Here is a 115,343-nt window from a genome sequence, read left to right as displayed (position 1 = left end):
GCAAGGCTGTCGCTTTTCGCGGTATATTGGCGATCTTTAATGATATCCAGATAGAACGAACCCATTTCCACGGAGCAGAACTGCATTAAACGCTGAACCACGGAGTGGAAATCATATTCGTCATAGTATTTGAGGATATCAGCCTGAGCTGCCTGAGCACGGCCTACCGCCCAGCGATCCAGAGTCACCATATCTTCTGGTTTCACTCTATGTTGTTCTGGATTGAAACCGTTCAGGTTTGCCAGCAGGAAGCGAGCCGTGTTACGGATACGGCGGTAAGCATCAGCAGAGCGTTTCAGGATCTCGTCAGAAACCGCAATTTCACCGGTATAATCGGTGGCTGCCACCCACAAACGCAGAATATCTGCGCCCAGTTTGTTCATTACGTCTTGTGGGCTGACGGTATTGCCGATGGATTTGGACATCTTACGTCCTTGCTCATCAACGGTGAAGCCGTGAGTCAGCACTTGACGGTAAGGTGCTTTGCCTTTGATTGCGGTAGACAGCATCAGTGAAGACATGAACCAGCCCCGGTGTTGGTCAGAGCCTTCCAGATAGATATCGGCTGAATTGCCGTTGAATTCTGGACGCGCATCAACAACGGAGGAGTGGGTACTTCCTGAGTCAAACCAAACATCCAGTGTATCCGGAGCCTTGGTGTAATCAGCCGCTTCACTGCCCAGCAATTCTGTTGCGTCCAGATCCCACCACGCCTGAATACCATCAACTTCAACACGCTTGGCAACTTCTTCGATCAACTCAACGGTACGAGGATGTGGCTCTTGTGTCTCTTTATGAACAAACAGAGACATTGGTACACCCCATGTACGCTGACGGGAGATACACCAGTCAGGGCGGTTTTCGACCATCGACTCAATACGCGCTTGTCCCCAGCCCGGGATCCACTGTACGTCTTTGATCTCTTTCATTGACTGGGTACGCAGGCCGTTCTTATCCATGCTGATAAACCACTGCGGTGTCGCACGGAAGATGATCGGCTTTTTATGGCGCCAGCAGCAAGGGTAGCTGTGCTGAATTTTGGCCAGATTGAGCAGTGCGCCTTTCTCTTTCAGCAGCTCAACGATGATATCGTTCGCTTTGAAAACAAACTGACCATCCAGTGAAGGGTAGGTGCCGGAGATATAGCAACCGTTCGGGCCAACAGGGTTCGCAATCTCAAGACCGTATTTCAGGCTGATGGAGTAGTCATCAGGTCCGTGACCACCCGCAGTATGCACCGCACCGGTACCTGCTTCGAGCGTTACGTGATCACCCAGAATGGCTGGAACATCGAAGCCCATAAATGGATGGTTAAAACGCATCAATTCCAGATCTGCGCCAGTACAATCACCCATGACTTCCCATGACGTAATATTTGCACGCTGCATGATCTGCTCAACTAATTCAGCCGCCAGAATCAGGCACTCGTTATCAACTTTGACTAACTGGTAGGTAATTTCCGCCCCCAATGCAATTGCACGGTTAGCAGGCAATGTCCACGGGGTGGTCGTCCAGATAACCAGAGAGACAGGCAGCCCCTGCGGTTGTACATCAAATTTAGCGTACACGGCATCTGCATCAATGGCAGTAAAGCGTACGTCAATGGAAGGGGACGTTCTGTCGTAGTATTCCACTTCGGCTTCAGCAAGGGAGGAACCACAATCAGTACACCAGTGAACCGGTTTCACCCCTTTCAGCAAATGCCCATTTTTGATAATGCGGCCTAATGCACGGATGATGTCTGCTTCAGTTTTGAAGTCCATCGTCAAATAAGGTTTATCCCAGTCGCCCAGTACACCCAGACGTTTGAAGCCCGCTTTCTGTGTTTCGACCTGAGTCATCGCATATTTTCGGCACTCAGCACGGAACTCAGCAGCGGAAAATTTTTCCCCGGGCTTACCGATAATTTGCTCAACCTTGAGCTCAATTGGCAAACCATGGCAGTCCCAACCAGGAATATAAGGCGAATCGTAGCCTGATAATCCTTTGGACTTAATAACAATATCTTTGAGAATTTTATTAACTGAGTGACCAATATGAATATCGCCATTTGCATAAGGAGGGCCATCATGCAAAATAAACGATTTCTTGCCAGATTTTGCTTTTCTAATTGCTTGGTATAAACCTTCTTTGTACCAACGTTTTAACATATCTGGTTCGCGCTTGGCTAAATCCCCGCGCATCGGGAACCCTGTTTCCGGTAGGTTCAGGGTGTCTTTATAGTCACTCATTATAGATTCTCAGTTCCAATTTTCCGCTAGATACATGACTCGGATCGCTGCAAGAGATAATTCCTCGCAGCAACCACATCATTTGCGATTTGCTGTTTTAGCGCATCAAGCGAAGCAAATCGCTGCTCATCACGCAATTTTTTGCGTAATACCACATCGATATGATGCCCATACAGATCCATTTGGGTATCAATCAAATGCACTTCCAGTTGCTGGCCCTGACCTGCAACTGTGGGGCGGTTGCCTATATTGGCAACGCCCGGTAAGGGTTTATGGCCCAATCCATGGACTTCAACAGCATAAACGCCCTTTACAGGGGTAACCAAACGTTTCAATGGTATGTTGGCCGTGGGAAACCCGATGGTGCGTCCCAATTGGTTACCATGAACGACTCTGCCACTTATGCTGTATGGATGACCCAGTAAGACTTCCGCCAAGGCCAGATCATCGCTTTGCAATGCCTGACGAATGGCTGTACTGCTGATCCGAAGACCGCTGTCACAAAAACTGTCGGTGCTGGCGACATCAAAATTGTATTCTTTACCTGCTTGCTGCAAATAGTGGAAATCTCCGAGGCGATTTTTGCCAAAGCGGAAATCATCTCCTATTGCCAGAAACTTAACACCCAGTTTTTCAACGAGCAACTGTGAAACAAAGGCTTCAGGTGAGTTGGCTGCAAAGTGCCTGTCAAATTTCACACACAACAGATAATCAACGCCATTCTGGGCTAGATATTTTACTTTATCTCTCAGCCGTGTCAGGCGGGCTGGTGCTTTATCTGCAACAAAAACTTCCAGAGGCTGCGGTTCGAAAATCATGACCATCGTTGGTAATCCGAGGCGCAGCCCTTCTTGCTTCAAGTGTTTTAATAAAGCCTGATGCCCGCGATGGACACCATCAAAATTACCAATCGTCAGCACGCAACCATGGTGACGCGCCCGGATATTGTGTATACCGCGAATTAGCTCCATAGCTGGCTCAATACCGTGGAAATTGCCGGATTATACCTTGTACAAAGCACAAGGTTAACCCACTATCACAAAGGGTTTTAATTAATAACCTGATTCATACAATAAAAATAGGCTAGATGCCCGAAAAATATTTAATTTATCGCATTTCTCTGTGATTCATTCAGTTTTTTATTGCGAAAGACTGTATTCCCTTTCAGTAAGCTGATAAAATCCCGCCCCATCACAACGTAACCAGCGTCGTTGTACAGCGACGCTTATTTGCACAAATCCATTGACAAAAGAAGGCTGAACAGGCATATTCCTCGGCCTTTGAATTGTCCTCGATAGAATATATTTGGGAGTTGGACCTTGGCTAATATCAAATCAGCTAAGAAACGCGCCGTACAGTCTGAGAAACGCCGTCAGCACAATGCAAGCCGTCGTTCTATGGTGCGTACTTTTATCAAGAAAGTATACGCGGCTATCGCTTCTGGCGATAAAGAAGCTGCACAGAAAGCATTTAATGATATGCAACCAATTGTTGATCGTCACGCTTGTAAAGGTCTGATCCACAAGAATAAAGCAGCACGTCATAAATCTGCTCTGGCAGCGCAAATCAAAGCAATGTAATTATTGTTTTGGTTATGCTGAAAAAAACCGGCTTAAAGCCGGTTTTTTTGTATCTGTCGGTTTAACTTCACAGTTTAAGACAATAACCTAACGGAATTTTTCAGGGCGGCTTTTAGGTGGAGCGCTGAATAAAGCAGAGAAATCCTTGTTGCACACGCGTTGAACTGCCGGGTGCTGGATCATGCGCTCTGCAAAAATAACGTAATACTCTTCCTGTACGGCATCCAGTCGACCTATTTCAACAATATCGCTATCTGCAAAAATATCATTGGCGTAGAACGAAGGTGCAATAAAAATGGCGTTGTGATACATGCCAAATGCCTTCATCAGTGCGGCATCATCAAATTCTCCCAGCACTTCAACTTGAAGGTTCTTATTGCGTATCCATGTCAGGAGCTTTCTGCCCAACATGGAGCGGCGACCCGGAATCAGTAAACGGCGCTCTTCCAGACACTCAGGAAATGGTTTTTCAGGGATAGGCTGGCGACAGTAAAAACTAATATTGCACTCGCCCAGTTTCACTGAAAACAACCCTTCCTGTTGGGAGGAATCTACCGGGCAATCTGATAAGATCATATCCAACTTATGCTGGCTGAGTTGCTCAAGCAGCATTTCATGCGTTGATTCAAAACAACGCAAGTGGATTTTCTCATGCTCTACCACCGTGGTTTCCAACACTTTGCTGACTAAGCGCTTGGACAGAGCATCAGCGACACCAACATCAAACAGTAGGTTTGATTCCCTGCTGTAAGTGACGATATCCAGCATTTCCTGGCTGAGTGTAAACATCTTGTCCGCGTAGCGGAAAATCAACTGTCCCAGTTCAGAGGGCACCAGACCTCTTCCCTGACGCTTAAATAATTTCCCCCCCAGACGTTCTTCCAACGCCTTGATCTGCCCGGTAATGGTCTGTGGTGTCAGGTACAGCGCTTCTGCTGCACCTACAACAGAGCCTTCCTTACAAACATGCCAAAAGTAATAAAGGTGGTTAAAGTTTAAATGTGAAACCCGCATATATTTATCCTTGTATTGCCTCACATCTGTACAACAGCCGTGACCAACATTTTAGGCCGCCAGATTATGGCGTTCTCCTATTTTTCTATTGATATGAAATATTCGCGGCACAACATGTTCAACTGCTAGGTCGTGAAAACTGCTATACCGTGAAAACTGCTATGCCGCGAATATTAAGAGGATGAATTACTTCGGAAATTACTTCTGGTTTGGTGTTTAAATTAGTCTATTCATTTGCTTTTGGCTACGTTTTTTTCTTCGGTAATAGTCTGTTTAATAATCCATAACCGACGATGGCGGCGGTTGTAGAGCCAATCAAAATACCCAGGCGCGAGTAGGTACTGAAAGCGTCATTTAGACCTTCGAATGCCAGACCAGAAATAAAGATAGACATGGTAAATCCGATTCCACATAAGACAGAAACCGCGAAAATTTGTTTCATGCCAATTTTTTCCGGTAATTTAGCCATTCCCAGCTTTACTGAAATCCAGCTAAACAGGAAAATTCCCAATGGCTTGCCAATGAACAGGCCGAGTGCAACGCCCACGGGCAGCATGCTTATCAAGCCATCGAATGTGACACCCTGCAATGAAACACCCGCATTGGCAAAAGCAAACAGTGGCAGAATTAAATAAGCAACCCACGGATGCAGTTCATGCTCGAGTGTTTCGGAAGGTGAATCACCTTTTTTATCGCGCAGAGGGATCAAGAACCCAACGATAACCCCAGCCAGCGTGGCATGAATACCGGATTTTAAGATACAAATCCATAAAACAACACCGACAGCCAGATAAGCAGATGTTTTGGCTACCCCTTTCCAGTTCATCCAAGCCAGAAGCGCAATCATAGCAGCAGCCAGACCTAATGCTCCTAAAGAAACTGTTTTGGTATAGAACAGGGCGATGATAATGATGACACCTAAATCATCAATAATTGCTAACGCAAGCAAAAATACTTTTAACGCGGTAGGAACACGTCTTCCCAATAACGCCATAACGCCAAGTGCAAAGGCGATATCTGTCGCAGCGGGAATTGCCCAACCTTGCCGTGCGATGTCATCACTACCATTGAACAGTAAATAGACCAGAGCGGGAGCCAGCATACCTCCAAGGGCCGCAATGGCCGGAAAAATTGCCTTATCACGACCCGCAAGTGAACCTTCCATGAGTTCACGTTTTACCTCCAGCCCGACAATGAGGAAAAACACCGCCATTAATCCATCATTTATCCATAGTAATAATGGCTTATTGATTTCCAATGCCGCGAACTGCACTGCGACAGGAAGGTTGAGAAATTGATGATAAATACCCTGCAATGGCGTATTCGCCATAGCCAGCGCAATGATGGCTGCTATGATGAGGATAATTCCTCCTGCTGCCTCTAACTTCAAGAATTGGCGAATGATTGCAGTCATGAATAGATAACCTATAGAGATTGATCAAAGCGCTAATGTTATGTCAGTCATGACATCGGAAAAAGTAGATTATTTGTGCTAATTAAATCGATAAATACGAATTATAACTTTATGAAAGTAACATACTTTTCAATATTGATAAATTGCATTAGATAGTAGATGATGTTTTTATCACCTATTGTGTTAATAATTGAACAAAATACTTCATGACGACTTTACTTTTCTTGTTTGTCCTCTGTGCAGCCCTATTGCATGCCAGTTGGAATGCTTTAGTAAAGATTAGCGCTGATCGATTTTTGGGTATTTCAATTATCGTCTTTTTTGCCGGGTTGATTTCAACATCAGGATTATTCTGGGTAGGGTTGCCGGCATTCTCATCTCTACCGTGGTTGATATTATCCGCCATTCTGCATACTGGTTATTGTCTGTTTTTAAGCCGCTCTTATGCCACGGGAGATTTAAGTCAGGTATATCCGATTGCCAGAGGGTGTGCACCACTCATTACTGCCTTATTGAGTTGGTTAATTTTGCGGGAAACGTTACCCCCCTTAGCTATATTGGGAGTAGGGTTAATTATTGCAGGGATCATTTTGATTGCATTTCCACAAGGGAAAAAATCTTTTCGCTTAGATCGCAAGACATTGGTTGCAGCAATTATTACATCAGCATTTACTGCCTGTTATACCTTGTCTGATGGTGTCGGCTCCCGTACCAGCGATAATGCCTTAACCTATATTTTGTGGCTATTTGCTATTAATGGTTGGGTAATGGGTGTGATTATGTATTTCAAGTATTGGAATACGGCTGGAAAAAATATTCGTCAATACTGGAAGCAGGGTTTGATGGGAGGGCTGATGCAATTATTGAGTTATGGCATTGTTATTTGGGCAATGAGCCATGCTCCTATTGTACTGGTGGCTGCATTGCGAGAAACCAGTGTATTGTTTGCCATGTTATTGTCAGTTTTTATCTTGCGGGAACCGTTTAGCAAAATGCGATTATTAGCTTGTGTTGTGATTATTATTGGGATTGTTAGTACTAAGTTAGAGTAATGGGTCTCCAAGTATAAGTAGGAACTTGGAGACTCCAGTTCGTTTTGAGTAATTTCATAGGGTGGCATATTCAAATTTTGAGTGATTGATTACAACTGTACTATCTGGTTTTATAATAACCTGATGGTTCACCTGCATTGCAGTATTACGCATCATATTAAATGTATTTTCATATAAAGGATAACCCGGATTTTCCTGTAACGGACATTGTGATTTATATACTGAGGGGGTATGGGCATTTCCTAAAGCCAAATACTTGCCATCGGTTGCCCAGCTAATCATTTTATTTTGCCAATTGGCATTATAATGTTGAGATAAACAAACTATATTTGCCCATGGATCGCATATCCATGCTCCACTCGGAAGCTTATTATACGTTTTGTAGTATGAGTTTACTTGTTTATTTTGAGATTGATAATCAGAAGCATCTGGAGGGTAATAAAATATGATAAAACAATGGTCATAGCGTGATGTAGGGATGGGAGAAATAATCTCAATGTAAATAGATTGTATTTTTCCTGATGTATCTGTAGTAAAATATTTTTTATATAAATCATATATTTCATGCGCTCTTTTTGTAGCTAAATACATAAGTGCAGTAATAGATAATTCATTACAATTTCCGACCAATGACTGCTTAAGTTCTTTTTCTTTCATTATACAATCATATTTTTCTTTTATATTCCCAAAACGGTATAATTTACTTCTTAATGTTAAGAATTCCTGCTCTCTGGTCTGACTATTTTTTTTAGAATATCTTCTTTGCCGATCTTCTGATTGAAGCTCAGGATTAATATAAGAGATATTTGTGGTTTTACCTAGAAAAATAGAGTGAGAATACTTAATTGCTTGACGTAATATATCGCTAATCATTTTAACACCCTCATTATTATATTTAATTTATATTATTTAGTATAGGTATTCAAAATGATATTTTGAACTCTTTTTAAATAAAATGCAATGTTAGTAAAATAGTAATGTATTTAAAAATAGTTAATAAATTAAATAATTTAATTTATTAAAAATAAGGGAATTAATAAATAAAAAAATCCCCCTGAATATCAATAAATTACAAAAAAATCAGGAGGAATTATTATTAGATATCTTGCAAAGTATTAAATTACTTTGTCAAATCATCAAAAAACTTCTTCACGCCATCAAGGAAACTCTTGGAGCGAGGGCTATTGGTTTCACCGCTTTTCCCGCCAAAAGATTCTCCCAATTTGCGCATCAGTTCTTTTTGCTCTTCATTCAATTTAACTGGTGTTTCTACTACAACACGGCAGAGCAAATCACCTTGAACGCCACCACGAACAGATTTAACCCCTTTACCCTTCATGCGGAACAATTTACCCGTTTGGGTTTCCGCAGGGATTTTCAGGCTGACACGGCCATCAAGGGTAGGGACTTCTATTTCGCCACCTAATGCTGCGGTTGCAAAGTTGATCGGAACTTCACAATAGAGGTTGCTGCCATCACGCTCAAAAATATGGTGAGTTTTGACCTGAACCTGAACGTACAAATCGCCGGATGGCGCGCCGTGTTCACCCGCTTCACCTTCACCACTCAAGCGAATGCGATCACCGGTATCGACGCCTGAAGGGATCTTAACAGACAGGGTTTTGTATTTTTCAACGCGACCATGTCCATGACATTTACCGCAAGGATTTTTGATGATTTTCCCGCGACCATGACACTGAGGGCAAGGCTGTTGAACCGCGAAGAACCCTTGACGCATTTGTACTTGGCCTGCACCGTGACAGGTTGAACACGTTTCTGGGCTGGTGCCTGCTTTTGCTCCGCTGCCATGGCAGCTATCACAGGTTTCCAATGTCGGAATGCGGATCTCTTTGGTCACACCACGGACAGCTTCTTCCAGGGTTAATTCCATATTGTAACGCAGGTCTGAGCCACGGCTAGGACGCTGCTGACGGCGACCGCCCCCGAAAATATCTCCGAAAACGTCACCAAAGATATCGCTAAAGTCAGCTCCGCCACCGAAACCACCTGCGCCACCACCCATGCCACCATGCTCAAAGGCAGCATGACCATATTGGTCATAAGCAGCGCGTTTCTGAGAATCCGTCAGGATTTCATACGCTTCTTTAATTTCTTTGAATTTACTTTCTGCATCTTTATCGCCCTGATTACGGTCAGGGTGATATTTCATTGCCAGACGCTTATAGGCTTTTTTGATCTCTTTTTCGTCTGCGGTTTTGGAGACTCCCAAAACTTCGTAATAATCTTGTTTTGCCATCGTATTGTTTACCCTTAACACACACGCACGGGCGTAGAGTTACCTCAACGCCCGTGTCAGTTAACAAGTAACAGGCGCCCTGTTACTTTGCCCGCTAAGGGCTATTATTTTTTGTCTTTAACTTCTTCGAATTCAGCGTCTACAACGTCATCTTCTTTTTTCGCGTTGCTTGCGCCAGCGTCAGCAGCACCAGCCTGAGCTTGTTGCTGTGCGATTTCCAGCAGTTTTTTAGACGCTTCAACCAGAGCTTGGATCTTCGCTTCGATGTCAGCTTTGTCTTCGCCTTTCGCCGCAGTTTCCAGCTCAGAAGTTGCTTTCTCGATTGCTGCTTTATCGTCTGCAGTCAGTTTGTCACCCGCTTCTTCAACTTGTTTACGAGTGCCGTGAACCAGTTGGTCAGCCTGGTTACGAACCTGAACCAGCTCTTCAAACTTACGGTCAGCTTCTGCGTTTGCTTCTGCATCGCGTACCATCTGTTGGATTTCTTCTTCGTTCAGACCGGAAGAAGCCTTGATGGTGATGTTTTGCTCACGACCTGAATTTTTATCCTTCGCAGAAACGTGCAGGATACCGTCAGCATCGATATCGAAAGTTACTTCGATCTGCGGAGTGCCGCGCATTGCTGGCTGAATGCCATCCAGATTGAACTGGCCCAGAGATTTATTATCACCGGCACGTTTACGCTCACCTTGCAGTACGTGAATAGTTACCGCAGATTGGTTGTCTTCTGCTGTAGAGAACACTTGGCTATGTTTAGTTGGGATAGTGGTGTTCTTATTAATCAGGGAAGTCATCACGCCGCCCATGGTTTCAATACCCAGAGACAGTGGAGTTACGTCCAACAGCAGAACGTCTTTCACGTCACCTGCCAGTACGCCGCCCTGAACTGCCGCACCCATTGCAACAGCTTCGTCCGGGTTCACGTCTTTACGTGGCTCTTTGCCGAAGAAGTCTGCAACGGCTTTCTGAACCATTGGCATACGAGTCTGACCACCAACCAGAATAACGTCTTGAACGTCAGAGACAGACAGGCCAGCATCATTCAGAGCAACTTTCAGTGGCTCGATAGAACGTCTCACCAGATCTTCAACCAGTGATTCCAGTTTCGCACGAGTCACTTTAACGTTCATGTGCTTAGGACCCGTTGCATCTGCGGTGATGTATGGCAGGTTCACGTCAGTCTGCTGTGCAGAAGAAAGCTCGATTTTCGCTTTTTCTGCGGCTTCTTTCAGGCGCTGCATTGCCAGCGGATCGTTACGCAGGTCGATGCCTTGTTCTTTTTTGAACTCGTCAACCAGATAGTTGATCATACGGCTGTCGAAGTCTTCACCACCCAAGTGAGTATCACCGTTGGTTGCCAGAACTTCATAGGTTTTTTCGCCATCAACTTCGTCGATTTCGATGATAGAGATATCGAAAGTACCGCCACCCAAGTCATAAACAGCGATAGTGCGGTTGCCCACTTCTTTGTCCATACCATAAGCCAGAGCAGCAGCAGTAGGCTCATTGATGATACGCTTAACTTCCAGACCTGCGATACGGCCGGCATCTTTAGTTGCCTGACGCTGTGCATCGTTGAAGTAGGCAGGAACAGTAATAACTGCTTCGGTTACTGGCTCGCCCAGATAATCTTCTGCTGTTTTCTTCATCTTTTTCAGAACTTCAGCAGAAATCTGAGGTGGTGCCATTTTCTGGTCTTTCACTTCCAGCCATGCATCGCCATTATCCGCTGCCATGATTTTGTATGGCATGATGGATACGTCACGCTGAACTTCTTCGTCCTGAAAACGACGGCCGATCAAACGTTTGATGGCGAACAAAGTATTTTGCGGGTTAGTAACAGCCTGACGTTTAGCTGGTTGACCAACCAGAGTTTCACCATCCTGAGTATATGCGATGATTGAAGGTGTGGTACGGTCACCTTCGCTGTTTTCAAGCACACGAGCTGTCGTGCCGTCCATAATTGCTACACAAGAGTTGGTAGTTCCCAAGTCGATACCAATGATTTTACCCATCTAAACGCCTCCACAAAGAATTCATATATTCGGTCAAGTTACTAAGCTATATGAGGACGAATGTTTGCTTTTCAATGGCATTGATTGCCAGAAATTCCTCATTTGATGTTTTCAGTTGATACTGAAATATCCGTAGTAACTGTAGTTGATACTTAGATGGGGCCATTCATCGTATCATCAAGGGGCAGATTGAAAAAAAATTGAAGTTTAATGAAAAAATTTTTTCTAAGGCCATTGTGTAGTTGATGCCATCACATTATGATTCGCCGCCTTTTATAGTTTCTTGGTGAAATAAAGCGCCTTGATAACTTTTTTAATATTTTGTTTTATCTGTATTTTTCAGGGGAATTATGAACTCTAGTAAGTTGGCGAACCCAGGCCCGTTGGGTTTAATGGGTTTTGGTATGACGACCATTTTGTTGAATTTGCATAATGCAGGTTTTTTCCCATTGACGTCGGTCATTTTGAGCATGGGCATTTTTTACGGTGGGTTGGCTCAGGTGCTGGCAGGCATTTTTGAGTACAAAAAAGGAAACACTTTTGCTGCGACCGCCTTTACTTCTTACGGTATGTTTTGGTTGAGTCTGATTGGTTTGCTTTTCCTGCCGACAATGGGACTGGCAGAAGCAACCAGCCATGAATTCCTCGGCGTTTACCTCGCCTTGTGGGGAATTTTCACTTTGTTTATGTTCTTTGGTACGTTGAAGGCCAACCGCGTCCTGCAATTTGTGTTTGGCAGCCTGACTCTGCTGTTCGCATTATTGGCGATTGGTAATATCACGGGCAATGCCAGTATCTTGACTTTCGCGGGTTTTGAGGGCGTTATCTGTGGTGCGAGTGCTTTCTATCTGGCAATGGCTGAAGTTCTGAATGAACAATATGGCCGTACTATTTTGCCAATGGGTGAAGTGAAACACGCTTAACCGTTTTTAGACAGGATGAGCCCGAATACTCATCCTGTTTTATGTCATTTAGCCCACTTTGCCTGCTTTTTCTTATATTGCTTTTTTTCGCAAATAGAACCCCAATAAAATACCGACAGCCGATAACGTCATCATATAGTAGGCTGGTGCCAGTGAAGTATATTTCAATAGCAGGGTAACGAGGATCGGGGTCAGCCCACCAAAAATGGCATAGGCCAGGTTATATGAAAATGAAATGCCACTGAAACGTACTTCCGGCGGATAACTATTAACCATAACGTATGGTGCCGAGCTAATCACACCAACAGCTAAACCGGTAATGGCATAAACACTAAATAATTTGAGCGGTTCATCGCTGATATTATGATAGAAAAACCATGTCGCGGCAGCTAATAGAATACAGCCGACGATCAACACGATACCAGCGCCACATTTATCACATAAATACCCTACAAATATACAACTCACCGCTAACGAGATGATCGCAAGACTGTTTGCTTTCAGGGTAATTGATTGCTCCAGATGAAATACCGTCTGCATATAGGTGGGTGCCATCAAGATAATGACCACGATGCCAGCGGAAAGTAGCCATGTTAATAGCATTGAGATCGTGATGGCGCGTTTGTGATTAAAGATAACGGATTTTAGTGGCAGCTCTTCCGCCAGCGCTTTACGTTTCTGCATTTCCTTGAAGATAGGGGTTTCATGCAGCCAACGGCGCAGGTACATGGCACACAGACCGAAAACACCACCCAAAAAGAAGGGGAGACGCCATGCCCAATCCAGGACTTCCTGCTTGGTATAAATGGAAGTAATCATGGTTGCCACTAGAGAGCCAAACAAAATACCCATGGTCAACCCTGCTGTCAAAACGCCACAGGCAAAGCCTATGCGCTTATGAGGTACATGCTCTGCCACAAAGACCCATGCTCCGGGTACTTCTCCTCCAATCGCCGCTCCCTGCATGATTCGCATCAGCAAGAGCAGTACGGGAGCGGCAATGCCAATCGCATCATAGGTGGGCAGCATTCCAATGATCAGTGTTGGTACGGCCATCAGGAATATACTGAGTGAAAACATCTTCTTGCGCCCAATGAGATCACCAAAATGAGCCATGATGATCCCACCTAACGGTCGGGCTAAATAACCGGCAGCAAAAATACCAAATGTTTGTAGTTGTCTGAGCCATTCAGGTATATCCGCAGGGAAAAATAGTTCTCCAAGCGCAACGGCAAAGAAGACAAAGATAATAAAGTCGTAAAACTCCAGCGCACCACCCAAGGCGGCCAAAGACAGAGTTTTATAGTCCTGCCTGTTTAATGAACGATTTTGATGTTGTGACATAAGTTACCGATTTATAGTTATAAAATGAGGTTTTTTTATTATTATTTTCAATGAGTCTATTTTTATTGTGACGAATGAAAATAAAACTTATCCTATATTAAAAGGTGTTTATTCTGCAATTTTTTAAATGAAACGATTCTGTGATATGTAGCATAGGTTTGGGCAGAAGGAGAGCTTACGTCTGTATATCAGTTTGTATATCAGGAGAATTTTAAATGGAAGAATACTCAGCCCACACGTTGAATAATCTTTTATCAATTAAAGTGAGGAGTGCTCTTCCACAGCGATATTAATATCAGGGATTATTTTGCCAGATGTTGTTTCAGCAGTGATATAACCGTTTCAATATCCGGTAATGAGGGATGTCCCACCATACGTTGTAATGACGCGTCAAAATTTTCGTGCCAAACGGGATCAATCACAAAATAACCATCTTCTTGCAGCTGGGCAATATTGCGGAGGGTCGCCTTTTTTTCCCACATGACGCTTCCCATCACAGGGAAAAACAGCACCGGAAACGTGGAAGCCAGAACCACTGTCGTTAAACGGTTAGGTGCAGCACCTTGCGCAACGGCTGCCATCGTATTTGCGGTTGCAGGCAAAATTGCCATTACGTCGTGATCAGCCACAATGCGTGAAGGTTTGTCTGTTGGCCAATCGTGTGGTGATTCTCCGCTGATGACCCGGTCTGCATAGAGCGCAACAGTTGATGCGGGTAAAAAGGTGGTGGCACTGTTTGTCATCAATACCGTCAATGTACAGTCGATCGTTGCCTTAATTGCTGAAAGGTATTTTGGAAGGAGGGCAATATCCACTGACCCAGTTGCGCCAATTAAGATCCGGGATTTTATCTGTGGAATTATTTCATCATTTTTCATCGGTAAATTAGCCTCTTATTATTATAAAAATGGATGATTAGAGATTGTATTAGCGTGTTCCAGCAATCCATCTAGCTGCACTAAGTAAGAATCTCTACCATGTTCTTGCCATTCCCGCGGATATCCCAAAGAAACTTCCAAATGAGCAACATCTTGAATATATTCGAGATTAGGAATGTGTAAGTGTCCGTATACCACCATGCGAACTCCTTTTCTTGATGCCCACTGATGAGTTTTTTCACTGCCACACCAAATGGAAAATTCGGTATTGCGTAAAGATTCAAGTGGTTTTCGGAGAAGGGGAAAATGGCTTATAAGCACGATATTTTCACCGTCTGGAATAGCGTTTAAACGTTTTTCGGTATATTGGATACGTTCCCGGCACCAGTCGATAATATTTTTATGGGGGTAGGTTTTCAGAAAGAATTCGTCAGAGCTGATGACACCGCAACGACGGGCGCGTTCTATGGCCTGCTCCGCCGTATAGTCATCAATATTTCTGAATGAATAATCATATAGCGTAAAAATAGGGGCAATGGTAACGGTTGTACCATCCCCCATGCGGTAATGGCGAAACTCATCTTCAGGGGTGAGCACGTTATGCTGTCGGCAAATATTGACCAGATGTTCATAACGCAGTACGCCGGGTAACTTTAATTGATCTCTTGGCGTGCACCAGAGTTCATGATTCCCCGGCGTCCAGATGACTTGGGCAAACCGTTGGGAAAGCATACTGATGGCCCATGTAAAGTCTGATTCCTGCTCTGCAATATCACCTGCCAGCAGAAGCCAATCATCAGGTGTTGATGGCCTGAATGATTCGACTATAGCTCTATTTGTTGCATGAGATACATGTAAGTCACTGATAGCCAACAGCATGAGCTCACCTCTCTGTTTCTTATTTTCCTAACAACCTAAGCTTCCTGAAAAATCAGGGTGTTCCCGGAGGGGCTTCTCCCCATCCCCAGTTGGGCACGGTTTCACGACGTGAAGGAGCGGCATTGGGTTGGGAATTGGCTTCAGCCCTGCGTGAACCCCATTCGATATAACCTGCAAAGGCTGCACGAAATTCAGGATCAGATGGCAGGCCGATTTCATCAGCAGACTGCATCAGCAAGTCTACCCATCTTTTCCTTTGTTCTGGCTGAATGCTTCTGCCTCTGTGACGGCTTAACATAACTTTGAAGCCGCCGCGCTCATTGGTATAGCGCTTTTCGCCACCGAGCACTTCTTCCAACCACATGGCGACATGACCAGGATGATCGGATTTCATGTGTTGGAACAGCGGAGCGAGTAGCTCATCTTTTTCAACTTTGGCATAAAAGACGGTCATGAGTTTCATGAGGGCCTCACGACCTCCCATCCATTCAAATAAGGTCGGTGCTTCATTTGCCATAATATAACCTCTCATATGAATATATTTATTAATGATGTTGCGATTCAGGCAATGGCTATGTGTTGATATCCATTACCCCAACTCCAAAGACGCAATGGCCTTGACCTTATCTAACTGCCCCTTTGGGATGAGATTGCCTTTGTACATTCTGTATGTGTTAAAGAGCCCCTTTAGCCCATACTCGTTAGCCAGTTGGAGAAAGTCGTTGTTATCGGTTTCGGGAACATCCGCCGATACAGGTAAGCCATCAGAGATTTGCGCGAATGCGGTAAGAGCCAGCGTTTCAACAACGTCGGCATTGTCGGCATGGAAAGGGCCTATTCGGTAGCCATTTTGGGATCGCCTTATGCCTATGATCCCGGAAACTCCAGTTCTGGAATAAGTACAAAACCCATAACGTTCTTTTCCCCAAAACCAATTGGCAAGCAATGCGCCCCGATAAACGCCGGTGCATTCCGCATCATATTTGATGACTTCATCGATATTGGCTGGTGTGATCAGAATGGCACCTGCTGGTGGTGTGACTTTTTTCTGGATGGTTCCAGAAAGCCGGACATTACGATAATGTTTAACAAATCCTCTTTTTTCGTAGAGTGAGGTTTTATCCCAGTTACCATCACAGCCAATAGTGCGATGTTCTGCGTAATCCATAGACCATTTCCATATTTTCCCTGCACAAATACTATTGCGGAATTCCGGTGGGATGAGGAAGCTACCACCGAATGAGTAATGGTCTGAGTAACTTACCATCGACATTGATGCGATAGGTTGCATATTATGATAGGCGATAAAGAAAGCTTCTGGGTCTACATTAAAGAAACAAGCTGTATCGCCCGAACTAATATCCCAGTTTTCATTATTTGCCCAATTGAGAACGATAGAATTCCATTGACTGAGATTCACCGAACGGATGAGACACGTTTGAGTGCTCCTTTCATTCATAATCAATATATCCTCTCGAATAGGGTTGAGTACCAGTATGGTGTGGTCTTAAAGTCCAAGTGATTTACTGATGATTTCTTGCAGCACTTCACTGGTTCCACCGTAAATGGTCTGGGCACGGCTATTCAGCCAATTCTTGCCAGCAATGGAATCACGCAGGTAACCCAGCCCTCCGTGCAATTGCAGGCAACGATCTGCCACTTTCATTTGAAGTTCAGTTGTCCACCATTTGATGCGGGCGGCATCCACCAGGCTGAAAAGACCTTGGTTAAAGAGATCAACGGCGTTATCAAGGTAGACTCGGGCAATTTTTACTTCAGTATCTAATTGCGCGAGCATAAAACGGTTGTATTGAAAGGAGCCGATTGGTTGATTGAAGGCCGTTCTTTCTTTCACATATTCCAGTGTGCTCTGCAATATATGTTCTGCACTGGCAACCGCCACGGTTGAAATACTAAGGCGCTCGCGGGGCATCGCTGACATGAAGTAATAGTTACCGAGGTTTTCACGGCCAAGCAGGTTGGTAATGGGGACTTTGCAGTCATGGAAAAAGAGTTCAGCCGTGTCGCTGCCATTCCAGCCAATTTTCTTCAATGGCTCCCCTCTGGAGAATCCGGGCATATCCCGTTCTATTGCCAACAGGCTGATGCCCTGACCTTGTTGCCCTTGTTCTGTTTTTACAGCGACAACGATCAGATCCGCGTTGATACCATTGGTGATGTAAGTTTTGCCGCCATTGACCAGATAGTAATCACCCTGACGTGTAGCCACGGTTTTGATGTCTGCGGTGTTGGAACCCCCACCGGGTTCCGTCATGGCAATAGCCGCAACCCGTTTTCCGCTACACAATTCAGGCAGCCACCTTTTTTTCTGTTCCTCATTACCAAGGGCAAAAATATAGCTGGCAACAACATCATTATGAGCAACGATCCCCGGTACAGTCACACCTGATTTGATGAGTTCTTCTGTCAGAATTACCGCGAACCGATAATCGCTTTTTCCCAGTCCCCCAAATTCGGGAGTGACACTCATGCCTAATAAGCCAGACTGACCTAACTTCTCCCAAAAAGAGCGTTCAACCAGCCCATTTTCTTCCCACTTTTGATGTTCAGGTACGATTTCTCTTTCAAGAAATTCACGGCAGGATTTCCGGTAATTATCAAAATTATCAATCTCAATACGCATATTCACTCCTGATTCTTTGTCAGCCCATGGTTTTACTCAAATCGCCTTACTCAGCAGTATTTGTTTGATGACATCCCAGTGTTGGTAAACAGCAAAGTGACCCCCTTCAATGTGGGTGGGTGAAACATTGCCAGAGGTGTAATTTTTCCAGGCTTCCATGTCCGCCAAAGTGACATGAATATCGTGGGTAGCAGAAATCAGCACCAGTGGGTAATTCACCTGTATATTGCCAAGCTGGGGAAATTGGCTGCGTATCCGGTAATCACTGCGCAGTTGGCGGATGATGGGTTTTATTAACGCCGGTTCGTTCAAAATGGCTTCTGGCGTCCCTTGATCTTCTTTAGTTTTCTGAATCAATTGCTCATCTGTCCATTCATGCCGTTCATCTTCTGGCTGACGATGAGGAGGGACAGAGCTGGATACCACGCCAAATAGGGGAGAAATGCCATGGTTTTTCATTAATGCCTGACCCACCGCGATACTCAGCACACCGCCAAAGCTGTGGCCAAAGGTGATCCACTCTGTAATGCCCTGTGCCTGCTTCTGCTGAAAGTCGGCCCAAATATCTGATGCCAGTCGTTCAACCAGTGAATCGAGATCGTGAATTTCAGGCTCTTTAGCCAGATAACCACGACCAGGGATCGCAACGGGTTGTAAAATTGCGGATTTGGTTGTCATAAGATCATTTAGCCAAGGGCGATAAATGGCTGTTGTTGCCCCTGCATGTGGAAAGGCATAAATCACCCGCCTGCAATTAGTGTCCATTTGTTCTCCGATCGCTGGTGGTTTCTCTCTCTGCTTCTCTTTCTATTAAGAAGCTGACAATGCGTTCCGCAACCATAATGGTTGTCAGATTAGTTGGCATGGAGGGAATAGTGGGAAACAGGGAGGCATCAGCGACTGTCACGCCAGTAATACCATGCACCCGACCGTCTTCCTGTGTGGCGCTATCCGGATCACTACTGCTACCCATTCTGAGCGTTCCAGATGCATGCCAGCCAGGATTGACAAGGTTCTTGATTGCACTGTTCATGATTTCGTCATTATAAATCATGGAGTGTGACCAAAATTGTATGCCATCAAGGAAGGCATCCACTTCTGCATGGCGTAAAACCTCCCAAATTTTACGCACTCCCCCTACAAGGCGAGCGATATCGGATGGGGTACGGGTCAGCGGCAGATCAATTTGAGGCAATACCGTAGGCGTGGCGGAACTGATGAAGACCTGCCCTTGAATCTCCGGACGCATCAACATGACGGAAGCGCCAACCAACATTGGATAAGCAACACGATCTCTGAATCCCGGCACAGTGTCACTGGCAACATTGTTCAGCAAGCCGATTTGCACATCGACTTTTTCGTCATAACCGCTGCTAATGCGGGCAGCAATTTGTCGCCACGGCAGGCCCGTTGTACAGACACCTGCTTTAGGTAGCGCCCAGAGTACCACTGAGGCATGGTCAGTCAGGTTTCTGCCAACGGCAGGCACTTGTGCAACAATAGGGATACCTAATCTGCTCAGGTGTTCTGGATCTCCCACACCTGAGCGCTGCAATAACGTTGCCGAGCCAATTGCACCAGCGCAGAGAATAATCTGTCTGGCCTGATAAACCCGCTCTTCTCCTGCCTGAATGATTTTTATCCCTGAAGCGACGGTGTCGTTAAAAATGATCTGCGTGGCCAGTGCATCAGTCATCACGTGCAGATTTTCTCTGTTCAGGATCGGTTCAAGGTATGAACGATAAACATCCACTCTTTCTGCGCCATTAATGACATTGGCGGGCACGGGGCCGACGGCGGGATCTTCACCGATATTGAGATCATCGACATAAGGCACACCAAACTGCTCGCAGGCACGGGCAAAAGCCATATCAAGGGGATGGATCTCGCCATCCGGAGGTCTGCGCAGGCACATCGGTCCCTGTGAACCGTGGTTATCATCACCGATACGATCGGTATCATTTTCCAGATGCTTAAACCACGGTAGAACCTGTTCCCAAGACCAATTGGGGCAACCCATTTGGGCCCATTTATCGAAATCGCTCGGAAATCCTCTCAGGGCAATGGCACCGTTGACTGCGGAGGAACCACCAAGTACTTTCCCCACCCGATAATTGAACGGCTTGCGTTCCTTGTATTTGCGAGCCTGTTGCGTGTCATCTTGTATATGAGCGGGAGGGGCAATGAGAGCGGTGAACCGATCATCATTGCGCACATTGGCTTCGTAATCCCAGTTATATCCTTCCAATACCAGTCTTGACGCGTCTCTGAGTGGACTGGCGGGGTTGTGTACATCAGATTCGTGGCCTGCTTCAATCAGCAGTACGGATTTCATGCTGTTTTCAGACAGGCGTGATGCTGCCACGCATCCTGCTGAACCGCCACCTACCACGATATAATCGTATGTTTTGATCATAGTTCATTCATCCGCTTGAGATTGAACGATTGTTTCGATGATGCGAGAGAAAGACTGAATGTTGGAATTCATGAACAATCCTTCGATGATGTCCTGTTCGCCAACAGGCGTAATGTTAAATTCCTGTCGCAGTGCACTAAGTAAACCAACGGCATGCAGTGAATCACCGCCAATATCAAAAAAGCCATCGGTGACATCAAAATCATCATGCTGAAGTTGTGCTTGCCAGAGTTTCAAGATCTTTGCTTCTATCTCATTAGCGGGTTTAACCGGCGCATCAGAGTGTTCTTCGGTATCAGACCAGGGGATAGGCAGCGCTTTACGGTCAATTTTTCCATTACTGGTTAATGGCATATGGGGCAATAAGACGTAATAACTGGGCACCATATAAGAGGGCAGCGTTTTGCGGGCAATCTCCCTCAACTGGTCTTGAAAATGGCTGGGGGTATCCAAAATTTCTACCGTTTCAGGCACAACATAGGAAACGATATGCCGTTGTCCGGTTTTGGGATGAACGGGAGCATCAATAACAACATGGCTGGCATTTTCATGGCTCAGGAGACAGGCTTCAATTTCACCTAATTCAATGCGGTATCCATTGATTTTTACCTGATTATCTTCGCGTCCTAAAATTTCTATCAAGCCATCGGCAATATATCGTCCCAAATCTCCTGTTCTGTACAGCCGTTCACCCGTGACGGGATGAGTAATAAAGCGCAGTGCCGTTTTTTCTGCGTCTCCCAAATAACCTTGGGTCACCCCGTCTCCGCCAATATAGAGTTCCCCTGTTACCCATTTGGGGCAGGGTAGAAGCCAATTATTCAAAACATGAAAAGTTTGATTTGCCAGCGGTTTGCCATAAGGAATGCTTTTCCAGTTTTTATCAATTTCCTTGATTGGATAGTGTATCGACCAGATAGAGCCTTCAGTCGCTCCCCCGAGGCTGATGATCGCAGTATCTGGCAGGCTTTCCCGAATACGTTCTGGTAGATCGACAGGTATCCAGTCTCCGCTCATCAGGATTAACCTTAATTTGGTCTCGGACAGTGCGGAACCATTTCTGTCTACCAGTACTTTAACGGGAGCCGGAACACTATCCCAGATAGTAATTTGATGTTTGATTAGCATGTCTAACCAGATTTTTGGGTCATTGGCCGTTTCAGGCATGGAAAAAATAACTTTTCCTCCAACGCCCAATAGCCCGAAATAGTCATAGACGGACAAATCAAATCCAGCCGGTGCGACGGATAATACAGCGTCTTTTTCTGTGACGTGGAATTTATGGTTAATATCAAACACCGTATTTGCCGCATTACGGTGAGAAGCCATGACACCTTTCGGCTCTCCGGTTGAACCGGAGGTAAAGATGACATATGCCAGATCATCTAATCCCTGTACTGAAGGCATGGAAGACCAGTGTGTTGTATCCACGGCGTTGTGCATAGGGCACTCATCCAGGTTTATTCGAAGCAAACCCGTCAATTCACCATGTTCAAAAACTGTGCTGCCAGTGATAATCCCTTTGGCTGAACAGCGATTGAGCAAATTCATCCGGCGTTCGGCAGGGAGCTGGGGATCGATGGCCACGTAAGCTGCACCTGACATCAGGACACCCAGTAATCCGATTACCAATTCTGGGCTTTGTGGCAAGGATACAGCGACAATATCATTGGGATGAATTTGGGCCGAGGTTCGAAGTTGTTGTGCGATTACGATGGCTTTATTGACCATTTCCGCATAGGTAACTTGTTTTTCTCCCTGAATGAGCGCGATTTCATTGGGGAATTTGGCGGCGGCCTGCAAAACCATTTCATGTAGCAATTTAAGATCGAACGCGATATCGGTTGCATTGGATTTTGCCCGCTCTGCCAGATCTGATGCGGGCAACTTCACCAATGATGCACTTGTATCCCATACGGAATCATCTTCAGCGCAAGTTGCAATCAGCGTCAGATATGTATCCAACATGGCTTCTACCATGCCATCAGGGAACAATTCACTGACAGTGTTCCAGTTAATTTGAACAAGACCATCAACCCGAACAATTTGGTTCTCTAACCAGACTTGTGGGGTTTGATTGCTGTTATAAATTTGGGTAGCGTCCGTCCAACCGATATCTGTTACCACATCGTCCAAATTAGCCGTCAAGGTATTGCTAAATACTACGGGAGCTGTTGCTGCCCGGTTGTTATGACCTCGGCGGGTCAGCTCTCTCAAAACCTGAACACCATTGTAGGAACAATGCCAGCGATTCATCATCAAATCAGTCTGGATTTGCACTAAACGATCATTGAAGCTTTCTTCTTTTGTTCCCCGTATTCCCAGCAACATGGGTTGAAGAAAATTACCGACAACATTTTCGATGCCGTCAAAATAGGGACGCCGCCCGAATTGAGTGATAGTCAGCGTAAAAATTTGGTGTTTCGACCACTGACGAAGGACTTCTGTATAAATGCCGAGAAGTACCGTTTCCAGCGTTAGCTTGTGTGCTTCCGCTTTCTGCCTGAGAGCCAGCAACGTTTCAGCAGCGATTTTTCTACTGTAACGCTTGAACACAGGAGAGGAAATCATCTCGGGAATTGTTTTCAATGGTAACTCTGGCGGTTGCGGTAAAGTATCTAACTGTTGTTCCCAGTAGGCTTTGTCACGTAGCCCTTGTAATTGCCCTTGTAGATAACGCTCTGAGTTTATATAAGTGTGAAAATTCATATTAGCAGCTAATATGGGTAACTCGTGACCCTGATAAATTTTCCACCAATCACGTAATATCAGGCGGATACTATGAAGATCCACAAACATCATATCGAAATAAACATGCAAGCGAGTAATATCATCATTAATTATTGTTGCACGTATATCGAATGTAGGGGCTTTATCGAGGGGAAGTAATTGTGTTTCCATTTCCTGACGAATGTTTTCCAGCATTTTATCTTTTTCTGATGCTGACCACTTTCTACAATCTTGAATAGGAATGGTGTAATTTAATGGAGCAGGTAAAATCCGCTGTTGTCCATCTAAAGATAAAGTCGCCCTTAACATAGGGTGATATTCAATAATTTTGTTCAATGCGTTATTTAATGAATTGATATCTAATGATTTAATATCTAATTCAGTATATAGACAACTGGTTAACCCTCCTAGTTCCAGTCCGGGGTTACGCCCAATTAAATAGGCATATTGAATATCTGTTAATGGAAAATGTTCTGTCTCACTAGTTTCTTCTTGTAGCGTTATAGGGATGGTAATATTTATTAATGGTAATCTGTTTTGAAGCATCCCATTAACCTTTTTTTTCAATTGAGATAACTCTATTTCTAAATTTTTGTTTTCTGGTTTATATAATTCATGAGAGGTGGGAATTTCTAATCCGGATTCTTGTAATGCCTGGAGAAAATTTTGCATGCATTATCCCTTAGTATTTGGTTGATAAGTTGATTTATATTTTTTTGAAGTTATTTTTTATCTTTGAAATAAAATGGCACTGGGAATATGGTTGAACCTCTTAACAAAGAATCCATTTACAGTTCACCAATTTATTTTGGTGAAAATAAACATCATTTACTATCAATATAATATATTGATTCACGAGCTTAAAATAAACGAAAAGCAGTGCATATTCAGACACCTCATTAATCTTAGTAAGGTATTTAGTTTTATTTGTTGGTTTGCCCTTACGCAAAAATAACACTTTTATAACTAAATGTAATATCAAATAATAACATTTTATTAATGATTATTGTTATGTAAAACATATGGATACTGACTAAGTTCAAGTTTGTAATAGCATAATAATTCCTGACGTCTAACAAACTTGCTAATCTTCTGTGGTTAAATTAATAACTTCCGGGCAATGCGGCATACAAGAACTGAAAAAATAGGTCAGATGTCTGGAAATTGAAAAAGGTAACCTAAAGCAGGCCGCTGTGCTGATGAGCGAACTCTGCAATGGAATTATATACTCTTCGTCTTTCAAGTTGCCTCTTTGTTGGCTGCGCTCACTCACCCCGGTCACATAGTTATCTATGCTCCCGGGGATTCATTCCCTTGCCGCCGCGCTGCATCTTGAAATCCATTGGGTATAAATCAACCCCGCTTCTTTGGCAAATCGATACAAATTGTTATATCCCATCGTGGCATAAGTCAGCGGATGGGCAACAGCGGGATCTTGTTCTGCCTCAACGACCAACCAACCGTTATAGTGATTCGCTTTCAATACATCAAAAATAGCCGGATAATCGACGCAACCATCACCGGGTACGGTAAAAACACCATTCAATACGGCATCAAGGAAACTGGTCTTACGATTTTTGACATCCTTCAACACGTCAGGACGAATATCTTTGCAATGTACATGGTTAATGCGTTTGCACCAGCGTCTTGCCACTGCCAATGGATCATCACCGGTAAAGGTCAGATGCCCGGTGTCCAATAACAAACCAACCTCTTTTCCTGTATTTTCCATCAGGTTATTGATGTCTTCTGCACTTTCAATCACCGTTCCCATATGGTGATGATAAGCAATCTGTACGCCTTGTGATTGAGTATAACGAGCAAACTCTGTCAGTTTTTCGCCATATTCCTGCCAGCGTCCTGCCGGAAACAGAGGTCGCAGATGCACGGGTTTACTCTGATTACCATGAATACAGTGTGTCACTTCAGCAAACACCATTACAGTAGCGCCTAACTCACGCAATAGCGTCAAATGCGGCTGAACCGCTGCGATTTCTTCCTCAACACTGCGCGTGAGTAATTCTCCAGAATACCAACCGGACACCAGTTTCAAATCATGGGCAGCCAGAATAGGCCCCAAAACCTGCGCCTGACGAGGAAATTTATTGCCAAGCTCAAAACCTGAAAATCCCGCCTGCCGCCCTTCTGTCAGGCAAGTTTCCAGAGGTGTTTCTGCACCCAAAGAAGGCAAATCATCATTAGTCCATGTCAGGGGATTGATGCCAATTTGAACAGCCATAAGGGTTCTCCTGTTTTACGTAGTCATTTTGACTGGGCTATCCGCGCTGGTGCCAATAGCTAATCAGATTGTGATAGTTGGTTTTTACTTGCAGGATAAGAGTCTCATCATCAATTTCTCCCGCCAGCCATTGCAATGAAGATTGACCAAACAGCGTTCGTCCAACAGCGAAGCCTTTAACTATCGATTTTCCGGCTGCCGCTCTGAAGCTCGCTTTCAGGATGGTTTCAGGTGCATCAAGGCCAAGGATCACAACCCCCCGGCAATAAGGATCACTCTGTTCAATCAATACCGAAATTTGATCCCAAGTTGTGGATTGCATCGGCGGTAATTTCCACCAATCAGGTTTAATGCCGAGATTGTAGAAACGCTGGAGCGCTCGTAGGTATAGTTCATCAGAATGGGGCATATCTACTGGCAAGATCACTTCCAGCAACAATTCATGGCCAGACTGACAACAGGCGGCATAGACTTCCTGCACGGTTTTTTCCTGTTCCAGACGTAATGGAGGGTTATCTTCCGGATGGAAAAACACCAAACATTTCACGATATGTTCGTGTGGCCAGCTAATAAGCTGAGAACCAATATCACCATGTTCAAGGCAAAGTGGCCGGGAACCGGGCAGTTCTATCGGGCGACCAATCCATAACCCCTTTCCTGTTGCGGCATTCAGTACATCTTGACCGAAACTACTGTCACACAATATTCCCGCTTTTCCTTCCAAATGGGCTTCTGTGCAAACCTCTTGGCTGGCTCGGAACAGTAATTTTTTCAATTGTGGAATTCGATCGAAACTGGCATTCACTTTGCGTGCCATTTCAACAAACTGAATACGATGATCAAATGCCATCACACACAGTTCATCCCACTGTTTACGCCGGCTACCAATACGATGCAAGTGGTTGAGATGTGCATCCAAATCAGGACACGGCACTTCCGCTGCCCGTATCAGATAATTATCCAACTCAGTTTTATCTGGCATAGCCGGCGCACAGCCATGGCGGGAAACGACCAAAGCCCCGCAAGCATTGGCATAGATGCAAGCCTGTTCCCAGCTTTCGTTGTTGAGGTAACCACGCAATAAGCCTGACATAAAAGCATCTCCTGCCCCCAAGACATTTAATACTTCCACTTTTACGCCTTGTACGGTGATCCCTTCATCTAAGGAGTCTGGAATACTGGCAGTAAATACAGAACATCCCAACGCCCCCCGCTTGCAAACCAATGTTGCAGTAGTCAGCGCTCGTACATTTCGCAAGGCTTCTACCGTGTCCGTAGCACCACCAGCAATATGAAATTCTTCTTCGGTTCCCACAATCAGATCAAATTGGGAGAGCACTTCCTGTAATTGTGATGTCACCTGCTCTGAGGCGATATAACGAGTTTCACCATCACCCAGTGAGGTCAATCCCCACAATACCGGACGATAATCAATATCAATGGCCGTCTTGACACCATTGTGGCGGGCATATCGCAGTGCGGTCAGCACAGCATCACGAGTTTGTGGATGGGAAAGATGCGTTCCGGTGATCGCCAGACAGTGGGCAGATGCAATATAGTCTTCACTGAAATCATCGCGGGTAATGGCCATATCAGCACAATTATCACGGTAAAAAATCAGTGGGAATGTTTCGTTATCTTTAATACCGAGCAAAACCAATGCCGTCAGCCGTTCTTTGTCAGTAATCAAATGACTGGTATCACAGCCAACCCGCATCAACTCCTCACGCAGAAAGCGCCCCATGTGTTCATCTCCGACTCTTGCCAGCATTGAGGATTTTAATCCCTGACGAGCCGTACCGTAGGCCACATTTCCTGAAGATCCACCCAGATATTTTGAAAAACTCCCCATGTCTTCCAGACGGGAGCCTATCTGCTGGCCATACAGATCAACCGCGATCCGTCCCATGCAGATAACATCAAACTTTCTATGCTGCTCCATTGATTCACCTCTTACCGAATCGCTTGATTTTGTTAAACCTCAAATGGTTTTGAACATCAAAATTTAATTAATTTCAGCGACGTTAACCCGACGTTTCTCTTGATGAGAGCGCCTTGCCTATTTGATAGAAAACATAACTCAGAATGCTGGCCACAAATACGTAATAGATTGCCATGACATAAGCCGGCACATTATGGGCAAGGAAAACATACATGGAGATAGCAGCCAGTGTAATTAACCATCCCATTGGTTTCACCATTGACCACGGCGTAATATCCACCTGCTCGGTATACACTTCCTGATAAGATTCAGCCGGGAAGAAATAACCAATCGTCAGCATGAAAACGATATTCAGGACAAACAGAATGCCTACCAGATGGAAAAAATGAATATTGATGTTCAGGACAAAATTACAAACGATGTAAGCTGACATACCAAACAGCAACCCCAGTTTTGCTGCAATCGGGGGAACGCGCTTTGTCATTAACCCGACCAATACCACACTGAGGATGGGTGCATTAAAAATCCCCTGTAATTGTTGAATCAGATAGAACAAGCCATCAGGTGCATTAGCAACAAGTGGAGCAATGATCATCGTTGCCAGTGCAAGTACGATCCCCAAATATTTGCCTACCGCTACGGCCTGTGCTTCCGTAGCATTCGGGTTAATCCTCGGTTTATAGATATTGACGGTGAATAACGTCACGGAAGAATTCAGGCCACCACTGAATGTTGAGAATACGGCGCCCACAACAACGGCGGCAAAAAAGCCAACCAGAATTTTAGGTAATACCAACTGCACTAATGCAGGATAGGCATTATCTGGATTATCCATCTGACCACTGAAAATATGGAAGGCAATTATTCCCGGCAAAATAATGATCGAAGGAATAATGAGCTTAAATAAAGCACATAGCATGACACCTTTTTGCCCTTCCGCGAGATTCTTGGCACCTAATGATTTCTGCACAATAGATTGGTTGGTACACCAGAAAAACAGGTTAGAGACAATCAAGCCAGTAAATAGCGTCGAGAATGGAACAAGTGAATCTTCACTACCTATGGAATTGAACTTATCTGGATGGGTCTGATAAACATCAGTCAAACCTTTCCATGCGTCACCATTCCCGACATACAACAAGGCAAAAATGGTTACCATCAATCCGCCGACAATCAGGCCGACACCATTTACAGTATCAGCAACTGCAATGGCTTTGATCCCGCCGAAAATAGCGTAAATCGCACCGAGTCCCCCGACACCCCAGACCATGATCCAAAGCGCTGTCGTTTTTTCGACGTGAAAAACCTGCGAAACCTGAAAAAGGCTTTCCAGCGCAATAGCCCCGGTATATAGCACAATCGGTAATAATGAAATGACATACATCACCAGAAATAGAATTGATGTAATAAGTAAGGTATTTCTATCAAACCGGCGCTCAAGATATTCGGGGATCGTTGAAATACCCAGTTTCAGATACTTAGGCAGGAAGTAAACAGCAAATAAGACAATGGTTAATGCCGCAATCACTTCCCAAGCCATAACAATAAAACCAGTCCTGAATGCCAAACCATTCAGACCAACCAAATGTTCTGTAGACAGATTCATTAACAACATGGAACTGCCGATATATATGCCGGTCAGGGAGCGACCACCAAGAAAATAGCCCTCAGTTGAATTAATTAAGTGTTTGTTTCGTGTTTTATAATAAGCAATCCCTGCTACCAATAGCGTAAAACCGATAAAAGAAAGAAAAGTTGACATATGACCCTCCCCCCTGATTAACCGTTCTCAGGCATTAAAAACCATACGTTTTATAAGATCCGGTTATAACTTGATTTCTTTACCGGATTGCAGGGATTCGAGCGCCTTATCTGCAAGGTACAGTGCCTGTTCACCATCAATACCGCTGGTTTCAGGAGTGACTCTACCCGCCATAACATCAACAAAATGGCTCCATTCTGCGATATAGGCTTCACGGTAGCGTTGTAAGAAGAAATGCTCTGGTTTGGCTGCAATACAACCTTTTTCACCCCAGAACTCGACACTGTTTTCCCTGATATTTCCTGCGGTGAGCAAGCCTTTCTCACCATGCAGCTCAAGGCGCTGATCATAGCCATAGCCGGAACGGCGGCTGTTAGTTATGGTCGCCATTGCTCCCGATGGGAATTTCATAACAATAAATGCGGTGTCAATGTCTCCTGCTGCACCAATGGCCGGATCAACAAGATTGCTGCCCTGAGCATAGATAGCACACGGTTCTTCACCGATGATAAAACGTGCCATGTCAAAGTCATGGATGGTCATGTCCCGGAACATGCCACCAGATCCCCGGATATATTCAACGGGCGGTGGGGAGGGATCACGAGAGATAATCAGCAAGGATTCTGCTTTGCCGACCGTACCGGCATTAAACAAGTTTTTTAGCCGACGGAACTGAGGATCGTAACGACGATTAAACCCGATAACCAAAGGAACCTGACACGCTTTTACCGTAGCAAGACACTGACGAACTCGTTCAAGATCAAGATGAACCGGTTTTTCGCAGAAGATCATTTTACTGTGCCGAGCCGCCAGCTCTATCAAATCGGCGTGGGTATCTGTTGCTGATGCGATAAGCACACCATGAACATCAGGATCGGCCATCGCTTCTTCTGTGGTCTGAATTTTGGATTGATATTTATGTACCAATATTTCAGCACTTGCCGGATGTGGATCTATCACGGAATAAAGGCAAGTTTCTTTATGATTGGCAATGTTAGCAGCGTGAACCTGCCCAATTCGCCCAGCGCCAAATAATGCAATATTGAACATGAATGCTCCTTGGTATCTGCTTTTGGTGTGGATGAAAATATATCAAACAAAATATTTATTTCAATTTCGTTTTATTTGGAAAATTTATTTTTTAGAGCCGGCTCATATAACTTCCCGATAAGGCATACACTTCCCGTCAATTTCCTGCATAACGTCAAGTTTTCGTTCTGGGTCCTATAAGCAAGTTTAATAAAAGCCCCTTTATTACGGATACCTGTTCATGTTAACACCCTCCATCTAATGCTCGATAGAGTCGTCTGGTTAGGTGTTTTACTGTCGAAGTCAGTCTTATCTAATACTGGCGCACTTTATTTTTCACATATTCTCTGATTTTTTCCGCCGATTCGGTGATCGCTGGTTCCTCAGCAATCTGCGCGGTTCCTGTTCTCCACCATGATTCATAATCATGCGTCATGGTTTTTGGCAATACTTTAATATCTATCAAAGTCGCACGCGGCTGTTTTTGCGCATCCAGCAAAGCTGTAATCAATTGTTGCTCGTTATGCACCCGATAACTTTTGCAACCGTAACTTTCCGCATTTTTGGCGAAATCCACCTGCATCAAGGCTCCATCCAATTGACCATTTTTCGGATTGCGATAACGATTTTCCGTGGCAAAACTCCCCATGCCTTGACTCATCTGCAAGTTATTGATGCAGCCGAACCCGGCATTATCAAACAACAGAACAGTGATCTTGATGTTTTCCTGAATGGCAGTTTGTAATTCACTGTTCAGCATCAGATACGAACCATCACCGACCATCGCATAAACTGGCTGCTCCGGACAGGCAAGTTTTGCTCCCAACGATGCCGCAATTTCATACCCCATGCAGGAGTAGCCATATTCCAGATGATAAGTATCTGGTACTTTAGGTTGCCAAACCCGCTGTAAATCGCCCGGCAGGGAACCCGCAGCCCCGACAATGATGGCGTTTGGCTCCAGATACTGATCCATCAGGCCAAGAACGCGGGTCTGGGTCAGGTTGGTTTGCAGTGTTTCACTGTACTCACTTAACTTATGATCCAAATGCCCCGCAATTTCTGGCTCGAACCCGTCCTGATACTGAATAGAAAACAGCCGCTCTAATTCTTTCTGCCAAGCTGATTTGGCCTGTGCTATTTCCTGCTGCCACGCTGAACGCCATGCTGTTTCTGCTAATTCCTGCGCAATAGCATTCAACCCCTCGCGGGCATCCGCCAATACACCTACCGCATCCAGTTTGCACGCATCAAACTCCGCTACATTGATAGTGAGAAATTCCACGTCCGGATGCTGGAATAATGACTTTGAGGCCGTTGTAAAATCGGTAAAACGTGTCCCAACACCAATAATCAAATCAGCTTCTTTGGCAAGCAAGTTCGCAGCTAAACAGCCCGTCGTTCCCATTCCGCCACAATTCAGGGGATGCCCTGCCACAACCGCACTTTTTCCTGCCTGTGTTTCAGCAAATGGAATATTGAATGTTTCAGCGAAATGGCGAAAAACATCATGGGCTTCGGAATAACGCACACCTCCACCACAAATCAACAGCGGCTTTTTCTTACGCAGAATCAGTGCCAAGGCGTCCTGAATCCGCGCCTGAGAAGCGGGACGACGCTCAATCTGATGAATCCGCTTCTGGAAGAAGTAGTCCGGGTAATCCCATACCTCTCCCTGTACATCCTGGGGAAGACAAATCGTGACGGCGCCTGTATCTGCCGGATCGGTTAATACCCGCATGGCGTGGATCATTGCTGTCATCAATTGTTCTGGTCTGGAAATGCGATCCCAATAGCGGGATACCGGACGAAAGCAATCATTGGTACTAATGGTGCCATCACCATATTGTTCTACCTGTTGCAAAACAGGATCTGGCTGACGGCAAGCAAAAGTATCTCCCGGCAATAACAAGAGCGGGATACGGTTTGCTGTTGCGGTTGCCGCAGCCGTGACCATATTGGCAGCACCCGGCCCAACAGAAGAAGTTACGGCAAAAATCTGCCGACGCTTTTTCTGCTTGGCAAAACCCGTGGCAATATGTGCCATTCCCTGTTCATTACAACCTTGGTAAACGCGAAGATGTCCCGGTTCCTGCTCCAGTGCCTGACCTAACCCCACCACATTACCGTGCCCAAATATTGTGAAGACACCCCGGATAAAAGGATATTCTTCTCCATCAACACAGATATATTGTTGATTGAGAAATTTGACCAGAGCCTGAGCCATCGTCATCTTTTTCGTATTCATTGAAGTATGATGCATAGAAATAGCTACTCCATTGTTGGCATCACAAAGCTGCTATCGTGATGTTCTAAACGTACACTGGCAGGCCAACGGCTGGTAACCGTTTTCATGCGGGTATAGAAACGCACGCCGTCATTACCATGTACATTCAGCGGCCCGAAAATGGAACGTTTCCAGCCGCCGAAACTATGGAATGCCATTGGCACAGGAATAGGAATATTCACGCCAACCATGCCTGCCTGAACATCTTCACTAAATTGACGGGCAGTTTCACCATCACGGGTAAAGATAGCGGCTCCATTGCCATATTCATGGTAATTCACCAAGTTCAATGCCGTGTCATAATCCGGTACGCGAACAATGGCAAGCACTGGGCCAAAAATCTCTTCTTTATAAATTTTCATATCTGGCGTGACATAATCAAACAGAGTCGGCCCCACGAAATAACCATTTTCATAGCCAGCAACCTGATACCCACGCCCATCCACCAGCAATTTAGCGCCCTGCTCTACGCCGCTGCGAATGTAGTCACAAATTTTCGCTTTGTGCTGTTCAGTAATCACTGGTCCCATGTCATTTTCTTTTCCTTCGGTAATACCAGTACCGACAGACATATGGCCGATTTGATGCCGGAGTTTTTCTACCAATTTATCTGCTATCTCATCTCCAACTGCCAATACAACAGACAATGCCATGCAGCGTTCCCCTGCTGCACCGAACGCTGCGCCCATGATGGCATTTGCCGCCATATCTATATCAGCATCCGGCATCAGGACACTGTGGTTCTTCGCGCCGCCTAATGCCTGACAACGCTTACCATGCGCCGATGCAGTGGTATAAACATATTCTGCAATCGGTGTTGAACCAACAAAACTGACAGCCTGAATGCGGGGGTCAGTTAACAGCACGTCGACGGCTTCTTTATCTCCCTGAATAACATTAAATACCCCATCCGGTACACCGGCCTGCTGCAATAATTTCGCCAGTTCTATTGAAAGAGAAGGATCTTTTTCAGATGGTTTCAAGACAAAAGTATTTCCTGTCGCCAAGGCAACCGGGAACATCCACATTGGAACCATCGCAGGAAAGTTAAATGGCGTGATGCCAGCACAAACACCTAATGGCTGCATCAGGGAGTGGCTGTCAACGCCTGTTCCCACGTTAGCAGAGTGCTCTCCTTTTTGTAGATGGGGAATACCGCAGGCAAATTCGACCACTTCAAGGCCACGTGTCAATTCACCTACAGCATCAGAATAGATTTTGCCATGCTCTTCAGAAATTAGCCGTGCTAATCTGTCGCAGTTTTCTTCCAGCAGTGACTTGAACTTAAACATAATCCTCGCCCGTTTCAACGGGGAGGTTTTTGACCATTCTGTAAAGGCCAAGTGGGCAGATTCAATAGCATGCTGAGTCTCATGAGTTGTGCTTAAGGCAACCTGCCGAACCACCTGCCCTGTGGCCGGATTAAAGATAGATGAAATACGACTACTTTGGCTATCAGTGAGTTGCCCGCCAATAAAATTTTTAACCTGTTCCATTCTGAGCCTCTCTAAAAATACAATGACGATTGAATCAATAGAAGTTGAATCAAGATGCTACAGATATATGAAATATATATTTCACTTTCAATAAAAATTGAAATGCACTTTAATTAATGTGATCAACACGTTATTTTTATGCAATTATATTCATCATACAGTGGCAACTTGCGAATATCTTCGCCTGCATCAAGCATAATTGCCTGATGAACGAATTACCTGTTTCATTAAAATTTCTTTATGGAGGCATTATGTCTGCTGCATCTAACCTGAATGAACTTCAAGAGCAAGTACGCTCACGCTATGGTGAATTAAGTAAAAGATTACAACAGGTTGCAAGATATATACTGGATAATACGAACAGCGTTGCATTTGATACTGTTGCCGTTATCGCAAAAGAAGCTGACGTTCCGCCTTCCACTTTGATCCGCTTTGCCAATGCCTTTAATTTCAGTGGATTCAATGAAATGAAACAATTATTTCGCATGAATCTGGTGGAAGAAACCGCCAGCTATACCGATCGGGCACGCTTGTTCAAAGAATTAGACAGCGCTTATCAAATACCGGAAGAACCCCAACATATTTTGCAGGAATTTGCCCATTCCAATGCTCAGGCCATGCAACAACTCGCTGCCCGCACATCGGCAGAGGATTTAAATAAGGCGGTGAATTTGCTGGCAAGTGCGCACAATATTTACATTATTGGGCTGCGTCGCTCTTTCAGTGTTGCATCATACCTTGCTTATGCCCTCAGTCATCTCGAATGCCGCCCTATGTTGATCGATGGTTTAGGTGGTATGTTCCGCGAACAAATGAATATGGTCGGCCCCAAAGATGTTGTGGTATCCATCAGCTTTACGCCGTATGCAGAAGAAACCGTAATGGTAAGTGAAAGAGCGGCAAAGGCAGGGGCAAAACAAATTGTGATCACGGATAGCCAAATTAGCCCGCTGGCCAGTTTCAGCGATGTTTGCTTTGTCGTGAAGGAAGCACAGGTTGATGCGTTCCGTTCTCAATCGGCAACCTTGTGTTTAGTGCAATCATTGACAGTAGCACTGGCGTACCGGCAGGGTAATGCAAGTTGACGGTGCTGGCGATAAATATTATTGAAGGAATATCCGAATCTATACCCTTCGTCTTTCAAGTTGCCTCTTTGTTGGCTGCACTCACTCACCCCAGTCACATAGTTATCTATGCTCCTGGGGATTCGTTCCCTTGCCGCCGCGACGCAACTTGAAATCCATTGGGTATAAGTTAGTTAGAAATATTTGAATAGATAAAAATGGCGCAATTTTTAGAATTATCAAATTCCTGGATTGCGCCAAATTATGTCTTAAGAAATTTCTATAACCCCCAATTATCACATCTACACCTCCCTATTATTTATCTATTAACAACTTTAACATTCGATCTTTATTTAATCTTTATTTCACTATTAATATTTTACATTTTATCTATTAAATCATTTTTAACACGCATTAATTAAATGTCATTAAGCAATTCTTAAACAACTTCTTATTTTAAGAAAAATAAAATTGCATAAAAAGCAATTTGCATTATTGGCAATGTACTCATTATAAATTTTTCGGCACGATAAATATCGATATAAGCCTGATACAGCCACATACAATTTTTTCAGAGTGAAGTTTTTTTCAGAATGAAGTTTACTTTCATTTTGTGGCGGTAGCTTTATCTGAGCATATATTTTCTGCATCCTATTTAATCAATTACAACCATTTTTATTTAAAAAAGAGGCTACTATGTCTACAAGCACATCTCAGATTGCTGTTGAATACCCTATTCCTTCTTATCGTTTCGTTGTTTCCGTCGGAGATGAACATATTCCATTTAATAGTGTTTCAGGGCTGGATATTAATTATGAAACCATTGAATACCGTGATGGCGTGGGTAGTTGGTTTAAAATGCCGGGTCAGCGTCAGCCGATTAATATTACCCTGCGTAAAGGTGTTTTTCCGGGCAAAACTGAATTATTTGACTGGATTAATTCTATCCAACTTAATCAGGTTGAGAAAAAAGATATTTCCATTAGTTTAACCAATGACGCAGGCACTGAATTATTAATGACCTGGAATGTTGCTAATGCTTTCCCTACCTCATTGACGTCTCCTTCCTTTGATGCCACCAGCAATGATATTGCCGTTCAGGAAATTACCCTGACAGCCGATCGCGTCACCATGCAGGCTGTTTGAGGCATTAATAGTTAATCATTTCGTATAAAGGATTTTTTTATGACAACCGTTACCAGTTATCCTGGCGTTTATATTGAAGAATTAAATAGCCTGGCATTATCCGTATCAAATAGTGCCACCGCCGTTCCTGTTTTTGCAGTGAACAAAGAAAACAAACAGATTAATGAAGAGACTGCACACCGAATTAATTCCTGGATGGATTATCTTAATCTGGTAGGCAACTTTGACAATGAGGATAAATTGTCAGTTTCTCTGCGGGCTTATTTTACCAATGGCGGGGGTTATTGTTATCTCATCAAAACCCCAAATTTAGAAAAACTTATTCCAACCTTAGATGATGTCACTTTGCTGGTTGCGGCAGGTGAAGATATTAAAACAGCCGCGGCAACTTTATGTCAGCCGGGAAAAGGGTTATTTGCCATTTTTGATGGCCCTGAAGAAGCGTTGACCATCGCGAATGCAGAAACAGTCAAGAACAAATATGACGCCACCGCGTTCGCCGCAGTTTACTACCCGTGGCTGAAAACGGATTGGGCAAAAATCACCATTCCACCGAGTGCGGTTATGGCAGGCGTTTACGCCTCCGTCGATCTCTCCCGTGGCGTGTGGAAAGCTCCCGCCAATATCGCATTGAAAGGCGGACTGGAACCTGCATTTTTGATCACGGATGAAGTTCAGAGTGCATATAACTCCGGTCGTGCCATCAATATGATTCGGAATTTCAGCAATACCGGTGCCACCGTTTGGGGAGCAAGGACGCTGGAAGATAATGACAACTGGCGCTATGTCCCTGTGCGTCGCTTATTCAATACCGTCGAGCGGGATGTTAAGCGCGCTATGAGCTTTGCCATGTTTGAACCTAACAGCCAACCAACGTGGGAACGTGTCAGGGCGGCAATCAGCAATTACCTTCATAGCCTGTGGCAACAAGGGGGATTGGCTGGCAGCAAAGAAGAAGATGCCTATTTCGTGCAGATTGGCAAAGGAATTACGATGACGCCAGACCAAATTAATCAGGGACAAATGATAGTAAAAATCGGCCTGGCGGCCGTTCGACCGGCAGAATTTATCATCCTCCAGTTTACGCAAGATGTAGAACAGCGTTAATCACATTAATTGATGAGGAATTATCATGCCAGCTAATCTAAAAACGCCCGGCGTTTATATTGAAGAAGATGCTTCCCTTGCATTATCGGTCAGCAACAGTCCCACTGCCGTGCCTGTTTTTATTGGTAAGTTCACCCCAAAAACTGCGGAGCCAACCCAAACCTGTATTCGTATCAGCAATTGGCTTGAATTTACTTCCTCTTTTTCTTTGGCACCAGTGACAGAAATTGTCATCCGCTCTAGTCTTGAAGCCTCTTCTGATGGCGCAACAAAAAAAGAACAGGCCAAAAAAGAAAAAGTCGAAAATAAAGAGACCGCAACCCAAGAAACTCCCAAAGTTCAAACTCTCTCGGCAGCCGAAGAAGAACCCAAAAAATGGATTCACAATATTGAGAGAGTCAATCTATCTCAAGCCGTAGAAGCCTTGAAGCTCTATTTTCAAAATGGAGGCGGGGCTTGTTATATCTACCCATTAAACAATATTAATGGCGAGTCGGCTCTGGACCCCATTCCTAAGGTGATAGAACAAAAAGGGGATATCACTCTGTTGGTTTGTCCAGAAGAAGATCAGGGTTATAAAAACAGAGTCTACAGTGCAGTCAGCCCCCTATTGAATAGTGATAACAAAAAAGTGGGCTATTTCCTGATTGCAGATAGCCTTGATGGTAAATCGGTGTCTGGCATGGCAAATAGCACCAAGATCGCCGCCTATTATCCTCAGTTGGAAACAAACCTGAAATTCTCCACCTTGCCCGACGATCAGAACATTGTTATCAGTGGTTATGAGAACGCATCAGGCAAGGACAAGCTGAAAACTCTGGATAAACTTAGGGAAACAGATAAAGCGCTGGCACAAGAAATTGATATCAGATTGCAAGAAATACAACAAGATAATCTCACCCTTTCACCCAGTGCTGCCATCGCAGGAATTTATTGCCAAACTGATAGCCAGCGTGGCGTCTGGAAAGCTCCCGCCAACGTTGCACTCAGCGGAATCAAAGGTCTGACTGATAAAGTCGATGACGAACGGCAAGGCACCATGAATGAGAATGGCATCAATGTCATCCGTTCATTTACCGGCCGTGGCTTGATGGTTTGGGGGGCGCGTACTTATGCTCAGAACGGTGAGATCAACTGGCGTTACATTCCTGTCCGTCGCCTGTTCAATTCCGTTGAACGTGATATCCGTCAGGCACTGCGTGCCGTGTTATTTGAAACCAATAATCAACCGACATGGATGCGCGCCAAGGCTGCCGTTGACCAATATCTTTATGCCCTCTGGCAAAAAAATGCCCTGATGGGGAACAGCCCGGAAGAGGCTTATTTTGTCCATATCGGTCAGGATATCACCATGTCTGATGCAGATATCAAACAAGGCAAAATGATCATGAAAGTAGGTCTGGCCGCAGTGCGACCGGCTGAATTTATCGTCCTGCAATTTACGCAGGATGTCGCTCAGTAATCTCCGTGATTAAACACCGGGCACTGTATTAACAGTGCCTATCTCACCCAATTAAAGGAGATGATGATGGAAAGAATTCAACCGGGCGTGACCTTGACAGAAAGTATAATTACCACAGGCCAGCAAGAGATACCCAGCGCAGTGCCGGTATTTATTGGCTATACCGTCCGCAATCAACAACAAGCAAAAACCGCAGTTCGTATCGACAATCTGGCGGAATATACCCAGCGATTTGGCGACGATCATCTGATGGCATTGGCGGTAAGGCACTATTTCGATAATGGCGGACAACGGGCTTTTGTTTTGCCACTGTCAGGAAATATGCCCTCAGCAAACATGACCCAAGCGGAAGCCGAAGCACTGATGGCGGCATTAAGCTCTGACATGGTGCAAGAAGCCATTGGTGGGGAAACGCAGATCACCCTGATTTTGGCACCGGATATCGCCCGACTGAATGACAATGTGACTGATGAGCAACAAACTTTAGTCAATTTGTGGTCTCAGGGTTGGAGTACACTGCTGCAACTAAGCCAGATCCGCACGAATCTCTTTGTGCTGCTGGATGCGCCGGATGAGGTTGAACAGGCACGGCAATGTCTGGAAGGTCTCTCGTCAGAGTATCGCCAATGGGGAGCCGCTTATTGGCCTCGTCTGGAAACCACTTATCAGGCTACATCCAGTTCCAAAAATATTATGCTCTCCCCCACTGCCGCTATCGCAGCACTTATCCAACACACGGATAGCGAAGTTGGTGTATGGAAAGCGCCAGCCAATATTGCCCTGTCTCAGGTTATCCGGCCGGTTAAGTCGTATCTTCAAGGGAGTGTACTGTTTGACACCAATGGCACTTCGCTCAATGTGATCCGCACTTTCCCCGGCAAAGGCATACGCGTATGGGGATGCCGCACACTGGAAAACACAGATAACACGCAGTGGCGTTACCTACAAACACGACGTCTGGTTTCTTATGTCACCGTACATTTGGCGCAATTAGCCCGTATGTACATCTTTGAACCTAATAACGAACTGACGTGGATGAAATGCAAGGGACAAAGTTACAACTGGCTACGGCAACTGTGGTTACAGGGTGGCTTGTACGGCTCACGGGAAGATGAGGCATTTACTGTGCTGTTAGGCGTCAATGAAACGATGACCGAAGAGGATATTCGTGCCGGGAAAATGATAATGAAAGTCGCCTTAGCCGTATTGTCTCCCGCGGAATTTATCGAGATCAGTTTGGTATTTGATACCCAAACGGGCGCGCTTTTGTCTTAAAAAGGAAAGAGCACAATGAACGATTATTACACCCCCGTGGTATCCCACCGTTTTATGGCGAGCTTTATTTTTAATGGCATTCCTGATCCACTGGATATCCGTTTTCAACGTATTTCCGGCCTGAACCGGGAACTTCAGGTCACCCAGCACAGCCAAGGCGGTGAAAACGCCCGCAATAACTATCTGGCTGAAAAAATCCAACACGGCACATTAACGCTGGAGCGCGGTGTGATGACGGTTTCTCCTTTGACCTGGATGTTTGACCGTGTATTGCGTGGAGAAAATATCGCCTATGCGGATGTGGTGATTATGCTGTTAAACGAAAATTCGCTGCCCTTGTCCAGTTGGACGCTGAGCAATGCCTTACCGGTACGCTGGCAGACCAGCGATTTTGACGCGAACAGTAATGCCATTCTGGTGAATACCCTTGAATTGCGTTATCAGGATATGTGCTGGCTGGGAGTCAAAGTATGACCGTCGAAATCAGAGAATTAATTATTCAGGCAAAAGTGGTTTCATCATCACCAATACTCCCAACACAAGCAACTGAATCACATCAACAAAGCCATTCTTTGATTCAGGAAAGTCTGGATGAGGCAGCTTTAGTTGAAAAAATTAAACGCGAAGTGCTGGCTGCATTACGCGATGAGGAAGGATGGCGCCCATGAGTTTAATTGAACGTGGTTTAGCGAAGCTGACGATTAACGCTTATAAAGACAGGGAAGGAAAAATACGGGCTGGCACCATTCAGGCCATGTATAACCCTGATTCCCTGCAACTGGATTACCAAACGGATTACCAACAATCCCAGGCAATTAATAGCGAAAAGCAGAGCAGCATTTATGTACAGGCCAAGCCTGCCGGGTTATCCCTTGAGCTGATTTTTGACGCCACAATGCCGGGCAACAAAACCCCTGTTGAAGCTCAGTTAATGCAGCTCAAGCAGTTGTGCAGCGTGGATGCCACCAGTAACGAAACGCGGTTCCTGCAAATCAAATGGGGAAAAATGCGTTGGGAAAACCGCGGCTATTTTGCTGGCAGGGCGAAAGGTTTGTCTGTGAATTACACCTTGTTTGATCGTGATGCCACGCCATTGCGGGCGCGGGTCATCCTGACATTGGTGGCGGATGAAAGTCTGGTCTTACAGGAGACAGAGCAAAACCTGAAATCGCCGGCGAAAATTGCCTTACGGGTACAGGATGGTGTTTCGCTGGCCCTGATGGCGGCAAGCACCGCATCAACGCTGTCTGGTGGTGTTGATTACCTGACGCTGGCCTGGCAAAACGGTCTGGATAATCTTAACGGATTTGTACCGGGTGAGATATTGCAGGCCACCAGAGGAGATGCCTGATGAGCCATCAACTGAAAATCATTGCCGATGGCAAGGCACTGTCTTTGCTGGCCGCCGTTGATGTCGATACTTACTGCCGCGTTAACAGCATCCCTTCCGCAACGCTGAAACTCAGCCTGCCGGACAGCCCTCTTTCCTCTTTCAGCCAAACGGATGTACAGGCAGAACTGGCCCATTGTCAGGCAGGGAAAACCCTGCGTCTGGAATTGACTGACAGCGGCAGAAAATCAGTGCTGTTTAACGGCCTGATTACCCGTAACTCTTTGAAGATAAAAAACAAGCAATTATTGCTTACTTTGGTTGTCCGACATCGGTTGCAACTGATGGCAGATACTCAGCACTCACAACTGTTTAAGGCCAGTAATGAAAAAACCATTCTGAACACCTTATTGAATCAGGCGGGTATCAAGGCTCGTTTTGAGCGGATAGACGCACTGGATCAAAAACATGAACAGATGGTGCAATTTCGCTGTTCAGACTGGCGTTTTCTGTTGTGCCGACTATCGGCAACCGGCGTATGGCTGTTACCCACGACAGAAGGTGCTCAGCTTGTCCAGCCTAACACCCTGAAATCCAACCCAACCCATACCCTGAAAAGCCGGGGAGATGAGAAAAAAGATATCATCGTCAAGGATGCCAACTGGCAGTTTGATAACCATCTTAACCCTGCTTCGCTGGAAGTCAGCGGCTGGGATATCAGTAAACAGCAAGAATTATCAGGTGGTCGCCACGGCAGTGTTGCCATGGGCAAAGCCGCACTTTCTCCTGACAGGCTGGCGTCTTTAAATAAAACAAGCTGGGACATTCGCTACAGCAGCCCGTTAACCACCCAAGAGAGTGGCTATCTGGCACAGGGACTGTTGTTGAATCAGCGCATTTCTGGTGTTACAGGCGAATTCCTGCTTAAAGGTGATGGACGTTATCAGTTAGGGGACAACATTCAATTAACGGGATTTGGTTCACAGCTGGATGGAACAGCAAGCATTACTGCGGTTCGCCATCGTTTTAACCGGCGAATTGATTGGGAAACCACTTTAAGCATTGGCTTACCACAGGAATATCTGCCGATGCTACCCGATGCCACCGGACTCCATATTGCGACAGTCGCGAAGTATCAGCAGGACAAGGCAGCCCTGAACCGCATTCCGATTATTCTGCCGGTACTGAATCGTCCGAATGAATTCTTGTGGGCCAGATTAGGGAAACCTTACGCCAGCCACGAAAGTGGTTTCTGTTTTTACCCAGAACCCGGTGACGAAGTGATTGTCGGCTTTTTTGAAAATGATCCTCGTTATCCGGTGATTCTGGGGGCAATGCACAACCCGAAAAATAAAGCGCCTTTAGAACCCACCCAGGATAATCAGGAAAAAGTCTTGGTGGTGAAAAAAGGAGAAATCCAACAACAAATCATGATTAATCGCAAAGAGAAAACTATTCAAATGAGTGCAGGAGAAAACCAGATAATGCTCCAGCAGGATAAAGATATTTCGCTGTCAACGAAAAAAGAATTAACACTGAAAGCGCAGACCATGAATGCCGAAATGGAGAAATCACTCAATATTTCTGGCAAAAACAGTGTTGAGATCAAAGGCAGCAAAATTAATCTTACCCAATGAAAGGTGAACAATGGAAAACCAAATACTGACACAGCTTTATGGTCGTGGCTGGGCTTTTCCTCCCGTCTTTTCCCTTGAAAAGGGGGTGGAAATGGCTGAGGGGACAGAAGATGTGCGCCAAAGTTTGCATATTCTGTTCAGTACTGAGCCGGGGGAACGCCTGATGCGCGAAAATTACGGCTGTGGATTAAATGATTTTATGTTTGAAAATATCCGCAACGAACTGTTTGCTGAAATTGAATCCCATATCCATGACAGCGTATTACGTTATGAATCACGGGCAGATATTACCGATATCCAAGTTCGTCAGTCGCCAAATAGCAAAAATACCTTGCAAGTGCAGGTGATGTATCGCCTGCGGGGCAGCGATATCAATCAGCAAATTCAAGGAACACTGGCGCTGGGTGAAGGCCAGGGAATGGAGGTGGTATGAGTGAACCCATTGTAACTGACGGCGACACATTACAGTTTGAGCCCCAATTTGAGAGTCGAAAGGTGAACATTCCCGGATTGATTAAAATCAATGGAACAGGTCATGCACAGGTCAACGGCAAAAAAGTTTGCATTTTGGGAGACGAGAAACGGGTTACTGTTTCTGCAACTTATACCACAACAACTCATATGACACCGGGAACTGGCACCATTACTATCACGGCGTTAGATAGCAGCCAGCAAGCCCTTCAATGTACCAGTGATGCTGCTTTAATTATCAAAGGGAAAAAATTTACGGCCATATTTACGCCTCAATCACCAGCCATAAATGGTAATGTGAATCCACCTCAACCTGATCCTAATTACCCAAGCCCTTCATCAGGCAAAGGCAGTTTTATCACCCAACAAAACTTTGCCACTGTGAATTAAGGCATTGGCTGAATTAAATAGAAATTAAAGGGTGTGAATAAGTATTTATTCACAGAGGAATCGCTGTGCCACACAGGTGATATTATGGAATTAACTGAGTTAAATAAAAAATTGTCAGATTTGGTGCCGATGAGCGATTTTAAATTAGATAGCCGAACCAGTTTGCAATTACTCCAATATATTGAGGAGTACACTAAAATAATTCCCTTTAATCAAACCGATAAGCATTGGAATGATTTTTTCTTTAAGAAAGATAGTACGCCAGAGAAACTGGCCGAATTATATCAAGGGAAAATCGAAGCCAATGGGAATTTATTACCTCATCAAGCTTTTCTACTAGCGGTATTACGATTACTGGAAACACCAATATCCTTATTGAATACCTTACCGGCGGCGCATCGCAATCTCTATTATCGGGCGCTTTTGGGGCTATCTCCCCGTCCGGCTCGACCTGATCAAGTTGCCTTATCTGTAGAACTGAATACCACAGTCACAGAACAACTACTCACTAAAGGCACTTTATTTGAAGCAGGGCAAGATGAACACGGCAATGCCTTGCAATATGCGCTGGATACCAGTTTGCTGGCAAACCGTGGCTATATTAGTGAATTGCGCTGGCTCCGTAAAAAAGAACAACAGCAATGGATCACCGCGACTCCCTGGAATTCACAGGCACAATTATCATTGCCATCTGGTGGAATACGGTTATTCAGTGAAACTGATTTGGATAAATCGGTACTGGGCGGGATGTTGATCACTTCCAAACATCTGGCGATGGAAGAAGGAGCAAGAGAGATAACGATTACCTTTGATAAGGACATGGATAGCCAGAATTTGGTGGCACAAATCAGAAGTGGTAATCAATGGCTAACTTTACAAGTTGAGAAAAATACAGCTGAGAGAAATAAAAAAGAAGTCATAATGATGCTGGCAGATAAAGAGCCAGCAACCCGTGCACCAGAGGATCTGGATAACCTGATTTTCAGTGAGCCAGTACTCAGGCTACAGGGAAAAAACAGCCAACCACTGCCTACAGTCACCGCACTAAAGGTGCAAAAAACAACTATAGATAAAGCTTCATTCAAGACATTTCACTTAACCCCCTTTGGTTATAGCCCTGAAATTGAACCATTGGAAGAAAACCCCGCATTATACCTTGGTATCACTGACGTCAAGCCGGGACAAACCCTATCGCTGTATTGGAAATTAAAATCGCCACAGCAACCCGAAAACGTTTTCTGGTATTACCTGAATAATAAGAATCAATGGGTTGCATTAGATGCGTGGGTCAAAGATGAAACCAAATATCTGTATCAAGATGGCATCTGGCAAGTTGTATTGCCTGCGGATGCTTCTGCTTCTGCTGAAGAAATTACCCGGATGCCAACAGGGCGCTATTGGTTAAAGGCAGTCATGGTTATCCCCACACACAAAGGTTCATGGGGAAAAACTCCTTGGTTAGACGGCTTGATCTATAACGCCATGACAGCGACATTAACGAATGCCGATAGCATCAGCAACAGCCATTTCTTGACGCCATTACCGGCAGACACTATTCAACGTCCCGTTGAGCCTATCATGGAGGTGGCTTCGATCAGTCAGCCTTGGCCGTCGTGGAATGGGCGTGTACCGGAATCCTACAGCGCTTTTTTTGCACGGGGAGCTCAACATCTGTCCCACCGTAACCGCGCCTTAACCTGGGGCAATATGGCGACACTGTTAAAAGAGCGTTATGTCAGCATTTTTGATGTTAAGTACCCCGGCCATGATGAACTCACGCGAGTCCCCGCACTGGAGAAACAGCAACTGACCATCATTCCGGCTAACCAATACAACGACAGCGATGATCCTTTGCGTCCGGTGTTAAACCCTGCCCGCCTGCAAGGAATGGCCGAATGGTTACAGCAAAAAGGCTCTCCATGGGCTGAGATTGAGATCAGCAATCCTCAATACATTGATGTAAAAATCAATTACAACGTGATTTTTAAGCCGGATGTTAACGAAGATTTTGGTTATCGCCAGCTACGACAGCAACTCAGCGAGACATATATGCCCTGGAGCGTCGATGAGAAACGCCCCGTCACGCTGAATAACAGCATTAGTTATTACCAATTACTGGCAACTATCCAACAGCAGCCGCTGGTTGAGCGGGTCACTTGTCTGACGCTGCGTCGGTCGGAAGCGGCTAAAGACAGTGATATCACCGCATCAGTGGAAGCCAAAGATAATGAAGTGCTGATTTTGGTCTGGGAAGCAGATGACAAGCTGCAATGCCGAGGAAATAACTATGAGTAATCAAGATGCACTATTTCACAGTGTGAAAGACGATATTCACTTTGATACCTTGCTGGAACAGGCTCATCAGGTGGTTGAGCAACAGGCAGGAAAATTGTGGAGCGACACAGCGGAACACGATCCCGGTATCACCTTTCTGGAAGGACTCAGTTACGGTGTGTCAGATTTAGCTTACCGTCATACTCTTCCTCCGACAGACTTACTGACCCCTGCCCCTAATGAGCAGAAACAGCAAGATGGAATTTTTCCCGCTGAATTTGGCCCCCACAATACACTGACTTGTGGGCCAATCACCACTGATGATTATCGGAAGGCATTACTTGATCTGCATAGCAGTGACTGGACAGGAGCAAAGCCAGAGTCAGAACAGGACAAAGGGGATTTTCTGTTCCGTAACGTGCAACTGGTACGTGAACCGGAAACACAACGCTATACCTATTGGTATGATGCCACCAAAAGGGAATATAGCTTTGTCGAGCGTAAAGATGCGAAAAAGTTTACCCTGCGGGGAAATTATTGGCTTTATCTGGAACCGACCCGTCGTACTCAGGAGAATTTGGATAATGCTACCCAACAATTAATCGATTTTTTGACTCAAAACCGCAATATTGGTGAATTGGTCAGTCAGAGAATCTGGACAAAACCGGTTGATTTTCCGCTATTACTGGATATTGAACTGGATGACGATGTGCAAAATGTCGCTGGTATTTTTGCTGCCGTCTATAGCACAGCAGAACAGTATCTGATGCCTGAGGCGCAGCGTTTCAGTACCGAAACACTACAAGATGCGGAAATGCGTAATGATGAAATCTTTGAAGGACCACGATTAGAACATGGCTGGATCCCTGAATTGCCGACAGCCCGTGATTATACCAAACGGCTCAAGCTCAATCTTAGCCGGCTGGTCAATAAGCTGCTTGAGATTAAGGGAATACAGAATGTAAATCGTCTTCGACTGAATGAAAATTTTGATAAGACCCTGATTGAGCCGATTAAAGGGGATAGCTGGTCATGGTCAATAAAAGAAGGCTACTACCCTCGTTTGTGGGGTAAAGATCCGATTCATCAATTGGCACAACATGATGGCCCACTGAGGGTGATCGCCAAAGGTGGGATCAGCGTTACGGTTGATGAAAACAGCATTCGAAAAAGTTTATCCTTATCCCATCCTCCTCTTATTCAGAATAAACCTGTGCTATTGGCTTATGGTCGGCATCGCGATGTGGGTCGCTATTACCCCGTCAGCGATACGTTGCCCGCTTGCTACAAATTACAGCAGCCTTTATCTGAAAGTGAACATGCGCAACGCCTGTTATCACTTCATCAATTTATGCTGCCATTTGAACAATTGTTGGCTTGCGGCTGCCAGCAAATTGCCATGCTGCCAAAATTGTTGGCTTTTAAGCGTGAGGGATATGAAGTTTGGGGTGATCAATGGCCATTTAAGCCGGGTTCTGTCAATGATGATGCCCACCAAAATTACGCTTACGAATTAAAGAAAGTACTAAAAGAGATTGCACACGATAACGATCACGAATTGGATATTGTCAATTATCTGCTCGGATACTTTGGCACTCAGCGAGCACCACGTACCTTTACCACCAACATCAGTGATTTTCGTGCCGTGCAACAAGGCTATCTGGCTCAACAACCGACATTAACTTATCACCGAGCCAATATTCGGATCGATCAAGTTTCGTCGCTACAAAAGCGCATTGCTGCCCGTATGGGGTTAGGGGGTGAATTATTTAAACCAAAGCCTGACTTGAGCAAACTGCCTTTTTATCTGGTAGAACATCGGGCATTGCTGCCAGTCAAACCCAACAGCCAGTTTGATGAAGAGCAGAAGCCAGATTCGGTGACAGAAGAAAGGAACTATCAAAATGATCAATATTACTTGGTGATTAAGCAAGCCGGTATTGATGGAAAACTGATACAGGGACAGGTAATTGATTTAGTTCTCTATGAAGGAGAACAGAACGAAAACCGATTTACCGTGCGTGGTCAAATGATCACTAAAACCACAGGAGATCAGTTTTGGCTGGACGTGAGCAACAGTACTCAACTGGAATACAATCTGGAACGGGTAATGACCGCCGCCAAAGGGAAAAAACTCGTCTGGCAAAATAGCCCGGTATGGATGGAAGATATGAACTACCGGCTGGCCTATGATAGTGATCAATCCTCATTGCCTGAAAACCAGCGGCGCCTGACCCGCACAGCACAAACCCCCTTCCCGGCCCTGATTGCCGCAGGTAATGAAATTACCCTGACAAAACAGTTGGGGGGAGTGGGTTTGGAGCAAGAATCTTCTAATGAATCAGAAAAATTATATGCAAAAGTTGTCAGCTTTGATCGCATCAAGGGAACTTTGATTATTGAGCGTCAGAAACATTCTACACTGGCATTCCCTGCCGCAGAAGAAGCCTGGCGGCACAGTTGGCATTTTTCGGGTAAGGAATATGAAAATACGGACCGTTTCTCATTTGTGATTAGCGTGGTGGTAAATAGTGATTTAATTAAATCACGTGAGCTCAAAGTTGATCCATATCAATTGGAAGAGTGGGTTAAGGAAACTATTCTCACCGAATTCCCTGCCCATATTTCCATGATTATTCACTGGATGGATCGGGAGCCATTTTTAAACTTCGGCAATACGTATCAACGTTGGCAAAATAATGGCGCACCATTAGGGGATGCCGCTTATTCGATTCTGGAAAGTTTGACGCTGGGTAAATTACCTTCCGCTTTCAAAGGAATTGGGTCAATGCGTATTGCCACACCACATCAGAGAGAGGAAGTTGTTGGTAAGAATGGTGAACAATGGAATACCAATAGAATAAAACAAAACGAATTATTCTATATTCCGAAAGAGAAAGAATAAAAAACAATTAGCGACTAACCAACATTTTAAATTAAAAATATTTTATGGAGTTAACAATGAAAGAAATTCGTTATTCTGCAAAAATACAAGAACAACAAACATTATCTGACGCAAAAGGTGTTGGACCTGATATTGATAAATTAAAAGATAAGTTTAAAGAAGGCAGTATTCCCTTACAAACCGATTTCAATCAATTAATTGATATTGCCGATATTGGGCGTAAAGCGACTGGACAGGCTCCCAATCAAAATGGCCCGGCAAAAGGAATGCGTTTGGGCGAAGATGGGCTTTTACAGTTAAAGTTAGATGAGAAATACGCTCATGCAAATTACAGTCCATTAAGATTGCATGATGATGCATTGGTTGTAGGAGTAGGCAATGGTTTGATAAATTTTAAAAAATCAAATGAAATAGGTGTTAATGATGGAAATGGTATTAGGATAGATGATAATAAGGTTGCAGTAGAACTGGCTGATAATAAAGGTTTGGTTGTTGATAGCAATGGTATCGCCATAAAACCAGGCAATGGGGTGAAGTTTAGTTCAGATGGTGCATTAACAGTAAATTCGGCTGATTCAACTATTAAAGTTGATGGCTCAGGAATAAAAGTTGCTACAGGTTGGGGAGTTAAAGTTGGTGGTGAAGGTTTGGATGTAAATGTCCGCACGGATGGTGGTATTGGTAATGATTCGTCAGGTATTTATGTTAAAACAGGTAATGGTATTAAGTTAGATAATGATCAAGTTGCAGTAGAACTAGCTGATAATAAAGGTTTAGTTGTTGATAGTAATGGTATCGCCATAAAACCCGGCGATGGAATGCAATTTAGTTCAGATGGTGCATTACAGTTAAAATTAAATAAGAATTATGCCGATAGATTTTATAGCCCTTTAATATTGCGTAATGATGTATTGGCTGTAGGTATAAGCCATGGTTTGACAACTTATCAAGGATCATATGCAATAGGTGTTAATCCAGGAAATGGTCTTAGGATAAATGACGATAGTGTTGCAGTGAAACTAGCTGATAATAAAGGCTTGGTTGTTGATAGCAATGGTATCTCCATAAAACCAGGCAATGGAATTAAGGTAGATGCTGATGGTGTGGCTATCGATCCTAATACTGTATTGCCACGTGGTATGATTATGATGTTTTCTGGTAATAGCGTACCAGAAGGTTGGGCTATTTGTGATGGCTATAATAATACACCAGATTTTCTAAATAGATCTATTGAGGGAAATACTAGGAATATTAAAAGTAAAAATGGTATAGATATGACTATACAATATACTGCAATATATATCATGAAATTATAATTAACATTAAACATGGCAATGAGCGTTTTAAAATACGCTCATTGACCAATTTTTGGCAAGGTGGAATTTGCGGGTTTTATGATGACCAACACTGATAAATATGGTGTTAATCTTATTAATAGAATAACTATCTCCATTGATATGTTATATTTTAACGATGATAACATAATGGAGAACTGCTCATCTATATTTAATAGAAAACTAAAAAATATCATCAATAAAAATATCAAAAACCTGACATTGAATGTAAATGGGAAGTTATCTCTTGAAAGGGTAACTCTGGATCTGGGAAATATTGAAATTGATTTATTTGAAAGGGAAATAACAAGAAGATTGGAAATAGAATTAAAAAAGAACTTAAGAAATCATTATGGTTACTCTCAATGTATTTTAAATAAAGAGAAAATATATCCACACCAATCAGAAAAAGAAAATAGATTTTTATTAATAAAAGAAATAGATCATTACTTACATAAGGGAAACTGGTTATCTGATCACAGAAAGCATCATATTACAAATACTGTGCATATTAATAATGAATTATGGCAACAGATTAACCACCAGCCACAACAATGGCTACCTATGTTAGCCAAACACTGCTTACAGCCTGCGGGGCTAAGTCGCTTAATTCAACTCTGCCAGCCAGACGTTCTTGCTATGCTTTGCCAGTTATTTACTGAAACAACAACATCCGAATTTGTTAATTCGCAAGCGCAGGTAATTACAGATAAAAAAGTGAAACCAGAAAAATTGAGTTTGGCTGCGGAATATTATCTGCAACATCAGGTGAAATATCCCCATGCCACACAACAAGCACTTGCACAACAAACTCAAAATAAGCAAACACCGACAATAAATATTATTCAGAATAATAACAGTCTATTAAAACAGACTTACAATGAAACTGATATGCAGATGGATACAGTACTGCCATTTGCAACATACCATCAGCCAACAGCTACGCAACAGCATTATGGTCTTATAAAAGAGGCGGTAAAACAAAGTCTTCCAACTTTACAAAACAGAGAGCAACATAAGGAATTACCGAGATCAACTTCACCAGCGAAAATATCATCCATACAACCCAGTAATGGAATTCAGACTCCATCATCACAATCCGTTTTAACCATCAGCAATGCCGGTTGCATGATTTTATGGCCGTTATTGCCCATATTTTTCCGTACCTTTGATTTACTGGAAAAGAATCAATTTATCAGCCTTGAAGCACAAAGAGAGGCGGTCTGTTTACTTGATTGGCTGATTTGGGAAGAAGAGGAAATACCTGCATGGCGATTGACTCTCAATAAAATACTTTGTGGATTACCCATACATGACAACGCGCGATGGCGTACCCCAAAGCCAGAACAACAAATTGCCATCAACCAATGGCTGGAAAAAATCATCGAACAACTTCCAGCCTGGAAAAAAATGGGAATAAACGATGTGCGACACTTATTTCTGCAACGTTCCGGGGAATTAAGTGAGTTAAATGGAATAAAAAACATCCATATTAAACCCGAAGTTTATGATGCACTGATAAGCGAATGGGCGTGGCCAATGAATATCGCGAGCTTTAGCTGGTTGCAACACCCTATCACCATAACGTGGTCATAACCATCAAACACAGTAAATTAGTCTGAGTAAAAATTTATGAATACAGCGCCTGTTTTCCCTGATTTATTTCAGCAACATAATGATCCTCATTTAATGTTCTTATATAGCCAACTGGAACGCATCGATCTCGTTCTGCAATACCATTTCCATTGCATATCAGGCCAGAAAGGTGACCTCCTTGATGAGTTCTTGTTAAGCGAAGAAGATGTGATAAACAGACTGGATAACCCTCTGGGAAAACCTCATTGGCTCACCGATGATTGCCTGACAATACCGCACACCGTCACGCCCGTGGCATCCCGATTAACTGACCTGATTACACATTTTGAACTGACTGATTTTGAAAGGGATGTTTTGTTGTTAGGTTTACTGCCCCATTTCGATAACCGCTACTATCACCTGTTTGCTCTGGTTCAGGGAGAACAACAATCTCGGCTGCCCGCTTTTGCGTTGGCTTTGGAACTGTTTTGCCACTCAATGCTGGAAAAACAGGCACAGCAGGCCAGTTTTTTACACCAGGCTCCCTTGGTTGGCTGCCAACTGTTATCTATTGATAGTCGTCAGAAAACGTTATCCTGGCTCCAGACACCCTTTATCACAGACAGCAGCGTATATCATTTTTTACTTGGGCATCACTATATTGCACCTGCTCTGGAACATTGTGTTGAGTGGATAACGCCCACAGAAATCGGCAATTATCCAGCAGGATTAAAACAAGCGTTGGGTAATGTACTGTTATCTGATCATGATGATATCCGGCCCGTTATCTTACTGCGGGGCATGGCCGATAGTGCCAGATCCCATGTCGTTGCTAATATGATGGCATCAGAACAACGGCAAACGCTGCTTGTGGATATCGCCAGCTTAGCTGATAACGATGACAACTCCCTGTTTTGCCATATAAAAGCCATTTTGCGAGAAATTCGTATGCGTGGTGCCTGTTTATTGTTACGAAACTTTTGCTTATTTGCAGAACAGAATAAACACTTGCTGGATCCCCTGTCAGCCTTATTAAACCAATCTGAATTAAGGGTTATCTGTCTGGTTGAACCACACTCACCGTTAGTATGGCTGAAAAAGATATCGACATTACTGATCGAAATGCCCGCTTTCACTTCGGTGGAAAAAGCAAGATTATTGACGGCCCATTTACCCAATCACTGTGCAAATGATATAGATGCAATAACCTTAAGCCAACGTTACGCATTTAATCCTGAAACCCTGCCATTAATTTTACAAGAGGCGAAACTTTACCAGCAACAGCGAGATCCTTCAGGTATTTTGCAGCAATGTGATATCCATAAGGCACTCAATTTACGCGCCCAGCAAAATTTTGGTCAATTGGCACAACGCATTACCCCTAAACGTTCATTAAAAGATTTATTGGTATCTGATGATATTGCTCAACAGATACAAGAAATACTCGCAGCCATTAAGTATCGGGAACACGTCCTGGCGGGAGGTTTTAAAGATAAGATTGGTTATGGTACGGGTATCAGCGCCCTGTTTTATGGTGATTCTGGCACCGGAAAAACTATGGCAGCAGAAGTGATTGCCAATTACATTGGCGTTGACTTAATCAAAGTGGATTTATCTACCGTCGTGAATAAATACATCGGCGAAACAGAGAAAAACTTATCCCGTATCTTCGATTTGGCAGAACAGGATGCCGGTGTTTTATTCTTTGATGAAGCGGATGCGTTATTTGGTAAACGCAGTGAAACCAAAGATGCGCAAGACCGACATGCCAATATTGAAGTCTCTTATCTACTGCAACGGCTGGAGAACTATCCGGGGTTGGTTATTTTATCCACCAATAATCGTAGCCATTTGGACAACGCCTTTAATCGCCGTTTTACCTTTATTACCCGCTTTACTTACCCGGATGAAACCATCCGCAAGAAAATGTGGCAGGCAATCTGGCCTGAAAATATAAAAGTCGCCCAGGATGTGGATTTCGATAAATTAGCTCAACGAACAAGCGTAACAGGGGCGAATATTCGTAATATTGCTTTATTGTCTTCACTGTTTGCCGCAGAGAATAACCATAATGAAGTCAGTAATAAAAATATTGAAACAGCATTATCACGAGAATTAGCCAAAGTAGGCCGTTTAATTTTTTAAAATTTATAGCAATGCAAATATCTAACAATTAAATGTACTGATAGGTTAATTGTTATTACCATTATAAATTAAGAGGATTTTTTATGTTAAAAACGCAAACCATTATTGATGTCAATAACGCAATGAAAACTATGCTGGAGAAATATCTGGATAATAAAATTGCAATTCGTTTTGACTTACCTGAATTAGATACCGTGCAATCTGATGCGATGGTGAGTGTCTTTCTGTATGATATCCACGAAGATCTACAGCTTCGTTCGACAGAATCCAGAGTGTTTAATGCCACTTCAGGGAGATTATTGCCGGGTTGGGTCAATATTAAATGTAATTACCTGATTACCTATTGGGAATCGGCTCAACCAGCAACCGATTCCAACAGCTCAGAATGTCTACCGGATAATCAGGCAATAAAAGTCATGTCACAAGTCTTGAATGCTCTGATTAATAATCGCCAATTGGCAGGTATTCCCGGTGCTTATACTCAGGTTGTCCCCCCGAAAGAAAGTTTAAACAGTTTAGGGAATTTTTGGCAATCACTGGGGAATCGCCCCCGACTTTCTTTAAATTACTCAGTGACAATACCGATTAGCCTCACCGATAAGCAGGATAAGGCGACGCCGGTAAGCACCATTTCTTCTACAGTGGAACAAATTGCATCACTCAGTCAGGAAAAGATTAGCCATACTTTGCGAGAATTATTGATTACGGAACTACAGATACAACCTGTTACAGAATCAGAAAGTGAAGAGAATATCAGGCTGGCACTGAGCAAAGTTGAACTATTAACAATGAAAAAGGCTATAACTCCAGACAATTCAGCAGAAATTTCCATATCCTTGTCTGTATCAGGTATTACCCATCAGAAATATCTACAGGATATCAATAAAATTTTTGATCGCTGGTTAAATGACAACAAAATTGTTACTACAGTCGATAATTATGGAATCAGGATTAAGGATATAGAAAAAAACCATCTTTTCGGCATTTAATTTATTGCTTTTCCATAGCTCATTAAATAACAGTTTATTTAAATCGGAGTATTATTGTGTATAGTTTAAAACAGAAAGAAGAGAAGAAAAATCATTCCCCTCGTCCTACCCAAAATACTGTCAATGGTGATCATGCAATAACACCAAGAATAGCGGAATTGAGAAAAAACTTTCAGCAGCTTAATTCGCAAACCGTGCGCCCACGTGTTGCTCCTCGTCCATTACATTCACTTTCGAAGACAGGACCATTTCAACAGGCTACAAAAGCACCTATTGCCTCAGAGATAATCACTCCTGTCAGCGCAGCTACCAAAACATTTACCAGTAATACACAAAACCCAAAAGTGACACCAACATCAACCTCTGCGCCAACAAATGGTGTAAAAAAATCATTTACATTATATCGAGCAGATAACCGAAGTTTTGAAGAGTTACAAAAAAGTAGCCCAGAGGGATTTAAGGCTTGGGTACATCTTGATAGTGAAAAAGCGAGAAAATTTGCCAGCGTATTCTTGGGTAATGACAATGTAGAAAGTTTACCCAAACATATTATTGATGAAATTAATAAATGGAAAAAAGGAGGAACACCTAAGTTGAGTGATCTTTCCACATTTATAAAATATACCAAAGATCGCTCAACTGTTTGGGTTTCTACCGCAGTCAATACTGAAGCAGGTGGACAAAGCTCAGGAGCTCCACTTTATGAAATATCAATGGAGCTCTATGAATTTGGGGTAGATAAAGGGAAATTGGTTCCATTACCCAATGGAAGAACGGGAAATATGAAACCTTCCATTCATTTGGATACACAAAATCTCGCAGACGCAACAATAATCGCCCTGAATCATGGGCCAGTTAATGATGCTGAAATGTCATTTTTAACGACTATTCCGATGAGCAACTTAAAACCCTATAGAAGGTGATTAGTCACTCAAGAGTAATTTGCCTGCTTTTAACATAATGATATCGCTTATCAGCCAAACCTAGCTCTAATAACATTTAAATTAATCTTATGAATAACAAGGTTTATTTATCATATTCCATGAACATTTTATTGTTATTTAATAAGGTTTATTTATTTAAAAATCATATTAATTAATGTAATAATTCTTATATTCAATTGTTGACAAATATTAATGTCTATATATGATTATTGCACAATTAATAATTTCCACTGTGATGAATTACCACATCAAATCATGTAATTAAAATAAAAATGTAACAAATTTATTAATAATTTCATAACACCAGGAATAAGTCCTATTGAATTTAAAAAGGAGTATAGGTGTTTATTTCAAAAGACTTAGCAAATTTTATTGTCGTAGCCAAAAATAAATCAATAAATAAGGCAACAAAGGAGCTTTTTATTACACAGTCTCCAATTAGCCGAAGCTTAAAAAAATTGGAGTTCTCATTAGGTGTAAAACTCTTTGTCAGAAAAAACCAAGGATTAGTTCTAACGGAAGAAGGGGAGTGTCTATACAATAAAGTGTTATCAATTTATGAACAACTTAAAAATATCGAAAATGATTACAAGAATCATAAATCACCCTATTGTGAAATTTATAAAAAACAACATAATGACTTAACATAATAAAATAACAAGATAGATAAAAATATATTTCAGATAACTATTGAATCATATTCAATAGATTTCATTATATACATAAATTAAAAAGTAAATTTAACATGCCTAAATATCTTAGAGAAGCAGCAGAAGAAAAGACTTCTGTACAAAAACATTCTACCGATAGCAATCTTCTCAACTCAGGGAACTAATATCGCGGATACCTAACAATACAATAATGCACTTGAAGAAAGTGCATTCAAGTTGAATTAAAATAAAACGTTGAAGGAAAAGTATCACGAACCACCAGCTGGACAGGCAGAAATCCTTTTCCCCAGCAGAGCCACCTTCAAGGTTCATGCGATCAAGCGAGATGGCAAAAATACCTATGTCTTGCTAAGTGATATTTCCTCTGATGCCAACATAGATACAGATATAAAAGATATATTTTCAGGAAAAAAGATATGATATACGGTTATGATAACAAGATGGTTTATAGAAAAAGGCAAGAATCGAATACGGCATTGGAAGCTTTGCATCTTGATATACCCGATACAGCGGAAGTCTCTGCTGCCTATCAGCGCGATTTGTCTTCTGTCATGACGAGATTCCAGAATAAAACAGACTCAATTCTTGAGGAATCCAAACAACCCTCTCCGCTCAAGCAAAAACCATCAGAGAAAAAAAAATATGCTAAAAAGGCATTAAAAAACTTTGCTGCCCATGCCGGCTACTCACATATCAACAGCTATCAAGATGAGTTTGTTAACTTTAAAGATAACAATTATAACTTAGCCCCCGGAAAATTGTTTTGGGGTGTGGAATTAATTCCCCAAAAAACTATCGAAATAAACAGACCGATAGGACCATGGAGAAATAAACTTTCCTATGATATCGAAGATATATTTAGAAATAATATGGCAAATGAATATCGGGTAACCAATACTTTCGAATTTATCAAAGGATTACAGGATATGTATAAAAAAAATGGGCAAACGCTACACCCAATGACCCAACAATTGGTTGAAGAGCATATTAAACATAACGGGAACATCTTACCAACAATGGCAGGGATTGCCGGTTTGCATGCCGAAGTACAGGCATTAAACCAGTTATTTATTAAAGCAGATGAGGATGCAGGCCAGTCCCCTGAGCCCTTTAGTATGCGTTATATTAAGGCAATGCTTCAATCATCAATTTTCACCAAACGATTGACCACAGCGAACGCCGGGCAAGACTTCCCGGCTTGCCATAACTGCTCGGGTATCATTCAATCACCAGCTAATGTGATTACGGGAACGGTCAGCAGTGCAGGCAGCAATTTTTCTAAGCAGGTCGCAAAACGCGATCGTTCCCAGTCACTAAGTCAATAAATGACTCCCTCTGTGAACCTGAACAAGGTCTCATAGCAAAATAGTAATACACAAACTATTTTTCGGCCTAATAATAGAATTAATTTCAATCATTATTGCTAATTTGTTTTTACTGCCATTTATTAAAATAACAATCACTTAAACCACGTATTGCCCATATAAATCGCCATATTCTCATTAAACATGTAAAAAAATTGAAGCCCCATTAAAAATATTAAGGAATAGTTATGCCCGTATATGAAAATAAAGAAAAAAGAAAGTATTCAAAAAATCCTTTACATAATACTTCGACTATTAATCAATTTACTGTTCAAGATCTGGATTCTGCCTCACAGCAGGAAACAGCAACACCGCTCCTCACCAATGAATTTAAACAAGGCCACTATGTCAATCACAGTAAGTTACCTGCTGGTACCAAATTATCTGAGATAGCCATGCTGGGTAGCCATGATGCGGGAACTTATGCTTATAGTAGGAGAAAATCCGGATTTGCCAGTAGCTTAGGGTCACTGCTTCCTGCGGCATTTAAAACCCAAAATCGAACGTTGAGGCAACAAGCAGAAGCAGGAGCCAGATATTTCGATATTCGGGTTGCGCAAAATAAAGATGGCTCATTTAGCTTCTTCCATGGCCCCAGCGTTGCAGGCAGTGATGCCGTTTCGGATGTGAAATCGCTCTTGGAATATGCGGCAGGAGATACCAATCACTTTTACTTACTCAAACTCGTATTTAAAGGGGAAAAAGGGCAATCTTCCGCAGCCGCGTCTTCAAATACATTTTTACAAAGTATTCTCGAAGGCCACCAGCAGCGTCTTATTACACTTGATGATACGTCGAGTTTAGGTGAGGCGATGGTCGATTTACTGGATAAAGGAAAAAACATAGGGATCATGGTTGATAGAAAGAAATATGATGGAACAGAACCACATTGGGGTTATAAAGAAAGTGTTAACACAAAGTGGGCTAACAGAGCGAACGCAGAAGAAACAGCGAATTTCCTTCTTAAATTCCATGAGAATCCAGTACCTGACAAACTCAATATTATGCAGACCAATATCCCTGTTGCTTCCGTAGGGCGTGGGCAATTTACTTCAGGAGTAAAAAGATATTTGTTTGGAAACAGAGACCCATTGATCAAAGCTGTTGCCCAGCTTCCTGCCGGAATAATCAGCGCAGATTACGTAGGCGATTCCGGTAGTGCAACTTCAAAATTTATGGAGACAATTAATCAATATAACAGGAGCTTAATGGAACGTGATGAAGAGACCAGACTGTAAAAAGCCTGTGGAATAAAGAGATTTCTGACAATCAACAGTATAAATTCACCCTGCGTTGCAGGGTGAGCTTCATTAAAACAGCTTTTACACTATTCAAAATCCTTAAAAGTCGGTCCCTGAAAGTAAACGGCTTTAATATGGCAACTGCGGGGTTGGGTGATCACAAACCGTAGCGTTTCCCACACAGAACGGCCATTCAGCATTTTCTCTCCCATGGTTTTATGGTCATCCAATACTTCATCAAAACCATTAAGTTCAAAATCAGGGGGATAAAGCCCGGTTACGCGAATGTTTTCTTTGCTCAGGTGATGAGCTAAATTCTGGCTAAAGCCGCCCATGGCATGTTTAGCGGCAAAAAATGCCGGATGAGCAACGGATTCAGTAAATTGAGGAATGCCACAAACCGATACCATAGCAACGATATCTGCGCCTTGTGACTGACGCAGGCTCGGCAGTAATGCTTTGGTCAGCAGGATAGAACCGGTTATACCGGAATTCACAGTGCTAACGATATCAGCGTCACTGTCCCCCTCCCCCAAATGCCCTTCCAGCCATTGGGCGGCACTTAATATCAGGATGTCAATGGGTTGTTCGTCTTGCAGTAATTGACTGGCAAAGTCGCGAACAGAATCAGCATCACTCATATCACACTGATAACCCCGGGCCGTACCACCTTCACGACGAATAATCTCACAGGTTGCTTCCGCACCAGTTAATTGGCGGGCACAGAGATCAACATACGCCCCTTCACGCGCTAACCAAACAGAAACTGCTTGCCCAAAATCGCGGCCTCCGCCTGTTACGACAACTCGCTTACCTTTTAACTTGCTTGTTCCGCTGGCTTCATTAAACATTATGTGGCTATCCTTATATCGGTTATAAAGCGGGGGTGAGAAACCGTCACTCTATCGGTCAGATTTATCGATAATTCACTGTTTAGAAAGCCAATCTTACTTGATAATTTTCACCATAGTTCTACTGTTTTGTGCTATTTTTTGTACTATCTGAAAAAACTTTAATCATGTTTCAAATACGAGCGTTTTCCTGAACATATTCGTCATGTTCTATTTCACAACTGACTCAGAGAGCACACTGAAGATCGAAAACATTTACATCTGCTAAACTTTAGCAGCAGATAACGTAAATTGTGTACTGGATTACTGTGATTCTTAACACCATAAAACCACAACCATCACCTGTGAAGGGGGTTATATGAAAGCACTTGTTTATCACGGAGCCGGAAAAAAACGCTGGGAAGAAAAAGCACCACCCCAACTCGTTGAACCAACAGATGCTATCGTCCGCATCGTCAAAACTACCATCTGTGGCACAGATCTGCATATCCTCAAGGGAGACGTTCCCACTGTCGGGCAAGGCCGGACATTGGGCCATGAAGGTATTGGGATCGTTGAATCAATTGGGGAGTCGGTCCGCAATATCAAAGTCGGTGACAAGGTGATTATTTCCTGTATCACCGTCTGTGGTAGTTGTTCCTATTGTAAACGCCAGCTTTATGCACACTGTAAAGATGGTGGCTGGATCCTGGGGCATAAAATTGATGGGACACAGGCAGAGAAAGTACGGATTCCCCATGCTGATAATAGCCTGCATCGTCTGCCGGGAGGTGTCGATGAAGAAGCGGCATTAATGCTCAGTGACATCCTGCCAACGGGCCTTGAAATTGGTGTTATCAATGGCAGGGTCCAACCGGGACAGACTATCGCCTTAATTGGCGCGGGGCCAGTCGGGTTATCAGCATTACTGGCATCACAATTTTACTCCCCGGCACATATCATCATGATCGATACTGATGATAACCGCCTTAGTGTCGCCCGGCAGTTTGGTGCTAACACGGTTATCAACCCGACAAAACAAAACGTAGTAGAAATCATCAACAAACTGACTGACGGTATTGGTGTAGACGTCGCCATTGAGTGTGTGGGGATCCCCGCAACGTTCAAAATATGTCAGGACATCATCGCCGCAGGTGGATTCATTGCCAATGTTGGTGTCCACGGCAAATCCGTTGACCTGCATCTGGAAAGTCTCTGGATCAAAAACATTACCATTACCACTGGACTGGTAAATACAAGCAGTACTCCCATGCTGCTGAAAAGCGTCCAATCCGGCAAAATTGCACCTGAAAAGCTGGTCACTCATCATTATCCATTGAGTGAGATAGAAGCTGCTTATGAAGTATTTGGTAATGCAGCCCAAGAGAAGGCATTGAAAATTGTCTTGTCAGCATAACGGGGGAAGAAACACCGGCGTTCTTAAAGTATTTCCCCTAATATAAAACAGAAAAGCCGCCGCAATATACTGCACCCATGTCCCTATGCAATTCATTACGGCGGCCTTTATACTATATTTAATATTACATTTGATTTGATATTACACTTAATGTATTAATCAATTAACTTATTAATACATTAATAAACTATCAATCTATAGTTCGCGTTCTTCATCCAAATCTTCTTGAGAGAGATTCCCGATAGCAATAAATTCATCCAATAAGCCTAAAAGCTGGGCCAATTTTTCTGGAGAAAAAGCGTTTTCAATCGCCTTATAACCATCAGCAACCTGCCCTTTTGCCTGCTCATAGAGTTCCTGCCCAGCCGGAGTCAAAGAAACATACAGCTTACGCTGATCATTCATAGGCTTCAGGCGGAAGATAAGCCCGTCACGCTCCATACGTGTCAAAATGCCTGTCAGGCTTGGACGCAGGATACAAGTGAGACAAGCTAAATCATGAAAATCAATAGAACGGCTACTTGCAAGTACACGAATAATACGCCACTGCTGTTCAGTTAAATTATAGCTCTTCAAAATAGGCCGAAAAAAACCCATCGCGGTTTCTCTCGCTTGAAGCAATGCAATTGTTAAGGATTCATGCATAAGTAAAAGTGACTCTTTAGTTAATCGCTAGTCATTCTATAAGTTTAACGCTCATGCTATTTATTATAGACAACATGAACACCAAAAAGACTAGCACGCTCATAATCATCCACAAAGGGGAAAGACTTCAACATTAACAAATAAATAAAATCATCCCGCCCCTAAAAAGTTAACAACAAGTTAAATACAATCCCAAATGACCTTGATTAAAAATATAACAGGCTGATCTTCATGTAGTAAAAGTGATCACCAATAAGTGTTGTTACATAGATCACAATTAAAATTAACAATCAAATTAACATATTGAAGATTGACCGAACATGATTTATTAATATATTAATAACATTCTCTCTATACGCCGCTTAGGTTACAAGGAGTTGTCAATGAAAGGCACCGTCTTTGCCGTCGCCCTAAACCATCGTAGCCAGATCGATTTCTGGAATGGGGCATTTCACGAAGCACCTTATAAAACACCACCAAAAACTCCAATTTGGTTTATCAAACCCCGCAATACTGTCATTGGCTCAGGGGATGTGATCCCTCATCCTGTCGGAGAAACGGTACAAAGCGGCGCAACTCTGGCAATGTTGATTGGAAAAACCGCCCGTAAAGTCTCTATTCAGGATGCAGACCAGTACATTGCCGGATACGCATTAGCAAATGAAATCAGCCTACCAGAAACATCATTTTACCGTCCCGCGATTAAAGCGAAATGTCGGGATGGTTTTTGCCCGATAGGTCAAATGGGCAAGATAAGATCCGTGGAATTTCTTGATATAGTGACTGAGATCAATGGGCAGGAAGTTGATCGCTGGCCAACCAAAGATCTTGTCCGATCCGCGCAGGAATTGCTGGTGGCATTAAGTGAATTCGCCACACTGAAAGAAGGCGATGTCATCCTGCTGGGAACACCCCATCAACGCGCTACTCTCCATTCCGGCGATCAAATCACGATCAAGGCTGAAGGCTTCCCCAATCTGGAAAACAGGGTCGTACTCGCAGGAGGTCAGGCATGAAACACGCCAAAATTTATTATCAGGGTCAGGAACTGAATGTCACCGTAGATGAGCAGGAAAATATTCTCCTGCCTGATGGCGGTACGGTAAACCGTGAGGATGTTATATGGCTTCCTCCCGCCAACGGAACCCTGTTTGCGTTGGGCTTGAATTATGCCGATCACGCAACAGAACTGGAGTTTAAGCCACCGGAAGAACCTCTTGTATTTATCAAAGCCGCCAATAGCTTAACCGGCCACCGTCAGGTTTCTGTCCGCCCCGACAATGTGGAGTACATGCATTATGAAGCAGAACTCGTTGTCGTGATTGGCAGACCCGCACATAAAGTTTCCAGAGAAAATGCGATGGATTACGTTGCGGGATATACCGTTTGTAATGATTACGCCATCCGTGACTATCTGGAAAATTACTATCGTCCCAATTTGCGTGTAAAAAGCCGGGATACGCTCACGCCAATCGGCCCTTGGATCGTGGATAAAAATGAGATCGCCGATCCCCATAATCTGACCCTGAGAACCTGGGTCAATGGTGAATTACGTCAACAGGGCACAACCGCCGATTTGATCTTCGACATTCCTTTCCTGATCACCTACCTCAGCGATTTCATGACATTGCAACCGGGCGACATGATTGCCACCGGAACCCCAAAAGGGCTGTCCAATGTTGTTCCCGGGGATGAAGTTATCGTAGAAGTTGAAGGTGTTGGTCGTCTGGTGAATCACATTGTCAGCCAGCAAGAATATGAGGAGAGTTTGTCATGACCATTATTAATCATTGGATCAACGGCAAGAACGTTGATAGCAAAACCTATTTTGAAACAACGAATCCCGCAACCGGTGAGGTGCTGGCTGAAGTGGCCTCTGGCGGGCACGCAGAGATTGATCAGGCCGTTGCTGCCGCCAAAGAAGCTTTCCCGAAATGGGCCAATACTCCAATGAAGGAGCGGGCTCGCCTGATGCGCCGTTTGGGGGAACTCATTGATCAAAATGTTCCTGAAATTTCTGCAATGGAAACAAAGGATACCGGTCTGCCTATCCACCAGACACAAAATGTGTTGATTCCACGGGCTTCCCAGAATTTTGATTTCTTCGCTGAAATCTGCCAGCAAATGAACGGGCGCACTTATCCTGTTGACGACAAGATGCTCAATTATACCTTGATTCAGCCCGTCGGGGTTTGTGCCTTGATCTCCCCATGGAATGTACCTTTCATGACGGCAACATGGAAAGTCGCCCCTTGTCTGGCTCTGGGAAATACCGCTGTTTTAAAAATGTCCGAACTTTCACCACTCACGGCGAATCGTCTGGGAGAGCTGGCGCTGGAAGCCGGTATTCCGGCAGGCGTATTGAATGTGGTACAGGGTTACGGTAACACCGCAGGTGATGCGCTGGTAAAACATCACGACGTGCGCGCTATTTCTTTCACGGGTGGAACAGCGACTGGTCGCGTGATCATGCAAAATGCCGGGCTGAAAAAATATTCCATGGAGTTAGGTGGAAAATCTCCCGTTCTGATCTTTGAAGATGCCGATATTGAACGCGCGCTGGATGCCGCGCTATTCACCATTTTCTCCCTCAATGGCGAGCGGTGTACGGCAGGTTCCCGTATTTTCATTCAAGAAAGTATTTACCCCGAATTCGTTAAGCGCTTTGCCGAACGCGCCAATCGGCTTCGCGTCGGCGATCCCAACGATCTCAATACTCAGGTTGGCAGTTTGATCAGTCAACAACACTGGGAAAAAGTCTCCAACTATATCCGTTTGGGGATCGAAGAAGGTGCAACATTGTTAGCGGGCGGCCCCGATAAACCCACCGATTTGCCTGCCCATCTGAAAGATGGCAATTTCCTGCGTCCCACTGTATTGGCTGATGTGGATAACAGTATGCGCGTAGCACAGGAAGAGATCTTCGGCCCTGTTGCTTGCCTGTTACCGTTCAAGAGCGAAGAGGACGGGCTGCGCATGGCTAATGACGTGGAATATGGCCTTGCATCCTATATCTGGACACAGGATGTCAGCAAAGTTTTGCGTCTGGCACGTGGCATTGAAGCGGGTATGGTGTTCGTCAATTCGCAAAATGTCCGTGATCTGCGCCAGCCATTTGGTGGAATCAAAGCTTCCGGTGTAGGGCGTGAAGGCGGGGAATACAGCTTCGAAGTCTTTGCCGAAGTGAAGAACGTTTGTATCTCTATGGGCGATCATCCGATTCCCCGTTGGGGCGTTTGATCAATCAGGAATGGAATAAATTCCAGCGTTAACCACAGTTCGCCATCCGAATATCAAGTGAGGATCTATGGGAAAGTTAGCGTTAGCCGCGAAAATTACACACGTGCCTTCTATGTATCTGTCTGAATTACCGGGTAAGCATCACGGCTGCCGACAAAGCGCCATTGACGGACATAAAGAGATCAGCCGCCGTTGCCGTGAAATGGGTGTCGATACCATTATTGTTTTTGACACCCATTGGCTGGTTAACAGCGCCTATCATATTAACTGTACTGACCATTTTTCTGGCATCTATACCAGCAATGAACTGCCACATTTTATCCGTGACATGACCTATGAGTACGACGGTAATCCTGAATTGGGGCGGATGATTGCGGAAGAGGCGCGTCAGATGGGAGTTCGTGCTCAATCACACGAGATCCTGAGCCTGAAGCTGGAATATGGCACGCTGGTGCCGATGCGTTATATGAACAGTGACCGCCGTTTCAAGGTGATTTCAATTTCTGCCTTTTGTACTGTCCACGCTTTTGAAGATAGCCGCAAATTAGGAGAGGCCATTTTACGGGCCATTGAGAAATACGATGGCACGGTTGCGGTGCTGGCCAGCGGCTCGTTGTCGCACAGCTTTATTGATGATCAACGCGCCGAAGAAGGCATGAACAGTTATACCCGCGAGTTTGATGAGCAAATGGATCGCCGCGTTGTACAGCTTTGGAAAGAGGGCAAGTTCAAGGAATTCTGCAAGATGCTGCCGGAATATGCGCAATATTGCCGTGGAGAAGGCAATATGCACGATACTGTAATGCTGCTTGGCCTGCTCGGTTGGGATAAGTATGACGGCAAAGTGGAATTTCTGACGGAATTGTTCGCAAGTTCAGGTACAGGGCAGGTTAACGCCGTTTTCCCATTACCGGACGCTATTATTAATCAATGATTCGTTAATAAAAACGGCCGTCGATAAAATTGATGCCCGACAGGAGTAAACCCGTGCCACATTTTTATGCAGAGTGTACTGAAAATATCCGCAAAGAAGCCAACTTGCCGGAATTGTTTACCAAAGTGAACCAAGCGCTGGCAGAGACGGGCATCTTCCCTCTGGGCGGTATTCGCAGCCGTGCCATTTGGTTGGATACCTGGCAAATGGCGGATGGAAAACAAGATTACGCGTTTGTTCATATGACATTGAAAATTGGTGCCGGACGCAGCCTTGAAGATCGGCAGAAAGTCGGAGAGATGTTATTTGCCTTAATCAAAGCGCATTTCGCTGATTTAATGGCGCAGCGTTATCTTGGCCTCTCTTTCACTATGGAAGAGCTTGATCCTGTGCTGAATTATAGATCCAATAACGTTCATAGCCTGTTTAAAACAAAAGGGTAACGACGATAGGTGGCATAATTAAGATCACTCACGTCTGTTTTTTTAAATAAAGAGGAAACTATGACAAGTTATCTGGATACATCATTGCTGCGCCAACAGGCTTATCTCAACGGTCAATGGGTTGATGCAGAAAATAAAGCGACCTTTGAAGTGACGAACCCAGCCAATGGTGAAGTTATTGCCAATGTCAGTAATCTGGGAGTAACAGAGACACAATCTGCCATTGAAGCCGCTAACCATGCGCTGCCTGCATGGCGGGCGTTAACCGCCAAACAACGCAGCCAAAAGCTCACGCAATGGTTCCATTTGATTATGGAAAATCAAATCGCTCTGGCTGAAATAATGAGTGCGGAACAGGGTAAAACCCACGCGGAGGCAATGGGAGAAATTGCTTACGGTGCCAGTTTCATCGAATGGTTTGCAGAAGAAGGCAAACGCGTTTATGGTGAAACCATCCCTTCCCCCATGCCGGGCCGACGTCTTGCCACCATTAAACAGCCTATTGGCGTTGTTGCTGCCATTACACCGTGGAATTTCCCCAATGCGATGATCACCCGTAAAGTCGGGCCTGCACTGGCTGCGGGGTGTACGGTGGTTCTGAAACCTGCGGCTGAAACGCCACTTTCTGCGCTGGCACTGGCTGTATTGGCAGAGAAAGCAGATATTCCTGCTGGTGTCCTGAATATCGTCACCGGAACAGATGCCAAAGCGATCGGAGAAGTACTGACTTCAAGTTCTATTGTGCGCAAACTTTCGTTCACCGGCTCTACACGTGTTGGCAAGTTATTGATGGCACAAAGTGCTGATACCGTGAAAAAACTCTCCCTCGAATTGGGTGGCAACGCGCCTTTCATCGTGTTTGATGATGCTGATCTTGATGCTGCCGTAGAAGGTGCAATGGCAGCGAAATTCCGTAACAGCGGGCAAACTTGTGTTTGTGCCAACCGAATTCTGGTACAGGAAGGCATTTACGATGCGTTTGCGGAACGCTTGGCACAAGCAGTGAAACAGCTTCGTGTCGGGCCGTCCACTGACACCGGGTCACAACAAGGGCCGCTGATTAATCAGGCCGCAGTGGAGAAAGTACAGGCCCATATCAGCGATGCGGTTTCCAACGGCGCACGTATTCTGGTGGGTGGCAAATCCCATGCTCTGGGTGGTTTGTTCTTTGAGCCAACGGTTCTGGCCGATGTTACGGAATCCATGCAGGTTGCCCACGAAGAAACCTTCGGCCCATTAGCTCCCCTGTTCAAATTCCGTGATGAAGACGAAGCCATCCGCATTGCCAACGACACGGAATTTGGCTTGGCTGCCTATTTCTATTCCCGCGACATCGGCCGGATTTATCGCGTGGCAGAAGCGCTGGAAAGCGGCATGGTAGGTATCAATGAAGGACTGATTTCTAACGAAATCGCACCATTTGGCGGTATCAAACAGTCGGGACTGGGACGTGAAGGTTCACGTTACGGTATCGAAGATTATCTGGAAGTAAAATACCTCTGTTTTGGAGGGTTAGAAGCTAAAGGAGCTTAATCCCCTATGCTACAGCAAGAAGTCGTATCACAGGTTGCACGCCGTTTACATCAGGCAGAAAAAAATCGTAAGCAGATCCGCCAAATCTCACTGGATTACCCGGAAATAACGATTGAGGATGCTTACGCCATTCAACGCGAATGGGTAGATTTGAAAATTACGGAGGGCCGAGTTCTCAAAGGTCATAAGATCGGCCTGACGTCCAAAGCTATGCAAGCCAGTTCACAAATTGATGAACCCGATTATGGTGCCCTGCTGGATGATATGTTTTTTCAGGACGGCGGTGATATCCCTTGCGAACGCTTTATTGTGCCGCGCATTGAAGTCGAACTGGCCTTCGTGCTGGCAAAACCCCTGCGTGGCCCAAACTGTACGCTGTTTGATGTTTATAACGCGACAGATTACGTTATTCCGGCGCTGGAGCTTATCGATGCCCGCTGCCACAACATCGATCCTGATACTCAGCGCCCGCGTAAAGTGTTCGATACGATTTCTGACAATGCTGCCAATGGCGGTGTCATCATGGGAGGTCGTCCGATCAAGCCAGATGAATTCGATCTGCGATGGATCAGCGCCCTGCTTTACCGCAATGGCGTGATTGAAGAATCCGGCGTGGCCGCCGCCGTTCTCAATCATCCAGCCAATGGCGTGGCATGGCTTGCCAATAAACTGGCACCACATGATGTTCAACTTGAAGCGGGCCAGATCATTTTGTCTGGCTCCTTTACCCGGCCTGTCCCTGCACGCAAAGGTGATATCTTTCATGTGGATTATGGTGTTTTAGGCTCCATTAGCTGCCACTTTGTTTAAAATCTCTAAGGTACGATCATGGATCAATTAACAAACAGGTTTAAACAAGCTCTAAAATCAGGACATCCACAAATCGGACTATGGCTCGGGCTATGCAGTGGCTACAGCGCAGAAATTCTGGCAGGAACAGGGTTCGATTGGTTGTTGATTGACGGCGAACATGCCCCCAACGATATTTCCACTATCCTTGCTCAATTGCAGGGCATCGCCCCTTATCCAAGCCAGCCTGTCGTTCGTCCCCCGTGGAACGATCCGGTGATCATCAAACAGTTGTTGGATATTGGCGCTCAAACATTGTTACTTCCAATGATCCAAAACGCAGAACAGGCCCGTCAAGCAGTTCGATCCACTCGCTACCCACCTGCTGGTATTCGTGGGGTAGGCAGTGCGCTGGCACGGGCTTCCCGCTGGAATCGCATTCCTGACTATCTTTCCCGTGCCAATGACGAAATGTGTGTGTTGGTACAGGTAGAAACCCGTGAAGCCCTGCAAAATCTGCCAGAAATCGCAGCAGTCGAGGGGGTTGATGGCGTGTTTATCGGCCCTGCGGATCTCAGTGCGGATATGGGACACATCGGCAATCCTCAGCATTCAGAGGTTAAAACAGCGATTGAACAAGCGATAGGTCAAATCAAGGCTTCCGGTAAAGCAGCGGGTATTTTGATGACCAATGTTGATGAGGCTAGGCATTACCTCAATATGGGTGCCCTGTTTGTTGCCGTAGGTGTTGATACAAGCTTACTGACAGGGGCTGCCAACGCGCTGGCTGCACGTTTTGGCAACATTCGGGAAGAACTAAACACACCATTATCCAGCAGTTATTAAGTGCTCATTACCGACAACAACACAACCTATTACCCTACACAGCAGGTGTTGATCGCGACATCTGCCATTGCAGTCTGAATTCCCTGATAACTCAATTTCCTAATAATTCAATTTCCTAATAATTCAATTTTCTAAGAACAATAAAAAGGAAACGACAATGAGCACTTCACCTGACGCTATACCCAAATCACCTAAATCAAATAATCCGGCTTATCCACACCAAAAATTCACCTCTCAACAGCAAAATGTCATCAATAAGTTATTCCGACGCCTGATCTTCTTTCTCTTTATCCTGTTTGTTTTCTCTTTTTTGGATCGCATCAATATTGGTTTTGCTGGTTTGACGATGGGAAAAGATCTTGGCTTGACATCCACCATGTTCGGGCTGGCCGCCACGCTGTTTTACGCCACTTACGTGATTTTTGGCATTCCCAGCAATGTCATGCTGAGTATTGTGGGAGCCCGCCGCTGGATTGCCACCATTATGGTGTTATGGGGAATTGCTTCTACGGCGACGATGTTTGCGACCGGCCCTACCAGCCTGTATATCCTGCGGATGTTGGTGGGCATTGCGGAAGCAGGTTTCTTGCCCGGTATTCTGGTCTACCTGACTTATTGGTTTCCGGCCTATTATCGTGCCCGTGCCAATGCGCTGTTTATGATCGCCATGCCCGTAACAATGGCATTTGGTTCACTGATCTCCGGTTATATTCTGGAAATGGACGGCATCTGGGATCTGCGTGGCTGGCAATGGCTATTTTTGCTGGAAGGCTTCCCTTCTGTTTTGCTTGGTCTTGTTGTCTGGTTTTATCTGGATGACTCACCGGAAAAGGCCAAGTGGCTGACTCATGAAGATAAGCAATGCCTTCAGGAAATGATAGAAAACGATAAGCTTTCGCAGGAACACACCAACGCGCCTGTTCTGCAAAAAACCAGCTTATGGCGGGAAATTTTCACCCCGATTGTATTGATGTATACCTTCGCTTATTTCTGCCTGACCAATACCCTGAGCGCCATTAATATCTGGACGCCACAGATTATGCAGAGTTTCAATCAGAACAGTAGCCACGTCATTATCGGCATTCTGACTGCCATTCCGCAATTCTGCACAATTTTGGGCATGATTTACTGGAGCCGCCGCTCCGACCGCCTGCAAGAACGCAAAATGCACACTGCCCTGCCTTATCTGTTTGCCGCCGCAGGCTGGGTTTTAACCTCACTTACCGACCACAGCATGATACAGCTACTGGGGATCATCATGGCTTCCACTGGATCGTTCACTGCCATGGCGGTATTCTGGACGACACCGGATCAATCGATCAGTCTGCGTGCCAGAGCGGTGGGGATCGCCGTGATCAACGCCACGGGCAATGTGGGATCTGCCGTCAGCCCACTTTTGATCGGCTGGTTGAAAGATCAAACCGGCAGTTTCAACGCAGGGCTCTATTTTGTAGCAGGGTTATTGGTTATTGGAGCATTGATGGTTTTATTTATCCCAATGCAACATGCCAGGCCACGGACAACACCGTAAATAACGGGCAAAATATCTTGGCCAGCAACAAGGCACGGGAGGAAAAAATCGATGTCTGTATCCAACATCACAAAACCTATCATCACCAATATCGATATCAGCAAGGATTATGATGAAACTCAGGGATCGGATGATGTGCATTACCAAACTTTTGGCCGCATGGCGGCGTTTTTTGGTCGTGATATGCAGGCACATCGCCATGATGGTTTTTTCCAACTGCATTATCTGGTGACAGGGCGAATTGAACTGCAACTGGATGAACAGCACTATTCCGTACAAGCCCCGCTATTTATCCTGACTCCCCCCTCTGTTCCCCATGCTTTTTTTACGCAGGAAGACACGGACGGTTATGTCCTGACCGTCCGTCAGGCACTGATTACACCGTTGCTTAATTCGCTTTATCCTACCCATCGGGAACTGGTTGATATTCCTGCTATCTGCCTTTCTGTGGCGGATAAACCCGACGAACTGGAAACATTCAATCATTATTGGGCATTGATCGGGCGTGAATCTGCCAATCAATTTTCCGGGCGCGAACAATCGCTGGCATTTTTAGCTCAGTCACTGTTTACCTTTCTGCTGCGCAGTATTCCCCTTGATGATCATCATTCCGGTGGTGTTCGGGGAGAGTTAAAACTATTCCAGCGCTTTAACCAGTTGATTGATCAACATTATCACCAACATCTTGCCGTACCGGAATACGCGGAAAAATTGGGAATTACGGAGTCTCGCCTGAAAGATATGTGTCGACGGTTTGCCAATCGACCACCAAAGCGTTTGATTTTTGACAAACAATTGCGGGAAGCAAAGTGGTTATTACTGTTTAGTGACAGTCCGGTATTTGAAATAGCCTATCAGCTTGGGTTTAAAGATCCGGCTTACTTTGCCCGGTTTTTTAATCGGCTGGTGGGATGTTCCCCAAGTCTTTGGCGGGAGAGGAATTTAGTTGGGAGATGAAAAGATACCTTCAACTAAAAGTTTGTTCTCATTAGACTCTAAATTTAAGTGAAAAAATTATTTATTTGTATTATTTAATTTCGTATATGAATAATTCAATATCACCAATAAAGATCGGATGAACTTATGATAGTATTATGCCCGCATTTAGATTAAACTTACGCAGAAAAATAAAACATGAACGAATAAGAAGGATATTCTTATGTATACTAAGAAAAGAAACAAAAAGAACTTCAAATCTGTTGTAATACAACTTACTCGCTCAGTTAGCTTTGATATTGATTACCTTTCATCTCAAAAGAGAATATCTAAAACAAGAGAGCGCTATATCCAAGATATTTCTTCAAAAGCGCTATCGCATGTTAATAATTGATAAGATTATCTAATCTGATAAGGAGGGGCATTTGAGCAAAAAATGGGTATTCGAGGTATTAGTCAAGGACAATAAAGATGCTATAGGTCTTATTGCTTACGCTTTATATAAATATAGAAAATATATTTTAGCGACTAACCTAAGGAATCAAGGAAAAAATGAAAATTCTATTCAAAAAGAACTAACTATTTTTCATGATCAAACTATTCAAAATAATAGCATTGATGACTACAGAGAAAAAGCTGTTGATTATCTCAATCAATTAATTGAACAAATAGAATCGAAGCAAAAAGAAAGTTTTAATAAAGAAAAAACAAAATTAGAAAAAAAATGCCAAGACGTCATAAAAAAAGAAAAAAATAATCTATTGAAAAACATTAGTGAATATCAGCATGTAAACAAATCCTGGTTTAAAAAGCTTGGTTATTGGTTGCTGTCTGGAATACCGAGTATAGTATCATCTTTTTTAATCACTTGTTTTTTATTAGGTGCATCCATGCTGATTCTTCCTGAAAACAAACGTCAAGAGGTATTAGCTTACTCAATAGAAAAATATTTTGCTTTACCTAAAAAAGCATCGACAGTAACAGGATCAGAAACAAGCCATTAATATCAAAACTAATAATTATTCCAACCTCATGAAACCAACATTGGTTGAGAGTTTAGATCGTTCCTTTGGTACCATAAAATCCATTGGCAATATTAAAATGTGGATTTCCTATCTTCAAAACACCAAACCGATCACACTTTTATAACAATTCATTCTCATTCACCGAAAAGTACCCGCAAACCTTCCGAAAGTCTCTTCAAGAGAAGCCTTTTAATCGCTTCAATCAGATAGTGAAAAAAACATTAAATTAACATTTAGTCCCCATATGAATAACAAGTCCAATTAGGGGGATTATTTGACTGATGAGGTAGCTATGAAACTAGAAGATTTGCGTGCCGACCACAAGCGTCCATTCACGAGCAAAGAGTATCTGAGTTCACTTCAAGATGGCCGTGAAATTTATATTTATGGTGAACGAGTCAAAGATGTTACAACGCACCCTGCTTTCCGTAATGCGGCTGCCTCAATTGGTCAACTATACGATGCCCTCCATGCACCGGAAACCCATGATGCGCTCTGTTGGAATACCGATACCGGTAATGATGGCTACACTCACAAATTCTTCCGTTTTGCTACCAGCTCTGATGACATCCGCCAACAGCGCGATGCTATTGCGGAATGGTCACGGCAAAATTACGGTTGGATGGGGCGCTCTCCCGATTATAAGGCCGCATTCTGCTGCTCATTGGGGGCTTATCCTGAATATTATGGGCAATTCGCTGATAATGCCCGTATTTGGTATAAACGCATTCAGGAAAGTTGCATCTATTTCAACCATGCTATTGTTAATCCCCCCATTGATCGCCATAAGCCAGCGGATCAGGTCAAAGATATTTTTATTCAGATAGAAAAAGAGACAGATGCCGGAATTATTGTCAGTGGTGCCAAAGTCGTCGCCACCAACTCTGCACTGACTCACTATAATTTCATCGGCTTTGGTTCGGCACAGGTTATTGGGGATAATCCCGATTTTGCCCTGATGTTTGTCGCGCCCATGGATGCCGATGGCGTGAAATTAATTTCTCGCGCTTCTTATGAATTGGTGGCGGGAGCGACCGGATCACCTTTTGACTACCCCCTTTCCAGTCGGTTTGATGAAAATGACGCCATTCTGGTCATGGATAAGGTATTAATTCCATGGGAAAACGTGTTAATTTATCGCGATTTTGATCGTGCCCGTAATTGGGCGGTACAAAGCGGGTTTGCCCGGTTGTTTCCCATGCAAGCCTGTGTGCGTCTTGCCGTTAAGTTGGATTTCATTACCGCGCTGTTGCAAAAGAGTCTTGAATGCACCGGTGTTGTGGATTTCCGCGGTGTTCAGGCCGATTTGGGAGAGGTCGTCGCATGGCGCAATCTGTTCTGGTCACTGACAGATGCCATGTGGGCAGAAGCCAAGCCGTGGGAAAATGGCGCTTATCTGCCGGATACTCAAGCGATTCAGACTTATCGCGTGATGGCTCCGATGGCTTACACGAAAATCAAGAATATTATTGAAAGTAATGTCACCAGCGGCTTGATTTATTTGCCATCCAGCGTGCGTGACATGAATAATCCTGAGATTAATAAGTATCTTGAGAAATATGTTCGTGGGTCTAATGGTATTGACCATGTAGAACGAATTAAGATTTTGAAATTAATGTGGGACGCCATTGGCAGTGAATTCGGCGGTCGCCATGAATTATATGAAATTAATTATGCCGGCAGCCAGGACGAAATTCGCCTGCAATGTCTGCGTCATGCTTATGGTTCCGGCAATATGAAGAAAATGACGGAATTGGTGGATCGCTGTCTCTCTGACTATGATTTGAATGGCTGGACCAGACCCCATTTACACAATAACCATGATATTAACTTGTTAGATAAGCTGCTGAAATAAATCAGTAGCAGGAGGTCTATTATGTCTGTAGAAAATGAACATCGCCTGCGTTTCAGAGATGCGATGGCAAGCCTTTCCGCTGCGGTGAATATCATCACCACGGATGGCCCTGCGGGGCGCTGCGGTATGACTGCAACGGCAGTGTGCTCTGTGACAGATACGCCTCCGACTTTAATGGTGTGCATTAATCGCAATAGCGCCATGAACCCGGTATTTCAGGAAAATGGTAATCTGTGTATCAATATTCTGAATCATGAACAAGAGCTAATGGCACGCCATTTCGCTGGCATGACCGGTGTCAGTATGGAAGATCGCTTCAAGTGGAATATTTGGAACACCGGAGTTTTGGGACAACCGCAGCTACAAGAGACACTTGCCAATCTGGAAGGACGTATTGAGCAAGTGCAGGAAGTCGGCACCCATTATGTTTATCTGGTGGAAATAAAACAGATCATTGTTCAGGAAAAAGGCCACGGGCTGATTTACTTTAAGCGCGGTTTTCACCCTGTAATGGATGAAAACATGGCAATAACGGCTTAAAATAAAACCATTTTTGAAACAAAATCATACTCAGCATAGCCTCCCTTAAGATGAAGGTTCTTTATCAAAGAGCCTTCATCAATTTGAAAGAAGAGACAAAGACAGACTCAGTTCAAACTACCACCTTGCGTCTCAATGACCTGTTTATACCAGTAGAAGCTCTTCTTACGGCGTCGCTCCAGTGTTCCTGTTCCTTGCTCATTCTGGTCAACATGGATATATCCGTAACGTTTGGCAATCTCGCCTTTTGAGGCACTGACCAGATCAATTGGCCCCCAGCTGGTATATCCCATGACATCTACACCATCTTCAATCGCCTCTCTGACTTGGGCAAGATGATCATTAATATAATGAATGCGATAATCATCCTGAATACTGCCATCAGCTTCCACGGTATCTTTGGCTCCCAAGCCATTCTCAACAATAAACAGGGGCTTTTGATAACGATCCCACAATAAATTGAGTAACGTGCGCAAACCAACCGGATCTATCTGCCATCCCCATTCTGAACTGGAGAGATGCGGGTTCGGGATCATATTCAGGATATTTCCCTGTTGTTTCTGATACTCAGATTCATCCCCCGATGTACAACCACTCATGTAATAACTGAATGAGATGAAATCAATCGTATTTTTCATCTCATGTTTATCTTGTTCAGTAATCGTGATTTCAATACCATTTTCGCGAAAATAGCGCAGCATATAGCCCGGATAAGCACCTCGACACTGTACATCACCGAAAAACAGCCATTTTTGATTTTGCTGGAGAGTTGCCAGCACATCTTCGGGTTTACATGTCAATGGATACATCAGCCCCCCCAACAACATATTGCCAATTTTGGCGTCAGGGATAATTTCATGGCACAATTTCGCCACACGGGCGCTGGCAACTAATTGATGATGAATAGCTTGATAGATTTCTGATTGTGTGCTGGTTTTAGGCAACCCGACCCCCGTTAATGGTTCGTGTAGTGACATATTGATTTCATTGAACGTCAGCCACAATTTCACTTTTTTCTGGTAACGGGTGAAAACTGTGCGGGCGTAGTGCTCAAAAAAGTCGATCAGCTTGCGATTACCCCATCCCCCGTATTTTTTGACCAGTGTCCATGGCATCTCATAATGGGACAGCGTGATCAATGGCTTAATTCCATATTTCGCCATTTCATTGAATAAATTGTCATAGAATGCCAGCCCTGCTTCGTTGGGCTGTGTTTCGTCACCTTGTGGAAAAATCCGACTCCAGGCAATAGAGGTACGCAGGCAGGTAAAGCCCATTTCCGCAAACAGAGCGATATCTTCGGGGTAACGATGATAAAAATCGATAGCAATATCTTTAAGATGCTGCGTGTTATCAGTCTCTCGCTCAATTACAGGCCCCATGATGCCCTGTGGTTGAACATCAGATGTCGAAAGCCCTTTTCCATCGGTTAAATAAGCACCTTCAACCTGATTGGCAGCAACTGCACCTCCCCATAGAAAATGTGCTGGGAACTGTTTCATGCGAATCTCCTCTTTGGGTACGTGGTGAACAATGGGATCAATGACATTTTTCATCTTTGTTTTCTTTTGCGGAAAGGTTGGTGGAAAGTTTGGTGGAAGCCGGAAGCCCAAATAACCATGTCAATAAAGTTGAGATGACAAAAGCCAGCACAGTACCAATAATCGCTCCCCACACCGTATTATTGATGCCCGTTGATGGAATAATCTGGGTGAAAGTAAAAATATTGATCAACCCCATCGAATAGACAGCACTTTGGTAATAACCAATCACCGCGCTACCTATTGCCCCGGCAATACAGCCAAAAATAAATGGACGTCGATAAGGCAAAGTCACGCCATAAACCGCAGGTTCAGTAATACCAAACATACCGGAGGTCACAGCCGAGCCCGACAGCATTTTCAATTTAGCATCACGGGTACGCAGGAATACGCCAAATGCCGCCCCCGTTTGTCCTATCACAGCGGGGAGCAACAAAGGGGTTAACGTATCGTGACCGGTTACAGTTATATTATTGATTATAATAGGGATAAACCCCCAGTGCAGGCCAAAGATGACACAAATCTGCCAAACTGCTCCCATAATCGCCCCTGCCAGTGCCGGAGCAAACTCATAGACAGCCTGATAGCCATGAGCCAACAACTGGCTTAACCACGTAGCCGTTGGCCCGATAACAAGAAACACTATTGGGACAATCAACATAAGGCAAACAAGAGGAGTCACAAAGGTTTTGATTACAGCGGGGAGATAAGCATCCAGTTTTTTTTCAACTTTGCAGCTAATCCAGGAAGCAAAAATAATGGGGATCACAGAAGAGCTGTAATTCAGGAATGAGAGTGGAATACCCATAAAATATTCCGTTGTGCCCCCACCAACCATTGATGCTTCAAAGGAGGAGATAATCATGGGATGGACTAATGCACCACCAATTCCCATTGTAATAAAGGGATTGCCACCAAATTTTTTACCCGCTGTATAACCGAGCAACAGAGGAAAAAAATAAAACAAAGAATCGCTGGCTGCATACCAGACATGATAAGTTCCACTCTCAGGAGATACCCATTTCAGTGTAATAGCAACCGCAAGCAATCCCTTTAAAATACCAGCCGCCGCCATGACACCCAGAAATGGGGTGAAAATACCGGAAACAATATCAATGAAGTGGTTAAAAAGACTGTCTTTCTTGTTAGTGAAGTCTGCTGTTACTTCCATCTTATCAGGAGGAGCCAACACTTGTTGAATCGTCTGGTAAACATCGCCCACTTCATTACCAATGACTACCTGAAACTGGCCCCCACTTTCAACAACCGTCATAACACCTGACAGAGCTTTTATCTTGCCGGCTTCAGCAAGTGTACTATCCCGCAGTTTAAATCGCAGCCGTGTAGCACAGTGGATAAGACTGACAATATTCTCTTGCCCACCAATACCTGCAATAATTTCCTGAGCCAGTCGCTGGTACTTCATGCTGTTTCCCCATTTTCTCCATAGCTTCTACTGCAAAGCAATGAGTTTTATTCAGGCGAAAAAAACTGACAACGCCACCCCTGCATACCACGCAGGAAATCATTGCCAAATGTTATCTGCTGCGATTGAGTACAGAACAGTAATGATCTGTTTTCTGATTCTAGTTACTTTTATTTATCACTCAATTTACGAAAAATAGAAGTGTGATTGTGATCGCGGGGTTACATTAAATAACCTAAATTCTGGATAAAAAATTGAACTAAGCGCCTGTTTCAAGAACAGAACTTCCTGCCAAAAAGACACTGTTATTAATAAGGGACAGGCATGGATAATGGATATCTTAGTGACGGCTTAACCAAAACTCAGATTAATATAAATACCGGAAATAAACCGCCAATACATAACAAAAAATTAATATATAGATATTTATGATTCAATTTCATATCTACTATTCTTCCATCTACCATTTCTGGCAAAAAACAAACAGATTAGGTTAAATGACGATCAAATCGATTCATTTACGAACATACAAATCTCTTATTAATAATTTTTGATATTAATTTAGTGAATATTCTGCCAAATCTGGTATTACTTTTTTGCGTTAGTGTGATCAACCGTTGAGAAGATATTATATCAGTATATTAACCTCCCTCGCTTCACGATCACCCTGAATAAATAAACAAAATCACAACTTACGCGATACATTACGTTACAAACATGTTAACAACAGTATAATCATCTGGATGTATTGCCCATCGGAATGATAGCTAACAGAGGCATTCACTATGAGTAAAACCGCCCCGGTCGGTTTATGGGATCAACCGAAACCCTTTTTCATGATTTTTTTCGTTGAATTGTGGGAACGATTCGGTTATTACGGCGTTCAAGGCATTATTGCCGTTTACTTCGTTCAGCAACTTGGTTTTTCAGAATCAGAATCATTTATTACTTTCGGTGCATTTACTGCACTGGTTTACGGTCTGATTTCCATCGGTGGTTATGTCGGAGATCACTTACTCGGGACAAAGCGAACAATTGTTCTGGGTACTATTATACTGGCAATCGGCTACTTTATGATTGGTCTTTCCATCATAGAACCTGAGCTGATTTTCTATGCCCTGGGAACCGTCGCTGTCGGTAATGGCCTTTTCAAAGCCAACCCTGCCAGCCTGCTGGCAAAGTGTTATCCGCCACAAGACCCGCGTTTAGATGGTGCATTTACGCTATTTTATATGTCCATCAACCTCGGTTCTCTGGTTTCCCTCTCCCTCGCTCCCGTCATTGCTGAAAAATATGGTTATGCCCTCACCTATAATATCTGTGGTATTGGCCTGATTATCGCCCTGCTGGTTTATATTGCCTGCCGCCGCATGGTACATAACATCGGTTCAGACCCCGACCATGCACCGATGAATTATATGACTCTGTTTTTAGTGCTGGTTGGTGCAGTGGCGATGATTGGCATCTGTGCATGGTTACTGCACAACATCAAAATTGCCAATATTGCCCTCATGGCGATTTCTACCATTGTTGTCGTGATTTTCTTCTGGCAGGCATTCAAACAAGACAAAGTCGCCCGTAATAAAATGTTCGTGGCATTTATTCTGATGCTTCAGGCTATTGTGTTCTTTATCCTGTATAGCCAGATGCCGACTTCCCTCAACTTCTTTGCGATCAATAACGTCCACCACCAAATTTTAGGCTTTAATGTCAATCCCATCAGTTTCCAGGCACTAAACCCATTCTGGATCATCGTTGTCAGCCCTATTTTGGCCATGCTGTACACTCGACTGGGAGCCAAAGGTAAAGATTTTTCGATGCCAACGAAATTCACTGTCGGCATGTTCCTGTGCTCTCTGGGCTTCCTGACCGCCGCAGCGTCTGGCTTATTTGCCGATGAGAATGGCATTACATCTCCGTGGTTTATCGTGCTGGTGTATCTGTTCCAGAGCGTAGGAGAATTAATGATTAGCGCCTTGGGGCTGGCTATGGTGGCAACCTTTGTTCCCAGCTATTTAACTGGCTTCATTTTGGGCATGTGGTTCCTGTCACAAGCGGCAGCGTCAGTATTGGGAAGTTATGTAGCAGCCTTCACTGCCGCACCAGAAGGCGTCAATGACCCACTGCAAACCCTACCACTTTATACTGGCGTATTTGGTAAAATCGGTGTTGCTACGTTGGTTGTAGCCATCATTATGGCCTTTATGGTGCCGTGGTTGAACCGTATTATGAAAGACGAAGTGAAGGCGTAATCGACTAATTCTGCCGGCTTAAGCACATTTCCGCTCGCTGATTCATTAATATTACGAGCGGAAATTGTTTTTCCACATAATCAGTGAAAAATAAAATATCATTTTTCCTTCTTTATTTAATATTTATGACACGCCCTTCCTATTCCTTTCTTTCTTTTTTATACGTTAACCTATTAATCTAATAACTTACTCTCAAACTGATCCCAAAAACAATTTGATAAACTTTATGCCATTAAGATAGGTACCAAATTTTATTATTGCTTTATAGCCGCCATTAAAAAACAATCAATTATAGAAAACGATGTTTTAACCGCGACATAAAAAACACTGTTTAGTTAAATAAAAAAATTACCAATCATTAAATTTATCTCTTTTTTAACTGCAAAAATACTTTTTTAGTATCCCGTCATCATCACGATGAATATTCTCTTTCAATTTAAAAGGAATCGATATGGATACATATACAACTGAACTTCCTGATGTATTGAAAAGTCAGTGCGGTTTCAACTGCTTAACTGATATTTGTCATTATTCCTTTGATGAATTCCGCCAGCAAGTCAGCGGGCACCTTTCCTGGTCAGAGACGCAACATCTTTACCGTAGTGCACAGCAGGCACAAAAAGAAAACCGGTTATATGAAGCCAGACTGCTTAAACGGGCCAACTCCAGCTACAAAATGCCTTATACCTTGCCATCACTGTGTCCCACGCAGAGTTACGTGGCTATAATGATGAATTCGGCAATCGGGCTGCCCGATATGTGGCTCCGGGCGCGGTTTCCTCCATGTTTTCTCCGGCGGCTTATCTGACTGAACTGTATCGCGAGTCACATCAGTTACATGGGAAAGACTCAGCTTATCATCTGGATAAACGCCGCCCGGATTTGCAGTCGCTGATATTGAGCCAGAGTAAATTAGGGGATAATTTCATTATTTATGACAATCTCAAAGTTAATCTGAGTCACTCATCTAAAGATCTCCTGTTTTATCCCGTTTATCAATATAGCCGGAATATCAGTCAATGAAATAAAGGCAGATTACTGTTTTACCGTGATACGGATTACTCATCAAATGTAGAGGAAAAGATTCCCGACGCGAAGCGTGAATTGTCTAAGCCTAACGCCGCTATCGGATATGATTTTATTGAGGATGAGAAGAATAGCCCTGATGATTTTAAACATTATATCTTAATGACGGATTCTAAAGGTATTGCCACTGATATTAATGTGGATACCACAGTTAATCCTCCCGCTGGTTTCAAAGAAATCAAGACCAGCATTTCACCTGATAAGGTTGAAGTTAAAGTTAAAGTTAAAGTTAAAGTTAAAGTTAAAGTTAAAGTTAAAGTTAAAGTTAAGTTTATTAAGCAAATGACAGCGGTCAATTCCAGTTAGATTTCAATGATGGTAAATTCTTGCCGTTTGAAGGCATTGCGATAGATGATAAGGGCGCACTTATTTTAAGCTTCCCGAATGCGACCACCAGACAGCAAGCTATGTTACAAACTTTAAACGATATTATCCTGCGTATTCGCTACACGATTCTTTAGTCGCTCATTCTCTTTTGACAATATTTTCAATCAATACAGCCCCCTCACAGGGGGCTTAGCATATTATTCAATCAGACAGAAAATAGAGAACAGTCATCATTTTTACTTATTTAATATTTGCAGTTATTTACCATAAGGATATTGAATTTAACTTTATTTTTCGCATCTTAATTCATTAAATCAGCGTTATATTCTAAATCCTGATATCAACTCCAGACTGATAAATATCATTCGATCAAAATAGCTTTCAAATTTTGTTATTGATTTATGTCCCTCATTCACAAACAATTACTCCTGGTGAATGTGTAATTAAGTATTCCAAGAACAACATAAAAGCCACGATTAATTTAAATAATTAACAATTAACACATTTTAATCCTTGCTTATTTTTTAACCGAAAACACATCTTTTTTATTACTACCACCATAAATTTTTATTATTACCACCATAGTTGCAAGAATCTCTCTTCCAATTTAAAAGGAATCGATATGGATACAAATGCGTCTGAACTTCCTGAGGTATTGAAAAGTCAGTGTGGTTTTAGCTGCCTGACTGATATTTGTCATTACTCATTTAATGAATTCCGTCAGCAAGTCAGTGAACACCTTAATTGGTCAGAAACGCGCCGCCTTTATGACAAGGCACAGCAAGAGCAAAAAGAGAACAAGCTGTACGAAACGAAGATCCTCAAGCGTGCCAATCCTCAGCTACAAAATGCCGTACACCTTGCTATTACTGTTCCTCATGCTGAATTACGTGGCTATAATGACGAGTTTGGTAATCGGGCCAGCCAATATGTGGCTCCGGGCGCGGTTTCGTCTATGTTCTCACCAGCCGCCTATCTGACCGAGCTTTACCGTGAAACACGTCAGTTACATGCAGAAAGTTCAGTTTATCATCTGGATAAACGCCGCCCGGATTTACAGTCAATGGCATTGAGTCAGAGCAATATGGATAGTGAAATTTCCACGCTTTCACTTTCTAATGAATTGTTGCTGGAAGGGATTAAAGCCAAAACCGGGTTGGATAGCCAATCCAAGGTCATGGAAATGTTGTCAACTTTCCGCCTCTCTGGCGCCACCCCTTACCATGATGCTTATGAAAATGTCCATAAGGTGATTCAGTTACAAGATCCAACTCTTGAGCAGCTTCGTGCGGCGCCAAATGTTGTCGGGTTGATGAATCCGGCTTCCCTGCTGGGTATTAATGCATCCGTATCACCGGAATTGTTTAATATTTTGACGGAAGAGATCACAGAAGAAAATGCCGAAGAACTCTATAAAAAGAACTTCGGTGAAGTTGATCCGGCATTAATGTCCACGCCGGCTTATTTAAAAAAATATTACAATCTCAGTGATGATGAAGTCCGTTTATTTATTGGAACAGCCAGTAATTTCGGGCAAACAAAATACCTTAATAATCAGCTTATCACCCCAGTACCACAAAGCGATGGATCGATTAAAGTTTATCGGATTACTCGCGAATATACTGTTAATACCAGTCAGCTCAATGAGGCAGGATTATTTATCTCCAAAGGAGATAAATACAATCTAACTTATAACTTCAAGGATTTCTGGAATTCTGAATATCTCGCCATTCGGCTTAATCATTCAAAAGAGCTTACGCGTATTCCCGGAGCACCCCAGAAAAATATTAAATATTCTGCTGAAATTACTCTAAGTAATGATGATATCCGTCAACCTTTCCAAATTTACTTAAGAAGAGTGCTGCCTAATGATAATTTTGTCCATACTGCGGCAAGATTTTCTATTGAAGAATATAATCAATACTCGTTCCTGCTAAAACTCAATAAAGCCATTCGCCTTTTCCGTGCTACAGGATTACCCCCTACGATTCTGGAAAATATCGTCCTGAGCGTTAATGGAGAATTGGATATTGATGCGCAAGCTCTGGGGAAGATCTTTTCAGTCATCTATTATATGCAGCATTATAAAATTGATGCTGAAACTGCATTGATACTCTGTAATGCCACCATTTCACAACGCACTACCGATGATCAGATAAGCCAATTTGATCGTCTGTTCAATACCCCACCACTGAATGGACAAAGTTTCTCCACAGATGGAGAAAAACTTAACCTCAATCCGGGCAGTGCCGATGACTGGCACAAAGCTGTGCTCAAACGTGCATTCAGTGCTGATGATATTTCACTTTACCGCCTGTTGCAGATAAGCCATCGCGATAATAAAGATGGGTATATGATAAACAGTCTGGAAAACCTGTCCTCTCTCTATCTTGCCCGACTGTTGGCTGAAACCCACCAGCTAAGTATTGATGAACTGGATTTGCTGCTGGTTGCCATTGGAGAAACCCAAAGTTTATCCGGCATTCAGGATGACGATCTCTCAAAACTGATAAATAAGCTTGATGCTGTAACCAAATGGCTAAAAGCCAGACAATGGCAGGTTTATCAATTATTCATGATGACCACAACCCGTTATGATCAGACACTGACACCGGAGATCCGGAATCTGTTGGATACGGTTTATAATGGCCTGCAAGGTTTTGACTCAACACAAGGTGACCTGCTGAAAGCGATGTCACCTTATATTGCAGCGACTCTGCAATTACCTTCTGAAAATATTGCCTATTCCGTTCTTCTCTGGGCAGATAAGCTACAACCCGGCACAGGAAAAATGACGGCGCAAAAATTCTGGGCGTGGCTACAGTATCAACATAACCCTAATCTGCCTAAACCTGAAACCACACAGGAAGAGGCCGTGCAATATTGCCAGAGCCTGTCACAACTGGCCCTGATTTATCGTTCCAGCGGATTGACTGAAAGCGCGTTCGAGTTGTTTGTCACCAAACCCGACGTTTTTGGCTTCCCTGCTGGCAGCGCACCTGCACATGATGCCCTTTCCCTGATGATGCTGACCCATTTTGCTGATTGGGTTAATGCACAGGGAGACAAGGCTTCCCCCACCCTCACCGCATTTGCTGAAAAAACACTGACGGCCGAGAAACTGGCGGATGCAATGGTGCTTGATGCCAATCTGTTGTCACAAGCTTACATTCAAGCGAAACAGCATAATCAGGTCACAGAAGAAAACGCCTTCTCAAACTGGATATCCATCAATATCATCCTGCAATGGATCAGTGTTTCACAACAGTTGAACATTGCACCACAAGGCGTTTCAGCGCTGGTTGCACTGGACTACATTCCACGCATACCCGGCAATGCGCTCCCAACGTACAGCCAATGGGAAACCTCAGCAAACATATTGACCGCAGGACTGGATAGCCAACAGGCCGATTCGCTACACACATTCCTTGATGAAGCCCGCAGTGCCGCACTAAGTACTTATTATATCCGTCAGGTTGCCAGCACGGCTGCCGCTATCCAGAGCCGTGATGACCTCTATCAGTATCTCTTGATTGATAATCAGGTTTCTGCCGCCATAAAAACCACCCGCATTGCCGAAGCGATTGCCAGCATTCAGTTATATGTCAACCGGACGCTGGAAAGCGCTGAAGAAAATGCGGATTCAGGTGTCATCACCCGCCAGTTCTTTACGGACTGGGACAAATACAATAAACGCTACAGTACATGGGCAGGTGTTTCTCAACTGGCTTACTATCCTGAAAACTATATCGACCCCACCATGCGCATCGGGCAAACCAACATGATGGATGCCCTATTGCAGCAGATCAGCCAAAGCCAGCTCAATACCGATATTGTCGAAGATGCCTTTATGTCTTACCTGACGTCGTTTGAGCAGGTGGCAAATCTGGAAGTCATTAGTGCCTATCATGACAATATTAACGATAGTACAGGGTTGACCTATTTTATCGGTCTCAGTGAAACCGAAGCCGGAGAGTATTACTGGCGCAGTGTCGATCACAGCAAGTTCGGTGATGGCAAATTTGCCGCCAATGCGTGGAGCGAATGGAGTAAAATTGACTGCCCGATTAATCCTTATCAGGGGACTATCCGGCCGGTGATGTATAAATCCCGTCTGTATATTAGCTGGCTGGAACAGAAAGAGATCACCAAGCCAACGGGCAGTAACAACCAAACCACCACGGAATATCGCTATGACCTGAAACTGTCGCATATCCGTTACGATGGCACATGGAATACACCACTTACCTTTGATGTGAATGACAAGATCAATAACTTGTCGTTGGATAAAGATAAAAAAGGAGCACCGGGATTATATTGTGCCGGCTATCAAGGTGAAGATACTTTACTGGTGATGTTTTATAAAAAAGAGGACGACATAAATACATATAAGTCTGCTTCCATGCAGGGGTTATATATCTTTTCTGATATGTCTGCCAGAGATATGGAAACAACCCAGAGTAATGTTTATCGGGATAATAGTTATGTCCAGTTTGATACTAGTAATATCAGGAGAGTTAACAATCGTTATGCCGAGGATTATGAAATTCCATCATCGGTGAATAGTAGGAAAGATTATGGCTGGGGATATGATAATCTAAGCATGGTATTTAACGGTCGCATTCCGGTTATAAAATACCAAGCTTCCTCAAATACGCTGAAAGTATTTTTGTCACCGAAATTAAGAGTTATCCATAATGGAGTTGAAGGCCGGCAACGCAATCAGTGTAATTTGATGAAAAAATATGGCAAGCTGGGTGATAAATTCATTATTTATAAAAATTTGGACGTTAACCCTGTTAATTCATCAAATAACCTCCTGTTTTACCCTGTCTATTTATACAGTGGAAATACCAGTAACTTAAGCCAGGGAAGATTATTATTCCATCGGGATACGAATTTTTCATCAGATGTACAAGCATTGATTCCAGATGCAAGCCGTTCATTATATAAAAATAATGCAGCTATTCAGGATGATTTTGCTGTAGATGAATTAAACCGGCCTGATGATCTGAAAAAATATATTTTTATGACAGATAACAAAGTCATTGCCACCCATGTCAGAGGTGCCCAAGAAATTAATACCACAATATCACCGTCTAAAGTTAAGGTCACTGTCAAAGTCGGTAAGACCGAAAAATTATTTACCGCAGATGAAAATGTCTCTTCTCAACCAAAACCCAGCCTTGAAGAGATGTATTATCAGTTCAATGAGCTGGAAATAGATACCTCTTCACTGAATTTTATCAATAATTCCGCCAGCATTGATGTTACCTTTACTGCTCAGGCCGAAGATGGCCGTCAACTGGGCTGGGAAAGTTTCAGTATTCCTGTCACACGCAAAGTCCATTCTGGCACCGCCCTGACCCTATGCCATGATGATAATGGCGCCCAGTATATGCAGTGGGGTGTTTATCGTATCCGCCTTAATACGCTGTTTGCCCGCCAACTGGTCAGCCGGGCAACAACCGGTATTGATACCATTCTCAGTATGGAAACTCAAAATATTCAGGAACCCCAACTGGGCAAAGGGTTCTATGTGACGTTCAAAATTCCACCCTATAATCAAACAGTTCATGGTGATACACGCGGGTTCAAACTCTATCTCAAACACGTTGTAGATAATAATTCCCATATTATTTATTCAGGACAATTTGGCGATACCATCCTCAGTATCACTCTGTTTATCCCTCTTGATGATGTGCCATTAAATGAGGGTTTTATCGCTAAGGTTTATATGACCTATGAAAAATCCCCTTCAGATGACAATTGGAAAGGGCCACACTTTATTACAGATGACAAAGGGAATATCACGATAAACCCCAGCTCTATTCTGACGGATTTTGAAGATATCAATATCCTGAATGGCATTAATACTGAACCAATGGATTTCAGCGGCGCCAACTCCCTCTACTTCTGGGAACTGTTCTACTACACCCCGATGCTGGTTGCCCAGCGTCTGCTGCATGAACAGAACTTCGATGAAACCAATCGCTGGCTGAAATATGTCTGGAGTCCATCCGGTTATATTGTCGGCGGTAATATTCAGACTTATAAGTGGAACGTCCGCCCATTACTGGAAGATACCAGTTGGAACAGCGATCCACTGGATTCCGTCGATCCTGATGCCGTTGCTCAGCATGACCCTATGCACTATAAGGTATCTACCTTTATGCGCACGCTGGATCTGCTGATCGCCCGTGGAGATTATGCCTATCGCCAACTGGAACGGGATACCCTGAATGAAGCCAAGATGTGGTATATACAGGCACTGAATCTGCTGGGAGATAAACCTTATTTGTCACTTACTGGCGACTGGTCTAACCCACGTCTGGATCAAGCCGCCGATAACACAACCAAACAAGCCTACGCACAGGCGATGACGCGTTTGCGGCAAAATGAAGTCAGAAGTCAGGAAATTCAGGTTATTACTGCCAATAGCCTCACTGACCTGTTCCTGCCGCAAGTCAATGAAGTCATGATGAATTACTGGCAGACACTGGCTCAGCGCCTTTATAACCTACGTCACAATCTTTCCATTGACGGTCAACCGCTTTCCCTGCCGATTTTCGCGACACCGGCTGATCCTAAAGCGCTACTGAGTGCCGCTGTGGCAACTTCACAGGGTGGCGGGAATCTTCCTCAAGTCTCCATCCCGCTCTGGCGTTTCCCACAAATGTTGGAAAATGCACGCAGTATGGTCGGTCAACTGATGCAATTCGGATCGACTTTGCAAAGCATCATTGAACGACAGGATGCCGAGGCACTGAATGCCCTGCTGCAAAACCAGGCGGCAGAACTGATATTGACCAATATCAGTATTCAGGACAAAACCATTGAAGAGCTGGATGCTGAAAAAGCGGTACTGGAAAAATCCCGTGCGGGTGTGCAATCCCGCTATGACAGTTACAGCAAACTGTATGACGAGAATATCAATGCCGGAGAAGATCGGGCAATGACACTACGGGCAACGGCATCCGGCATGACAACGGCTGTTCAGGCGGCTCGTCTGGCAGGTGCAGCGGCCGATCTGGTGCCGAATATTTTCGGTTTTGCTGCGGGAGGTAGCCGTTGGGGAGCCATTGCAGAAGCAACGGGTTATGTAATGGAATTTTCAGCCAATGTGATGAATACCGAAGCAGACAAAATCAGCCAGTCGGAAGCTTATCGCCGCCGCCGCCAGGAATGGGAGATCCAACGCAATAATGCGGAAGCCGAGCTGAAACAGATCGAAGCGCAATTTAACTCACTGGCAATACGCCGTGAAGCGGCTGTTCTGCAAAAAGGCAGCCTGAAAACCCAGCAAGAACAGACACAGGCACAACTGGCCTTCCTGCAACGCAAATTCAGCAATCAGGCGCTCTATAATTGGCTGAGAGGTCGATTGGCCGCCATTTATTTCCAATTCTATGATTTGGCGATGACCCGCTGTCTGATGGCGGAAATGGCCTATCGTTGGGAAACTAACGATGAATCTGCCCGCTTTATTAAATCCGGAGCCTGGCAGGGCACTTATGCGGGCTTGATGGTTGGCGAATCCCTGATGCTGAATCTGGCACAGATGGAAGATGCTCATTTGAAACAAGACCAAAGGGCGCTGGAAGTAGAACGCACGGTGTCCCTTGCTGAGGTATACGCAGATTTATCCAGCAAGAGCTTCAATCTGGCAACGAAAGTGGCAGAACTGGTGAAAGAAGGTAAAGGCAGTGCGGGTGACGGACTCAACTCTCTGACGTTTGGCACAGGAACCGATACCAAAACTTCTCTGCAAGCCTCCATCTCTTTAGCCGATTTAAAAATCAGCGAAGATTACCCTGCATCGCTTGGCACAGTTCGTCGCATCAAGCAGATCAGTGTCACTTTGCCTGCATTGTTAGGCCCTTATCAGGATGTTCAGGCTGTCCTATCCTATGGCGGTGATAACAACAGACTGGCTCGTGGCTGTAAAGCGTTGGCTATTTCCCGTGGAATGAATGACAGCGGTCAATTCCAGCTAGATTTCAATGATGGTAAGTTCTTGCCGTTTGAAGGCATTGCGATAGATGATAAGGGCGCACTTATTTTAAGCTTCCCGAATGCGACCACCAGACAGCAAGCCATGTTACAAACTTTAAACGATATTATCCTGCATATCCGCTATACCATTCTGGATTAATGAATTCGTTCGTTTTTAACGATCAATTCTAATCACTACAGCCCCCGCTCAGGGGGCTTATCAAGCAAGAATGAGCAATTTCAGAGAGGAAATTTTCGATGAGCAGTTTTAACCCTGCGCTTTATAAAAAAACACCGGCCGTCAATGTACTCGACAACCGCAGTCTCACCATTCGGGAGATGGGTTATCACCGCGCCGAAGCCAATGGTGTAACTGATCCCCGTATCAGGCTTGTATTATTACGACCATCGTTATTATCAACCATGGGTGGGGAGATGGTTAAGTGCTGATCCTGCGGGAACGGTTGATGGGTTGAATTTGTATCGGATGGTGAGGAATAATCCCATATCTTTATTTGATCCCGATGGACAAGCACCAAACGATGCAAGCGTTCAAAAAATAGACTCTTTAAAAGAATTAGCACGCAGGGTGGCGGCGGGTTCAAAACGATATGAATCTCAGGATGTTGTGGAATATCTCGGTGGGATTAGAGAATTAAGAGGGTTAGCCAGTGCAACAGCCTTTGAAAAGACTGAGGAAATGCTCAAGGGATTGAAAAGGAAAGCAACTCCTTCTGGATATTCAAGGACACTTTCTCAAACTGCTGATGTCGTTAGGGAAAAGATCAAAGGCAGGCTTCCTACTCTCGTCGCCTATGATGAAGAGAGTTTTTCAGGTCATGGAGTCAGTGAAGGGTATATAGAGCTAATTGGCGTTCCAGCCAAAGGAAGCAAAAAAAGTTTATCTCCTGTTCTGGAACGTGATGTTGCTGGTAATGAGATACTCTTCAGAACAATATCGCAAGATCATTTCAATATATTGCAAAAAACAAGAAAGCCGAGCGCAACAACAGAAACCTCAATATCACCCGCATTAGCTTATTCATCAAAATATCAAGGGGTGACTGTCCAATTTACATTAAAACCGGGAACGTTAGCAGAAATTCAGGTTATTGGTATAGCACAAAACCAAGGCGCTGAAAAAATTTTCCCGGGTATGCAGAAAATGAGCACATTAGAAGGTGACTGGGCAAAACAACATGCCCTCTTCAAAAAAGAAGGAGAGTCAACACCCCAAATTACCACCCAGCTTGGAAAAGGTGCTGCATTAGATATCTTTAATGCCAATATCATTGGTTATAGAAAAATAGATAAACAACCAAGTTCATCAACCTAGTTTTAAATCAATTTACATCTGAATTAGACACCCTACGATGGGGTGTCTTAAAAACGAAAACGATCTTTTATAATGGCATGAGAGAGATAAGCCATGTGACAAAACCTAAACAATATTATTCTGAATATTCACTGAAATAATTAATAGTCCGGGGATTGCAAAAATAAAGACAGGTTGGTTCAGTACAAGTGTCGAAACAAACTTTTCTCAGTTAAGCCGTGTTACTCATACCAAGCGGATAGAACTGCAACCCAAAAGCTAACTTTATTGAACTGAACTGCACCTCAAAATCAGGTGCAGTTCATTACTATCGACTACGATGCTAATTTACATGCCTATTACAGCACATCAACCGCATTCAGCTCTTTAAAAGCCTGTTCCAGACGAACAATCATGGAAGTCTGAGCCGCACGCAACCAAACGCGGGGATCATAGAATTTCTTGTTAGGTTTGTCCGCACCTTCCGGGTTACCCAACTGGCCTTGCAGGTAGCCTTCGTTCTTTTTGTAGTAGTTCAGAATACCTTCCCAAGTTGCCCACTGGGTATCGGTATCGATATTCATTTTTACTACACCGTAGCTGACTGCTTCCTGAATCTCTTCTGCGGTAGAACCGGAACCACCGTGGAAGACGAAATCCAGACTGTTGTGTGGCAGGTTGAATTGCTCAGAAACGTAATCCTGTGAGTTGCGCAGGATTTTTGGTGTCAGTTTGACGTTACCGGGTTTGTATACACCGTGAACGTTACCGAAAGAGGCCGCGATAGTGAAACGTGGGCTGATGGCATTCAGTTTCTCATACGCGTAAGCCACGTCTTCTGGCTGAGTGTACAGGGAAGAGCTGTCCAGATGGCTGTTATCAACACCATCTTCTTCACCGCCAGTACAACCCAGTTCGATTTCCAGCGTCATGTCGATTTTCGCCATGCGTGCCAGATATTGGCTGCAAATCTCAATGTTTTCTTCCAGAGATTCTTCTGACAGATCGATCATATGGGAAGAGAACAGTGGCTTGCCAGTTTGCGCATAATGTTTCTCACCTGCGTCCAGCAGGCCATCGATCCATGGCAGCAATTTACGTGCGCAATGGTCGGTATGCAGGATCACAGGCACACCGTAATGTTCCGCCATCTGGTGAACGTGGTGAGCACCAGAAATAGCACCGATAATTGCTGCTTGCTGGCCTTCTGCTTTCAGCCCCTTGCCGGCCACGAAAGACGCACCGCCGTTGGAAAACTGGATAATGACCGGAGCACGTACTTTTGCCGCCGTTTCTAACACTGCGTTGATGGAATCAGTACCGACACAGTTAACCGCTGGTAATGCGAAATTGTTTTCTTTAGCGACGGCAAAGACTTTTTGAACATCATCACCAGTGATGACACCCGGTTTTACGAAATCAAAAATTTTAGACATGTTACGTGGTCCTGTATTGATATTGAACAGGCAGCAAACACTGCCTGCTAGCACAACTTAGTTACTTTTAGCACGTTCTTCCAGCATCACAACGGCTGGCAGCTTTTTGCCTTCAACAAATTCAAGGAAAGCTCCACCACCAGTAGATATGTAAGAGATCTTGTCAGCAATTTCGAACAGGTCGATTGCTGCCAAAGTATCACCACCACCTGCGATAGAGAAAGCATCACTCTCAGCAATCGCGCGGGCAACAATTTCGGTTCCTTTACGGAAGTTAGGGAATTCAAAAACACCCACAGGGCCATTCCACAGAATGGTTTTGGCATCTTTCAGGATTTCGGCCAGACGTTCAGCAGATGCATCGCCCAAATCAAGGATTTGTTCTTCGTCTTTAATTTCACTGGTCGATTTCAGCGTCGCTTCTGCGGTTTCAGAAAATTCAGTCGCAACACGAACATCAGTAGGAACCGGAATATCACAGCTTTCCAGCAGTTTTTTCGCTTCTGGGATCAAATCATCTTCGTACAGTGAACGACCAACATTATGCCCTTCTGCGGCAACAAAAGTATTGGCAATACCGCCACCCACGATCAGTTGATCAGCAATTTTGGACAGTGAATCCAGCACAGTCAGTTTGGTTGAGACTTTTGAACCACCCACAATCGCCACCATTGGGCGAGCTGGGTTATGCAGCGCTTTACCCAATGCTTCCAGTTCACCAGACAGCAGCGGGCCAGCACAGGCGATTGGGGCAAATTTAGCCACGCCATGAGTTGATGCCTGAGCACGGTGAGCTGTACCAAAAGCGTCCATGACATACACATCACACAGTGCTGCATAGTGCTTCGATAATGTTTCGTCGTCTTTTTTCTCACCTTTGTTGAAGCGAACGTTTTCCAGAACAACTAATTCGCCTTCCGACACTTCAACACCATTCAGATACTCTTTTTCCAAACGAACAGGAGAAGAAATTGCGTCTTTCAGGTAATCAACGACAGGTTTCAGTGAGAACTCTTCGTTGTATTCTCCTTCAGTCGGGCGTCCCAGGTGAGAAGTAACCATGACTTTGGCTCCCTGATTTAACGCAGCCTCAATCGTCGGCAAAGACGCACGGATACGCGCATCAGAAGTCACTTTGCCATCTTTTACAGGCACATTCAGATCAGCACGGATCAATACGCGTTTACCCGCCAGATCTAAATCAGTCATCTTAATTACAGACATGGTGAATCCTCTCATTGATTCTTTATAAAATTACTCAATCTTCTGCTATGTACCGCTTGTGGCATAGCAAATGATTATTTGAAACCGGTTGCAGCCATTGCCAGCGCCGTGTCAATCATGCGATTAGCAAAGCCCCATTCATTATCACACCATACAAGGGTTTTGATTAGGTGATTACCGCTGACCCTCGTTTGTGTACCATCAACAATGGCACTGTGGGGATCGTGGTTAAAATCCGTTGAAACTAACGGCAAATCAGTGTAATCCACTATACCACGAAACTCTCTGAGAGCTGATTTTTGCAGGAGCCGGTTCACTTCGCCAACTTTCACTGCGGCGAGGACTGTCACGCTTAAGTCAATAGCTGTCACGTTAATCGTGGGCACTCGTACCGAAATCGCCTCAAACCGATCACTGAATTTGGGGAAAATACGAGTGATGCCCGCCGCCAATTTTGTATCAACAGGAATGATGGATTGGCTGGCCGCCCGGGTTCGACGTAAATCACGGTGATACGCATCAATCACTGGCTGATCATTCATCGACGCATGGATGGTTGTCACCGTGCCAGATTCAATATTGAACGCATCATCCAACACTTTGATGACGGGAATGATGCAGTTTGTTGTACAGGATGCATTGGAAACAATACAATCTTCCGCAACCAATGAATGGTGATTGACACCATATACCACGGTTGCATCCAAGTCATTTCCTCCCGGGTGAGAAAACAGAACTTTTCTGGCGCCACTGGCAATATGAGCTTCTCCATCTGCCCGCTCACCATACTTACCCGTACAGTCAAGCACGATATCAATGCCCAGTTTTTTCCACGGTAAAGCTGAAATATCCTGCTGATGAAACAGCCGAATACTGTCATCTCCTACTTGCAATAAATCATTATTCAGGCGTATATCCCATGCAAAACGCCCATGACTGGAATCGTATTTCAATAAATGAGCAATGCCTTCCGCATCTGCCAATTCATTAATAGCGATCACTGAAATTTCAGCCCGACGCCCGGATTCGTAAATAGCACGCAAGACACTGCGCCCTATTCTCCCAAAGCCGTTAATCGCCACCCTGATAGTCATGTTACTCCCTGAATTTCTCTGTAGTCATGCAACCGCTTAGGATAACTGAGCAACTGCTGCTTGTACGGATAATTCATCACAAAATTAACCAGATTGTGACAGACAAGACATTTTTTCACTCTGATTTACGCACTGAATTTATGGATTTTACGCACTAAACTGAAACGATTCAGCTATTATGAAAGCAGATTACGAGAAAAAAAGCATAATGGCAAGCGCCATTCATCACACTGTAGAGGAAAAATTGAATAAAAAAAGAGCGCATTCGCTCCAAAATTGATTCGAATGCGCTTAAGAGAATAATTTGCCGATTATTTCAGCAGAGCGGTCGCTTTGGAAACCACGTTTTCAACAGTGAAGCCAAACTCTTTGAACAGAGCATCAGCAGGAGCAGATTCACCGAAGGTTTTCATACCGACGATATCGCCGTTGATACCAACGTATTTGAACCAGTAATCAGCAATACCCGCTTCGATGGCAACACGAGCAGAAACCGCCGCAGGCAGTACTGCTTCACGGTATGCCGCATCCTGCTTATCAAAAGCATCAGTGGATGGCATGGAAACAACGCGAACCTGACGGCCTTCTGCACTCAGTTGTTCAGCCGCTTTAACAGCCAGTTCAACTTCAGAGCCTGTTGCAATCAGGATCAATTCAGGCTGACCTGCGCAATCTTTCAGGATGTAAGCGCCTTTCTCGATATTCGCCAGTTGCTCAGCAGTACGCGCCTGCTGTGCCAGATTCTGACGGGAGAAGATCAGAGAAGTCGGGCCATCTTTGCGCTCAATCGCATATTTCCACGCAACCGCAGATTCAACCTGGTCACATGGGCGCCATGTGCTCATGTTTGGCGTTACGCGCAGGCTGGCGATTTGCTCAACTGGCTGATGGGTTGGGCCATCTTCACCCAAGCCGATGGAATCGTGGGTATAAACGAAGATGCTGCGGATTTTCATCAATGCCGCCATGCGAACTGCATTACGGGCATATTCAACAAACATCAGGAATGTTGCGCCATAAGGCACAAAACCGCCATGCAGTGCGATACCGTTCATGATGGCAGACATACCGAATTCACGTACACCGTAGTGAATGTAGTTACCGTCCTGCACTTCGTTCAGTGGCTTAGAACCAGACCACATGGTCAGGTTACTTGGTGCCAGGTCAGCGGAACCACCCATGAATTCCGGCAGAACTTTACCAAACGCTTCCAACGCATTTTGTGATGCTTTACGGCTTGCAATGGAGGCTGGATTCTGTTGTAAGTTTTCAATGAATGCCTTGGATTCAGCTTCCCAGTTCTCTGGCAGTTCACCGTTGGTGCGACGGGTGAATTCTGCGGCCAGTTCAGGATGAGCCTGCGCATAGGCAGCAAACGCCTCTTTCCATGCTGCTTCTTTGCCCTTACCTGCTTCCTGAGCATTCCAGCCAGCATAAATGTCCTGAGGAACTTCGAACGCAGGATGTTCCCAACCCAGTGCCTTGCGGGTTGCTTCGATTTCCGCATCACCCAGTGGAGCACCGTGGCATTCTTCTTTACCTGCTTTGTTTGGTGAACCAAAGCCGATAATCGTTTTACACATCAACAGAGATGGTTTGCCAGTCTCTTTGCGTGCGGCTTCAATAGCGGCTGCAATCGCATCAGAGTCATGGCCGTCTACGCCACGGATAACATGCCAGCCGTATGCTTCAAAACGTGCTGCGGTGTCATCAGTGAACCAGCCTTCAACTTCACCATCAATGGAGATACCGTTGTCATCATAGAAAGCGATCAATTTGCCCAGTTTCAGCGTACCCGCCAAAGAACACACTTCATGGGAGATCCCTTCCATCATGCAGCCATCACCCATAAACACATAAGTGTAGTGATCGACAATATCATGACCAGGACGGTTAAACTGCGCTGCCAGTGTACGTTCTGCGATCGCAAACCCTACTGCATTGGCGATACCCTGCCCCAGTGGGCCAGTGGTCGTTTCTACGCCCGCCGTGTAGCCATATTCTGGGTGACCAGGGGTTTTGGAATGCAGTTGACGGAAATTCTTCAAATCATCGATGGAAACATCATAACCTGTCAGGTGCAGCAAGCTGTAAATCAGCATAGAGCCATGGCCGTTGGATAACACGAAGCGGTCACGATCAGCCCAATTAGGATTAGAAGGATTATGGTTCAGATAATCGCGCCACAGCACTTCGGCAATGTCAGCCATTCCCATTGGTGCGCCAGGATGCCCTGATTTTGCTTTCTGCACAGCATCCATGCTCAAGAAGCGGATAGCATTAGCAAGGGTTTTACGAGTGGTCATTCTTTACTCCAAGTCGGATAAAAGCGTTAGTGAACTAAGAACTAATTTTCGCAGCGCAGCATACAAACCGCAATCATTAATGCCAGATTAAGGGAAACTATCTTAATTTCCTTTTGGCAAAAATTCTTTGATTTACCCCGTTGTTTAGACGCATTCTCAGGCCAATGCGTACAATCGAAGGTGAATTTGCGCAAAATGGGATAATTTCATATCGTGATTTGCGCAATAAGAAAGTGATTATTAGACACGATACTCAACAAGTTAATCAAGACCAAAAAAGCGAGTTTTTCTGCCAAGCCAGAATTATGATATAAGAGTGATAATCACTGGTGGCTAAAAACATTTACTCATTCAAAGAACGGTAAATTTCATAATTTTTATCATCAAAACAAACCAGATTCACTCGCAATATATTTTATTGGCTAACAAACCCGAATAAATCACCTCCAAAGCGATTTCATCGGCCAATTTTTTATTAATCATATTATCAGACTTCATTATAATATCCCCAAACAAAGATTATTGTAAACTTACTTTATATAACACATTGATTAAATATTATCATCCGGTTTATTCTGTAAGAATAGATAAAAACTCGATAAAAACATCCACAATGGAATTAGAAACCCTCAAAATAATTACCCCTCCATTATCACTCCAATATAAAAATTAAATTATTCCACCCGACAAACAAAATAATCACCAAAGGACATCAAACCAATAAACGTTAATTATTGGATGATAAAAAAAAGTGATTTGAAATAACCAAGGAAAAAATATGAATAAAATAATAATTTTTATCTTTTCTTTTTTATTTGCAGCCAACAAAGCGGCAACTTGAAAGATGACGGGTATATTCACGGATAAATTTCAAGCGTTAATAATCACGATAAAAAAACAAAAAATAACAGGATAAAAATCTATATACCTGATATTAATACAGCTCTATATTATTAGATTATTTCTATCCGAAAGCTAACTACCTATGACCAAATCAAACATAACATCCGATTCAACATCAACACTCACCATAATACAACCAGACTCCATCAATACAAAAAAAGATGCGCTTATTCACTTACTGCAAAATTGCGTCGAAAGTGATGCTTCCATCGGCTTTATTGCACCGCTGACAGAAAGCGAAGCAGCACAATACTGGCAAAGTGTCGAAACCGAACTCACTTCCGGTCATCGTCTGTTACTGGTTGCGCTGGAAGGTGAAAATATCGCAGGCTCAGTACAACTTTCCTTCTGTAAGAAAAAGAATGGTTTACACCGTGCCGATGTAGAAAAACTGATGGTACATACCGCCTACCGCCAGCGTGGAATTGGCAGAATGCTGATGGAAGAACTCGAAAGGTTGGCGAAACAGCATCAACGCAGTTTGCTGGTTTTGGATACACGCACTAATGACCCCGCATCAATGCTCTATAGAAAATGTGGTTTTATTGAAGGCGGACAAATCCCAAATTTTTCCATGAATTCCAACGGTGAATTTTCAGGAACTACGTATTTCTATAAGTTGATTTGATATTCAACCCCAAAAAAAAGCCCCGAGTTAAAAACTCAGGGCATCTATCAATAATGGTAGCGACAGGCTGCAATCATTATTTGATCTTCTTCAACCGAATACACCAAACGATGTTCCTCAGTGATACGCCTCGACCAGAATCCGGCCAAATTATATTTTAATGGCTCTGGTTTACCAATACCTTCGAAAGGGTGGCGACGTATGTCCTTAATAAGTTGATTAATACGTTTCAGTATTACCTTATCTGTTTGTTGCCAGTAAAGATAATCTTCCCAAGAACTACCGGAAAAGGTAATTTTCATCAATCTAAATCCAATTCCTTAACCAGCCCCTTTCCTGAACGTAATTCTGCGATTGAATCCATTAAACGATTTGCATTATTTGGCGAACGCATTAAATACGCCGTTTCCTGCAATGATTCATAATCAGACAAAGACATCAATACACAACTTTCCCCATTTTTTCGGGTAATAATAGCAGGGCTACAATCATTGACTACGCTGATCATAGTTTCGGAAAGATGTTGTCTGGCTTCACTATAGGTTAAGACTTTCATTATGACTGTCCCATTTCAATTTGTTGACAATGCACACTAATCAACCAACTCAATTGTACAATATATTGTACGGATATATTTTAGTCAACACTTGCGGGATGATATTTCAACAACAAATCATGAAAGAATTAATGCTCAACGTTCCAAAAGTGAGCTTTTTTATCTACTTTAGAGAATGTATTTTTAACGGATTGTTTTTAACAAATGTATTTTCGCGGAAAAAGAAAAAACCCCGAGTTAAAAACTCAGGGCTTATAGATTCTGGCGGTGCGGACGGGACTCGAACCCGCGACCCCCGGCGTGACAGGCCGGTATTCTAACCAACTGAACTACCGCACCGCATGGTGTTCTGGTTGAGAACGGGGTGGATAATACGAGCCGGAGCGCAATCCGTCAATCAATTTTTATAACAAAATAGTTCACTTGCACAGTTTTTCACCTTAATCATACTTTTTTCCCATCTTGCTACTGCTTTCATCAATGTATTTGTTCAGGTTTCGAACGCCAAAGACAGCTTCCGCCTTTCTTTTCCACTAAATCCAAACGGGACTCATGTTGAATTAATTCTTCATCAGAAGCATAGACAACTCTCAGGCCAGCCTGAGGGCGCGTAATTTTCTGGATTTCTGCAACCTGGGAGCTACCTGAAACTTCCCCTTCCATCGAAAAAGCCAATGATGTCTGGCCGCCGGTCATCGCCAGATAAACATCAGCCAGAATCTCGGCATCGAGTAATGCCCCGTGGAGAGTACGTTTCGAGTTATCGATATGGTAACGATCACACAACGCATCGAGATTATTGCGTTTGCCGGGGAAAAGTTTCCTTGCCAACATCAAGCTATCGGTGATCGTACAGAAATCCGCAGTCGGGGGAATATCACGTTTCAGTTTACCGAACTCATAATCCATAAAGCCGATATCGAACGTCGCGTTATGGATAATCAGTTCAGCCCCACGAATAAATTCAATGAATTCATCAGCAATATCGGCAAATTTCGGCTTATCCTGCAAAAATTCATCACTAATGCCGTGAATTTCAAACGCTTCCGGATCAACCAAACGTTCCGGTTTAATGTAAATATGAAAATGACGCCCCGTCAGACGACGGTTAATCACTTCCACTGCACCAATTTCAATGATGTTGTGTCCCTCATAGTGAACACCTAACTTATTCATACCTGTTGTTTCGGTATCGAGAACGATTTGGCGGGTAATTGCAGTGCTCATAGTGTTTTTTTGTGTCAGACTTAGAGTTTTGATTAAAGATGATATAGGAAGAGTCTACCAAAGATGAACAAACAGGTAGAAATTTTCACCGATGGTTCTTGCCTCGGTAATCCCGGCCCCGGAGGATATGGTGTTCTGCTCCGTTACCAACAAACTGAAAAAATGCTGAGTAAAGGTTATTTCCGCACTACCAACAATCGCATGGAGTTAATGGCTGCCATTGCCGGGCTTGAAGCCCTCAAACACCCCTGCACCGTTATCCTGACAACTGACAGCCAATATGTACGTCAGGGAATCACCCAGTGGATCCACAACTGGAAAAAACGTGGCTGGAAAAAAGCAGATAAATCTCCTGTCATCAATGTTGATCTCTGGCTGAGACTCGATAAAGCCATCTCTCACCATGACGTTGACTGGAGGTGGGTTAAAGGCCATGCAGGACATCGGGAAAATGAGTTATGTGATGAACTTGCCCGCACAGCCGCTAATAGCCCTACTCAAACCGATAATGGCTATATCGAAAGTGAAAATTAACCCGTTAATTAATAGCGTCGGTGAAAATTTTTCACCGCCCCTAACGCATTACTGAATTTCGGTTTCAACAACCTTGCCCGCATGGGGTTTAATGTCAGGGGGATTGTCCGCTTGCGGGCAATAATGACACTCAAACACCCAAACATCAATTCAATTGAGTTATAAAAACGCCCTCCACTTTGCCATGGCAAAACATGAAAATTAGCATGATGAACAACTTCATAGTTTAAAAGGCGAAGCCAATCCAATTGGCGAAACATAGAAAACATTTGGGCACGGCAAGGCTGCCAACGGCAGATGGGTGCAACTATTTTTCTTACCCCTAAGACACTTACCGGATTAAAACCACTGATAATCAACCAACCGTCATCAATCATCACTCTATCTACTTCTCTCAACAACCAATGAGGATCAATGCAATAAGTCAGCATATGTGCCAACAAGCAAGCATCAACAGATTTAGTTGCAAAAGGAAGATAATGGGGATCAGTTATCACATTCATATTTTCCCCCTGTAATCCGATGTTGACTTGATGGCTTATCAGACAGGAACGGCTGTCAATTTCTGCACTTAAGTTGCCGACTTTCAACAAATGAAAGCCAAACATTTTCGGCCACCACGGTTCCAATTGACGTTCCAGAGCAACGCGGTAATATTCTCCCCACGGTAACTCAACCCAAGAAACAGGAGGGATTATTTGTTTGTTCGAACGTGCTGAACGCATGTCATCTTCCTTTCAATCTATGATAAACCTACTACGAAAATGAGGCATACAATGGAGCTTATCAGGATCCCTGCCCTTTCAGATAACTACATTTGGTTACTTTGTGATGAAGACAAGCATTGTGTCATTATCGACCCCGCTGAATCACAGCCTGTCAATGACATTCTAGCAGCAAATCAACTTATTCCTGTGGCGATACTACTGACACATCATCACCATGATCATGTTGGCGGTGTGCCGGGCTTGCTCATAAAACATCCCGAATTACCTGTATATGGCCCTGAAGAGACACAAAACAAAGGGGCAACCCATATTGTGCACGATAATGACTTTATTGAGATTAAACGGTTTTCTTTCCGTATCATGGAACTGCCAGGCCATACACTTGGTCACATTGCATTCTATCAGGCCCCCTATCTATTTTGTGGAGACACTCTTTTTTCTGGCGGTTGCGGACGGTTATTTGAAGGTACAGCCGAACAGATGTTCTCTTCCCTTGAGAAAATTTCATCGTTACCCGATGACACATTGATCTGTTGTGCTCACGAATATACCGCAGCAAATATGGCATTTGCAAAGACAGTATTACCTGAAAATCAAACTATTCATGATTATGATAAAAAGATACTTAAATTACGTGAAAATCACCAGGCAACTGTTCCCACAACTTTACAAACAGAGAAAAAAATCAATGTTTTCTTAAATTGTCACCACATTGATTTACAAAAAAATATCGGCATCAAACCAAATTCAATGCCACTTTCTTCTGTTTTTCAGCAGTTAAGAGCTTATAAAGATCAATTTTAATTTTGTTGGGTTGTCTTCTGCGTGATTGGTCAGTATCATCGCTCACCTTTTAGGCAAACATCAAAAGAGCACATGAAGACAAAAGCGATCTTATTCGCCTCTGTTCTGCTTGCCGGTTGTCAATCGAGTCTGCAACAAAAGACTCCTTCCCAGCAGCATATACAGATGATGTCTTCGACGAATCAGAAAACAGACGGTATTGCAGAGCCAGAGGATTCTGCAAACTGGAAGGTGAGTCCGACAACCCAACAAGATTTGTGGGGACATATCCGTGATGAGTTGAAGATGGACATTCCTGATAACAGCAGGGTGCGCGAACAACAAAATTACTATCTGAAACACAAGAGCCATCTCCAAAATGTGACGTTACGGGCAGAACCGTACATCTATTGGATAGTTGAGCAGCTTGACGAACGAAACATGCCAATGGAACTGGTTCTGCTGCCCATAGTGGAGAGTGCTTTTAATCCCCATGCCACCTCTTATGCCCAGGCGGCTGGTTTATGGCAGATTATCCCAAGTACCGGCCGCTATTACGGCCTGACGCAGGATAAATGGTACGATGGCCGACGCGATATTGCGGCTTCAACAACTGTCGCGCTTGATATGCTTGAGTATCTGAACAAACGGTTCAATGGAGACTGGTTACTCACCATCGCCGCTTACAACAGTGGTGAAGGCCGGGTGATACGCGCAATCAAAGATAATCAGGCAAAAGGAAAGCCCACTGATTTTTGGTCACTGTCGCTGCCACGTGAAACAATGCACTACGTTCCTAAGATATTGGCGCTAAGTAACATTATTCGTCATGACAAAAAATATGCGTTCAAGTTACCAAAACCTAACAACCAGAAAGCATTGGCTAAGGTTGAGGTAGGACAACAAATCACGTTGTCACAAGCGGCTGAATTATCTGGATTATCATTGTCATCAATCAGGGCATATAACCCGGGTTATAAACAAGGCATGACTTCCCCTCATGGGCCGCATTACATCATGCTGCCACAAAAAAGCGTTAACCAGTTTAAGACTTCATTGACTGATGTCAGTGTTTTGAAAAATATTCGGCTGGCTGTCGCTCACAATACTCGCCAGCTACAGCAACAAGGCCAATATAAGGTTCGTGCCGGTGATACACTGTCAGCGATTGCAAAACGCTTCAATACAACTCATAAAGAGTTGCAAAGATTGAACAACTTGAAAACAGCCCATCGACTCAAGATTGGGCAGGTATTGAAAATCGATAACAGCAGCCCTGTTACCTATCATGTACGCAAGGGTGATTCGTTTTTTAGCATCGCCAAACGCCACGGCGTGAATATTAATGATCTGATGAGTTGGAATAAAAACATCAAAATCAAAGAAATGAAACCCGGCATGTCTCTAACGCTTTACCTTAATTAAATAAATTTGTTCTCTCCAGCATGGCTCCCTGTTCTTTTAGGCAGGGAGCTATTTCGTTTGCAATGAAATTATAAATTGTATCGATAGTATCGAATAGGTATAAATTGATGGTAGTACTATATACTGAACCGGAGAGTTTCATATATGACTTGGAAAAAGGTTTTCATATTGCTCTGTAGTAATCATGACGCTATACGTAAAGCTGCTACTGCTTCCATACAGCGTTATCAAGTCCCCCCTTCACGATGCTTTGCCTTTAGAAAATTGCCTGGTTTTCTTCTTTTGGATAGTGACCCACCTTCATTTGAAGACTGTGATCTTAATTCAAAATTACTCGTTTTTACTCACGGCACACGTTACAACACAGTCTATATAGAAGAAGATGATGAATATAATGGCAGGCAATTTGCTAAACTTCTCATTAGTTGTGGATTGAAAAGTATAGGTTTAGTCTCAATTAAAGCATGCAGAAGTGGTTGGGGAAATTTTCTACCTACATTTGTACATTATTTTAGTATAAATAAAGCAAAAATTGGTTGGGTACTAGGGTATAAAGGAGATATTTTCACCTCTGAGAATGGAATGCATTGTTATACATCAAGATTAGATTACCATGTGCACTCAAGATTTCACTTCAGAATACCTGATTTCTGTAGAGTACGTATTGTTGAAGGAAATACCCCCGTTATTATTCCTAATAAACGAAGATATAATCACTTTACCAGTATCAATCTTGTTGATTTTGATGATGATTAATTTTTCTATATTTCTTGGCACTGATACTAATTGATAATTAGCATCAGTGCCAGAGAAAAAGAATTTTTCATCACTGAAAACATCTATTTTCTCCAATATACCCATTAAATAAAAAATTGAATCTTATTCAAGCAATCGCACATAACAACTTGCCCTATTTCCTTTTCAAATAAAAATATACTGCATCATGTGTTCTTTCTGTATAAAATACGCCAAAATCATCATTGATGTACAATTATCTTGCTGATTTATAAGAATTAATAGAGGTATAAATTGACATTATTAAAATCCAATAAAGATAACTTCCCCGATGTTTTTACTGAAATTAAAGACGACCTCCTACTCCCTTCAGGACTGCAACTAGGCAGAACTCCTTATCGTGAAACAGAAAGCCGTGATTATAGCGCCATGCGCTTTCAACTGAACGGAAAATCGATCGTATTTCGCCAAGGTAAAATAACACCCAATAAACAAGGTCAATTTGTCACACTCTGGAAAAGACCGACGCCAGATTCAGACATCATGCCTTTTGAACAAAGTGATGATATTGATTTCTGTTTAATAGCCACGTTTTCTGAGAAGCAAAAAGGGATTTTTGTGTTTGATTCGCAAATCTTAATAACAAAAAAGATTTTCTCAACTCAATCTCAAGAAGGCAAAAGAGCCATTCGCGTTTACCCGTCATGGGTATCGCCTACGGCAAAGCAAGCCATCCAGACACAAAAATGGCAGTCCTTATACTTTATCAATTTCAATAATCAAGAGACTGCTATCGAAAAATTTAAGAAAATTTTTTCGCTTTGTCATAACTCAATAAAATAATAAACAAACAAGACTATCATTTGATTAAACATTTTATTTGGCGTTATCCTATTTATTTCAATGCAGTAAAAATAAGCTCTAACCTTATTAAGGCAACATACATGTATAAAAATGGATATTTTGTCACAGCAGAAATTAAAGCCAAAGAAAATGCAGATCTCAGTGTTGTTATAAAAGAACTGAAAATCTTACAACAAAAAACCCTTTTAGAACCCGGATGTGAAATATTCTCCATCCAACAATCCAGCGAAAATCCACGCTCATTCATCATGTGGGAAAAATTTATTGACTATAATTCATTAAAGAAACATTTTGAATATGAGCATGCACAATATTACTTATCTTTGGATTTAACCGAGATCGTACAATTTTTTACAACAGATATTATTTAATCCCACCAAAAATGAGCCTATCTAAGTAGGCTCTTAATGTGAATAGATAAGGAGTTGATTGTGGTTACCAGAATAAATTATGACAATTTACCTGCGTGTTCTCTGGTTGAAGTCTCAAACCTTATTCACCCGGATTTACAAATAGAAATTGAATCCATTATTGCTTTACATGGCTAATCAATTTTCCTGATTTTTAAACAGAAATCCTGCCTTTTCTGTGTGAAATAAAACGACAGGGCGAAATTTTTGCCAGTTGACAAACACAGCAACGTTGCACTATAAAACCTTAAGTTAACTTGAGATCAATAAAGATGGCAAAAAATAAACACATTGATTTCAATCGCGTCTTAACCATTGGCGAAGTTTCAAAACGCAGTGGAGTCGCGATATCAGCGATTCACTTTTATGAAGCAAAAGGGCTAATCAAAAGTTCACGCAGCCACGGCAACCAGCGTCGTTTTCCTTCCGTAGTCCTGCGTTATCTTGCGATTATTAAGGCTGCTCAAAGTACCGGGATCCCTCTTAAAGAAATTCAGGCTGTTTTATGTCAATTCCCGCCCAACAGTAATTTGACCGCAGAACAATGGCAGATCATTTCTTCACAATGGCGGGATATGTTGGATAAACGCATCAAAATATTGACCCGATTACGCAATAACTTAAATAGCTGTATTGGCTGCGGCTGCCTTTCACTCACAGACTGCCCTTTACGCAATCCGAATGATATTTTGGGAGAAAAAGGAACTGGAGCAATTATTTTTGAAAAGCTTTAGAAAGTCACATATCTATTAATCGGAGATAGGCTCTAAAAATATTATCCCTACTCATAGAGGTATTTTTATGAAAAAAGTAGCAATCTTAGTAGCATTAATTTCAGGAACTACATTACCTCCCGCAATAGCAGCAGAAAAAACCATTGAGATGCAGAGTTTCACCTCTGTTAACGCGCAAAATGGTATTGCTTTAACAATAAAATGCGCGACAACACCTTCATTAAAAGCCAAAGGAACGCAATCTTCCATCAATAAGCTCAATATCAGTCGTGATAACGATACACTTAATCTGATTAACGAAGCGGCTAAAGAAGATAATTCTCTCACCTCTGGTGTTAAAATTACGCTATACACTGACAAACCTCTGAAGAATTTATCCACTAAATCGGGGGTAAAAATGGAAGTGGATGCTTGTGCCGTCGATAGTGAAAATCTGGCAGTTTCAGGTGAAATGGGTAGCAAAATTGATGTTGCAGGTAAAACCAAATATCTTGATCTTACTCTGGGAATGGGGGCTGTATTTAATAAAAACGCTCAGAAATTCAGTGCCAATTCCGCCAAAGTGAATTTAAGTATGGGAGCATCTGCTTCTCTCTGCCATATTCCCAAAATCACTGGCAGCCTGACAGCAGGAACTCAGATCTTTGTTGATGAAGATGCTGTAGTTAAAACAACAGATAATTTCGCCAGCGAAATTTCTACAGATGCCTGCTCCTGAATAAATAGCTTTTAATTATATTTTGCAACATCATTCAGTCTATTTTACGTACCCTCATCAATCACTAAAGAGTAGGCTGAATGACAAGTTAAATACAGTTAAAAATAAACAAAATTTATTTAATCATCCACAAAAAACAATATAATTATATACCCATTGATATTTAATATATTACATTGATGAACTTAGCAGATTTCTTTTTACCAGTTGTAAAAGAAATTATCTGAAAATTTTATCCAACTCTTTAGATAAAGCTAACAGACTCAACAAATATGACGGAATTATTTCATCCTAATTTATCAGGAATATTTAATGAAAAACATTCTTAAAGCATCCCATCTTGCTATTACACTTGCTCTTACTACTGTCGTAACTTCAGCAATACCCACTGCTTTTGCAAAATCAACTGACCAAATCATCAATCAGGCACCGGGTTACTATCATCAAATGGTTGGGGACTTCATGGTTACCGCTATTTATGATGGATATCTTTATATTCCCTCCGCGTTACTGAAAGACATTGAAACAAAAGATATTCAGACGCTGCTTGCTCGCATGTTCCTTGTTGAAGGAAAAAATGGCGTCCAGACAGCGGTAAATGCCTACCTCGCCAATACTAAAGAAGGGTTGGTATTAATTGATACGGGTTCAAGCAAATGTTTTGGCCCTACGATGGGAAATGCCATTGATAATATCCGTGCCGCTGGCTATTCACCGGAAGAGGTAAAAACAGTATTGCTTACACATCTGCACCCCGATCATTCTTGTGGTATCGCTTCCGCAGATGGGAAAATGGCATTCCCTAACGCGGTTGTCTACGTTTCGCAAGAAGAAAAAGATTACTGGTTGAATCCTGAAACTATGGCTGCTGCCCCTGAAGGAACGCGCGCTACTTTCAAAATGGTCCAAGATGCTCTGGCACCCTATATTGCTAAAAACGCATTCCGTACTTTCAAAAGCGGAGATAACATCATTCCTGGTATCGAAGCAATATCAACTTTTGGCCATACTCCAGGCCATACGTCATTTAAATTACACTCTGGTAAAAATAACATGCTGATTTGGGGCGATATTGTTCACTCCTATTCAGTGCAATTTATGCACCCAGAAGTTGCTATAGAATATGATATAAATAATGATAAAGCCGTTGAAGCACGTAAAGCTATTTTCAAAAAAGCCTCAAAAGAAAAATGGTTAATTGGTGCTGCACATTTACCCTTTCCTGGTATCGGACATATCGGTAAAGATGCACAAGGGTATTCCTGGGTACCAGTAGAATACTCTAATTTACTGAAAATAAATAATTAACACTGTTATTCACAGTTAGTATATTAAATTTTCATCCGTATTTTCTTACTAAAACAAGTCACCCTATGGGTGACTTAATGCCTATCCCAACAGGCGTTAAAAAACATCCCCACTCTGGCGAAGTATCCAAACTGCGTCTATACTAAAAATTGAATATCATCTCAGCACTTCATTTGTAACATAAATCTGTTGTTTTCCATTTATAAATCTTGTTTAACTAATTTATAGGTTGTGTTTGAGATAACCAATATAAAAAATAAGGTAACTATGTTATGGAAAATAAAGACAAAACAATTAAAATACCCAGCGTATCCGATTCAGGTAAATCTACGCTCCCAGAGTCAGAAAATATGAATCGTAGTGAGGATCCAATTTCTCTCTCCCAAAATGACTCTTCTTTTTTCATGGAGAATGACCCTATACCTCCCGAAGATAAAATAAATCCTCACGTTTCATATCTAATTATAGATGATCATAAACGTACATTATGTATCGATGATATAGAATATGATAAAAAGCGCGCATATATGGGATCAGAACAATATTATTATGCCATTATCATATTAAAACTGAGGACTCTGAAAACACCAGGGAATCCAATGAGAGTGGCAGGTTTATACCAAGGAAAAAGGTTCTTCATGTATGCCTATGATACATCAGAAGAAACCACTAAAATATGCTGGGATACTCCTAATTCCTCCCCAGAGGATAAACGAATATCACTCAAAAAAGAGTATGTCAAAACGGAAGACGGAATGAGGAAATATAGACTCATTTGGAATAATCAGGGAACAGAAATGTTTTTGTACAGTCATGCCCATGATAAGTCTAAGCAATGGGCTTGGTTAACCGCATCCAATAAGAAATACAGTCTATTTACTCTGCATCCCCATTTTATTAAAGCAAGGCTCATAAAAACCTTACTAAAAAAAACTTGGCCAAAAATTCAATTTAATTTAGCAAACCTGCGAACTGTAGATACATTCTACAGATTAGTTTCAGATGAAAAAGCGAAAGATATATACAAAAAATCAGGACTAGAAAATTTCACATATAAAAAACAAGTTTTTGATTGTGATGATTTTAGTCTTGTATACAAAGCACAAGCCTGCAAAGAGGCCTATTCAGACAAAGAAATTTATGGGTATGCAATTGGGATAATATTAGGGAATACTAAAAAAACTGCACATGCCACTAACATATATATTACCCCTGAACTCAAAGTTAAAATTATAGAACCACAAACAGGAGAAATCACAGATGCTAAAGACTGGGAATACAAACCAAATTATATCTTAATATAAGATATTAATCCCGTATTCCACTTCAGCTTTTATTGTATTTAGTAAGAAAAATGGCGAACTAAACCGCCATTCTGTACTCAATCATGCCAGATTTTTCAGCCACCCAGTTATAGAGTCTCTGAGCACGTAGATTTGTTTCATGTGTATGCCAGTACAGACGTGTACATTCTTGTTTTTTGGCTTCCTGATGAACAAATTCAATCAGTTGCTTACCGATATGTTGCCCCCGTGCATCAGTAGCAACGGGTAATTTATGCAGGTTCTTTTTCAAAAATGATGTATCCCGGTTTTCGCCTGGGATTTTTAGTGGTTCCTGAAAAATTAATTGAATCGTTTAAATTAATGAAATATTACACTGATTCTCATTCTGGCTATTTAGAACAGGCAGCGTTAGCCCAATTTATTTCGGAAGGACATTATGCGCGCCATGTTCGTCGTATCCGAAAAATCTGTTATGAACGGCATGAAGCTTTAATCAATGCAATTAAAAAATATTTGCCTCATATATTTAAAGTGCAGCCAACAGATTCAGGAATACATGTGGTGTGCTGGTTACTCAATGGATTAAAAGAGAGTGAGGTAATAAAAAAATGTCATCAGATAGGTTTGGGCATTCAACCATTATCACGATACTGCATGCAACCTCATGAAAGAGAAGGTGTTCTTTTAGGGTATGCAGCCCATACACCGACCGAAATTGAAGAAAGTATTAAGCAACTATCAAGCATTTTGTAAAAACCTTTCGTGGAAATTTAATAACCGTTATCAGGTGGCAAATCCATATGCCAACACGTTATACAACACCATAGGTCAATTATGAGGATAATGAATGAGGTTATGAATAACCACTGTTTCATCGCCTGAATTAGCATAAGCATGGTGGCAATCAGCATGAAAACGCATGGATTCACCCGCTGAAATTTTATGCCAAGTGTCATTAAGACGGAGATCTAACTCCCCACTGAGAACAATAACATGCTCTATCACGCCGAATTCATGCGGAGAAGAGTCACTTGAAGCACCCGGTATTAATTCTATTTTGAGCAAATCGGTAAAAAGTTCGTCATCAAAAGGTATAAGTGGCGTTACACGCATGCCTGAGTTGTTTTGTTCAAAGATCGGTAATGCATTAAATCGGTGTAATACAGGCTGAAGTTGGGGAGCCGCCCCTTCTAAAAAAGTTGAAAAAGCAATGTTAAAGCCTGTCGCGATTTTCCACAGTGTCGAAATCGTCGGGCTTGATTGACCACGTTCAATTTGCCCGAGCATCGCCTTACTGACTCCCGTCAATTTCGCCGCCTGACTGAGGCTTAACCCTCTGGAAGCTCTTAATAATTTAAATTTTTCAGCAATTTTTGATGTGATATCACTCATTGGTGCTTTCTCAAAAGAAATAAATTCATGATTGAACGTTATAACGGACGATGATATTCTCACCATCGTCCGTTATAACGTCCGACAGGTAATATCATATGCCTAAGCTATCATTTTTTAGGGATTTCTCACCAGTAACACTTATCACAGGTTTTGTTGCGGTATTAGTTGGTTATGCTAGTTCAGTTGCGATAATTCTCCAAGCCGTGACGGCAATCGGTGTTGAGCCGGCACAAATAGGTGCTTGGCTGGTTATGCTCGGTGTAGGAATGGGGGTCACAACAATTGGGTTGTCACTCTATTACCGCACTCCTATTTTAACGGCTTGGTCAACACCGGGAATTGCATTATTGGCGACAAATTTTCCGGATACCTCCGTTAACGAAGCCATCGGTATTTTTATCTTTGCTTCGGCATTAATGTTGATATGCGGTATCACCGGACTATTTGCTAAATTAATGAACTACATTCCACATACCATAGCGGCGGCAATGCTTGCCGGGATATTACTCCGCTTTGGTTTGGAAGCATTTGAAATGCTACAAGTCAACTTTTGGCTTTGTAGTGCCATGCTACTTGTTTACTTAATTTTCCGCCGCTATTTTCCGTTATACGCCATCATCTCGACACTGGCGGTTGGCTTAATTATCTGTATTCTCAGCGGCGATTTAAATTTGGTGGATAAAAACATTACATTTTCCATACCTGAATTTGTTATGCCGCACTTTAGCGCAACCACACTCATTGGTGTAGGTATTCCATTTTTTATCGTCACGATGGCATCACAAAATGCACCGGGAATCGCCACTTTACAGGCGGCGGGATATCCTCCTCGTGCATCCAAATTACTTATTTGGACATCACTGATGACAATAATTCTGGCACCTTTTGGCGGATTCAGTATTTGTATTGCAGCTATTACGGCAGCCATTTGCATGGGAAAAGATGTTCATCCAGATCCGAATAAACGATATGTTGCCGCAGTCAGTGCCGGTTTTTTCTATCTGCTGGCAGGTATTTTTGGCGGAGCCATTTTCTATTTGTTCAACGCTTTTCCAATTCCATTAATAAAAATTTTGGCCGGATTAGCACTCCTTGGTACTTTTACAAATAGTTTGCATCAAGCGATCAAGGATCAATATACCAGAGATGCTGCCATTATCTGCTTTCTGATCACAGCATCAGGAGCAAATCTATTGGGTATCAGTTCCGCATTTTGGGGATTGATCAGCGGAATCATTGCTCACGCTGTATTAAAAAAACACCATCATCTATCAATGGAACAGGAAACTGAGCAAAATAGCCAGCAATAAATCATAATATAATTGAATAAGCTAACTAATTCGCGCTCAATAAAGAGCGCACAAATATTAAAGCCTATTCTGTGACTTCATTATTTTTATTGCATCTTCCATGGACTTAGTATTCATTCTATTTATATCATTCTGCCATTGCATATTTCTAAGAGACATTTCAGTAAGTTTGACCTCATTAGCAATGGTTTTACATTCCTGAATATCTATTGAGCCAACACGATCGAAGACTTCATTCATAACCTTAAATAATTCTGTGCCATCAATAAAATTTTCACCAAGAGCACGACACAATTCATTATTGTTGAGTGACGGAAGATTATCTGTCGGTATTCTGCTGGTAGAGCAACCTGCCATAACAAATACTGATAATAATAGCATTTTTCTTATCATTTAAAGCTCAATCCATAAAAGCGGGGCGGCAGTATACCCGCATATGAAGGGAAAATATAGTGTGACTAAATTGACCCGCCAATGACTAAATACATGAGAGGACAAATTACCTGCCAAAAATATTGAATTGAGATACTCATTCACCTCAGAAACATAGTTATCTATGCTCCTGAGATTTTGTTTCTTTACTATCACGCTGCATCTTGAAACCTATTGAATATACATATACCTAATGGATTTCAAATTGCATCACGGCGGCCAGAGAACGAATCCCCGGAAGCATAGATAACTATGTGACCGGGGTGAGTGAGCGCAGCCAACAAAGAGGCAACTTGAAAGACGAAGGGTATAGTTATTTACTATCAAATAATTGTAGCATATCCAATATTCAGGATTACCTACATCTTGAAGAACCATTCCTTCCGGTGGTTGAGTGAGAGTGATAGCCCAGCCTGTATTAGATTCGCGCATATAGCTAAATCATACTAATATGTCATAATATCCAAATCCAAAATGACAAGGCATAAAGTGAAATGGGTTACAGTTTAGATTTTCGAAAAAGAGTTCTGGCATACAAAGATAAACATTCGTTGACTTTCGAGCAAACGAGTGCCCATTTTGAGATTTCTATTCGTACCCTGTTCCGGTGGAGCCATAAAATAGAACCTTGCATGACGCGTGATAAGCCTCCCATGAAAATTCCTGATGAGGTGCTCATCGCGGATGTCCAAAATTTTCCTGATGACTATCAATGGGAAAGAGCAAAGCGCTTAGGGGTCTCACAATCGGCGATTCATTACGCTTTGAAACGGCTTCGGCTCACGCTTAAAAAAAACCTTAAAACATCCTCGCGCTGATCCTCAGCGTCGTCAGGCGTTTGTCGAGCGCATCAGCGGCTATGAACAGGAAGGCAAACCGATTGTGTATTTGGATGAAAGTGGTTTCGCGCAGTCAATGCCACGGATATACGGGTATTCAGAGAAAGGGCAGCGTTGTTTTGGTACACAGGATTGGCACGCGAAAGGCCGTATTAACGTCATTGGGGCAATTCTCGAAAATACGTTCATCACCTTAAGCTTATTTACTGGCAACATTAATGCCGATGTCTTTCATGCGTGGGTGACGCAGGATTTATTGCCAAAACTCCCACACGGTGCCGTGATAGTCATGGATAATGCGCGTTTTCATAAACGACTTGATACGATACAAGCGATAGCAGAGAGTCAATATCAATTAGAATGGCTGCCCGCTTATAGTCCGGACTTGAATCCCATAGAACACAAATGGGGTGGGGCAAAAGCGATAAGAAGACAAAAAAGATGTTCAGTTGATGAGCTGTTTACAGAGCATATTGAATATGTCATGTTATGCTGATTTTGCTATA

The 115,343-nt window shown here is 43.3% G+C and carries 93 protein-coding genes, 1 tRNA gene and 6 pseudogenes (1 of these 100 running past the window's edge); 62 read left to right on the top strand and 38 right to left on the bottom strand.

The features are described 5' to 3' along the window. Positions 1–2,231 carry the 5' portion of an isoleucine--tRNA ligase gene (gene ileS, locus AB204_RS00720; protein WP_047961481.1) on the bottom strand. It extends 583 nt beyond the left edge of the window, so the window shows 2,231 of its 2,814 coding nt (coding positions 1–2,231); its start codon is at positions 2,229–2,231; its stop codon lies beyond the left edge, outside the window. Between the two features lie 26 nt (positions 2,232–2,257). After that, the gene (gene ribF / locus AB204_RS00715; protein ID WP_047961480.1) at positions 2,258–3,202 is read right to left on the bottom strand and encodes a bifunctional riboflavin kinase/FAD synthetase; all 945 of its coding nucleotides are present in this window, start codon (positions 3,200–3,202) and stop codon (positions 2,258–2,260) included. Between the two features lie 348 nt (positions 3,203–3,550). On the opposite strand from ribF, the gene rpsT reads away from it, so the two are divergent. Further along, entirely contained in the window at positions 3,551–3,811 is a 261-nt protein-coding gene (rpsT, locus tag AB204_RS00710; protein WP_047961479.1) for a 30S ribosomal protein S20, read from the top strand. 87 nt (positions 3,812–3,898) lie between these two features. Here rpsT and nhaR read toward each other — a convergent pair whose 3' ends face one another. Together nhaR and nhaA are read right to left on the bottom strand one after the other, a co-directional pair. Continuing rightward, positions 3,899–4,825, bottom strand: a complete 927-nt coding sequence (gene nhaR / locus AB204_RS00705) for a transcriptional activator NhaR (protein ID WP_047961478.1) — start codon at positions 4,823–4,825, stop codon at positions 3,899–3,901. Positions 4,826–5,069: 244 nt separating this feature from the next. Next, complete coding sequence (gene nhaA / locus AB204_RS00700; protein WP_047961477.1) at positions 5,070–6,239, bottom strand: Na+/H+ antiporter NhaA; 1,170 nt, start codon at positions 6,237–6,239, stop codon at positions 5,070–5,072. 206 nt (positions 6,240–6,445) lie between these two features. Between nhaA and AB204_RS00695 the strand changes: the two genes are divergently transcribed. Next, positions 6,446–7,291: a DMT family transporter gene (locus AB204_RS00695; protein WP_047961476.1), complete on the top strand. Its 846-nt coding sequence runs from the start codon at positions 6,446–6,448 to the stop codon at positions 7,289–7,291. A gap of 54 nt (positions 7,292–7,345) precedes the next feature. Here the strand turns inward: AB204_RS00695 and AB204_RS00690 are convergent, their stop codons facing one another. From AB204_RS00690 to dnaK, 3 genes are all read right to left on the bottom strand, one after another. Next, positions 7,346–8,164, bottom strand: coding sequence for a hypothetical protein (locus tag AB204_RS00690; protein ID WP_047961475.1), 819 nt, complete (start codon positions 8,162–8,164; stop codon positions 7,346–7,348). 247 nt (positions 8,165–8,411) lie between these two features. Continuing rightward, positions 8,412–9,548 carry a molecular chaperone DnaJ gene (dnaJ, locus tag AB204_RS00685; RefSeq protein WP_047961474.1) on the bottom strand — a complete coding sequence of 379 codons (1,137 nt, stop codon included), beginning with the start codon at positions 9,546–9,548 and terminating at the stop codon, positions 8,412–8,414. Between the two features lie 104 nt (positions 9,549–9,652). Then, positions 9,653–11,563: a molecular chaperone DnaK gene (gene dnaK / locus AB204_RS00680; protein ID WP_047961473.1), complete on the bottom strand. Its 1,911-nt coding sequence runs from the start codon at positions 11,561–11,563 to the stop codon at positions 9,653–9,655. Positions 11,564–11,913: 350 nt separating this feature from the next. Between dnaK and satP the strand changes: the two genes are divergently transcribed. Further along, positions 11,914–12,486 carry an acetate uptake transporter gene (gene satP / locus AB204_RS00675; protein ID WP_047961472.1) on the top strand — a complete coding sequence of 191 codons (573 nt, stop codon included), beginning with the start codon at positions 11,914–11,916 and terminating at the stop codon, positions 12,484–12,486. Between the two features lie 72 nt (positions 12,487–12,558). Here satP and AB204_RS00670 read toward each other — a convergent pair whose 3' ends face one another. From AB204_RS00670 to AB204_RS00600, 15 genes are all read right to left on the bottom strand, one after another. Then, positions 12,559–13,830 carry an MFS transporter gene (locus AB204_RS00670; RefSeq protein WP_047961471.1) on the bottom strand — a complete coding sequence of 424 codons (1,272 nt, stop codon included), beginning with the start codon at positions 13,828–13,830 and terminating at the stop codon, positions 12,559–12,561. Positions 13,831–14,132: 302 nt separating this feature from the next. Then, positions 14,133–14,708: a flavoprotein gene (locus AB204_RS00665; RefSeq protein ID WP_047961470.1), complete on the bottom strand. Its 576-nt coding sequence runs from the start codon at positions 14,706–14,708 to the stop codon at positions 14,133–14,135. Positions 14,709–14,729: 21 nt separating this feature from the next. Then, complete coding sequence (locus AB204_RS00660; RefSeq protein WP_047961469.1) at positions 14,730–15,587, bottom strand: metallophosphoesterase family protein; 858 nt, start codon at positions 15,585–15,587, stop codon at positions 14,730–14,732. 52 nt (positions 15,588–15,639) lie between these two features. Continuing rightward, the gene (locus AB204_RS00655) at positions 15,640–16,104 is read right to left on the bottom strand and encodes a group II truncated hemoglobin (RefSeq protein WP_047961468.1); all 465 of its coding nucleotides are present in this window, start codon (positions 16,102–16,104) and stop codon (positions 15,640–15,642) included. A gap of 72 nt (positions 16,105–16,176) precedes the next feature. Next, entirely contained in the window at positions 16,177–17,046 is an 870-nt protein-coding gene (locus tag AB204_RS00650) for a GNAT family N-acetyltransferase (RefSeq protein ID WP_047961467.1), read from the bottom strand. Between the two features lie 48 nt (positions 17,047–17,094). Beyond that, positions 17,095–18,231: an acyl-CoA dehydrogenase family protein gene (locus AB204_RS00645; protein WP_047961466.1), complete on the bottom strand. Its 1,137-nt coding sequence runs from the start codon at positions 18,229–18,231 to the stop codon at positions 17,095–17,097. Positions 18,232–18,267: 36 nt separating this feature from the next. Beyond that, positions 18,268–18,996 (bottom strand): thioesterase II family protein, encoded by a 729-nt coding sequence (locus AB204_RS00640; RefSeq protein ID WP_047961465.1) that lies wholly within the window; start codon positions 18,994–18,996, stop codon positions 18,268–18,270. Beyond that, entirely contained in the window at positions 18,986–20,647 is a 1,662-nt protein-coding gene (locus tag AB204_RS00635; RefSeq protein ID WP_047961464.1) for a GMC family oxidoreductase, read from the bottom strand. Before AB204_RS00635 ends, AB204_RS00640 begins: the two co-directional genes overlap by 11 nt. Positions 20,648–20,650: 3 nt before the next feature. Then, positions 20,651–24,049: a non-ribosomal peptide synthetase gene (locus AB204_RS00630; protein WP_047961463.1), complete on the bottom strand. Its 3,399-nt coding sequence runs from the start codon at positions 24,047–24,049 to the stop codon at positions 20,651–20,653. A 634-nt stretch (positions 24,050–24,683) separates the two neighbouring features. Further along, positions 24,684–25,616, bottom strand: a complete 933-nt coding sequence (gene iolE, locus AB204_RS00625) for a myo-inosose-2 dehydratase (RefSeq protein ID WP_047961462.1) — start codon at positions 25,614–25,616, stop codon at positions 24,684–24,686. A 37-nt stretch (positions 25,617–25,653) separates the two neighbouring features. Further along, entirely contained in the window at positions 25,654–27,558 is a 1,905-nt protein-coding gene (locus tag AB204_RS00620) for a bifunctional 5-dehydro-2-deoxygluconokinase/5-dehydro-2-deoxyphosphogluconate aldolase (protein WP_047961461.1), read from the bottom strand. An 82-nt stretch (positions 27,559–27,640) separates the two neighbouring features. Further along, entirely contained in the window at positions 27,641–29,320 is a 1,680-nt protein-coding gene (locus tag AB204_RS00615; protein WP_047961460.1) for a solute:sodium symporter family transporter, read from the bottom strand. 63 nt (positions 29,321–29,383) lie between these two features. Then, positions 29,384–30,370 carry an inositol 2-dehydrogenase gene (gene iolG, locus AB204_RS00610; protein WP_047961459.1) on the bottom strand — a complete coding sequence of 329 codons (987 nt, stop codon included), beginning with the start codon at positions 30,368–30,370 and terminating at the stop codon, positions 29,384–29,386. A gap of 292 nt (positions 30,371–30,662) precedes the next feature. After that, entirely contained in the window at positions 30,663–32,597 is a 1,935-nt protein-coding gene (iolD, locus tag AB204_RS00605; protein WP_200898187.1) for a 3D-(3,5/4)-trihydroxycyclohexane-1,2-dione acylhydrolase (decyclizing), read from the bottom strand. 23 nt (positions 32,598–32,620) lie between these two features. Further along, positions 32,621–34,132 (bottom strand): CoA-acylating methylmalonate-semialdehyde dehydrogenase, encoded by a 1,512-nt coding sequence (locus AB204_RS00600; protein ID WP_047961457.1) that lies wholly within the window; start codon positions 34,130–34,132, stop codon positions 32,621–32,623. A 251-nt stretch (positions 34,133–34,383) separates the two neighbouring features. Between AB204_RS00600 and AB204_RS00595 the strand changes: the two genes are divergently transcribed. The 21 genes from AB204_RS00595 to AB204_RS00490 all read left to right on the top strand — a co-directional run bounded on the left by AB204_RS00595 (position 34,384) and on the right by AB204_RS00490 (position 59,453). Next, positions 34,384–35,217 (top strand): MurR/RpiR family transcriptional regulator, encoded by an 834-nt coding sequence (locus tag AB204_RS00595; protein ID WP_047961456.1) that lies wholly within the window; start codon positions 34,384–34,386, stop codon positions 35,215–35,217. Positions 35,218–35,892: 675 nt separating this feature from the next. Beyond that, positions 35,893–36,342, top strand: coding sequence for a phage tail protein (locus AB204_RS00590; protein WP_047961455.1), 450 nt, complete (start codon positions 35,893–35,895; stop codon positions 36,340–36,342). A gap of 39 nt (positions 36,343–36,381) precedes the next feature. After that, positions 36,382–37,449 (top strand): phage tail sheath family protein, encoded by a 1,068-nt coding sequence (locus AB204_RS00585; protein ID WP_047961454.1) that lies wholly within the window; start codon positions 36,382–36,384, stop codon positions 37,447–37,449. A gap of 25 nt (positions 37,450–37,474) precedes the next feature. Continuing rightward, positions 37,475–38,911, top strand: coding sequence for a phage tail sheath family protein (locus tag AB204_RS00580; protein WP_047961453.1), 1,437 nt, complete (start codon positions 37,475–37,477; stop codon positions 38,909–38,911). A 66-nt stretch (positions 38,912–38,977) separates the two neighbouring features. Further along, the gene (locus AB204_RS00575) at positions 38,978–40,186 is read left to right on the top strand and encodes a phage tail sheath family protein (RefSeq protein WP_047961452.1); all 1,209 of its coding nucleotides are present in this window, start codon (positions 38,978–38,980) and stop codon (positions 40,184–40,186) included. Between the two features lie 15 nt (positions 40,187–40,201). Then, complete coding sequence (locus AB204_RS00570) at positions 40,202–40,660, top strand: phage tail protein (protein ID WP_047961451.1); 459 nt, start codon at positions 40,202–40,204, stop codon at positions 40,658–40,660. Continuing rightward, entirely contained in the window at positions 40,657–40,854 is a 198-nt protein-coding gene (locus AB204_RS00565; RefSeq protein WP_047961450.1) for a DUF5908 family protein, read from the top strand. The genes AB204_RS00570 and AB204_RS00565 overlap by 4 nt, the downstream gene beginning before the upstream one ends. Next, a complete protein-coding gene (locus AB204_RS00560; RefSeq protein WP_047961449.1) occupies positions 40,851–41,537 on the top strand; it encodes a CIS tube protein in 687 nt (228 codons plus the stop codon). The genes AB204_RS00565 and AB204_RS00560 overlap by 4 nt, the downstream gene beginning before the upstream one ends. Beyond that, a complete protein-coding gene (locus AB204_RS00555; RefSeq protein ID WP_047961448.1) occupies positions 41,537–43,153 on the top strand; it encodes a phage baseplate assembly protein V in 1,617 nt (538 codons plus the stop codon). The genes AB204_RS00560 and AB204_RS00555 overlap by 1 nt, the downstream gene beginning before the upstream one ends. A gap of 10 nt (positions 43,154–43,163) precedes the next feature. Continuing rightward, positions 43,164–43,586 carry a GPW/gp25 family protein gene (locus AB204_RS00550; protein WP_047961447.1) on the top strand — a complete coding sequence of 141 codons (423 nt, stop codon included), beginning with the start codon at positions 43,164–43,166 and terminating at the stop codon, positions 43,584–43,586. Then, positions 43,583–44,014 (top strand): hypothetical protein, encoded by a 432-nt coding sequence (locus AB204_RS00545; RefSeq protein WP_047961446.1) that lies wholly within the window; start codon positions 43,583–43,585, stop codon positions 44,012–44,014. The genes AB204_RS00550 and AB204_RS00545 overlap by 4 nt, the downstream gene beginning before the upstream one ends. Before the next feature lie 84 nt (positions 44,015–44,098). Next, positions 44,099–46,309 carry a baseplate J/gp47 family protein gene (locus AB204_RS00540; RefSeq protein ID WP_047961445.1) on the top strand — a complete coding sequence of 737 codons (2,211 nt, stop codon included), beginning with the start codon at positions 44,099–44,101 and terminating at the stop codon, positions 46,307–46,309. Then, positions 46,302–49,193 carry a hypothetical protein gene (locus AB204_RS00535; protein WP_047961444.1) on the top strand — a complete coding sequence of 964 codons (2,892 nt, stop codon included), beginning with the start codon at positions 46,302–46,304 and terminating at the stop codon, positions 49,191–49,193. Before AB204_RS00540 ends, AB204_RS00535 begins: the two co-directional genes overlap by 8 nt. A 56-nt stretch (positions 49,194–49,249) precedes the next feature. Continuing rightward, on the top strand, positions 49,250–50,509 hold the full coding sequence (locus tag AB204_RS20710) for a tail fiber protein (RefSeq protein ID WP_053067800.1): 1,260 nt from the start codon (positions 49,250–49,252) through the stop codon (positions 50,507–50,509). 78 nt (positions 50,510–50,587) lie between these two features. Next, positions 50,588–52,123 carry a contractile injection system tape measure protein gene (locus AB204_RS00525; protein ID WP_047961443.1) on the top strand — a complete coding sequence of 512 codons (1,536 nt, stop codon included), beginning with the start codon at positions 50,588–50,590 and terminating at the stop codon, positions 52,121–52,123. A 36-nt stretch (positions 52,124–52,159) separates the two neighbouring features. Then, positions 52,160–54,247, top strand: a complete 2,088-nt coding sequence (locus AB204_RS00520; protein WP_047961442.1) for an ATP-binding protein — start codon at positions 52,160–52,162, stop codon at positions 54,245–54,247. Positions 54,248–54,330: 83 nt separating this feature from the next. After that, positions 54,331–55,236 carry a DUF4255 domain-containing protein gene (locus AB204_RS00515; protein ID WP_047961441.1) on the top strand — a complete coding sequence of 302 codons (906 nt, stop codon included), beginning with the start codon at positions 54,331–54,333 and terminating at the stop codon, positions 55,234–55,236. A gap of 56 nt (positions 55,237–55,292) precedes the next feature. Continuing rightward, positions 55,293–56,159: a hypothetical protein gene (locus AB204_RS00510; protein WP_047961440.1), complete on the top strand. Its 867-nt coding sequence runs from the start codon at positions 55,293–55,295 to the stop codon at positions 56,157–56,159. 362 nt (positions 56,160–56,521) lie between these two features. After that, positions 56,522–56,830, top strand: coding sequence for a helix-turn-helix domain-containing protein (locus AB204_RS00505; protein ID WP_047961439.1), 309 nt, complete (start codon positions 56,522–56,524; stop codon positions 56,828–56,830). Positions 56,831–57,267: 437 nt separating this feature from the next. Then, entirely contained in the window at positions 57,268–58,176 is a 909-nt protein-coding gene (locus tag AB204_RS00495) for a YwqJ-related putative deaminase (RefSeq protein ID WP_047961437.1), read from the top strand. A gap of 227 nt (positions 58,177–58,403) precedes the next feature. Then, the gene (locus AB204_RS00490; RefSeq protein ID WP_047961436.1) at positions 58,404–59,453 is read left to right on the top strand and encodes a PI-PLC domain-containing protein; all 1,050 of its coding nucleotides are present in this window, start codon (positions 58,404–58,406) and stop codon (positions 59,451–59,453) included. Between the two features lie 89 nt (positions 59,454–59,542). Here AB204_RS00490 and AB204_RS00485 read toward each other — a convergent pair whose 3' ends face one another. Continuing rightward, a complete protein-coding gene (locus AB204_RS00485) occupies positions 59,543–60,307 on the bottom strand; it encodes an SDR family oxidoreductase (protein WP_047961435.1) in 765 nt (254 codons plus the stop codon). Positions 60,308–60,665: 358 nt separating this feature from the next. On the opposite strand from AB204_RS00485, the gene AB204_RS00480 reads away from it, so the two are divergent. Further along, positions 60,666–61,703 (top strand): zinc-dependent alcohol dehydrogenase family protein, encoded by a 1,038-nt coding sequence (locus AB204_RS00480; RefSeq protein WP_047961434.1) that lies wholly within the window; start codon positions 60,666–60,668, stop codon positions 61,701–61,703. 195 nt (positions 61,704–61,898) lie between these two features. Here AB204_RS00480 and hpaR read toward each other — a convergent pair whose 3' ends face one another. Then, positions 61,899–62,348 (bottom strand): homoprotocatechuate degradation operon regulator HpaR, encoded by a 450-nt coding sequence (hpaR, locus tag AB204_RS00475; protein ID WP_047961433.1) that lies wholly within the window; start codon positions 62,346–62,348, stop codon positions 61,899–61,901. A gap of 383 nt (positions 62,349–62,731) precedes the next feature. Here hpaR and AB204_RS00470 point away from each other — a divergent pair, with 383 nt between their 5' ends. The 14 genes from AB204_RS00470 (at position 62,732) to hpaC (ending at position 76,020) form a co-directional block, all read left to right on the top strand. Then, positions 62,732–63,364, top strand: coding sequence for a fumarylacetoacetate hydrolase family protein (locus AB204_RS00470; protein ID WP_047961432.1), 633 nt, complete (start codon positions 62,732–62,734; stop codon positions 63,362–63,364). Then, the gene (locus tag AB204_RS00465) at positions 63,361–64,125 is read left to right on the top strand and encodes a fumarylacetoacetate hydrolase family protein (RefSeq protein ID WP_047961431.1); all 765 of its coding nucleotides are present in this window, start codon (positions 63,361–63,363) and stop codon (positions 64,123–64,125) included. Before AB204_RS00470 ends, AB204_RS00465 begins: the two co-directional genes overlap by 4 nt. Beyond that, entirely contained in the window at positions 64,122–65,588 is a 1,467-nt protein-coding gene (hpaE, locus tag AB204_RS00460; protein WP_047961430.1) for a 5-carboxymethyl-2-hydroxymuconate semialdehyde dehydrogenase, read from the top strand. Before AB204_RS00465 ends, hpaE begins: the two co-directional genes overlap by 4 nt. Before the next feature lie 67 nt (positions 65,589–65,655). Then, positions 65,656–66,522, top strand: coding sequence for a 3,4-dihydroxyphenylacetate 2,3-dioxygenase (hpaD, locus tag AB204_RS00455; RefSeq protein ID WP_047961429.1), 867 nt, complete (start codon positions 65,656–65,658; stop codon positions 66,520–66,522). A 53-nt stretch (positions 66,523–66,575) separates the two neighbouring features. Then, positions 66,576–66,965 (top strand): 5-carboxymethyl-2-hydroxymuconate Delta-isomerase, encoded by a 390-nt coding sequence (locus AB204_RS00450; protein ID WP_047961428.1) that lies wholly within the window; start codon positions 66,576–66,578, stop codon positions 66,963–66,965. 60 nt (positions 66,966–67,025) lie between these two features. After that, a complete protein-coding gene (locus tag AB204_RS00445; protein ID WP_047961427.1) occupies positions 67,026–68,498 on the top strand; it encodes an NAD-dependent succinate-semialdehyde dehydrogenase in 1,473 nt (490 codons plus the stop codon). Positions 68,499–68,504: 6 nt separating this feature from the next. Next, positions 68,505–69,308, top strand: a complete 804-nt coding sequence (gene hpaH, locus AB204_RS00440) for a 2-oxo-hept-4-ene-1,7-dioate hydratase (RefSeq protein ID WP_047961426.1) — start codon at positions 68,505–68,507, stop codon at positions 69,306–69,308. Between the two features lie 18 nt (positions 69,309–69,326). Next, positions 69,327–70,133, top strand: coding sequence for a 4-hydroxy-2-oxoheptanedioate aldolase (gene hpaI, locus AB204_RS00435; RefSeq protein ID WP_047961425.1), 807 nt, complete (start codon positions 69,327–69,329; stop codon positions 70,131–70,133). A gap of 157 nt (positions 70,134–70,290) precedes the next feature. Next, positions 70,291–71,664: a 4-hydroxyphenylacetate permease gene (gene hpaX / locus AB204_RS00430; protein ID WP_047961424.1), complete on the top strand. Its 1,374-nt coding sequence runs from the start codon at positions 70,291–70,293 to the stop codon at positions 71,662–71,664. A 51-nt stretch (positions 71,665–71,715) separates the two neighbouring features. Then, positions 71,716–72,621 carry a 4-hydroxyphenylacetate catabolism regulatory protein HpaA gene (gene hpaA, locus AB204_RS00425; protein WP_047961423.1) on the top strand — a complete coding sequence of 302 codons (906 nt, stop codon included), beginning with the start codon at positions 71,716–71,718 and terminating at the stop codon, positions 72,619–72,621. A gap of 202 nt (positions 72,622–72,823) precedes the next feature. After that, a complete protein-coding gene (locus AB204_RS22655) occupies positions 72,824–72,994 on the top strand; it encodes a hypothetical protein (RefSeq protein ID WP_161796530.1) in 171 nt (56 codons plus the stop codon). 31 nt (positions 72,995–73,025) lie between these two features. Then, a complete protein-coding gene (locus tag AB204_RS23310) occupies positions 73,026–73,604 on the top strand; it encodes a hypothetical protein (RefSeq protein ID WP_235428001.1) in 579 nt (192 codons plus the stop codon). Positions 73,605–73,917: 313 nt separating this feature from the next. Continuing rightward, a complete protein-coding gene (gene hpaB, locus AB204_RS00415) occupies positions 73,918–75,480 on the top strand; it encodes a 4-hydroxyphenylacetate 3-monooxygenase, oxygenase component (protein WP_047961422.1) in 1,563 nt (520 codons plus the stop codon). Positions 75,481–75,501: 21 nt separating this feature from the next. Continuing rightward, a complete protein-coding gene (hpaC, locus tag AB204_RS00410; protein WP_047961421.1) occupies positions 75,502–76,020 on the top strand; it encodes a 4-hydroxyphenylacetate 3-monooxygenase, reductase component in 519 nt (172 codons plus the stop codon). A 107-nt stretch (positions 76,021–76,127) separates the two neighbouring features. Here the strand turns inward: hpaC and AB204_RS00405 are convergent, their stop codons facing one another. Both AB204_RS00405 and AB204_RS00400 read right to left on the bottom strand, forming a co-directional pair. After that, on the bottom strand, positions 76,128–77,522 hold the full coding sequence (locus AB204_RS00405; RefSeq protein ID WP_047961499.1) for a glycoside hydrolase family 1 protein: 1,395 nt from the start codon (positions 77,520–77,522) through the stop codon (positions 76,128–76,130). Positions 77,523–77,613: 91 nt separating this feature from the next. Continuing rightward, positions 77,614–78,987, bottom strand: a pseudogene (locus AB204_RS00400) (PTS transporter subunit EIIC); the annotation flags it as partial. A gap of 785 nt (positions 78,988–79,772) precedes the next feature. Between AB204_RS00400 and dtpB the strand changes: the two are divergent. The 8 genes and pseudogenes from dtpB to AB204_RS21045 form a co-directional block, all read left to right on the top strand. After that, a complete protein-coding gene (gene dtpB, locus AB204_RS00395) occupies positions 79,773–81,239 on the top strand; it encodes a dipeptide/tripeptide permease DtpB (RefSeq protein ID WP_047961420.1) in 1,467 nt (488 codons plus the stop codon). Between the two features lie 451 nt (positions 81,240–81,690). After that, the gene (locus AB204_RS23305; protein WP_047961419.1) at positions 81,691–82,047 is read left to right on the top strand and encodes a hypothetical protein; all 357 of its coding nucleotides are present in this window, start codon (positions 81,691–81,693) and stop codon (positions 82,045–82,047) included. Beyond that, a complete protein-coding gene (locus AB204_RS23300) occupies positions 81,939–82,262 on the top strand; it encodes a Tc toxin subunit A (protein WP_072061362.1) in 324 nt (107 codons plus the stop codon). Before AB204_RS23305 ends, AB204_RS23300 begins: the two co-directional genes overlap by 109 nt. Before the next feature lie 81 nt (positions 82,263–82,343). Further along, positions 82,344–82,631 carry a hypothetical protein gene (locus tag AB204_RS22650; RefSeq protein ID WP_047961417.1) on the top strand — a complete coding sequence of 96 codons (288 nt, stop codon included), beginning with the start codon at positions 82,344–82,346 and terminating at the stop codon, positions 82,629–82,631. After that, a pseudogene (locus AB204_RS21050) lies at positions 82,607–82,786 on the top strand (Tc toxin subunit A-related protein); the annotation flags it as partial. The gene AB204_RS22650 and the pseudogene AB204_RS21050, both read left to right, overlap by 25 nt. 488 nt (positions 82,787–83,274) lie before the next feature. Further along, positions 83,275–90,807 (top strand): Tc toxin subunit A-related protein, encoded by a 7,533-nt coding sequence (locus tag AB204_RS00375; protein WP_047961416.1) that lies wholly within the window; start codon positions 83,275–83,277, stop codon positions 90,805–90,807. Between the two features lie 98 nt (positions 90,808–90,905). Then, a complete protein-coding gene (locus tag AB204_RS22180) occupies positions 90,906–91,097 on the top strand; it encodes a hypothetical protein (protein ID WP_047961415.1) in 192 nt (63 codons plus the stop codon). Beyond that, positions 91,033–91,188 (top strand): annotated as a pseudogene (locus tag AB204_RS21045) (RHS repeat-associated core domain-containing protein); the annotation flags it as partial. The gene AB204_RS22180 and the pseudogene AB204_RS21045, both read left to right, overlap by 65 nt. A gap of 1,133 nt (positions 91,189–92,321) precedes the next feature. On the opposite strand, the gene fbaA reads toward AB204_RS21045, so the two are convergent. The 4 genes from fbaA to tkt form a co-directional block, all read right to left on the bottom strand. Then, a complete protein-coding gene (gene fbaA / locus AB204_RS00360; protein ID WP_047961413.1) occupies positions 92,322–93,398 on the bottom strand; it encodes a class II fructose-bisphosphate aldolase in 1,077 nt (358 codons plus the stop codon). A gap of 57 nt (positions 93,399–93,455) precedes the next feature. Beyond that, entirely contained in the window at positions 93,456–94,622 is a 1,167-nt protein-coding gene (gene pgk, locus AB204_RS00355; RefSeq protein WP_047961412.1) for a phosphoglycerate kinase, read from the bottom strand. A gap of 74 nt (positions 94,623–94,696) precedes the next feature. Further along, the gene (gene epd, locus AB204_RS00350) at positions 94,697–95,716 is read right to left on the bottom strand and encodes an erythrose-4-phosphate dehydrogenase (protein WP_047961411.1); all 1,020 of its coding nucleotides are present in this window, start codon (positions 95,714–95,716) and stop codon (positions 94,697–94,699) included. A gap of 311 nt (positions 95,717–96,027) precedes the next feature. Beyond that, a complete protein-coding gene (tkt, locus tag AB204_RS00345) occupies positions 96,028–98,022 on the bottom strand; it encodes a transketolase (protein ID WP_047961410.1) in 1,995 nt (664 codons plus the stop codon). Positions 98,023–99,007: 985 nt separating this feature from the next. On the opposite strand from tkt, the gene AB204_RS00340 reads away from it, so the two are divergent. Further along, positions 99,008–99,553, top strand: a complete 546-nt coding sequence (locus tag AB204_RS00340) for a GNAT family N-acetyltransferase (protein WP_084728493.1) — start codon at positions 99,008–99,010, stop codon at positions 99,551–99,553. Positions 99,554–99,600: 47 nt separating this feature from the next. Here AB204_RS00340 and AB204_RS00335 read toward each other — a convergent pair whose 3' ends face one another. The 4 genes from AB204_RS00335 to dnaQ form a co-directional block, all read right to left on the bottom strand. Next, complete coding sequence (locus tag AB204_RS00335) at positions 99,601–99,855, bottom strand: Txe/YoeB family addiction module toxin (protein WP_047961409.1); 255 nt, start codon at positions 99,853–99,855, stop codon at positions 99,601–99,603. Next, positions 99,855–100,109 (bottom strand): YoeB-YefM toxin-antitoxin system antitoxin YefM, encoded by a 255-nt coding sequence (yefM, locus tag AB204_RS00330; protein ID WP_047961408.1) that lies wholly within the window; start codon positions 100,107–100,109, stop codon positions 99,855–99,857. Before yefM ends, AB204_RS00335 begins: the two co-directional genes overlap by 1 nt. Before the next feature lie 262 nt (positions 100,110–100,371). Further along, positions 100,372–100,448 (bottom strand) — tRNA-Asp (locus AB204_RS00325). A gap of 138 nt (positions 100,449–100,586) precedes the next feature. Beyond that, positions 100,587–101,336 carry a DNA polymerase III subunit epsilon gene (gene dnaQ, locus AB204_RS00320; protein WP_047961407.1) on the bottom strand — a complete coding sequence of 250 codons (750 nt, stop codon included), beginning with the start codon at positions 101,334–101,336 and terminating at the stop codon, positions 100,587–100,589. A 63-nt stretch (positions 101,337–101,399) separates the two neighbouring features. Between dnaQ and rnhA the strand changes: the two genes are divergently transcribed. After that, entirely contained in the window at positions 101,400–101,870 is a 471-nt protein-coding gene (rnhA, locus tag AB204_RS00315) for a ribonuclease HI (RefSeq protein ID WP_047961406.1), read from the top strand. An 8-nt stretch (positions 101,871–101,878) separates the two neighbouring features. On the opposite strand, the gene AB204_RS00310 is transcribed toward rnhA, so the two are convergent. Then, entirely contained in the window at positions 101,879–102,595 is a 717-nt protein-coding gene (locus tag AB204_RS00310) for a methyltransferase domain-containing protein (RefSeq protein WP_047961405.1), read from the bottom strand. Between the two features lie 51 nt (positions 102,596–102,646). On the opposite strand from AB204_RS00310, the gene gloB reads away from it, so the two are divergent. From gloB to AB204_RS00265, 9 genes are all read left to right on the top strand, one after another. Beyond that, the gene (gene gloB, locus AB204_RS00305) at positions 102,647–103,402 is read left to right on the top strand and encodes a hydroxyacylglutathione hydrolase (RefSeq protein ID WP_047961404.1); all 756 of its coding nucleotides are present in this window, start codon (positions 102,647–102,649) and stop codon (positions 103,400–103,402) included. A 72-nt stretch (positions 103,403–103,474) separates the two neighbouring features. Beyond that, positions 103,475–104,806, top strand: coding sequence for a murein transglycosylase D (gene mltD / locus AB204_RS00300; protein WP_047961403.1), 1,332 nt, complete (start codon positions 103,475–103,477; stop codon positions 104,804–104,806). Positions 104,807–104,950: 144 nt separating this feature from the next. Further along, positions 104,951–105,562, top strand: coding sequence for a hypothetical protein (locus AB204_RS00295; RefSeq protein WP_047961402.1), 612 nt, complete (start codon positions 104,951–104,953; stop codon positions 105,560–105,562). Positions 105,563–105,835: 273 nt separating this feature from the next. After that, positions 105,836–106,384, top strand: a complete 549-nt coding sequence (locus AB204_RS00290) for a MepB family protein (RefSeq protein ID WP_047961401.1) — start codon at positions 105,836–105,838, stop codon at positions 106,382–106,384. Between the two features lie 101 nt (positions 106,385–106,485). Further along, positions 106,486–106,776 (top strand): putative quinol monooxygenase, encoded by a 291-nt coding sequence (locus AB204_RS00285; RefSeq protein WP_047961400.1) that lies wholly within the window; start codon positions 106,486–106,488, stop codon positions 106,774–106,776. Positions 106,777–107,087: 311 nt separating this feature from the next. Further along, entirely contained in the window at positions 107,088–107,549 is a 462-nt protein-coding gene (gene soxR, locus AB204_RS00280) for a redox-sensitive transcriptional activator SoxR (protein ID WP_047961399.1), read from the top strand. 67 nt (positions 107,550–107,616) lie between these two features. Next, complete coding sequence (locus AB204_RS00275; protein WP_047961398.1) at positions 107,617–108,267, top strand: GIN domain-containing protein; 651 nt, start codon at positions 107,617–107,619, stop codon at positions 108,265–108,267. A 312-nt stretch (positions 108,268–108,579) separates the two neighbouring features. Then, the gene (locus tag AB204_RS00270) at positions 108,580–109,575 is read left to right on the top strand and encodes an MBL fold metallo-hydrolase (protein ID WP_047961397.1); all 996 of its coding nucleotides are present in this window, start codon (positions 108,580–108,582) and stop codon (positions 109,573–109,575) included. A gap of 272 nt (positions 109,576–109,847) precedes the next feature. After that, on the top strand, positions 109,848–110,879 hold the full coding sequence (locus AB204_RS00265; protein ID WP_047961396.1) for a lectin MOA-related protein: 1,032 nt from the start codon (positions 109,848–109,850) through the stop codon (positions 110,877–110,879). A 58-nt stretch (positions 110,880–110,937) separates the two neighbouring features. Here AB204_RS00265 and AB204_RS23290 read toward each other — a convergent pair. Then, positions 110,938–111,123, bottom strand: a pseudogene (locus AB204_RS23290) (GNAT family N-acetyltransferase); the annotation flags it as partial. Here AB204_RS23290 and AB204_RS00255 point away from each other — a divergent pair. After that, positions 111,120–111,614, top strand: a pseudogene (locus AB204_RS00255) (aminotransferase class I/II-fold pyridoxal phosphate-dependent enzyme); the annotation flags it as partial. The pseudogenes AB204_RS23290 and AB204_RS00255 sit on opposite strands and share 4 nt — an antisense overlap. 75 nt (positions 111,615–111,689) lie before the next feature. On the opposite strand, the gene AB204_RS00250 reads toward AB204_RS00255, so the two are convergent. After that, on the bottom strand, positions 111,690–112,253 hold the full coding sequence (locus AB204_RS00250; protein WP_047961394.1) for a helix-turn-helix domain-containing protein: 564 nt from the start codon (positions 112,251–112,253) through the stop codon (positions 111,690–111,692). A gap of 98 nt (positions 112,254–112,351) precedes the next feature. Here AB204_RS00250 and AB204_RS00245 point away from each other — a divergent pair, with 98 nt between their 5' ends. Then, a complete protein-coding gene (locus AB204_RS00245) occupies positions 112,352–113,566 on the top strand; it encodes a benzoate/H(+) symporter BenE family transporter (protein ID WP_047961393.1) in 1,215 nt (404 codons plus the stop codon). A 57-nt stretch (positions 113,567–113,623) separates the two neighbouring features. Here the strand turns inward: AB204_RS00245 and AB204_RS00240 are convergent, their stop codons facing one another. Next, the gene (locus AB204_RS00240) at positions 113,624–113,959 is read right to left on the bottom strand and encodes a hypothetical protein (RefSeq protein ID WP_047961392.1); all 336 of its coding nucleotides are present in this window, start codon (positions 113,957–113,959) and stop codon (positions 113,624–113,626) included. Positions 113,960–114,492: 533 nt separating this feature from the next. Here AB204_RS00240 and AB204_RS23135 point away from each other — a divergent pair. Continuing rightward, a complete protein-coding gene (locus AB204_RS23135; protein WP_047961391.1) occupies positions 114,493–114,816 on the top strand; it encodes an IS630 transposase-related protein in 324 nt (107 codons plus the stop codon). Between the two features lie 28 nt (positions 114,817–114,844). After that, a pseudogene (locus tag AB204_RS23130) lies at positions 114,845–115,333 on the top strand (IS630 family transposase); the annotation flags it as partial. Between the last annotated feature and the right edge of the window lie 10 nt (positions 115,334–115,343).

Source organism: Xenorhabdus khoisanae (assembly GCF_001037465.1).
Classification (GTDB): domain Bacteria; phylum Pseudomonadota; class Gammaproteobacteria; order Enterobacterales; family Enterobacteriaceae; genus Xenorhabdus; species Xenorhabdus khoisanae.
Note: the sequence above shows the minus strand (reverse complement) of the source record. Positions and strands in the feature narration are given on the sequence as shown.

Excerpts from the sequence above, each read along its gene's own strand:
- AB204_RS23305 (WP_047961419.1), top strand. The coding sequence starts at position 81,691 with ATGGATACATATACAACTGAACTTCCTGATGTATTGAAAAGTCAGTGC.
- nhaA (WP_047961477.1), bottom strand. The coding sequence starts at position 6,239 with ATGACTGCAATCATTCGCCAATTCTTGAAGTTAGAGGCAGCAGGAGGA.
- AB204_RS00245 (WP_047961393.1), top strand. The coding sequence starts at position 112,352 with ATGCCTAAGCTATCATTTTTTAGGGATTTCTCACCAGTAACACTTATC.
- AB204_RS23135 (WP_047961391.1), top strand. The coding sequence starts at position 114,493 with ATGGGTTACAGTTTAGATTTTCGAAAAAGAGTTCTGGCATACAAAGAT.
- AB204_RS00525 (WP_047961443.1), top strand. The coding sequence starts at position 50,588 with ATGATGACCAACACTGATAAATATGGTGTTAATCTTATTAATAGAATA.
- epd (WP_047961411.1), bottom strand. The coding sequence starts at position 95,716 with ATGACTATCAGGGTGGCGATTAACGGCTTTGGGAGAATAGGGCGCAGT.
- hpaC (WP_047961421.1), top strand. The coding sequence starts at position 75,502 with ATGTCTGTAGAAAATGAACATCGCCTGCGTTTCAGAGATGCGATGGCA.
- iolD (WP_200898187.1), bottom strand. The coding sequence starts at position 32,597 with ATGAATACGAAAAAGATGACGATGGCTCAGGCTCTGGTCAAATTTCTC.
- AB204_RS00495 (WP_047961437.1), top strand. The coding sequence starts at position 57,268 with ATGATATACGGTTATGATAACAAGATGGTTTATAGAAAAAGGCAAGAA.
- AB204_RS00570 (WP_047961451.1), top strand. The coding sequence starts at position 40,202 with ATGAACGATTATTACACCCCCGTGGTATCCCACCGTTTTATGGCGAGC.
- AB204_RS00375 (WP_047961416.1), top strand. The coding sequence starts at position 83,275 with ATGGATACAAATGCGTCTGAACTTCCTGAGGTATTGAAAAGTCAGTGT.
- pgk (WP_047961412.1), bottom strand. The coding sequence starts at position 94,622 with ATGTCTGTAATTAAGATGACTGATTTAGATCTGGCGGGTAAACGCGTA.
- AB204_RS00465 (WP_047961431.1), top strand. The coding sequence starts at position 63,361 with ATGAAACACGCCAAAATTTATTATCAGGGTCAGGAACTGAATGTCACC.
- hpaD (WP_047961429.1), top strand. The coding sequence starts at position 65,656 with ATGGGAAAGTTAGCGTTAGCCGCGAAAATTACACACGTGCCTTCTATG.
- AB204_RS00310 (WP_047961405.1), bottom strand. The coding sequence starts at position 102,595 with ATGCGTTCAGCACGTTCGAACAAACAAATAATCCCTCCTGTTTCTTGG.
- AB204_RS00660 (WP_047961469.1), bottom strand. The coding sequence starts at position 15,587 with ATGCTGTTGGCTATCAGTGACTTACATGTATCTCATGCAACAAATAGA.
- hpaE (WP_047961430.1), top strand. The coding sequence starts at position 64,122 with ATGACCATTATTAATCATTGGATCAACGGCAAGAACGTTGATAGCAAA.
- dnaJ (WP_047961474.1), bottom strand. The coding sequence starts at position 9,548 with ATGGCAAAACAAGATTATTACGAAGTTTTGGGAGTCTCCAAAACCGCA.
- AB204_RS00590 (WP_047961455.1), top strand. The coding sequence starts at position 35,893 with ATGTCTACAAGCACATCTCAGATTGCTGTTGAATACCCTATTCCTTCT.
- AB204_RS00670 (WP_047961471.1), bottom strand. The coding sequence starts at position 13,830 with ATGTCACAACATCAAAATCGTTCATTAAACAGGCAGGACTATAAAACT.
- AB204_RS00480 (WP_047961434.1), top strand. The coding sequence starts at position 60,666 with ATGAAAGCACTTGTTTATCACGGAGCCGGAAAAAAACGCTGGGAAGAA.
- AB204_RS00575 (WP_047961452.1), top strand. The coding sequence starts at position 38,978 with ATGGAAAGAATTCAACCGGGCGTGACCTTGACAGAAAGTATAATTACC.
- AB204_RS00490 (WP_047961436.1), top strand. The coding sequence starts at position 58,404 with ATGCCCGTATATGAAAATAAAGAAAAAAGAAAGTATTCAAAAAATCCT.
- mltD (WP_047961403.1), top strand. The coding sequence starts at position 103,475 with ATGAAGACAAAAGCGATCTTATTCGCCTCTGTTCTGCTTGCCGGTTGT.
- AB204_RS00340 (WP_084728493.1), top strand. The coding sequence starts at position 99,008 with ATGACCAAATCAAACATAACATCCGATTCAACATCAACACTCACCATA.
- AB204_RS00650 (WP_047961467.1), bottom strand. The coding sequence starts at position 17,046 with ATGAATGAAAGGAGCACTCAAACGTGTCTCATCCGTTCGGTGAATCTC.
- AB204_RS00550 (WP_047961447.1), top strand. The coding sequence starts at position 43,164 with ATGGAAAACCAAATACTGACACAGCTTTATGGTCGTGGCTGGGCTTTT.
- AB204_RS00595 (WP_047961456.1), top strand. The coding sequence starts at position 34,384 with ATGTCTGCTGCATCTAACCTGAATGAACTTCAAGAGCAAGTACGCTCA.
- hpaI (WP_047961425.1), top strand. The coding sequence starts at position 69,327 with ATGGATCAATTAACAAACAGGTTTAAACAAGCTCTAAAATCAGGACAT.
- AB204_RS00485 (WP_047961435.1), bottom strand. The coding sequence starts at position 60,307 with ATGTTTAATGAAGCCAGCGGAACAAGCAAGTTAAAAGGTAAGCGAGTT.
- dtpB (WP_047961420.1), top strand. The coding sequence starts at position 79,773 with ATGAGTAAAACCGCCCCGGTCGGTTTATGGGATCAACCGAAACCCTTT.
- AB204_RS22655 (WP_161796530.1), top strand. The coding sequence starts at position 72,824 with ATGTATACTAAGAAAAGAAACAAAAAGAACTTCAAATCTGTTGTAATA.
- hpaB (WP_047961422.1), top strand. The coding sequence starts at position 73,918 with ATGAAACTAGAAGATTTGCGTGCCGACCACAAGCGTCCATTCACGAGC.
- AB204_RS00265 (WP_047961396.1), top strand. The coding sequence starts at position 109,848 with ATGGAAAATAAAGACAAAACAATTAAAATACCCAGCGTATCCGATTCA.
- AB204_RS00580 (WP_047961453.1), top strand. The coding sequence starts at position 37,475 with ATGCCAGCTAATCTAAAAACGCCCGGCGTTTATATTGAAGAAGATGCT.
- AB204_RS00405 (WP_047961499.1), bottom strand. The coding sequence starts at position 77,522 with ATGAAACAGTTCCCAGCACATTTTCTATGGGGAGGTGCAGTTGCTGCC.
- iolE (WP_047961462.1), bottom strand. The coding sequence starts at position 25,616 with ATGGCTGTTCAAATTGGCATCAATCCCCTGACATGGACTAATGATGAT.
- AB204_RS00690 (WP_047961475.1), bottom strand. The coding sequence starts at position 8,164 with ATGATTAGCGATATATTACGTCAAGCAATTAAGTATTCTCACTCTATT.
- AB204_RS00535 (WP_047961444.1), top strand. The coding sequence starts at position 46,302 with ATGAGTAATCAAGATGCACTATTTCACAGTGTGAAAGACGATATTCAC.
- hpaR (WP_047961433.1), bottom strand. The coding sequence starts at position 62,348 with ATGCATGAATCCTTAACAATTGCATTGCTTCAAGCGAGAGAAACCGCG.
- AB204_RS22180 (WP_047961415.1), top strand. The coding sequence starts at position 90,906 with ATGAGCAGTTTTAACCCTGCGCTTTATAAAAAAACACCGGCCGTCAAT.
- AB204_RS00635 (WP_047961464.1), bottom strand. The coding sequence starts at position 20,647 with ATGATCAAAACATACGATTATATCGTGGTAGGTGGCGGTTCAGCAGGA.
- AB204_RS00555 (WP_047961448.1), top strand. The coding sequence starts at position 41,537 with ATGAGCCATCAACTGAAAATCATTGCCGATGGCAAGGCACTGTCTTTG.
- dnaK (WP_047961473.1), bottom strand. The coding sequence starts at position 11,563 with ATGGGTAAAATCATTGGTATCGACTTGGGAACTACCAACTCTTGTGTA.
- AB204_RS00515 (WP_047961441.1), top strand. The coding sequence starts at position 54,331 with ATGTTAAAAACGCAAACCATTATTGATGTCAATAACGCAATGAAAACT.
- AB204_RS00270 (WP_047961397.1), top strand. The coding sequence starts at position 108,580 with ATGAAAAACATTCTTAAAGCATCCCATCTTGCTATTACACTTGCTCTT.
- ribF (WP_047961480.1), bottom strand. The coding sequence starts at position 3,202 with ATGGAGCTAATTCGCGGTATACACAATATCCGGGCGCGTCACCATGGT.
- AB204_RS00545 (WP_047961446.1), top strand. The coding sequence starts at position 43,583 with ATGAGTGAACCCATTGTAACTGACGGCGACACATTACAGTTTGAGCCC.
- AB204_RS00620 (WP_047961461.1), bottom strand. The coding sequence starts at position 27,558 with ATGGAGCAGCATAGAAAGTTTGATGTTATCTGCATGGGACGGATCGCG.
- AB204_RS00520 (WP_047961442.1), top strand. The coding sequence starts at position 52,160 with ATGAATACAGCGCCTGTTTTCCCTGATTTATTTCAGCAACATAATGAT.
- AB204_RS00250 (WP_047961394.1), bottom strand. The coding sequence starts at position 112,253 with ATGAGTGATATCACATCAAAAATTGCTGAAAAATTTAAATTATTAAGA.
- AB204_RS00600 (WP_047961457.1), bottom strand. The coding sequence starts at position 34,132 with ATGGAACAGGTTAAAAATTTTATTGGCGGGCAACTCACTGATAGCCAA.
- AB204_RS20710 (WP_053067800.1), top strand. The coding sequence starts at position 49,250 with ATGAAAGAAATTCGTTATTCTGCAAAAATACAAGAACAACAAACATTA.
- gloB (WP_047961404.1), top strand. The coding sequence starts at position 102,647 with ATGGAGCTTATCAGGATCCCTGCCCTTTCAGATAACTACATTTGGTTA.
- AB204_RS00540 (WP_047961445.1), top strand. The coding sequence starts at position 44,099 with ATGGAATTAACTGAGTTAAATAAAAAATTGTCAGATTTGGTGCCGATG.
- AB204_RS00445 (WP_047961427.1), top strand. The coding sequence starts at position 67,026 with ATGACAAGTTATCTGGATACATCATTGCTGCGCCAACAGGCTTATCTC.
- AB204_RS00285 (WP_047961400.1), top strand. The coding sequence starts at position 106,486 with ATGTATAAAAATGGATATTTTGTCACAGCAGAAATTAAAGCCAAAGAA.
- AB204_RS00695 (WP_047961476.1), top strand. The coding sequence starts at position 6,446 with ATGACGACTTTACTTTTCTTGTTTGTCCTCTGTGCAGCCCTATTGCAT.
- AB204_RS00295 (WP_047961402.1), top strand. The coding sequence starts at position 104,951 with ATGACTTGGAAAAAGGTTTTCATATTGCTCTGTAGTAATCATGACGCT.
- fbaA (WP_047961413.1), bottom strand. The coding sequence starts at position 93,398 with ATGTCTAAAATTTTTGATTTCGTAAAACCGGGTGTCATCACTGGTGAT.
- rnhA (WP_047961406.1), top strand. The coding sequence starts at position 101,400 with ATGAACAAACAGGTAGAAATTTTCACCGATGGTTCTTGCCTCGGTAAT.
- dnaQ (WP_047961407.1), bottom strand. The coding sequence starts at position 101,336 with ATGAGCACTGCAATTACCCGCCAAATCGTTCTCGATACCGAAACAACA.
- nhaR (WP_047961478.1), bottom strand. The coding sequence starts at position 4,825 with ATGCGGGTTTCACATTTAAACTTTAACCACCTTTATTACTTTTGGCAT.
- iolG (WP_047961459.1), bottom strand. The coding sequence starts at position 30,370 with ATGTTCAATATTGCATTATTTGGCGCTGGGCGAATTGGGCAGGTTCAC.
- hpaA (WP_047961423.1), top strand. The coding sequence starts at position 71,716 with ATGTCTGTATCCAACATCACAAAACCTATCATCACCAATATCGATATC.
- AB204_RS00585 (WP_047961454.1), top strand. The coding sequence starts at position 36,382 with ATGACAACCGTTACCAGTTATCCTGGCGTTTATATTGAAGAATTAAAT.
- AB204_RS00470 (WP_047961432.1), top strand. The coding sequence starts at position 62,732 with ATGAAAGGCACCGTCTTTGCCGTCGCCCTAAACCATCGTAGCCAGATC.
- satP (WP_047961472.1), top strand. The coding sequence starts at position 11,914 with ATGAACTCTAGTAAGTTGGCGAACCCAGGCCCGTTGGGTTTAATGGGT.
- AB204_RS00240 (WP_047961392.1), bottom strand. The coding sequence starts at position 113,959 with ATGATAAGAAAAATGCTATTATTATCAGTATTTGTTATGGCAGGTTGC.
- AB204_RS00560 (WP_047961449.1), top strand. The coding sequence starts at position 40,851 with ATGAGTTTAATTGAACGTGGTTTAGCGAAGCTGACGATTAACGCTTAT.
- AB204_RS00640 (WP_047961465.1), bottom strand. The coding sequence starts at position 18,996 with ATGGACACTAATTGCAGGCGGGTGATTTATGCCTTTCCACATGCAGGG.
- AB204_RS00275 (WP_047961398.1), top strand. The coding sequence starts at position 107,617 with ATGAAAAAAGTAGCAATCTTAGTAGCATTAATTTCAGGAACTACATTA.
- AB204_RS00665 (WP_047961470.1), bottom strand. The coding sequence starts at position 14,708 with ATGAAAAATGATGAAATAATTCCACAGATAAAATCCCGGATCTTAATT.
- hpaX (WP_047961424.1), top strand. The coding sequence starts at position 70,291 with ATGAGCACTTCACCTGACGCTATACCCAAATCACCTAAATCAAATAAT.
- hpaH (WP_047961426.1), top strand. The coding sequence starts at position 68,505 with ATGCTACAGCAAGAAGTCGTATCACAGGTTGCACGCCGTTTACATCAG.
- tkt (WP_047961410.1), bottom strand. The coding sequence starts at position 98,022 with ATGACCACTCGTAAAACCCTTGCTAATGCTATCCGCTTCTTGAGCATG.
- yefM (WP_047961408.1), bottom strand. The coding sequence starts at position 100,109 with ATGAAAGTCTTAACCTATAGTGAAGCCAGACAACATCTTTCCGAAACT.
- soxR (WP_047961399.1), top strand. The coding sequence starts at position 107,088 with ATGGCAAAAAATAAACACATTGATTTCAATCGCGTCTTAACCATTGGC.
- AB204_RS00645 (WP_047961466.1), bottom strand. The coding sequence starts at position 18,231 with ATGCGTATTGAGATTGATAATTTTGATAATTACCGGAAATCCTGCCGT.
- AB204_RS00565 (WP_047961450.1), top strand. The coding sequence starts at position 40,657 with ATGACCGTCGAAATCAGAGAATTAATTATTCAGGCAAAAGTGGTTTCA.
- AB204_RS00630 (WP_047961463.1), bottom strand. The coding sequence starts at position 24,049 with ATGCAAAATTTTCTCCAGGCATTACAAGAATCCGGATTAGAAATTCCC.
- AB204_RS00615 (WP_047961460.1), bottom strand. The coding sequence starts at position 29,320 with ATGTCAACTTTTCTTTCTTTTATCGGTTTTACGCTATTGGTAGCAGGG.
- AB204_RS00655 (WP_047961468.1), bottom strand. The coding sequence starts at position 16,104 with ATGGCAAATGAAGCACCGACCTTATTTGAATGGATGGGAGGTCGTGAG.
- AB204_RS00335 (WP_047961409.1), bottom strand. The coding sequence starts at position 99,855 with ATGAAAATTACCTTTTCCGGTAGTTCTTGGGAAGATTATCTTTACTGG.